Source organism: Lactobacillus hominis DSM 23910 = CRBIP 24.179 (genome assembly GCF_000296835.1).
Classification (GTDB): Bacteria; Bacillota; Bacilli; order Lactobacillales; family Lactobacillaceae; genus Lactobacillus; species Lactobacillus hominis.
In genome coordinates, this window is record NZ_CAKE01000025.1 from 1 (window position 1) to 95,090 (window position 95,090).

90 protein-coding genes are annotated in these 95,090 nt (G+C 34.9%); 18 read left to right on the forward strand and 72 right to left on the reverse strand.

What is annotated here, in order from left to right; all coding sequences use genetic code 11:
* Positions 1-108 precede the first annotated feature (108 nt).
* The gene (locus tag BN55_RS07885) at positions 109-393 is read right to left on the reverse strand and encodes a hypothetical protein (RefSeq protein WP_008471564.1); all 285 of its coding nucleotides are present in this window, start codon (positions 391-393) and stop codon (positions 109-111) included.
* Between the two features lie 146 nt (positions 394-539).
* On the reverse strand, positions 540-2,834 hold the full coding sequence (gene helD, locus BN55_RS07890) for an RNA polymerase recycling motor HelD (RefSeq protein ID WP_008471565.1): 2,295 nt from the start codon (positions 2,832-2,834) through the stop codon (positions 540-542).
* Positions 2,835-3,012: 178 nt separating this feature from the next.
* Here helD and BN55_RS07895 point away from each other — a divergent pair, with 178 nt between their 5' ends.
* Entirely contained in the window at positions 3,013-3,660 is a 648-nt protein-coding gene (locus tag BN55_RS07895; protein WP_008471566.1) for a matrixin family metalloprotease, read from the forward strand.
* Between the two features lie 61 nt (positions 3,661-3,721).
* Here BN55_RS07895 and BN55_RS07900 read toward each other — a convergent pair whose 3' ends face one another.
* The 5 genes from BN55_RS07900 to BN55_RS07920 form a co-directional block, all read right to left on the reverse strand.
* Positions 3,722-5,203: a glycoside hydrolase family 1 protein gene (locus BN55_RS07900; protein WP_008471568.1), complete on the reverse strand. Its 1,482-nt coding sequence runs from the start codon at positions 5,201-5,203 to the stop codon at positions 3,722-3,724.
* 8 nt (positions 5,204-5,211) lie between these two features.
* Entirely contained in the window at positions 5,212-7,086 is a 1,875-nt protein-coding gene (locus BN55_RS07905) for a PTS beta-glucoside transporter subunit IIBCA (RefSeq protein WP_008471569.1), read from the reverse strand.
* Positions 7,083-7,940 (reverse strand): PRD domain-containing protein, encoded by an 858-nt coding sequence (locus tag BN55_RS07910; RefSeq protein WP_008471570.1) that lies wholly within the window; start codon positions 7,938-7,940, stop codon positions 7,083-7,085. Before BN55_RS07910 ends, BN55_RS07905 begins: the two co-directional genes overlap by 4 nt.
* Before the next feature lie 167 nt (positions 7,941-8,107).
* Positions 8,108-8,464, reverse strand: a complete 357-nt coding sequence (locus BN55_RS07915) for a hypothetical protein (RefSeq protein ID WP_008471571.1) — start codon at positions 8,462-8,464, stop codon at positions 8,108-8,110.
* A gap of 90 nt (positions 8,465-8,554) precedes the next feature.
* A complete protein-coding gene (locus BN55_RS07920; RefSeq protein WP_040469526.1) occupies positions 8,555-9,319 on the reverse strand; it encodes an exodeoxyribonuclease III in 765 nt (254 codons plus the stop codon).
* A gap of 162 nt (positions 9,320-9,481) precedes the next feature.
* On the opposite strand from BN55_RS07920, the gene BN55_RS07925 reads away from it, so the two are divergent.
* From BN55_RS07925 to BN55_RS07935, 3 genes are read left to right on the forward strand one after another with little or no spacing between them, the layout of a single operon-like run.
* A complete protein-coding gene (locus tag BN55_RS07925) occupies positions 9,482-10,132 on the forward strand; it encodes a histidine phosphatase family protein (RefSeq protein ID WP_008471574.1) in 651 nt (216 codons plus the stop codon).
* 8 nt (positions 10,133-10,140) lie between these two features.
* Positions 10,141-11,085, forward strand: a complete 945-nt coding sequence (gene hemH, locus BN55_RS07930; RefSeq protein ID WP_008471575.1) for a ferrochelatase — start codon at positions 10,141-10,143, stop codon at positions 11,083-11,085.
* A complete protein-coding gene (locus BN55_RS07935) occupies positions 11,078-12,403 on the forward strand; it encodes an Nramp family divalent metal transporter (RefSeq protein WP_008471576.1) in 1,326 nt (441 codons plus the stop codon). The genes hemH and BN55_RS07935 overlap by 8 nt, the downstream gene beginning before the upstream one ends.
* 45 nt (positions 12,404-12,448) lie before the next feature.
* Here BN55_RS07935 and BN55_RS07940 read toward each other — a convergent pair whose 3' ends face one another.
* Together BN55_RS07940 and BN55_RS07945 are read right to left on the reverse strand one after the other, a co-directional pair.
* Positions 12,449-14,320, reverse strand: coding sequence for an ABC transporter permease (locus BN55_RS07940; RefSeq protein ID WP_008471577.1), 1,872 nt, complete (start codon positions 14,318-14,320; stop codon positions 12,449-12,451).
* Between the two features lie 19 nt (positions 14,321-14,339).
* Positions 14,340-15,086, reverse strand: coding sequence for an ABC transporter ATP-binding protein (locus BN55_RS07945; RefSeq protein WP_008471578.1), 747 nt, complete (start codon positions 15,084-15,086; stop codon positions 14,340-14,342).
* A 284-nt stretch (positions 15,087-15,370) separates the two neighbouring features.
* On the opposite strand from BN55_RS07945, the gene BN55_RS07950 reads away from it, so the two are divergent.
* Positions 15,371-16,822, forward strand: coding sequence for an APC family permease (locus tag BN55_RS07950; protein WP_008471580.1), 1,452 nt, complete (start codon positions 15,371-15,373; stop codon positions 16,820-16,822).
* Between the two features lie 200 nt (positions 16,823-17,022).
* Positions 17,023-18,303 (forward strand): GTPase HflX, encoded by a 1,281-nt coding sequence (gene hflX, locus BN55_RS07955; RefSeq protein WP_008471581.1) that lies wholly within the window; start codon positions 17,023-17,025, stop codon positions 18,301-18,303.
* Positions 18,304-18,330: 27 nt separating this feature from the next.
* Here hflX and BN55_RS07960 read toward each other — a convergent pair whose 3' ends face one another.
* From BN55_RS07960 to BN55_RS07970, 3 genes are all read right to left on the reverse strand, one after another.
* A complete protein-coding gene (locus BN55_RS07960) occupies positions 18,331-19,524 on the reverse strand; it encodes a L,D-transpeptidase family protein (RefSeq protein WP_008471582.1) in 1,194 nt (397 codons plus the stop codon).
* Positions 19,525-19,625: 101 nt separating this feature from the next.
* A complete protein-coding gene (locus tag BN55_RS07965; RefSeq protein ID WP_040469523.1) occupies positions 19,626-20,336 on the reverse strand; it encodes a C40 family peptidase in 711 nt (236 codons plus the stop codon).
* Positions 20,337-20,545: 209 nt separating this feature from the next.
* Positions 20,546-21,103, reverse strand: a complete 558-nt coding sequence (locus BN55_RS07970) for a guanylate kinase (RefSeq protein WP_008471584.1) — start codon at positions 21,101-21,103, stop codon at positions 20,546-20,548.
* 88 nt (positions 21,104-21,191) lie between these two features.
* On the opposite strand from BN55_RS07970, the gene BN55_RS07975 reads away from it, so the two are divergent.
* Positions 21,192-21,497, forward strand: coding sequence for a DUF2187 domain-containing protein (locus tag BN55_RS07975; RefSeq protein ID WP_008471585.1), 306 nt, complete (start codon positions 21,192-21,194; stop codon positions 21,495-21,497).
* Positions 21,498-21,588: 91 nt separating this feature from the next.
* Positions 21,589-23,121, forward strand: coding sequence for an O-antigen ligase family protein (locus BN55_RS07980; RefSeq protein ID WP_008471586.1), 1,533 nt, complete (start codon positions 21,589-21,591; stop codon positions 23,119-23,121).
* 13 nt (positions 23,122-23,134) lie between these two features.
* Here BN55_RS07980 and BN55_RS07985 read toward each other — a convergent pair whose 3' ends face one another.
* Positions 23,135-23,764, reverse strand: a complete 630-nt coding sequence (locus BN55_RS07985) for an LVIS_2131 family protein (RefSeq protein ID WP_008471588.1) — start codon at positions 23,762-23,764, stop codon at positions 23,135-23,137.
* A 161-nt stretch (positions 23,765-23,925) separates the two neighbouring features.
* On the opposite strand from BN55_RS07985, the gene nrdI reads away from it, so the two are divergent.
* Both nrdI and BN55_RS07995 read left to right on the forward strand, forming a co-directional pair.
* Complete coding sequence (gene nrdI / locus BN55_RS07990) at positions 23,926-24,384, forward strand: class Ib ribonucleoside-diphosphate reductase assembly flavoprotein NrdI (RefSeq protein WP_008471589.1); 459 nt, start codon at positions 23,926-23,928, stop codon at positions 24,382-24,384.
* Between the two features lie 2 nt (positions 24,385-24,386).
* Positions 24,387-25,334 (forward strand): ribonucleotide-diphosphate reductase subunit beta, encoded by a 948-nt coding sequence (locus BN55_RS07995; RefSeq protein ID WP_008471590.1) that lies wholly within the window; start codon positions 24,387-24,389, stop codon positions 25,332-25,334.
* 64 nt (positions 25,335-25,398) lie between these two features.
* On the opposite strand, the gene BN55_RS08000 is transcribed toward BN55_RS07995, so the two are convergent.
* The 5 genes from BN55_RS08000 to BN55_RS08020 form a co-directional block, all read right to left on the reverse strand.
* On the reverse strand, positions 25,399-25,887 hold the full coding sequence (locus BN55_RS08000; RefSeq protein ID WP_008471591.1) for a hypothetical protein: 489 nt from the start codon (positions 25,885-25,887) through the stop codon (positions 25,399-25,401).
* 258 nt (positions 25,888-26,145) lie between these two features.
* Positions 26,146-26,616: a threonine/serine exporter family protein gene (locus tag BN55_RS08005; RefSeq protein ID WP_008471592.1), complete on the reverse strand. Its 471-nt coding sequence runs from the start codon at positions 26,614-26,616 to the stop codon at positions 26,146-26,148.
* Complete coding sequence (locus BN55_RS08010) at positions 26,616-27,398, reverse strand: threonine/serine exporter family protein (RefSeq protein WP_008471593.1); 783 nt, start codon at positions 27,396-27,398, stop codon at positions 26,616-26,618. The genes BN55_RS08005 and BN55_RS08010 overlap by 1 nt, the downstream gene beginning before the upstream one ends.
* Before the next feature lie 24 nt (positions 27,399-27,422).
* Positions 27,423-28,964 carry an ABC-F family ATP-binding cassette domain-containing protein gene (locus BN55_RS08015; protein ID WP_008471595.1) on the reverse strand — a complete coding sequence of 514 codons (1,542 nt, stop codon included), beginning with the start codon at positions 28,962-28,964 and terminating at the stop codon, positions 27,423-27,425.
* A complete protein-coding gene (locus BN55_RS08020; protein ID WP_008471597.1) occupies positions 28,961-29,353 on the reverse strand; it encodes a hypothetical protein in 393 nt (130 codons plus the stop codon). The genes BN55_RS08015 and BN55_RS08020 overlap by 4 nt, the downstream gene beginning before the upstream one ends.
* A gap of 229 nt (positions 29,354-29,582) precedes the next feature.
* Here BN55_RS08020 and BN55_RS08025 point away from each other — a divergent pair, with 229 nt between their 5' ends.
* On the forward strand, positions 29,583-30,224 hold the full coding sequence (locus BN55_RS08025) for a hydrolase (RefSeq protein ID WP_008471598.1): 642 nt from the start codon (positions 29,583-29,585) through the stop codon (positions 30,222-30,224).
* A 138-nt stretch (positions 30,225-30,362) separates the two neighbouring features.
* Positions 30,363-31,193 (forward strand): hypothetical protein, encoded by an 831-nt coding sequence (locus tag BN55_RS08030; RefSeq protein ID WP_008471599.1) that lies wholly within the window; start codon positions 30,363-30,365, stop codon positions 31,191-31,193.
* A 104-nt stretch (positions 31,194-31,297) separates the two neighbouring features.
* On the opposite strand, the gene BN55_RS08035 is transcribed toward BN55_RS08030, so the two are convergent.
* A complete protein-coding gene (locus BN55_RS08035) occupies positions 31,298-32,446 on the reverse strand; it encodes an LCP family glycopolymer transferase (RefSeq protein WP_008471600.1) in 1,149 nt (382 codons plus the stop codon).
* 163 nt (positions 32,447-32,609) lie between these two features.
* On the opposite strand from BN55_RS08035, the gene pepF reads away from it, so the two are divergent.
* Positions 32,610-34,409 carry an oligoendopeptidase F gene (gene pepF, locus BN55_RS08040; RefSeq protein WP_008471601.1) on the forward strand — a complete coding sequence of 600 codons (1,800 nt, stop codon included), beginning with the start codon at positions 32,610-32,612 and terminating at the stop codon, positions 34,407-34,409.
* A 51-nt stretch (positions 34,410-34,460) separates the two neighbouring features.
* On the opposite strand, the gene BN55_RS08045 is transcribed toward pepF, so the two are convergent.
* The 23 genes from BN55_RS08045 to rsmG form a co-directional block, all read right to left on the reverse strand.
* On the reverse strand, positions 34,461-35,252 hold the full coding sequence (locus BN55_RS08045) for a metal ABC transporter permease (RefSeq protein WP_008471602.1): 792 nt from the start codon (positions 35,250-35,252) through the stop codon (positions 34,461-34,463).
* Positions 35,252-35,872 carry a metal ABC transporter ATP-binding protein gene (locus BN55_RS08050; protein WP_040469531.1) on the reverse strand — a complete coding sequence of 207 codons (621 nt, stop codon included), beginning with the start codon at positions 35,870-35,872 and terminating at the stop codon, positions 35,252-35,254. The genes BN55_RS08045 and BN55_RS08050 overlap by 1 nt, the downstream gene beginning before the upstream one ends.
* 68 nt (positions 35,873-35,940) lie before the next feature.
* The gene (locus BN55_RS08055; protein WP_236699161.1) at positions 35,941-36,786 is read right to left on the reverse strand and encodes a metal ABC transporter solute-binding protein, Zn/Mn family; all 846 of its coding nucleotides are present in this window, start codon (positions 36,784-36,786) and stop codon (positions 35,941-35,943) included.
* A gap of 105 nt (positions 36,787-36,891) precedes the next feature.
* Positions 36,892-37,689 (reverse strand): HAD-IIB family hydrolase, encoded by a 798-nt coding sequence (locus BN55_RS08060; protein WP_008471605.1) that lies wholly within the window; start codon positions 37,687-37,689, stop codon positions 36,892-36,894.
* Between the two features lie 95 nt (positions 37,690-37,784).
* Entirely contained in the window at positions 37,785-38,699 is a 915-nt protein-coding gene (pfkB, locus tag BN55_RS08065; protein ID WP_008471606.1) for a 1-phosphofructokinase, read from the reverse strand.
* A gap of 134 nt (positions 38,700-38,833) precedes the next feature.
* Entirely contained in the window at positions 38,834-39,346 is a 513-nt protein-coding gene (locus BN55_RS08070; RefSeq protein WP_040469524.1) for a DUF3278 domain-containing protein, read from the reverse strand.
* A complete protein-coding gene (locus BN55_RS08075; protein ID WP_008471608.1) occupies positions 39,333-39,539 on the reverse strand; it encodes a helix-turn-helix transcriptional regulator in 207 nt (68 codons plus the stop codon). Before BN55_RS08075 ends, BN55_RS08070 begins: the two co-directional genes overlap by 14 nt.
* A gap of 32 nt (positions 39,540-39,571) precedes the next feature.
* Positions 39,572-39,775, reverse strand: coding sequence for a hypothetical protein (locus BN55_RS08080; RefSeq protein ID WP_008471609.1), 204 nt, complete (start codon positions 39,773-39,775; stop codon positions 39,572-39,574).
* A gap of 131 nt (positions 39,776-39,906) precedes the next feature.
* Positions 39,907-42,198: a glycoside hydrolase family 31 protein gene (locus tag BN55_RS08085; RefSeq protein WP_008471610.1), complete on the reverse strand. Its 2,292-nt coding sequence runs from the start codon at positions 42,196-42,198 to the stop codon at positions 39,907-39,909.
* A gap of 123 nt (positions 42,199-42,321) precedes the next feature.
* A complete protein-coding gene (locus BN55_RS08090; RefSeq protein ID WP_008471612.1) occupies positions 42,322-45,690 on the reverse strand; it encodes a mucin-binding protein in 3,369 nt (1,122 codons plus the stop codon).
* 241 nt (positions 45,691-45,931) lie between these two features.
* Positions 45,932-46,681 carry an aspartate/glutamate racemase family protein gene (locus tag BN55_RS08095; RefSeq protein ID WP_008471613.1) on the reverse strand — a complete coding sequence of 250 codons (750 nt, stop codon included), beginning with the start codon at positions 46,679-46,681 and terminating at the stop codon, positions 45,932-45,934.
* A 12-nt stretch (positions 46,682-46,693) separates the two neighbouring features.
* Entirely contained in the window at positions 46,694-48,271 is a 1,578-nt protein-coding gene (locus BN55_RS08100) for a UDP-N-acetylmuramoyl-L-alanyl-D-glutamate--2,6-diaminopimelate ligase (protein WP_008471615.1), read from the reverse strand.
* 49 nt (positions 48,272-48,320) lie between these two features.
* Positions 48,321-49,472 (reverse strand): sensor histidine kinase, encoded by a 1,152-nt coding sequence (locus BN55_RS08105; RefSeq protein ID WP_008471617.1) that lies wholly within the window; start codon positions 49,470-49,472, stop codon positions 48,321-48,323.
* Positions 49,473-49,475: 3 nt separating this feature from the next.
* On the reverse strand, positions 49,476-50,162 hold the full coding sequence (gene croR / locus BN55_RS08110) for a response regulator transcription factor CroR (RefSeq protein ID WP_008471618.1): 687 nt from the start codon (positions 50,160-50,162) through the stop codon (positions 49,476-49,478).
* Between the two features lie 140 nt (positions 50,163-50,302).
* Positions 50,303-52,159 (reverse strand): ABC transporter ATP-binding protein, encoded by a 1,857-nt coding sequence (locus BN55_RS08115; RefSeq protein WP_008471619.1) that lies wholly within the window; start codon positions 52,157-52,159, stop codon positions 50,303-50,305.
* 9 nt (positions 52,160-52,168) lie between these two features.
* Positions 52,169-53,893 carry an ABC transporter ATP-binding protein gene (locus tag BN55_RS08120; protein WP_008471620.1) on the reverse strand — a complete coding sequence of 575 codons (1,725 nt, stop codon included), beginning with the start codon at positions 53,891-53,893 and terminating at the stop codon, positions 52,169-52,171.
* A gap of 129 nt (positions 53,894-54,022) precedes the next feature.
* Positions 54,023-54,859 carry a DUF1129 domain-containing protein gene (locus tag BN55_RS08125; protein WP_008471621.1) on the reverse strand — a complete coding sequence of 279 codons (837 nt, stop codon included), beginning with the start codon at positions 54,857-54,859 and terminating at the stop codon, positions 54,023-54,025.
* Between the two features lie 9 nt (positions 54,860-54,868).
* A complete protein-coding gene (gene ychF / locus BN55_RS08130; protein ID WP_008471622.1) occupies positions 54,869-55,969 on the reverse strand; it encodes a redox-regulated ATPase YchF in 1,101 nt (366 codons plus the stop codon).
* Between the two features lie 15 nt (positions 55,970-55,984).
* Positions 55,985-56,236: a DUF951 domain-containing protein gene (locus BN55_RS08135; protein ID WP_008471623.1), complete on the reverse strand. Its 252-nt coding sequence runs from the start codon at positions 56,234-56,236 to the stop codon at positions 55,985-55,987.
* 26 nt (positions 56,237-56,262) lie between these two features.
* Positions 56,263-57,156 (reverse strand): ParB/RepB/Spo0J family partition protein, encoded by an 894-nt coding sequence (locus BN55_RS08140; protein WP_008471625.1) that lies wholly within the window; start codon positions 57,154-57,156, stop codon positions 56,263-56,265.
* Positions 57,140-57,913, reverse strand: a complete 774-nt coding sequence (locus BN55_RS08145; protein WP_008471626.1) for a ParA family protein — start codon at positions 57,911-57,913, stop codon at positions 57,140-57,142. Before BN55_RS08145 ends, BN55_RS08140 begins: the two co-directional genes overlap by 17 nt.
* Before the next feature lie 16 nt (positions 57,914-57,929).
* Positions 57,930-58,784, reverse strand: coding sequence for a nucleoid occlusion protein (gene noc, locus BN55_RS08150; protein ID WP_008471628.1), 855 nt, complete (start codon positions 58,782-58,784; stop codon positions 57,930-57,932).
* Positions 58,785-58,804: 20 nt separating this feature from the next.
* Complete coding sequence (rsmG, locus tag BN55_RS08155) at positions 58,805-59,524, reverse strand: 16S rRNA (guanine(527)-N(7))-methyltransferase RsmG (protein ID WP_008471629.1); 720 nt, start codon at positions 59,522-59,524, stop codon at positions 58,805-58,807.
* A gap of 184 nt (positions 59,525-59,708) precedes the next feature.
* Between rsmG and BN55_RS08160 the strand changes: the two genes are divergently transcribed.
* Positions 59,709-60,245, forward strand: a complete 537-nt coding sequence (locus BN55_RS08160; protein WP_008471630.1) for a CvpA family protein — start codon at positions 59,709-59,711, stop codon at positions 60,243-60,245.
* A gap of 46 nt (positions 60,246-60,291) precedes the next feature.
* On the opposite strand, the gene BN55_RS08165 is transcribed toward BN55_RS08160, so the two are convergent.
* The 6 genes from BN55_RS08165 to BN55_RS08190 form a co-directional block, all read right to left on the reverse strand.
* The gene (locus BN55_RS08165; protein WP_008471631.1) at positions 60,292-61,218 is read right to left on the reverse strand and encodes an FAD:protein FMN transferase; all 927 of its coding nucleotides are present in this window, start codon (positions 61,216-61,218) and stop codon (positions 60,292-60,294) included.
* A gap of 1 nt (position 61,219) precedes the next feature.
* On the reverse strand, positions 61,220-62,020 hold the full coding sequence (locus BN55_RS08170) for a tyrosine-protein phosphatase (RefSeq protein WP_008471632.1): 801 nt from the start codon (positions 62,018-62,020) through the stop codon (positions 61,220-61,222).
* A 126-nt stretch (positions 62,021-62,146) separates the two neighbouring features.
* Entirely contained in the window at positions 62,147-62,701 is a 555-nt protein-coding gene (locus BN55_RS08175; RefSeq protein ID WP_008471633.1) for an NADPH-dependent FMN reductase, read from the reverse strand.
* Between the two features lie 17 nt (positions 62,702-62,718).
* Positions 62,719-63,252, reverse strand: a complete 534-nt coding sequence (locus BN55_RS08180) for an NADPH-dependent FMN reductase (protein ID WP_008471635.1) — start codon at positions 63,250-63,252, stop codon at positions 62,719-62,721.
* A gap of 140 nt (positions 63,253-63,392) precedes the next feature.
* Positions 63,393-64,016: a TetR/AcrR family transcriptional regulator gene (locus BN55_RS08185; protein WP_008471636.1), complete on the reverse strand. Its 624-nt coding sequence runs from the start codon at positions 64,014-64,016 to the stop codon at positions 63,393-63,395.
* A 141-nt stretch (positions 64,017-64,157) separates the two neighbouring features.
* Positions 64,158-64,400, reverse strand: coding sequence for a hypothetical protein (locus BN55_RS08190; RefSeq protein ID WP_008471637.1), 243 nt, complete (start codon positions 64,398-64,400; stop codon positions 64,158-64,160).
* A 107-nt stretch (positions 64,401-64,507) separates the two neighbouring features.
* On the opposite strand from BN55_RS08190, the gene BN55_RS08195 reads away from it, so the two are divergent.
* Positions 64,508-65,914, forward strand: coding sequence for a C69 family dipeptidase (locus BN55_RS08195; RefSeq protein ID WP_008471638.1), 1,407 nt, complete (start codon positions 64,508-64,510; stop codon positions 65,912-65,914).
* A 343-nt stretch (positions 65,915-66,257) separates the two neighbouring features.
* Here BN55_RS08195 and BN55_RS08200 read toward each other — a convergent pair whose 3' ends face one another.
* The 15 genes from BN55_RS08200 to BN55_RS08270 form a co-directional block, all read right to left on the reverse strand.
* Entirely contained in the window at positions 66,258-66,497 is a 240-nt protein-coding gene (locus tag BN55_RS08200) for a hypothetical protein (protein ID WP_008471639.1), read from the reverse strand.
* Positions 66,498-66,956: 459 nt separating this feature from the next.
* Positions 66,957-67,805: a helix-turn-helix domain-containing protein gene (locus BN55_RS08210; protein ID WP_008471641.1), complete on the reverse strand. Its 849-nt coding sequence runs from the start codon at positions 67,803-67,805 to the stop codon at positions 66,957-66,959.
* 178 nt (positions 67,806-67,983) lie between these two features.
* A complete protein-coding gene (locus tag BN55_RS08215; RefSeq protein WP_008471642.1) occupies positions 67,984-68,259 on the reverse strand; it encodes a helix-turn-helix domain-containing protein in 276 nt (91 codons plus the stop codon).
* A 38-nt stretch (positions 68,260-68,297) separates the two neighbouring features.
* Positions 68,298-68,633 (reverse strand): hypothetical protein, encoded by a 336-nt coding sequence (locus tag BN55_RS08220; protein ID WP_008471644.1) that lies wholly within the window; start codon positions 68,631-68,633, stop codon positions 68,298-68,300.
* A 149-nt stretch (positions 68,634-68,782) separates the two neighbouring features.
* Positions 68,783-68,959 carry a hypothetical protein gene (locus BN55_RS10045; RefSeq protein ID WP_008471646.1) on the reverse strand — a complete coding sequence of 59 codons (177 nt, stop codon included), beginning with the start codon at positions 68,957-68,959 and terminating at the stop codon, positions 68,783-68,785.
* Between the two features lie 19 nt (positions 68,960-68,978).
* Positions 68,979-70,082 carry an ABC transporter ATP-binding protein gene (locus BN55_RS08225; RefSeq protein WP_008471648.1) on the reverse strand — a complete coding sequence of 368 codons (1,104 nt, stop codon included), beginning with the start codon at positions 70,080-70,082 and terminating at the stop codon, positions 68,979-68,981.
* 104 nt (positions 70,083-70,186) lie between these two features.
* Positions 70,187-71,011: a helix-turn-helix domain-containing protein gene (locus BN55_RS08230; RefSeq protein ID WP_008471650.1), complete on the reverse strand. Its 825-nt coding sequence runs from the start codon at positions 71,009-71,011 to the stop codon at positions 70,187-70,189.
* Between the two features lie 8 nt (positions 71,012-71,019).
* Positions 71,020-72,426, reverse strand: coding sequence for a response regulator transcription factor (locus BN55_RS08235; protein ID WP_008471651.1), 1,407 nt, complete (start codon positions 72,424-72,426; stop codon positions 71,020-71,022).
* A gap of 9 nt (positions 72,427-72,435) precedes the next feature.
* A complete protein-coding gene (locus BN55_RS09630; RefSeq protein ID WP_050999553.1) occupies positions 72,436-74,103 on the reverse strand; it encodes a sensor histidine kinase in 1,668 nt (555 codons plus the stop codon).
* Positions 74,103-74,714: a YesL family protein gene (locus tag BN55_RS08245; RefSeq protein ID WP_008471653.1), complete on the reverse strand. Its 612-nt coding sequence runs from the start codon at positions 74,712-74,714 to the stop codon at positions 74,103-74,105. Before BN55_RS08245 ends, BN55_RS09630 begins: the two co-directional genes overlap by 1 nt.
* A 118-nt stretch (positions 74,715-74,832) precedes the next feature.
* Positions 74,833-76,293, reverse strand: a complete 1,461-nt coding sequence (locus BN55_RS08250) for an ABC transporter substrate-binding protein (protein WP_008471654.1) — start codon at positions 76,291-76,293, stop codon at positions 74,833-74,835.
* Between the two features lie 21 nt (positions 76,294-76,314).
* Positions 76,315-77,235, reverse strand: a complete 921-nt coding sequence (locus BN55_RS08255; RefSeq protein ID WP_008471656.1) for a carbohydrate ABC transporter permease — start codon at positions 77,233-77,235, stop codon at positions 76,315-76,317.
* A gap of 12 nt (positions 77,236-77,247) precedes the next feature.
* A complete protein-coding gene (locus tag BN55_RS08260; protein ID WP_008471657.1) occupies positions 77,248-78,189 on the reverse strand; it encodes an ABC transporter permease in 942 nt (313 codons plus the stop codon).
* Between the two features lie 297 nt (positions 78,190-78,486).
* Positions 78,487-78,780 (reverse strand): hypothetical protein, encoded by a 294-nt coding sequence (locus BN55_RS08265; RefSeq protein ID WP_008471658.1) that lies wholly within the window; start codon positions 78,778-78,780, stop codon positions 78,487-78,489.
* A gap of 33 nt (positions 78,781-78,813) precedes the next feature.
* Positions 78,814-79,506: a hypothetical protein gene (locus BN55_RS08270; RefSeq protein ID WP_008471659.1), complete on the reverse strand. Its 693-nt coding sequence runs from the start codon at positions 79,504-79,506 to the stop codon at positions 78,814-78,816.
* 385 nt (positions 79,507-79,891) lie between these two features.
* Here BN55_RS08270 and BN55_RS10050 point away from each other — a divergent pair, with 385 nt between their 5' ends.
* Positions 79,892-80,029 carry a hypothetical protein gene (locus BN55_RS10050; protein WP_008471660.1) on the forward strand — a complete coding sequence of 46 codons (138 nt, stop codon included), beginning with the start codon at positions 79,892-79,894 and terminating at the stop codon, positions 80,027-80,029.
* Positions 80,030-80,192: 163 nt separating this feature from the next.
* Here the strand turns inward: BN55_RS10050 and BN55_RS08275 are convergent, their stop codons facing one another.
* From BN55_RS08275 to BN55_RS08285, 3 genes are read right to left on the reverse strand one after another with little or no spacing between them, the layout of a single operon-like run.
* Complete coding sequence (locus BN55_RS08275) at positions 80,193-81,980, reverse strand: family 20 glycosylhydrolase (protein WP_008471662.1); 1,788 nt, start codon at positions 81,978-81,980, stop codon at positions 80,193-80,195.
* 16 nt (positions 81,981-81,996) lie between these two features.
* Positions 81,997-84,669: an alpha-mannosidase gene (locus BN55_RS08280; RefSeq protein ID WP_008471664.1), complete on the reverse strand. Its 2,673-nt coding sequence runs from the start codon at positions 84,667-84,669 to the stop codon at positions 81,997-81,999.
* Positions 84,670-84,691: 22 nt separating this feature from the next.
* Complete coding sequence (locus BN55_RS08285) at positions 84,692-85,972, reverse strand: glycoside hydrolase family 125 protein (protein WP_008471665.1); 1,281 nt, start codon at positions 85,970-85,972, stop codon at positions 84,692-84,694.
* Positions 85,973-86,097: 125 nt separating this feature from the next.
* On the opposite strand from BN55_RS08285, the gene BN55_RS08290 reads away from it, so the two are divergent.
* On the forward strand, positions 86,098-87,141 hold the full coding sequence (locus BN55_RS08290; RefSeq protein ID WP_008471666.1) for a GntR family transcriptional regulator: 1,044 nt from the start codon (positions 86,098-86,100) through the stop codon (positions 87,139-87,141).
* A gap of 2 nt (positions 87,142-87,143) precedes the next feature.
* Positions 87,144-89,210 carry a GH92 family glycosyl hydrolase gene (locus BN55_RS08295; RefSeq protein WP_008471667.1) on the forward strand — a complete coding sequence of 689 codons (2,067 nt, stop codon included), beginning with the start codon at positions 87,144-87,146 and terminating at the stop codon, positions 89,208-89,210.
* Between the two features lie 52 nt (positions 89,211-89,262).
* Here the strand turns inward: BN55_RS08295 and BN55_RS08300 are convergent, their stop codons facing one another.
* The 6 genes from BN55_RS08300 to BN55_RS08325 all read right to left on the reverse strand — a co-directional run bounded on the left by BN55_RS08300 (position 89,263) and on the right by BN55_RS08325 (position 95,003).
* Positions 89,263-90,669: a C69 family dipeptidase gene (locus BN55_RS08300; protein WP_008471668.1), complete on the reverse strand. Its 1,407-nt coding sequence runs from the start codon at positions 90,667-90,669 to the stop codon at positions 89,263-89,265.
* A 157-nt stretch (positions 90,670-90,826) separates the two neighbouring features.
* Positions 90,827-92,125 carry a CPBP family intramembrane glutamic endopeptidase gene (locus BN55_RS08305; protein WP_008471670.1) on the reverse strand — a complete coding sequence of 433 codons (1,299 nt, stop codon included), beginning with the start codon at positions 92,123-92,125 and terminating at the stop codon, positions 90,827-90,829.
* A gap of 145 nt (positions 92,126-92,270) precedes the next feature.
* Complete coding sequence (locus tag BN55_RS08310; protein ID WP_008471671.1) at positions 92,271-92,507, reverse strand: hypothetical protein; 237 nt, start codon at positions 92,505-92,507, stop codon at positions 92,271-92,273.
* Between the two features lie 50 nt (positions 92,508-92,557).
* Positions 92,558-93,874, reverse strand: coding sequence for a CPBP family intramembrane glutamic endopeptidase (locus tag BN55_RS08315; RefSeq protein WP_008471672.1), 1,317 nt, complete (start codon positions 93,872-93,874; stop codon positions 92,558-92,560).
* Between the two features lie 57 nt (positions 93,875-93,931).
* Positions 93,932-94,180 (reverse strand): hypothetical protein, encoded by a 249-nt coding sequence (locus tag BN55_RS08320; protein ID WP_008471673.1) that lies wholly within the window; start codon positions 94,178-94,180, stop codon positions 93,932-93,934.
* A gap of 148 nt (positions 94,181-94,328) precedes the next feature.
* Positions 94,329-95,003, reverse strand: a complete 675-nt coding sequence (locus tag BN55_RS08325; protein ID WP_008471674.1) for an ABC transporter ATP-binding protein — start codon at positions 95,001-95,003, stop codon at positions 94,329-94,331.
* Between the last annotated feature and the right edge of the window lie 87 nt (positions 95,004-95,090).

The window sequence follows — 95,090 nt, forward strand, 5'->3', positions numbered from 1 at the left end:
AAATATCATCAAACAAAAAGAACCAAACAACTATTCTTTAGTTGCTTGATTCTTTTTCAAAACTATTCATCAACAGGATTTGACAAACAGCCACTTGTTTTATCAAAATTAAAGACTAGCTCCCCATAAATTATTTCCCAACTCATTCATGGAGAATAATTTATCCCATAGAGCTTGTACTTTCTCATTAAATTCTATATTATCAGATATTTTAACAATTGGAGCATGATTTAAAAAGTATTGTAGTTGCCCTGTAAAAGCTACTCCGTTACTATTCTTTATCGTTTGTAAGCTCTCAGAAACATATTGTGTGATCGAATTCGACGGATAATATTCACATAATGCTCTATCTAACTCACTCATAACCTGCACAACTTTTTCTTTAGATACCATTTTAATTTTTCTTTGTTTTTAATATAACCGCTTTCATTTGCACTTTTATAATACTATACGATATTATTCGCTTCAATATTTTTAACAAAAGTTTTTGCCCTTTAACATTACTTTGCAGTAAAAAAGACAGCCGCAGCTGCCCTTTTCTATTTATTCACATAAGTATTTTTATCTAAATTATCAAACAAAGGACTTAATTGATTCTTATAAATCAAATCTAGCTTGTACATTGCGCGTGAAGTGATCGTGTAAAGTAATTGCGTTTCATCTAGTTCATGATAATCATCTTTAGAAACATCCCACGCAACTACCGCATCAAACTCTAACCCCTTAGCCAAATAAGATGGCATAATCAAGGTTCCTTCAACTAAACGCTGGTTAGCAGATGCCACTAACGTTGCCTTGATGTTACGCTTTTTAAGTTCTTCGCTTACTTTTTGAGCTTGCTCTAGCGTCTTAGTGATAATTGCGGTCGTGAGTTTTGCTTCGTCGTTTTCTTTCAAGATATCAACTAAAGCATCATATTCGCCATTTTTATCATCACGCTTGTAAAATGCAGGCTTTGGACCTTGACGATCAAAGGCTTCAATCTTTTCGCCTTGACGCAGAATTTGCTTAGTAAAGTCAGTCAATTCTTTAGTTGAACGATATGACTTAGTTAACTGCACGACATCAGTTTTCTTAGGGTCGAATAATTTAGAAATCTGACCTAATAAAGTCTTGCTTTCATCTTTAGTAAAGATTGCCTGGTTTAAATCGCCCAGCATAGTAAATTTAGCACGTGGGAAGTTATACTTCAGATATGCCAATTGAAATGGCGTATAATCTTGAATTTCGTCAATAAAGGCATAGCGCATGCTGTAATCAGTTCTACGTCCTGTTACTAAGTCGTAAAGATAAAGATATGGTGAAATATCGCTCATCTTAATCTTATGATCAATAAAGCTTTGCTTAACTTGTTCAACATGCTCATGCCATTGGTCTTCAGTAATATTCCATTTAGACAAATCAATTAATTTCGGCACAGCTCTTAAAAATGCCAAGTATTGACCACGAATATTCAAAAAGCGGTTTTGATTAATCTTACGTGCCACTTTCTTCAATTGATTAATAACAATCTTACGTGCCAAAAAATGCTCTTCTTTAGCGCTAGATTCAAATTCTTGATCTGGACGATCGTACAACTTATTAAGTTGTTCTTGATCAAGCGATTCAATTGTCCGACTCACCCAGGCCTTGCGCGTTTCAGGTTCAACGCGGTGATTCAAGCTAGAAATCAAAGCTTCCTTAGTTGTTTCAATTCGATTTCTCAGATGATAGTTTTCATTGAAGCTATAGTAGATCTCTTTGATTTTTTCTTTATCGTAAAATGGCTTTTTCGGATCTTTAAAAATAATATTTCTAAAGAGCATACCATTTTTTTCAAGATGGTTAGCATATCGCGTCACTGCATTAAAGAAAGTAAGCGAATCCTTCAAATTGGCAATATGGCTATCTTGCTTTTTATCTTCAAATTGCTCAAATAAGGTTTCAACGTCCATCCCTGGCACACGTCTTGAAACAAACTGCCAGTAAGTCATTTGTACCATGTTTTGTTCGCCCATTTCAGGCAAAACATTTTTAACGTAGTCATTAAACAACTGGTTAGGACTGAACATAATAACGTCGCTAGAAGTTAAATTGCCACGATAGCGATAAAGTAAATATGCCACTCTTTGCATAATGGCACTTGTCTTACCCGATCCAGCTGCGCCTTGCACAAAGAGTAAGTCAGCGCTGGTATTTCTGATAATTTTGTTTTGTTCTCGCTGAATAGTTGTCACAATTGACTTCATTTGCGTTGACGACTTTTCGTTAAGAACGTTTAACAGCATTTGATCGCCAATTGATTCATTAGTGTCAAACATATTAGTGATCTTGCCATCTTCAATTAAGAATTGACGCTTTTTAGTCATATTTACTGTTTGCTCACCATCAGGTGCGTTATAAGTAACTTCGCCTAATTTGCCATCATAGTAAATAGAAGAGATTGGTGCACGCCAGTCATAAATTAAGAAATGGTCATCTTTATCTGCAAATGAGCCTAAGCCAATATAAATTGTTTCAGGGTCTTCGCCCTTTTCTTGAAAATCTACACGAGCAAAATATGGCTTTTTCTCGAGTCTCTTCAAAGTAGAAAGCTGCTTAGCCGAATGTTGCCACGCATTTTGCCGCTCTTGCAGCATTTGTTGCTGCTGATGAATTGATAAAGCAGTATCCATTGAAGTAGAATACCCATCGTAGTCTAACTTTAAATCATCAAAAAAGTGGGCATTTAGGTTTTGAGCTTCAGATTGTGCTCGGTTAATGGACTTATCTAATTGTCCCTGACGAGTTTTAATTAAGCCCAAGACATCATCTAAATGTTTTTGTTCTTTTTGTTGTTCGGTTTCTTTTACCAAATTAATCACCTATTTTGTGCTAATCTAAAAACTTTGCATACTATTTTATCACAAATGTATACGCTTACCAAGCTTTAGAAATTTTCTTAAACTTATGATAAAAAATCAGTTTTTACACTTTTCTTAATTATTAAATACTATAATAATTACAATCAATTTTTAACATCGAGATGAAAAAATGAAAAGATTTATTCGTAATATAGTAATTCTTTTACTATTAGCATTTTCAGGTCTTTATACTTACCAGCATGCTGGCCCATACTTGCAAAGAACTTTTGGCACAACTGATATCTTGCCCTACGTATCTTATCGCGTGCAAGAATTTATCAATCCGCAAAAAACCATTCAAAAAGATGAATCGCCTAATAATTCAGGCGACAACCATACTTTTAATAAACCAGTAGCTAATGTTTATTTAGATTTAAGCGATCCAACTTTAAGAACCGCCAGTATTGATGCTTTGAATGCCTGGAATAATACTGGCGCATTTACTTTTAAAATGATTAACAATAAACAAAACGCACAAATTATTATTAAAGCCATGGATGATGGCGAAACTAACGCGGCCGGTCTTACTAATACACAGTACAATTCTTTAACAGGACACTTAACTAAGGCAACGGTTAACCTTAATAGTTATTATTTGTTAAATCGTGCCTATGGCTATAATATGAATCGAATTATTAATACTGCTGAGCATGAGTTGGGCCATGCAATTGGATTAAATCACCGTCAAGATGTCTCAGTAATGTATCCGCAAGGCTCGTTTTACACGATCCAACCAAGCGATATTCAAAATGTAAAGAAATTATACAAAGAAAACTAATATATGCAAAAAGCAGCCAATTCAACGCACTTATGTGATGTGTTAATTAACTGCTTTTTTATTAATCAAAAAATTTTTTATCAATTACATTGCCATGAGCAAGTAAATCTTTGTACCAATAATAAGAATCTTTTAAATATCGCTTATAACTACCATTGCCCTCATCATCTAAATCGACATAAATCAGACCATATCGTTTTGACATTTGCGTTGTTGAAGCTGAAATCATATCAGTTGTGCCCCAAATGCAATATCCCAGGATCTTTACTCCATCATCTTGCATTGAAATTAACATTTGTTCAATATGCTTTTTTAGATAATCAATTCGATATTGATCGTGAACTTTTCCATCTGATGTGAGTTCGTCTTTAGCGCCAAGACCATTTTCTAAAATAAATAGTGGCTTTTGATAGCGATCATATAGATCCAAAAGTATTATTCTTAACCCTACCGGATCAATCTGCCAGCCCCATTGACTAGTTGGCAAATACTTATTATAGACGCCTTTAGTTCTATTAGCCTTTGTAACTTTTAATCCGGTTGTATCAACTGCTGTACAAATAGAAGAATAATATGAAAAGGCAACAAAGTCAGCAGTATTTTCTTTTAAAAGCTTCTTATCGCTATCTGTGATCTTTAAATCAATGCCCTTTTTCTTTAGTCTTAAAAGTAAACTTTTCGGATAATATCCTCGCACTTGAATATCACTAAAATCATAGCTTTCACGCATTACTTGGCGAGCTTTAAGACTATTTGCAGGATCGCTATTATATGGATAAACCATTGTTGCTGTGATCATGCTACCAATTTTAACATCAGGATAATTTTTATGGATATATTTAATAATTTGAGCTGAAGCAATAAATTGGTTATGCATTGCTTGATAAATTACTGCTTCAAAGTTGTGATTTGGAAAACGATCCTCTACTAAGCCAGCTGACGAATAAGGATGGCGAATAATACTGTCAATTTCATTAATTGGGATCCAATATTTAACAATATCATGATAGCGATCAATTACTGTTTTTGAAAATCGTACAAACATATCGGCAACTTTTTTGTCATACCAAGCATTATAGTTTAGCACTAAATTTAATGGCATCTCATAATGAGATAAGGTAACAATTGGCTGAATGTGATATTTTTTTAACTCGGCAAATAAATCATCATAAAACTTTAAACCAGCTTCATTAGGCTTTTCATCATCGCCATTTGGAAAAATTCGACTCCAAGCAATCGACGTGCGAAAAGTTGTGATTCCTAAGTCCGCTAATTTTTTAATATCTTCGCGAAAATGATGATAAAAATCCACTCCATGACGCTTGCCCCAAGATTTTGAAGTCTTATCATTAAGTGCAACCTTTAACTGCTGAGTAGTCATTTTATTAACTGACTTATAATCGGCTAAATCTTGGTGTGGATCAAATCGTTCACAATCAGCAATAGATATTCCTTTACCATCTTCATTCCAGCTGCCTTCAACTTGGTTAGCCGATGTAGCTACGCCCCATAAAAATCCTTTTGGTACTTGATATTCATCCATAATCTCACCTATGCTAAGACAATTACATTATTTTTGATAGTAACGTCTTTAGTATTGTTCTTATCTTTCAATACTGGCAATACTTCTAAGAAGTCTTTACTATTTAAAACGATCATCATAACAGTTGGATCATAACCGGCTTTCTTAATTTTATCAATATCAAAGTCAACTAATTCTTGACCAGCTTTTACGTGGTCGCCCTTTTTAACTAATTGCTTAAAGCCATCGCCTTTCATTTCTACGGTATCAATTCCGATATGAATTAAAACATCGGCATCATTATTTAAGTGAAGTCCAATTGCATGACCTGTATCAAAAGTTGCAGTAACTATACCATCATCAGGAGCATAAATTTTACCTTGGCTAGGAATAATAGCAACCCCTTTGCCCATAACGCCACTAGCAAATGTCTCATCATTTACTTGAGAAATATCTTCTAATTTCCCATCTACTGGACTGTGTAATTCATGTTTTTCGTGATTCTTGTTAAACTTTTCTTTTTGATCTTGCTTTAATTGTTTTTCATCCACTGGATCATCAAAGCCAATTAACCACGTTGCAATAAAAGTTGCGACACTAGCAACTACAATGACGATAATTGCTTGAACAACATAGTTTTCGGTCTTAGAAACCCACATTGGTAAACTCAAAAATGCTGGGGTTACATAAATAAAGGCTTTAATTTTCATAAAGCTGGCAACAACACCGGCAATGGCACCACCGATCATAGCTCCATACATTGGCTTTTTAAGCTTCAAGTTAACACCAAATAGTGCAGGTTCTGTGATGCCCCCTAAATAAGCAGTAGCACTTGATGAAAGAGCTAAACTCTTTAACTTTTTATTTTTCGACTTAAGACCAACAGCTAATGAAGCTGCAGCTTGTGACATATTTGAACATAAAGCAACAACACGAATAATTGGGTCAAACCCTTGTGTTGCAACCAGTTGAATACTAATCGGACTGAGAGCTTTGTGAATACCAATGGAAACAAACCATGGATAAGCAGCAGCTAAAATAGGAATAGCTATTAAACCTGCGTGGTGGTATAACCACATAGAAATAAATCCAATACCTTCAGAAATAACGTTTGAAATTGGTCCGATAATTAAGAAGATAAGTGGTGCGGTGATTAGCATGGTAAGCATTGGCACCATAAAGATCTTAACCATTTGTGGCGTATATTTCTTCACGTATTTGTAAATGTAAGACATAATCCAAACTGATAAGATTGCCGTAATTAACGTTGAAGAATACTTAATTAATTCAACAGGCATCCCTAAAAAATGGACGGGCTTTTTAGCTTCCACCATTGCTGTCCAAATTGGGTGCTCAGTAACTAAGCCCATGAAAGCACCTAAATATTGGTCAGTATTAAAGACTTTAGCAGCCGAAAATCCAACAAAGGCAGGCATAAAGAAGTAGCCTGTATCAAAGATCAAATTCAGAATTTGATATGTTTGACTCTTGTCAGATAAAAGTCCACTAATTGTTAAAATTAATAGTAAAACCTTACCCATTCCGGCGCCGGCTAGTAAGGGAATAGCTGGTGCAATTGAACCAGTGATAGCGCTGATAATCACGTCAAAAATATTCTTTTTTTGTTTAGGTGTATCATCATTGCTTGGTTCACCATCTAAATCAAGCATTTTAACTAATTCATTATAAACATCTTCTACAGTGCTTCCGATAACCAACTGATATTGACCAGCATTTTTTACAACTTGCAAAACGCCTGGAATATCAGCTGCTTTTTTATCGTCGGCTTTACTTTCATCTTTTAAAACAAATCTCAAACGAGTAGCACAGTGAACCACAGATTGAATGTTGCTTTTGCCACCAACTGCTTCAATGATTTGTTTATTCATTGATTCATAGCTCATTTTTTCTTCCCCTTATAATCACTAATTATCTTATTGATATGGATTGCCAAATACATAATGTCTTCATTGCTTAGCTCGTAATTATATTTTTCATCAATATAATCTCTAATCTTTAATGCACATTTATAAGACTCAATATCGCTATTTTTTATTACCTTTAAAATTTCCTGACTCAAATCGCCAAATTCTTGATGCTTGCGATCATACATCATACCCTTCCAAAAGAACTTCAGATGAACCGCGAAGCGATTATAAGTTAGAGATTGATAATCAATATCAATGTTGAAATAATATTTGACTATCTTGGTAATATTTTTAATAAAATTAACTGACTTTTGAAAATCGCCAATGTCATTGCCTAACTCGCCACTAATAATGTGAACTGCAATAAATCCAGCCTCATCATCTGGAAATTTTAAATCAAATTGACGATCTAATAGCTTCAAAGCCCATAAGCCATAAGAATATTCTTTGGGATAATAGTTTTTTAGTTCCCATAAAAATTTATTACTCAAATACATCCCTTTTTTGGCTCTTTCAACGCTTGTTGCTAAGTGATCAGTTAAAGTTATATACACGCTATCTGCTAGATCGATATTTTCTTCATTTTTTAAGCGATCCACAATTTTTTGCGAAATCTGAAAAAAGATTGGATCAGTTTCATGTATTGTTTCCAGCAATAGCTTTTTCTGCTTACCTGAAAAAGGAGTAAATATCTTATAAATTTTTCTTGGGTCTATTTCATCATTTATCTTCTTGCCATATGCTAGGCCCTTTCCTAATACGATAATTTCCTCATTATTTTCATTTTCAGTGAGGACCGCGCCATTATTTAATATTTTCTTGATCTTCACTTACTTATCCCCCATTTTCTTCAAAAAAAAGACCCACCTAGCCCGTCTAATACGGTCTAAGTGGGTTTTGTGCAAAATCGAATTTGTTACAATTCCACTTTAATTCACTTGTTATTTACATGATATCGTTTTCATTAAATATTTGCAATAGTATTCATAAATATTATTTAATCATCGCTACCAGCCAGCATATGCCAAGCAAAAAAGCCAATACCAATAACTAAACTAATAAACGCATATAAAAATAACCATTTATTGAAAAATCCGCCACCAATACCAGCTAATCCAGCAATCAGCAATAAAACTAAACCAGTTATATCGCCGCCCATATAGGGACTTTTTTCTAAGCAGATATAAACAATTCCAGCGCCCATAAAAAGACCGCCCATGATTATTTCTAAAATACCACTGACAATATTTCGATCTTGCCACAAACCAATTAATCCGCCAAGTAATCCTTCAATCAGCAACCAGCAAGACAATACTATCAGCAAAATCCCGATAACTAATTTTGTGACTCTCATTTTTATCTCTCCTCATGTATCTTAATATAGTCTATCCACTTATATTATTAGAACATGAGTGAATAATTTCAATGAAATTTACTTTTTAAATTAGTTTGCACTAATATCCATCTCTAAACTTACAGGACAGTGATCAGATCCAGGAATTTCAGTTAAAATATTTGCTTTCTTAATTTTAGAATCCAAAGAATTGGAAACCAAAATATAATCTAATCTCCACCCCTCGTTCTTTTCACGACCATGATACCTGTAGCTCCAATAACTATAGATATCTTTTTCATTAGGATGTAAATACCTAAAAGTATCAGTAAATCCTGAGTTTAAAAGCTTGGTAAAGTCGTCTCTTTCTTGCTCGGTAAAACCTGCATGATGGTGATTTTCACTGGGCTGAGCTAAGTCAATTGGTTCATGGGCTACGCTCATATCGCCACCAATGATAACTGGCTTATTAGCTTCTAGCTTTAATAAATATTTTCTAAAAGCTTGATCCCAAGCAATCCTAAAATCTAATCTTTGTAGTTGCTCGCCAGAAAATGGTACGTAGGTTGTGACAAAGTAAAAATTAGGATATTCCAAAGTGATTGTACGTCCTTGCTGGTCAAATTCTGAAACGCCAATTCCATTTGCGACAGCTAGTGGTTTTATCTTCGTAAAAATCGCCGTACCATCAAAGCTTTTTTCTTTAGAATAATTCCAATATTGATAATAGCCTGTTGTGTCAATACTTACTTCATTCGGTGACAGGCGAATATCTTGCATACCAAAAATATCCGCATTTAATTCTTTAAAAGTATCTAAAAAACCGTGTCTCATTGCAGCACGAAAGCCATTTACATTCCAAGAAATAAATTTCATAGTAATTCTTCTTTCTTTATCAAGGCCACGCATTTCTACCCATATCTTTATTGTACAAGCAGGCTTTAAATTAATTAAACAATTCGAATTAGTAATTTATTTTTAGGCAAAAATAAAGAGATATAATGTTAGATATAATAAACAACGCACGAGGTATTATTTATGAAAAAAATTTATATTGTACGCCATGGACAAACTTTTATTAACAAATACGACAAGATGCAAGGTTGGTGCGATACGCCACTCACAGATAAAGGAATTTCTGATGCAAAAAAAGCTGGCGAAGTTTTAGCAAACATACCTTTTGATATTGCTTTATCTAGCGATTTAAAAAGAGCTAGCGAGACTTGCGATTATATCATTGATAAAAATTGCAATCGCGATGAACTGCAACATATTGCTAGTCCATTTTTTAGAGAACAATTTTATGGCTTTTTTGAAGGGATGAATTCCGATGAAGCCTGGCGCATGATCGGCGGACCTCACGGCTATCCTAAACGACAAGATTTATTATTGAATGTAGATATCAATACAATCAAGGACTACATTCATGAAGCCGATCCTTACCATGATGCAGAAAATTCTAAGCAATATTGGAAGCGTCTTGATCAGGGCTTTGACTTAATTCGCCAGCTTGATGGTGCGGAGAATATTTTATTAGTCACTCATGGCTTTACCATTCGTAGTATCGTAGGACGTTTTGGCGAGGGCAAGTTTCCACTAGTACCTGGTCCTGCAAATGGATCAATTACGATTATGAACATGACTGATAATGATCTAAAGATTACAGCCTATAATAAATTAAGTTTATAGGTATTATTATGCAAGGATTACTATTAGTTAATTTAGGTTCGCCTAAAACCCCCACAACCAAAGATGTAAAACAATATTTAAAGCAATTCTTAGGCGACCAAAATGTTGTTACCCTTCCTAAATGGTTCTGGCAGCCAATTCTTAAAGGAATTGTATTACCAATGCGATCATGGCGGTCAGCTACTTTTTACCAGCATATCTGGCTTAAAGAGGGCTCCCCGCTGATTGTTTATACTCAAAAAATTACTGATCAAGTTCAAAAAAAGCTACCAAATTGGCAAGTTAAAATGGCAATGACTTATGGCGAGCCCTCTATTTCACAGCAGTTATTTGCCTTAAAAAAGTCTGGCTGCAATCAAATCACAGTACTTTCACTTTTTCCGGAATATACGCTTTCAACTACTGCTTCGATCATTGAACAAGTTAAAGCAACCCAAATTCCAACCAAGATCATTGATCGCTTTTATCAATATGGTTCTTACCAGGATGCTTTCGCTAATCACATTCAAAAAGCATGGGATCAAAAAAACTACGATCAATTATTTATTTCTTACCATGGCATCCCTTCGAGCGAAATAAAGCATGGCGATCCTTACTTAGACGAATGCCTCTCTCATACTGAAATGCTTAAAAAGCGACTGAACATTCCGGAAGATAAAATCAAAATGGTTTTTCAATCTAAATTTGGTCCAATGCCTTGGCTAAAACCATATTTAAAAAATTCGCTTCTTGAAACGGTCCAAAAAGGTAAGCGTAATATTTTAATTGCTGCACCTTCATTTGTCACAGAATGTCTTGAAACAATCGAAGAAGACTACACTCAAAATTATCAAACATTTCGAGAAAACGGTGGCGAAAATTTGGACCTAGTGCCTGCTTTAAACGACGATCCGCAATTTATTAAATTTATTGCTGACCTAGTTCAAGAGAAAGTTCAAACTGAAAATGAATAAACAAGATAAAACTAGCCTAGAAGGTATAAATAATTCCGTAGCTGTCCCTAGTGTTTATGAAAGTAGTTTTTTCAAAAAATTTCTTGCATATTCAGGACCTGGTGCCTTGGTTGCAGTTGGCTACATGGATCCAGGCAACTGGTTAACATCTTTAGCAGGTGGTAGTCAATACAAATATGAACTACTCTCAGTCCTTGCCATTTCTATTTTTATTGCGATGTTTATGCAATCTTTATCTATCAAGATTGGCGTCGTAAGTCGAGACGACCTGGCACAAGCAATTGCTAAAAAAGTTTCTAGACCAATTCGATATTTACTGTGGATTTTAAATGAAATAGCAATGATGGCTACAGACTTAACTGGTGTTGTTGGAACTGCCTTAGCCTTAAAGATGCTTTTTAATTTGCCACTAGTTTTCGGTGTATTAATCACTATCTTAGATGTTTTTGTTGTCTTATGGTTTATGCGTTTTGGAATTCGTCGCATTGAAGCAATCGTTGTGATCGCAATTCTAACTGTTGGGATTATTTTTGCCATTGAAGTTGGGCACGTTCATCCTAATATTGAAAATATCCTAGCCGGCTTTGTTCCCAATAGTACCATTTTAACGAATCACGAAAAATTGATCCTCAGCTTAGGCATTGTTGGGGCCACAATTATGCCACATAATATCTATCTTCATTCATCGTTAGCTCAAAGTCGTCGCTATGATATCAATGATCCCAAACAAGTTGATGAAACTTTACGTTTTGCTAATTGGGACTCGATTGTGCATTTAGTAGTAGCTCTAATTATTAACTGTTTATTGTTAATTTTAGGTGGGACGATTTTCTTTAATAAAAGTGACCAACTCGCTAGCTTAATGTCGGTGTTTACTGGGTTAAATAATGTGCAAGTTGTTGGATCTCTAGCAAGCCCAATTATGTCCTATTTGTTTGCTTTTGCGCTGCTTGTTACAGGATTAATTTCTTCCATAACTAGTACTTTAGCAGGACAGATTGTAATGGAAGGATATTTAAATATTAAACTTGCCCTTTGGCAGCGCCGATTATTAACACGACTCGTCACTTTAATTCCAATTTTGATTATTGGATTTTTAGTGCATTTTAACGAAAAAATCTTTGAAAGTATAATCGTTTACGCGCAAATTGCATTAAGCATTGCATTGCCTTTTACACTATTTCCATTAATCTTTTTGACGAGCAACAAAAAGATCATGGGAGTCCACGTAAACAAAAAATGGCAAACAGTGCTGGGAGTAATTTTAGCAGCAATCATTACTCTACTTAATGTGCAATTGATTGTTTCAACTCTATAGATATAAAAAATCTTCTCTCTAAATTATAGAAAGAAGATTTTTTTCTTAATTATTCTCTTTTCTCAAAACGATTCCTTGGTAAAGTACTACAGTCAAAATGTAGTAAATCACATAAAGTACTCCGAAGATTGTAAATGGGATCCAAATTTTATCATATGGATTCTTAAGCAGGGACTTGAAGAATTGAAGTCCAAACAATACATCAATTACACCAAGTACAGCAGGTAAGGCAAACAACACGCCAATTTCTTTTGCAATTGAAGATTTAAGCAAACTCTTTCTTGTCCCCATCTTCCAAAGCATGTTATATCTTGGCTTATCGCTGTTAGCTCCAGATAGCACTTTAAACATCAATGTTGAAGCAAGCATTGCTAAGAAGGCAAGACCCAAGAAGAAGCCCATAAATTCAAATCCAGAGGCCATACTTGAAATCAAACGATAAGAGCCGGTTTTTGAATTTGTTAAATATACATTTACGCTATCCCCAGTTGTCTCAGGGTTGCCGATCATTTGATTTACAGCTGCCTTTTGCAATTTTTCAATATTATCAAAATTGCTTCTGAAGTTATTCACAAGCAGCAATTCTACTTTTTGATTCTTCGCTTTTAGTTGATCGTATTTATCTTGAGATACAATCTTTACTCTTGCGCCAGAATATGGAGTAAGTGAAGCTAATTGATATCGCATCTCCGCTCCGGCACTAGAGTTTTCATCTTGCATCTTCTTAGATGAGAAAGTTCTAGTTGAGTAATTTTGTTGACCGTTTTTATCTACATAAAAATGACGGTACTTTAATTTACCCTGGTTAATTTCATTCTCAGAAACATATAAAGTTTCAGGATTTTCTTTATTTTTCTTATCTTCTACAATCCTATAATTCAAAGAAGTAGTTGAACGAACAGAGACATTCCTCAAATCTTTCTTAACTGTCGCATTCTTCTTATATAAAACTACGTCGTAGTAAGTGGCTTCTAAAGTCTGGTCAGTTAGATTGTTAAAATTTAATCCAACAGTAATTGCTCCTAAAGCAAGAGCAAATAACAAGGAAACAATTGAAAGAATACGAGTGTAGTCAGTTAATCTGAATTTTAATTGACCCAAAGTGAAAGAATGAAGTTTCTTATACTTGAACTTGTTGTTCTTTCTTAAAAGATTAACGACACCGGTGAAAAATGAATCAAATACAAAGTATGATCCAATTACGATTGTGAAGAAACCAATCACAATTGAGTTTGTCATCAGTTCCTTATAATCTGCCATTGCCCAGTAACCTACTGCAAGTAAGCCAATGCCTAGAATGGCTTCAATAAACTTCCAAGCGGTATTATGGCGAAGCTTGACAGGTTTTTGGTTTTCACGAAGCAAATTAATCACATTGGACTTAATGAGCTTGTGTCTATTCCAAAGTGCTGCCAAGAAGAATAAAACAGCAAAGAAAAGCAAAGTCCAAAGTAGAGCTGGTAAGTAAAAACCAACAAATTTATGAAGATGTAATCCAAGTTGCGAGATCAATAATTGTGAAACCAGTTGCGTTAAACCAATTCCGATTACCGAGCCTAGAATAGTTGCCAAAAATCCAACTACTAGGGTTTCAAGGAAGATCAAACTCCCAATCTTGCTGGTTCTAGCTCCCAGCATCATGTACATCCCGTAATCTTTTTGCCGCATGCTCAGCAAAAAGCTATTCGCATAGACAATGTAGACCAAGGTAATAATTGCCAAAAGCGCAATTCCAAAGCCGAAAACTACTCTTGTAATACTAAAAGCTACTTGAATAGATCCCTTTAAAGAAGAAGTATTAGTCGCAATCGACATGAACATATAAAAGATTGCACTAGCAAACGTTAAGCCAGAAAAAAGAACTAAATAGTCTTTGAACCGGCTTTTAATTCCGGTTAATGATAATTTCCAAAGCATAATTATTTCCTTTCTAGTATTAACGTCTACCTAATTCAGCAATAATTTCTTGGTAAAATTCCTCACGGCTCTTCATGCCTTTTGTCAATTCATTACCAATTTTTCCGTCTTTAATAAAAAGAATTCTTTGAGCATAAGAAGCTGAATATGGATCGTGAGTTACCATCAAAATTGAAACCTTATCTTTTTCATTCAAAGCTTTCATGGTTTCTAGCAATTCCATTGCGCTTTTTGAATCAAGCGCACCAGTTGGTTCATCCCCATAAAGAATAGCCGGCTCATGAACAAGGGCACGAGCTGAAGCCACACGCTGTTTTTGGCCACCAGAAATTTCTGCTGGATACTTGTCCAAAATTTGTTCAATCCCCAAACGCTGTGCGATTTTTTCAACTTTGGGTTTAATTTGACTTGCTTTTACATTTTGTAAAGATAATGGTAAAGCAATATTTTCACGATTAGTTAAGTTATCGAGTAAGTTGAAATCTTGGAAAATAAAACCAATTTCTTGTCCTCTAAAGTCAGCCACTTGGTTTTTATTTAAGTCAGTAATATCACGATTGTTAATCAAAACCTTGCCACTTGTTGGCTGATCTAAAGTAGATAAAATATTTAAAAGCGTTGTCTTACCAGAACCCGACGCACCCATAATTCCTACGAATTCGCCACGTTCAACATCAAATGAAATACCTTTTAAAGCTTGGTATTGCTTTTGTCCCTTTTTACCATAAGTTTTAGTAATATCTTGGACTTTAACAACTTCAGTCATCTTAATTCCTCGTTTCGTTATAGTGTAATACGTACCTGTTACACTATATATTACCGACTAGTTTTTCATTTGTAAAGCACTTTTTTCTTTAAATTTTCTTAATATATGATCTGACTTTAGGTATAATGATTTTAAATATTACTAATATAGAGAGGCTTTTTAATGAGATCTAAAAATAAATCGCATTACATTTTGGATCTCTTTTCTTTTTATTTCTTTAATCCACCACCTCTTTTTAATTAAAAAAGTGTATCTAGGAAAATAAAAAGAGGAGAAAATTTTAAATGGATTCTTTTGATAGCGCCCATAAGCGCAAACAATTAACTTGGCCCGTCATTGCTTTAATGGACTTTGTCACAGTAATTGGTTTTGATGATATTATTTATAACTTTCAAAACCAGGGCTTAGCTGTTGTCAGCGACTGGATTTTATTGCTAGTTTTATTCGTTATTCCCTATGAATTAATCGTGGGACAATTAGGTTCGACATTTTCTGACGACGGAGGCGGTCTTGCATCTTGGATTAGACACACCTCCGGTGACAAAATGGGCTACATTACAGCATGGTGTTATTGGGTAGTATCTTTGCCATACTTAGTTGACGTCGCAAATTCAACTGTTGTTTCTTTTGCTTGGCTATTTAAGGGTCACGCATTAAGCGATAGCGAAATGAGCAACTGGGCTTTTGCCTTATTTACTGCCTTGATTTTTGTGGTCTTTATATTCTTCCAACACCGTTTTGCAAACTCACTGCAATGGTTATCAATCATTGGCGGTGGCGCCATGTTTATCGCAACTGTCTTGTTTGTAATTATGACAATTGTTTATTTGGGACAAGGTCGTCCAATTGCAACGCAGCCATTTCATTTTAAGAATTTCTTGCCAACCTTTGATATGAAATTCTTAATGTCACTAGGCCTACTAATCTTTGCCATGAATGGTGCTGAATTTGTTGCACCATATGTCACTGAAATGAAAGATGGCCCCAAGAACTTTCCTAAGGCAATGTACATGCTAGCTATCATGACTGGATTTTTGACAATCTTTGGTTCATTTGCTTTAGGTGTATTTTTCAACGCTCATCACTTGCCAAACGACTTAAAAATGAACGGTTCCTACTATGCTTTTCAAGCAATGGGAACTAAATTTGGTCTAGGCAATTTCTTTTTATATTTATTTATCATCACGCAAGCCATCTACATGCTGGCTCAATTAGCAGTGCTGGTTGACGGTGGAGCGAGAATTTTCTTATCTGATACTGCCAAACGCTACCTTCCACGCCAACTTACTAAGACTGATAAAAATGGTCTGCCTGTTAATGGTTATTGGCTTACAACATTTATTTGTTCAGTACTTTTATTTTTGAGTTCAACTCTTCCTTCAGTAAACGATATTTTTAACCAATTATTGAACTTAAACGGAATTGTTTCACCATATGTAACTGGTCTGCTATTTTGGGCATTTATCAAGATCCGGGTACATGAAGATGAATACCCATCTGAATATGTTTATATTAAAAACCGCAAATTTGCGATCTTTGTTGGTTGGTGGTGCCTGATCATCACCTTAGTTGGTGCGACATTTGGCATCGTCCCAATTGATGCCAAGGCTGGGTCTGGCACTTGGTGGCATATGTTAATTTTGAATATTGTTGAGCCATTATTTATGATCGGATTAGGGATCGTCTTACCGTTAATTGCTAAATGGCAAAGAAGACACGATTCTGCAATCAAGTAAATTCAAACTATTAAAAAATCCACGACTTATCACAGGTCGTGGATTTTGTTTTATTGCTTTTTACTATAAAAAAACTTATAATTTTGATACTAACTTATGAGGATGTGATTAAATTGATTTTTCAAAAAAGGTGGATTGTCCTTTAATTGGACCCAAAAATCAAAATAACAATTGAATAGTTTTTAGACAGAGGTGATTTTTTGATAGAAACTAAGTCTAAACAAATCAAAGCTTTCATAGCTGGCGTTAACTTGAAAGATCCTAATTTTGACTACTACATGACTGAACTGCGTGAATTAGCTCGTGCTAATAACATGGAAGTAGTCGGTCAAGCTAGCCAAAATGCAGAAAATATTGTAGCTGGAACTTATTTTGGAGTTGGTAAAATCAATCAAATTAAGGCTATGGCTCAGGGATTAAAGGCTAAAGCTTTAGTGATTAACGATGAGCTAACTCCTACGCAGATCCGAAATTTGGAATCGATGACTAAATTAAAAGTCGTCGACCGTACTGAATTAATTTTAGAAATTTTCTCAAATCGTGCTAAAACTAAGCAAGCCAAGCTTCAAGTACAACTAGCTCGCTTGCAATATGAACTTCCACGCCTGCATCCTTCGGAAAACAGTCTTGATCAGCAACGTGGCTCTGGCGGTGCAAGCGGTGGTTTTGCCAACCGTGGTTCTGGTGAAACAAAACTTGAATTAAACAGGCGAACAATTGGTAAACAAATCAGCGCTATTAAAAAAGAACTTAAAGAAATTTCTAAACAAGAAGACGTCAAATCTGCACGTCGCAACAATTCTCGCCTGCCACAAGTTGCATTAGTCGGCTATACGAATGCTGGTAAATCCACAACGCTCAATGAACTTTTAAAAGTATTTAGTGAAGATAGCGACAAAAAGCAAGTCTTTGAAAAGAATATGCTTTTTGCTACGTTAGACACCAGCGTGCGGCGCATCGATTTACCTGACGATCGCAGTTTTATCTTATCTGATACGGTTGGCTTTATTTCAAAACTGCCACACAATTTAATTGAGTCTTTTAAAGCAACTTTGCAAGAAGCAAAGCAAGCTGACTTATTAGTCAATGTAGTAGACAGTTCTGATCCCAACATGGTTCAAATGACTAAAACTACGCAAAAAGTTTTACAAGAAATCGGCATTACAAACGTGCCAATGATTACAGCTTATAACAAAGCCGACTTAACTGAGCGTCAATTTCCACAAATTGAAGGAAACGATATCTTATATAGCGCTAAAGATAAAGATTCAATCAAAGAATTAGCAAGGTTAATTTCTAAAAAGATCTTTTCTAACTATGAAAAAGTAAATCTGTTAATTCCACTAAGCGCAGGTAAAGAACTATCTTACATGCACGAATATGGCAAAGTCACTAAAGAAGATTACGAAGACGACGGTATTCACATCACAGCTCAACTTTCCCCTAGTGACTTAATTAGATATAAAAAATATCAAGTCTAAAATAAAAACGGCCCAAGGGCCGTTTTTTTATTTGTCATATATAATTACTGGTTCCATCTCTTCAACTACATCCCAGACCTTTTTAATCTCACTAGGCTTAACATTTACGCAGCCATGTGAACCGCCTTTAAGATAAGCTGTCTTAGACCAATCCGTTCTCCAACTAGCATCATGAAAGCCACATCCACTAATAGTAAATGGCATCCAATACTTAACAGGAGAAGCATAGCTAGAACCGTCATCGTTAGATCCACGCAATACGCTTGGAGATTGCTTATATTCAATATACCAAACCCCAGTCGGTGTTGCATCGCTTGTCTGAGTACGTGGATTCTTAGCTGCAGTTCCTGTTACCACATCGTCTAAAACAAGTACTCTTTTACCATTTTTATAGAACCAGGCTTTTTGCTGCTTTAAAGAAACTACGATATAGGTATCGCCAATGCCATGATTTGACATGCCGTAGCCTGTACCATAAGTACTAAAGCCTAAGCCATAGATATAATTCTTACCTTGGACTTCTGATTTTCCATCAATGATTGCTTTTTCAACTGCTGGAATCAAATGCTTAGTGTTAATTGCCCAGCCATAGCTTTCATTTTTAACGGTAATAGTTTTGCCATCAGGTAGTTTAAATGGATAAGACTTGTGAAAAGTAGTAACTTCCTTATTAATTGACTCGATTTTTGCTTTTAAAGGTTCAACATTTTCAAAATGATATTGACCTTCGTAATAAGAAACTTTTGGCAATAATTTATCACGTTTAAAAACATAACTCTTACCGTCAATGTGGTAAGTTACGCTTCTATTTTTGATAGCATTTAGCTTATTTTCAGCTGTAATCAAATCCTTGTTTTCAAAATTATACTTTTTATTTGAGTCATATTTTGTATGTTGCTCATCAAAATATTTTTGGATTTCTTTTTTGGAAATAATCTCTTTATCAGTCTTAGAAAAAGAAATTTTGTCCTTTTCTAAAGTTGCTCTATTTTTAGCGTTCTTATTAACTTTAATATAAGCCTTATTCTTAGTTAACTTGCCAACATTAACATCGTAAATAGTAACATTTTGATTGAAATGCGTTTTATTAAACTTCTCTTGAGCAGCTAATTTAGCATTATTATGATGCTGAAAAATTAAAAAGCCACCCAAAATAATCACAACAATAGCAGCTACAGCTATTAACAAATTAGTATAGCGATTATTAGTCTTTTGATTCATATTCTTATTAACGCTCCATACTTTTTGGATTGCGTAACATTATAACATAAAAAAGACTGCCAATAAACTCAGCAGTCTTTGATTTAATATTCATTTATTAATTAAAATACACGAACACCGTATGATGGGTAGAAGTAGCTACTGATTGAAGCAACAGTTACGTTTTGACCAGGTTGTGGAGCGTGAATGTATTGGTTGTTACCTAAGTAGATACCTACGTGGTAGTTGCCCCAGAATACTAAGTCGCCTGGTTGTAATTGGCTTACAGAAACACGCTTACCTGCGTTTAATTGAGTGTAAGTAGTACGGCCAATATTCTTGCCAGCACCCTTGCTGAATGCGTATGAGGTTAAGCCAGAGCAGTCAAAACTACTTGGACCAGCAGCACCCCAAACGTAAGGCTTACCAATTTGTTGCTTAGCAATGTTAATTACGGCTTGTGCTTGGCTAGTTGCATTAGTAGTTGCAGTTGAAGCTGCTTGTGATACAGCAGTATTAGCTGAAACAGTGTACTTAGCCATGATCCATTGATTTAAACCTAAATCATACCAAGTATTGCCTTGTGAGTCCTTAACAGTTTTGATTACTTTGTAACTTGAACCGTGTTGTAAATATTGACCAGTTGTATGTCCACCTTCGTAGTTGCTCCATACAGCAATACCATAACCTGGTACGTAGTTAACTTTAACTACTTGGCTAGCTGCTTGAACATGAGCAGCAGGTTTTACAGAATTAGTAGCAGCTACACCGGTCAGAGTTAAAGCAGCTGCGGCAGTTAATTTAACAAATTTAGATTTAAAATTCAAAGTCATTCTCTCCTAAAATAATTATCTTTTTTTCTTTTATTAATTTTCAGTAGCGAAAATGTTTTTTATCAGTTGCTACGTTTTGTAATCTCAATTGACAAGGTCTATTGTAAGATGCAATTGTTACAGACGTGTTACAGAATTAAACCGAGCTAGTTACAATTTTTGCAAATATTTAGTATTTTTTGTAACAAATCTTAATAAAAGCTTATATATCAAGCATTTCTTAGGCTAGAAATTATTTTATCAAGAGAACTTTTTGTTTCTTGCCAGTTATTATTTTTTAAAATATGCGCATTTTTTTCTAGTTCTGGACGTAAACTTAAATCGCGTTTAAATTCAGCACTATTTAGCCTTTTTTCAATTTCTGCAGGATCATCGCCACGCTTAACCAGACGCTTTTTTAAAACATCGCGATCATCAACAGCCAGATAAATGAAATATACTTGATCTCCTAAAACATCTAGATAGGACTTTACCCCATCAGTTTCAACTATTAAAGACACAATATCATTTTTATCCCAAGCATGCTTTAATGCTTCTTTACTTGAGCCATATTGATATTGACCATATTTAACATGTTCAAAAAAATGCAATTTCTTAAAGCTGTCATCGTCTTCAAAATAATATGACTTTCCCTGTATTTCTCCTTTTCGCATTGGTCTTGTAGTATGTGTAATTACTCGCGGAATATTGTATTTTTCATTTAAATAATTCGATACAGTTGTTTTTCCGACTCCACTTGGACCAGCAATAATAATAATTCTTTGCAAAATATCTCTCTCCTGCTTGAAATTCGATCCTAACTATAATAGTATTTCACTATTGTAGAACAAATCTTAACAGAAAAGGGCAATTATAATGAAAAAAGCTGATGTTAAATTAGGTCAAATTGTCGGAGCAAAGTCCGAAGAAGAGTTAAAGCATCCCTTTGAAGGCAAAGTGGAAAAAATTTATGAAAATTCAGCTCTTTTAGCGATCACTTCTTACGATCCTGAAGATGAAGCATCTGTGAGCGAATTAAACAATAAAATGGTTATTAACTTTAAAAAGCTAAAAAAGGTTAAAAAACCTGCAAACACTAAAACTGCCTCTACAAATGATGTTAAAATTTCTAAAGTTGAACCAACAAAAAATGCTAAAGATAAAAAAGACAGCGATAAATAGTTTTCATTAAAACGAATCGACAGTCGGTTCGTTTTTTAATGGCTTTTCTAACTTATACTTTAGTAAAGAATTAATTTTAGAGGACACGACATTGCAAAAGAAGATACGCGCGGGCTTATTTTGGTTCGTCTTACTCCAACCTTTTTTAGATTTTTACTGGTTTTATAATCCTCCACTATCTGAGATCTTCCATTTCTCAATCCCAACAATCTTCAGAATAGTAGCGGTTGCCGTACTAGTGGGGCTGTATTTTAGCCAAAAACGTAGCTGGCAAATTCTTAAAAAACAATGGTGGATTATTGCTTATATTGGATTAATGGTTGTTTATACGATTGTCCACTTATGGCATGTTCGTCACTTTAACAGTATTTCGCCAAACAGTTATGGCTACTCAGCTGGTCAAGAAATTTTCTATTTAATTAGAATGTTCTTACCTTTAGTCATTATTTATTTAACTGAAGCTAGCCACTTTAGCGAAAAAACTGTTATCCGCACTATCCAAGCTTTAGTAGGAACTTTTTCAGGAATTATTGTAATTACTAACCTATTTACTTTTTCTCTAGGTTCTTACGGTGGCTGGATTAAAGAAAATATTTTCGGCTGGTTCTTTGGACCGCACTTGAGCTTTTTCTACACTGCTTCTAAGGGATTTTTTAATTTTGCTAACACTACTTCAGCTATCTTGTTTATGCTTGTACCATTAATGGCTTATGTGCTAGTTAAAGAATTTAATTGGATCAACATTACGCTCTTTACGCTCCAAGGCTTATCAATGGTAATGCTAGGAACCAAGACTGCAAGTTTAGGTTTTGGCTTAGCTTGCGTAATTTTTGCAATTGCATACTTAGTTCACTGCTTTTTGGTTAAAGATATCAAGTTTTCTTGGAAACTTGTTGCAACAGTTGCCGTAATTGGTGGTTTATATGCAGCATTGCTACCAAAAAGTCCAATGCTTTCAAGATCTAATTTAGATGCTAAAATCACTGAAACGCGTGAAAAATCTAAAAAGCCCGAAAGCGAAGACAAGTTAAATAAAAAACTTGCTAAAGGATTAAAGAAAAACAAGGGTGCTAAACGCCGTAAATTCTTAGTTACTTTTATTAAAAAGTACTATCCAAACTATTCTTTAAACCAAAAATTCGTTCATAAGAGCTATCCATATCAGCGCGACCCCGAATTTTGGCACAAAGTAATGAAGTGGCCTGTTGCTAGTCGATTAAACAATCGTCAAGTTGAACAAGCAATGCTCGATCAAATCATCCATAAAAATAATAGCTCACTAGATAAATGGCTAGGTATTTCTTATGTAAGAATGTCGAACATCTTCAACTTAGAGCGCGACTTTAAGTCCCAGCGCTACACTTTAGGTATTATTGGAACAATCCTCTTTTTAGGAGTATATGTTGCAATTTTAATCTATGCGATAGTTTATTGGTTCATCAAAAAGAATTGTCGTACATTGCTGATTTCAAGCTTAATCTTGGCAAATGGATTAGCGATTGCTGCAGCTTACTATTCAGGAAACGTTATGGACTTTTTAACTGCAACTATCATTTTAGGATTCTTTAACGGCTATATGCTCAGCCAAGTAAATGAACGTAAAAAAAATAAGAGAATTGCCTAACCTGGCAATTCTCTTATTTTTTTACTTGTCTTACAAATGTTTGATCTGGCACTCTGATCAAATAATATTGCGTTGCAGTTCTTCCCGCATGTAACCCTAAACCGTTATACCAGTTGCGTTTATATGTTGCAGTATAAACAGCGACATAGGCATTTTGATAATGGCTATCAGCTTTTTTGAGTTCTTTTTCAGAATATGGAATGGCACTAGCTGCTACAGATAATGGATTTGTACCGTCAGAAATAGATGCATAGTTACTGTTAACTGTCATCTTAGTACCATTACTGTACCAGCGATAGCTTTGCCGTGGAGCTGTATTATTGCTCGAAGTTGCAGTAACATAATACGAACCTTTTTTATCAGTACTTAAAATTAGGGATTCATACTCTACTTTACTATCAATCAATGACTTATTTTGTAAATCAGGATGGCTAAAGAAAGTTAAAAATGACATAGAAATTACAGCACCTAAAAAGATTATTACCTCAAGCGCATCTAGCAAGGTCGTACTCCATTTAAATCTTTTACGATCCTTAACAATCATCATTATGTGTCTTTTTCGAATGTTTTGAATAATAAAAACTAAATATAAAACGATAACCAACCACGCCAAAATTCCCAAGATATTCCAGCCAATTGTCATAGATAAAAAACCCCCTCTTTTTCAATAGTTTAAGTATACGGTAATTTTATGATTTTGGGGTAATTTTTTTCTCACTAAAGAATAGTTGACAAGTTTTGAAAACAATTTCACAATTAACATGTAATGTTATTAAATATGTTAAAAAATTAGTTAGGCAGATTATGGTTGCAGTAGCTTTTTATACAATAACTGGGCAAACCGCGCACTTTATTGATAAAACCGGTTTAGTTGCCCACCAAATCGAAGATGCAAATCCACATTATGATATGGGGGAAAAATATGTTCTAGTTTTACCTTCATATCAAGATTTTATGATGGACTCAGTCGTAGATTTTTTAACCTACAAGAATAATAAAAAGAATCTTATTGGTTTGATTGGATGCGGAAACCGTAACTTTAACGATTTATTTGCCCAAACTGCTAAGAAGATTTCTGTTACTTTACATGTTCCCATACTTTATTTATTAGAATTAAGCGGTAACAGCGAAGATGTAGTAAATGTGCGCCAAATTATTGAGCAACTTTCGCAAAGCGATAAAACTGCTCAACAAAAGGCCAAAGAAGTTGAAAAGCCTAAAGAATTAGGTAATATTAGTTTTTTGAGTGATTATAGGCAGTAAAGATGACTAAACCATATTTTAAAGCAGCAAACTGGAATGTTATGGAGCAACAAGTAGATAAATCTGCTTGGTCGCGTTTAAATGATATTGTTTATGAACCAGGAAGAATTCCCCTTCATAAAGATAAAAAAGAGTTTTTAACTCTCTCACCTATTGAGCAAAAAACATTATTACACAGTTTTGGCTCTCTTTCTTTAAGTTCAACTTTGCAAATGCAAAAAGGCATTAGTGCTATTAAACAAGATGCTGTAAATGCTAAAGAAGCAGCGGTTTTTAATGCACTGCAATATTTGGAATCAATTAATAATAAATCTTATAGCTACGCTCTAGACCAATTAGGCACGCCCGATCAAAGAGATGAAGCCTATAAATGGGCCGACGAAAACCCATATCTCCAACAAAAAATGTATTTCTTAAATACTGTCTATCAAAGTGGTACTTCCTTGCAAAAAAAGGTAGCGCAGGTCTTTATTTCAACAGCGCTTTATCATTCAGCCTTCTTTGCTTCTTTATATCTATTTGGACAAGGAAAATTGCCAAGAACAGCAGAATTAATTAAATGCGCTTTGAGAGTAACTTCTTTTAACGGGATGTATCCGGGCATTAAATTTAGAATTGCCTTCAACGAACTTTCTAAAGATAAGCAAGAAAAACTTCATGAATGGATTTATGACTTAGCTGATCAGATGTATGAAAATGAAGAAAAGCATATTGCTTATATGTATCAAAATACGGGCTGGGCTGACATGGTAAATCACTACGTCAAATACAGCCTTAACAAGGCCTTAATGAATCTAGGACAAGACGCCAAATACCCTGAAACAGCTGATAATATCGACCCAGTTGTAATGCAAGGATTAGTTGAAAGTGCTGATGGCGAAGACTTCTTCTTTTACACTAACCGCCATGCTTTAACTAAATTTCGTGAAATAAAACATTTCGATGAATAACTGAATTAATCAAACAAACAAAAAGTCATTTAAATCGACAAATTTTCGTTGATCTAAATGACTTTTATTTTTTATCGTCTTTTTTGCTATCGGCATCTTTATCATAGCTTCTAACGACCTTTAATTTCTCGCTGATATCGCTAGCAAGTTGATCTGTGTATTTATCCGTATCGGCCTCAATTTCGCTTACAGAAGCTAAAATATCGATTCTGAAATGAGATACATTTATATAATCAGAAATTGTTTCAAAATAAATATTTACTTCATATTCATCTTCGTCATTGCAGAAATTGCTAATCTTCTTGTAATTAGCAAATGGCAAATTAATAATATTACTTTCTAAAGCAAAGGTAACTGGGCGTTGACCTGCAACTGCCAATTGCGTCTGAATTAAAGAATTGTGTTTGGCAGCTTGAACGACCTCTTGGATCATTTTTTTAGCAAATGCTTTAATCTTAGTTTTGTTTAATTCACTATATTTAATTGTTTCAAGATCTTGAAGATAATCTTGATCTTCTATTTTTTTAGTAATTTCTTCTTGTTTAATTTTCACAATAAAAAACCTTCATAATCTATAGCATCACTAATAAGATAACTAATTATGTATATTCTTGCAAATATTTTTATATTCAACAAAAAAAGCCAGCTAAAAAGCTGGCTTTTGGCGAAGAAGATAAAAAATTATCTCAGGGTCTTCGTTTCACAGCCGAAGGAGCCCAACATCAGTACTTCCCGTACTTTGATATTTAAATCAAGATGTCTTCTGTCAAAGAACGCATCTCGCGTTTTCCTCGACTCGTCGCACCTATTATTATACAAAATTTTGCTTACTTTTTCTATTCTTGCGAATCTTAAAAAACACCTCAGCTACTAATTGTGCTAGCAAAAAGCCCATTGCAATTGCAATCGTAACAATCGCTACCCGCAAGATCAAATCTTCTGCATCAGAAAGCTGACCATCAACTAAAGCGCGGACTGCTTGATATGCTGGAACACCTGGTACTAATGGGACAATTCCTGGAATATTGAAGACTGTAACAGGACACTTTTTTATTCTGGCAAAAACAACGCCTAAGATTCCTATTAAAAGCGCACCTAACAAATTTGATCCCAAACGTCCCAAGCCTAATTGGTAGCCCCACCAATATACCATCCAGCCAGCGGTTCCACTAAAGCCACATAAAATCAAGGCACGATGTGGCACATTGATAATTAAGGCAAAACCTACCGCAGAAATCCATGCAAATGTAAAATTAATTATTATTTCAACCCAATATGGCATCACAAGATCCCCCATAAAAGTTTAATCGCAATACCGATTCCGCCACCTAATGCAATAGCGGTCAATAAAGCTTCAGTAGCCCTAACAATTCCTGATAAAATATCGCCACCAAATAAATCGCGCAAGGCATTTGTAATTGCAACTCCCGGCACTAAGGTCATCAAAGAGCCAATTAAAATATTATCTACTAATAACTTGGGAAAAATTTTACACAAGCCAATAGTCAAAAAGCCCATAAAAATCGCTGTAACAAGTTCAGCCAAAAACCGAATATTGGTGTATTTTTTTATTGCCAAATATACTCCATAGCCAACACCACCAACAACAGCGGCCGCTGGAAAATCAATCCAGTCGTAGTCATTCATAAATAAAACCATTAAAGTACAACTTAAAATAGTTGCACCAAAAATTTGCAGCCAAATAGGAAAATTAGGCGTGGAATTAGATAGGTCCTGCAATTTGGTTTGCAACTGCTTTAAAGTAATTTTTTTAGCCGCAAATTCTCGAGATAAATTATTAACTCGATCAACTAATTCCAGATTAATATTTCTATCCTTAATCTGGGTAACTTGAGTATAAGAATGCGGCCCTAAACTCATAAATATTCCAGTTGGAGTGGTAAAACATCTTGCGCCTTCAATTCCGGCATTAGATGCAATTCGTCGCATTGTATCCTCAACGCGATACATTTCACTGCCACCTTGAATCATTAATCTACCAGCTTTTAAACAAGTATCTAACACTTCAGCCACATATTGCGGCTCCAAATCTTTTTGGTCCATTTTTTACCTCATTGAAGCTTATCCTTAATTCATGGTTTCAATATCTATTGTCTTATCTACCCAATTGCCTCTAAAGAAATCACGCTCATGACTAACAATTATTACGCCACCTTCAAAGTTGATAATTGCTTTTCTAAGCGAATCTTTAGTTGCTACATCTAAGTGATTTGTAGGTTCATCTAAGAATAATAAGTTGCTTGGCTCAAATTGCATCTTAGCTAATTTGACTTTTTCCTGTTCACCACCAGATAGTTCTTTTAGCGGACTCATCGCCTGTTGGGCTGTTAAACCCATTCTAGCTAAAGCTTGTCTTAATTCGCGCGGACGCAAACGTGGGAATTGTTCTTGCAGATATTGCAGTGGCGTCATATTTTTATTAGGCCAAACTAAATCTTGCTGAAAATAAGCAAGCTTAGCAGTTGCCGATAATTCAAAATTGCCATAGATTGGCTTGAGTTTGCCCAATAAAGTTTTCAGCAATGTCGTCTTACCAATACCGTTAAATCCAGTTACAGCAACTTTTTCACCGTTGCCGACGCTAAAATTAAAGGCGGATTTTACTAGAGCTTTATCATAGCCAATAATTAGATCTTGCGTTTGCAATAATAAATTCGAAGCCGTCGCTACATAAGGGAAAACTACATGGGCTACTTTATTATTTTGTGGTGGCGTCAAAATATCCATCTTAGCCAATTGCTTTTCTCTAGACTTCGCACTCTTAGATCTTGATCCAGCTTTATTTTTACGAATATAGTCTTGCGTCTTTTTAATTTTTCTTTGCTGGTTGGCATATGCTTTTAAATAGCTTTCACGATCAGCTTCTTTTTGGCGCAAGGCATGTTTTAAATCGCCAGTATAACGAGTGATTGTACCAAAATCAATGTCAATAATACAGTTCGTAATTCTGCCTAAAAAATCATAATCATGAGAAACCACAATAAAGGCGCCCTCAAAATTATTTAAATAATCTGCTAGCCAATCAATGTGATTGACGTCGAGATAGTTCGTCGGCTCGTCTAATACCAATACGTCTGGATTTTGCAATAAAAGCTTAGCCAAAATCAATTTAGATCTTTGACCACCTGATAATTTGGACACATCGCGATCATACCCTAATTCAAGTAAGCCCAAGCCGCTAGCTACTCGATCAATTTCGGTATCGATATCGTAAAATCCTTTTTCTTCAAGCAAAGTTTGAATTTTACCTGCTTTATCTAATAAAGATTCATCGCTATTTTCACTATATTTAACATAAAGATCGTTTAATTCTTTTTCTTTTTGATAAAGAAAATCAAAAGCAGTTTTCAAAAAATCTTTGATACTTAAGCCTGGCTCCAAATGCGCATACTGATCTAAGTAGCCTACATGCAATTTGTTTTGCCATTTAACAACGCCATCATCTTGAGTGATTTCGCCAGTTAAAATCTTAATCAGCGTCGACTTGCCTACACCATTTTGACCGGTAACGCCCATATGATCTTCTTTATTTAGAACAAAAGATGCATTCTCATATAAAGTTTTATCAATAAAAGTTTGACTTAAGTCTTTTACTGTTAATAGACTCACTGCTGTCGCCTTCCTTCTTTATTTTTTAATTCAGTTTGTTTTTTATCATATTCTTGCAATTGATATAAAACTTTAGCCCAGTGACGCTTAGGAATAATTAATTGCAGTTTATTGTTGTATATAGGGAAATCACTAGCTTGCATCCCTGTAATTTGTGCCAGTTCTTGATCAGTTAAATGATATTTAGCAGCAATACGCTTAATTTCATAAGAAGCATGCCCCCTAAAATAAGACAATACATAAAAGAAAATAGCGAAGATTGCGGCAATTCCAACTGAAACAGTTAAATTCAGTTTAAAAGTACGCAAGCAAATAAATAAAGCCGCAATAAAACCAATTAAAGCCGATATAACGCCATAAATTACTGGAAAAAGAGTTCTCACTTTCATAGTTTCACCTTTTCTAAGCAAAAAAAATATTACACTTTGGTTACAAGATGACATTATCTTAACAATTTATTACAAGCATCTATAAATCTGTAATTTTTGTGTCCTAATAGTGCAATAAATGCTTTTTATAATGTAAGTATCGATTATTTAAAGGATAACAGTTTTATTACTTAATCTGCACTTAATTTTTAGAATTTATAAAAAGTATTTACTTAGGAGGAGTAATATCTTGTTTAAGCGTCAATTCGCAGTCCTTTTAACTGCAATTTCATTTTTAATTTTATTTGGTTTTACTAATACATCTACATCATCAGCTGAAGCTGATGGTAGCTTCGAAGTTTCTAGCGAATTAGTTAAGGAAACTATGAAGCCGCAATTATTGAAAAAGCAACTTCAAGATAAAAAAGACGAAGCTATTCGCAACGCTAAACTTAAGGAAGTTCAAGCTGAACAAGCTCGTTTAGAAAAAATTGAAGCTGAGCAAAAAGCTGCTCAAGAAAAAGCCAAGGCGCAAGAACTTGCTAAGCAAAAACAGGCTTCTTCGCAAGCTCCAAGTGCCAACAACACTGCTCAAAATAACCAATCTCAAAGCGTCTCTGGCGTAAATAAAGGAACTTTCAAGCTTTCTTTCTACGATCCAGCTGCAATGGGTTCAAATATGGGCTACGGCGGTGTTGCCGCTAACTTATCAGTATTTCCTCGTGGAACTAAGTTAAAGATTACCTTGCCTGATGGCACAGTCTGGATTCGTGTAGTTAATGATACTGGTGGTTTTGCTGCTGCTAACCCACGTCAATTAGACGTTGCAATGCCTAACAGTCAAGTTCCTGCTGCCGGAGTTTTGATGGCAACAGTTGAAGTGATTGGCTAAAATAAATGAATAATTACAAAAAGAACTTTCTAGATATTAACCTAGAAAGTTCTTTTACTTTATATTATATTTTGATAGAACAGCCACTGTTATTAATAAAGATATTTCAATACTATATATTCTATTGGAAGACGACAAATGAAATTAAAAGCTTTCCTTACTGGGTTCAGTGCTGTGGCCATCTTACTTGTATCTGGCTGTTCAAATAGCCATTCAGCTTCAAAAGAAAGCAATGTCGAAAAAGAAACTTCAGCATCTGTTTCTAACGATATAGAATTTGGCAAAGACGAAGATGGAAAACCCCTCTTTTTCTCTGACATTTATGGAAGTCGCAAAGATTCAAAGATTGACTATAATGTGGGTTACAATGCATATATGGGGCAAAAAACAACCTATATTGATAGTCTTCATGTAGAAAAAAATGACGACTCTGAAAATGATGATGGAAATTACAGAGCAGCCACTAGCGACTTCAAGTCTGTCGTCAACTATGACTATCTTAAAGATATCCTAATTGATAAAAATGTAACTATTATGCCAGATGCATTAGCAAAACAAGCTAACTTTGAAAAATCAACTAAAACTGTTAAAGGGAAAAGCAAGACTACTTACAATATTGAGATGGATATCGATTCTTCCAAAAAACATAGTACTGAATTAGCTCATGTTTATCTTCCAATTATTAGAAAGACATTGATTCGATCCAAAGAAATCGATAAAGCCTTAACTACTCTTGAAAAGGCTAAATTTGATAGTTTTTCTTATGAAGCAAAAGTTGACGCTAAAACAAAAGAGGTCACCTATTTCAATATAGATATGAATACGACTAGTGATGATGGTGCTTCAATGATGATATCTATCAGTTATGATAACAAGAAAACTTCTCATAGTTTTGAAATCCCATCATATGTTAAAGAAAACTCAGAGAAAATTTCAAAAAATGAATTAGAAATCTTACAAAATATCTAGCTTATTGACTTTAACTAAAAAAGAACTAAGATAATACTGTCAACAGATACATAAGAAAAGAGAACCAATTATTTCGATTGGTTCTCTTTTTGCCTTTCATTAAATTAATTAGTTCCATCCCAGGCAATAGTGTCAGAATGCTGTGAATAAATTACGTAATTTTCAAAAGCAGTTGGATCACTCCACTTCAGCCCTTTTTGTAAGCTATTTTGACGTGTCTCTTCGTTTTTCAGCTTTTGCTTAGGTAATCCTAGGCTGCTTCTAATAAGATCAGACACACGCTGTAATTCTTTAGTTGACGCTACTTGTAAAGAAGCTCCGCCAATCCAGGCATCGTGGCCATGAATATAACCGCTTTGCATGTTAGATGCGCAGCCTCGATAATTCATTGCAATCGTCATCATATCATTGAAAGTTAAATTAGTTTTTACGTATTTAGCTAAAACATTCAAAATCTTGCGATAATTATTTACCGAGTTAAGTGACATCCCCTCATGCACTATTTGCGTGATAATTTGTCGCTGACGCATTTGACGTCCATAATCGCCTTTAGGGTCTTCTTTTCTCATTCGGGAATAATCTAAAGCTTGTTTACCATTTAAATGCATCTTACCTTTTTTAAACTTGGTATTGTAAGTAAAACTAAATGGCACGTTAACATCTACGCCACCTAATGCATCAACCATACTTTCTAAAGCTTGCATATTAACTTCCATATAATAATCAATTGGTGCATTTACTAAATGAGAGACCGTTTTTTGAGCAGCTTTACTACCTCCAACTTGATAAGCAGAGTTAACGCGGAACATATAATATTTTCCTTGATCGCCTAAAACATCAACTAACAGATCTCGCGGAATAGACGTCATCGTAGCCTGCTTTTTTTGGGGATTCATTGTCACTAAAATCATAGTATCAGAATTACCGCGATCATGCCGACCTTCAATTCCCTGATCTACTCCTAAAATCAAAATTGAGACAGGCTTATTTTGCGCAATCGCAGCTGACGTTTTTCCGGAGCCATGGTAAGCTTGACGCGCAGTAGTCATAGCTGCAAAATAAATTCTTCCAAAATAGGCTAAGCCAATTCCCACCATAAACACGGCAACTAAACCGATAATTTTTCCAATTAGGTGCTTTTTGTTGCTTTTATTTTTTTCTGCCGCAAACACACGGTTATGTGACAGTTTTTTTATCGTATCGTCTTGAGTTTGGCGATAATTTTCCCGAGTATTAGGATTTTTTGGATCCATCTTAACTTTCCTTCTTCTTTTCTTCTAACACCTAATTTAAACATATTTTTGCCGACAATTTTTACTTGTTTTTAATTATTAAAAAAGTTTTACTTTTTCGCAAGCGAAATAATGTTCTATAATTAATCCTAATTACTGCTTAACTAAGAAAGAAGGAAGATTTATGGCTTTACCAAAACGAAGTGAAGTAAGCGAAGATTTAAAGTGGGATCTTAGTCGCGTTTTTAAAGATGACGCTGCTTGGGAGAAAGAATACGACAATGTCGCAAATGATATCCAAGATCTTGCTAATTTTAAAGGAAAACTTTCTAAATCAGGAAAAGATCTCTATGAGGCAATTAGTGCCATGCTTGAAGTCGGTCGTAGATTAGACAAGGTGTATACTTATGCCACTATGTCTAGCGACGTAGACACAAGCGATAGCCATTATTTAGGCTACAGCGCTAAAGTTCAAGCTTTAGCTGGTCAATTCGGCGCTGCTATCTCATTTGTTGATCCAGAGATCTTAAGTATTTCCCCAGAAAAGCTAGCTAAGTTTATTGAAGACGAACCTCGTCTTAACGAATATAAACACCGCCTAGAAATGGTTACGCGCAAGCGCCCACACACTTTGTCAGCTGACCAAGAAAAATTAGTTGCTGACGCAAGCGATGCTTTAGGTTCTTCATCTAACACCTTCAACGTTTTAACTAACTCAGACATGGAATATGGCTTTACTCAAGACGAAAACGGCGAAATGGTGCAATTATCTGACGGACTGTATTCTTTATTAATTCAATCTCAAGATAGAGATGTTAGAAAAAACGCCTTCCAGACAATGTATGATGCTTACGGACAATTTGAAAATTCGCTTGCTTCTACCTTATCTGGCGTCACTAAAGCTCATAACTATAATGCTAAAGTTCATAAATATGATTCAGCTCGTCAAGCTGCTTTAGATGAAAATGGTGTCCCTACAACTGTTTATGACACTTTAATTAAAGAAGTTAATGCGCATCTAGATTTGCTTCATCGCTATGTTGCTTTGCGTAAAAAGATCTTAGGTCTTAAAGACCTACAAATGTACGACATGTACGTGCCTTTAACTGGCAAGCCTTCTTTAACTTATACTTTTGAAGAAGCTAAAAAAGAAGGTAAAAAAGCTTTAGCTCCTTTGGGTAAGGACTACCTAAAACATGTTGATTACATCTTTAATAACCGCGTCATCGACGTCGCTGAATCGCAAAATAAGGTTACTGGTGCATATTCTGGTGGCTCTTACGATACCGATCCTTATGAACTGTTAAACTGGGAAGATAATGTTGATTCGCTTTATACTTTAGTTCACGAAACAGGTCACTCAGTGCATTCATGGTACACTAGAAATACACAGCCTTACGTATACGGCGATTATCCAATTTTTGTGGCTGAAATTGCTTCAACAACTAACGAAAATATTTTAACTGAATACTTCTTAGATCATATTCAAGATCCAAAAACTCGTGCTTTTGTCTTAAATTACTATCTTGATTCATTTAAGGGTACTTTATATCGCCAAACTCAATTTGCTGAATTTGAACAATTTATCCACGAAGCTGACGCAAAAGGACAACCTTTAACAGCTGATGTTTTAGACAAGTTTTATGGTGATTTAAACCAGCGTTACTACGGAGATAGTGTTGAACCCGGTGGCGATATTGCTAAAGAATGGTCCAGAATACCTCACTTTTACTATGACTTTTATGTTTATCAATACGCTACTGGCTTTGCCGCTGCTACTGCTTTGGCTAACAATGTGGTTCATGGTACCGACAAACAAAGAGAAGCTTACATTGGCTTTTTGAAGTCTGGATCTAGTGATTATCCGACTGAGATCATGAAAAAAGCTGGCGTAGACATGACTAAGCCAGACTATTTAGAAGAAGCCTTTAAGACATTTGAAAAGCGTCTCAACGAATTTGAAGGCCTTATCGATCAACTTTAAATTAAAACGCAAAAAAAACAGGCTTTCCAATTTAACGGAAATCCTGTTTTTTTAACTTCTAAACATTTGAACAAAATATGTGCCTAAGTAAATAAATACTTCAATAATTGCAATAAAGAACGTTACTGGCCAATTAGTTAAAAATCCTAAATAAAGACCAGCCCATACCCCAATTAAAGCAATTCCAATCGACCATAAAATCATTGATCCGATGCTGCGTCCTAAATAACGCGCGCTTGAAGCCGGCAGTGTCAATAAAATAAAGACTAATAATGAACCAACTATTTGCGAACCAATCGAAACTGACATCGCTAAGGCGATTAAGAATACAACGCCAACGGCACCTGCTTTTACGCCATGAGCCATGGCTCCAATATGGTCAAACGAATCAAAGTTCAGCGGCTTTTGCACGCAAAAGATAAGCAAAAGCACAATCACTGACAAAATAACTAATTGCACTACCCCAGACCGATCTACGCCGATAATACTACCAAATAAAATATTAGTAGCGTAGCGACTATTGGAATTAGAAATAGCTAAAAACAAAACTCCCAACCCAATAAATAAGGCTGAAATAGCGCTGATTGAACTTTCTTTTTGATCGCTGTGCATGGTTAATTCACCAACACCAATTGAACCAAGCAAGGTAAATAAAAGCATCCCCCATAAAGGTGCGATTCCCATAAATACAGCAAAAGCGGCTCCGGCAAAGCCAATTTCAGATAAGGTGTGGGCTAAAAAACTAAAGTTTCGTGCAACAACATAAACTCCGACAACTCCACAAGTGATTGCAATAAAAGTACTTGCTAAGAAGGCATAACGCATAAAATCAAATTGAAACATTATTCGTAATCCTCCTCAAAATCGCTCATTTTTCCTTGCTGAATGCTTTCATGATCTAAATAAAGATAAGTATTCATATACTTTTTAGCTAAAGCAACGTCATGAGTCACAAACAAGACAGTCATTTCATGCTTTTTATTCAAATGATCAATCAAGTTCATTAACTCTTCTTTAGCTACCGGATCCAAGCTGGCAGTTGCTTCATCCAAAATAATCATATTCGGATGATCTAACAACGCTTGAGCTAAATAAGCACGTTGTTTTTGACCACCTGAAGCTTTACCCATTCGCGTATCTTGAATTGCTGTTAGATGCGTTTCCTGTAATTCATGTTCGATTTGTTTTTTGACTTCTTTAGTTTTAAAAAGTGGGGCATTTAAGCCAATAAATGCCTTAATAGACAAAGGATAATCCTTATCTATATTTCTAAATTGCGGTACATAGCCTAACTTAACATTATCTGAAAATTCATAATTTCCAGCAGTCGGATCAAGCAAATTCATCAAAATATTGATTAAAGTGGTTTTTCCAGCACCATTAGGCCCTAAAAGAGCTGTCATTGATCCTTTTTTGAGACTAAAATTAATGTCTTTAAACACTACTTTAGAGTCAAATTTCATTGTTAAATTTTCGACCTTTAAAATATCATTCAAACACTTTCGCCCCTCTTTCTAATATTTACATAGTACTATTTTTTAGAAATTTCAGCTAATTTAGTGTAGTTTTCCTTCACCCAAGCTAAATAAGTCATATCAGTTGGAATAGTTTCTCTGACATTTAGAACAGGAATATCGTTTGCCTTGCACTTTTTAACTAAAGTATTAACAGTACTGCTGCTTGCCTGAGTATTATTTACAAAAAAGGCAATCTTACGATGATTAATTGCATTATTCATTTCGTTAATCATTTTTGGACTTGGATCAGTACCATTTTCAACAGCTTCTTCAAATCCCTTATCGCCAATCTTATATCCGGCTTCTTGCAAAGCATAATCAAAAACTGGTTCACTTACATAAACTGGCTTACTATTCTTGCCGTCGATTGAAGTTGCTAATTTCTTGATCTTATTAACTTTTGCTAAATACTTTTCCCCATTTTCTTGGAAGTACTTAGCATGCTTTTTATCTAATTTAGACAACTTCTTAACTAGGTAATCGACATACTTTTGTGGCATATCTAAGTCGTACCAAATATGAGGATTATCGCCTTTTTTAAGTCCCATTAAGTCATTGCCAACCATAACAACTTTTTTACCAGAAGACTTAGCTAAATTATTCATCCAGCTATCATAGCCTAAACCGTTGGCCACAACGATATTAGCTGAGCTGACAACTTTTGCATCAGCTGTAGTTGGTTCAAAATCATGTGGATCAACTGAGCTTTTCTTAATAATGGCATCAGCTTGACCATATTTACCTACAACATTTTTAGCAATATCGGCATATACATTAGTTGTAGTAACAATCTTAATTTTGCCATTACTATTATTATTTGACTTTGAGCAGGCGCTTAAAGTAAGAGCCGCCCCTAACATTAATGCTATAAAAGCAATAAATTTTCTTAATTTCATAATTGTTAATTCCTTACTAAATATAAATTATTGATTTCTGAATTTTGAAATCTTACCAGAATAAACTAATTATTTACTTATGTCAAGTAAGTGAATTATTTCTTTTTGCACGCTACTATCTTCACTTGAGCCGATTATTTGCTTAGCAGCTTTTTTGGCAACTGGTAAAGCGGTCGCAGTTACAAAACTTTGACCAGTAAATTTAAGCATTGCAACATCGTTTTCGCTATCGCCAAAACTAACCATGTCTTTGCTATTAATGCCTAATTTTTGGCTTAAATATTTTAAGCCGACTGCCTTATTCATTCCAGGAGTAGACATATCGATAGAATCAAATCCTCCTGCTACGAATCCGACTTGTGGATATTTTTGTTTTAAATAAGCTAAAAATTCTGGCATTTCATCTGGCGGAACAATTAGGCTAACTTTAAAGACGCGATCATTAACTTCACCGTAGCTGTCAACTTGCTTAAGCTTTTTAAAGAAGCGTTGGTTGCTTTCAAAATGTTCTTTACCGTCTTTTTTTAGAACATAAGCGCTCGTCAAAGCAGCTACAATACTTGGATAACCTGATTCTGCAGCTATTTTTAACAACAATTCATATAAATCCTGACTCAAATTATCTATCTTAAGCACTTGCCGACCTTGAGCAACTAAAGCTCCATTTTCAGCCACAAAATACATTTGTTCACTATATTCTTGTGGAAAACGTGCAAAAATATTTTCGTACTGATTACCACTCGCAATCACAAGCTTCACGTTATTTTGTTTCATTAAATCAAAATCTTTTTTAAATAAGTCCATATCATATGTCTTGTCAGCTTTCAGCCAAGTGCCATCCATATCCGTTGCAATTAGTTTAATCATTTGTTTCTCCATTTATTTACTAGTTATATTTTAACTATACTAAAAAGCGCTACCAGAAAGTAGCGTTTTTTAAATAATATGAATCTAAATAATTCTTATTGGATCTTTTGAACCTTAATTTGTGGCAGCAGCGTATCAATTTGACTCTTAACTGCAATACCTTCACTAAATGCTGTAGCGCCACCACAAGCAGCACCAACTTGCAAAGCCTTAACTGGATCTTGAGTTTGGTAATAAGTGCCAACAAAACCAGCAATCATTGAATCGCCAGCTCCCACAGAATTGACAGTAATTCCTCGAGCAGGATTTGCATAATAAACATGGTCATGAGTTAGCAAGTATGCTCCTTGATCAGCAAGTGAAATCAAGACATTTTGCGCACCCATTTCTTGAAGCTTTTTAGCAGCTTTCAAAATATCTTCTTTATTAACTAAATCAACATCAAATAATTCAGCTAATTCATGTTGGTTAGGCTTAATTACTAAAGGATGATACTTTAAGCTATCTAGTAAAGCTTGACCAGTAGTATCAATGGCAAATTCAGCGCCAGCTTCTTTAATTGTTGGCAATAATTGTTCATAAAAATCGCTTGGTAAACTTGGTGTTAAACTACCGCTCAAAACAACAATGTCGCCTTTATTCAAATCATCTAAGCGTGCTTTAAAAGCAGTTATTTCTTGTTGATCAATTTCAGGACCAGCTGCATTAATTTCAGTTTCTTTTTGAGCATGCACTTTAACATTAACGCGTGTATCGTCAGAAATTGTGACAAAGTCATTGACGATTTGCTTTACGTTTAATTGGCGCACTAATTCTTTTCCCGTAAAGCCACCGACAAAGCCCCAGGCAGTATTATCAACATCTAATTGGTTTAAAATTTGCGAGACATTAATTCCCTTGCCGCCAGCTAAAAATTGACAATCATTCGAGCGATTTACTTTTCCAGCTTTTACTTTTTTTAATTGAATTACGTAATCAAGTGCTGGATTTACAGTAACAGTGTAAATCATCACAAAGCCTCCTTAACTTGAATTAAGTTTAATTCATCTTTTAATTTCTTTCTTCCATCTAGATACTATCATAATTGTTTTTAAGTCAAAATAAAATACTACTTTCAATGCATCGAAAGTAGTATTTCTTAGGGTTATTTATTATCTTTAACCACTTTAATGCGGTTAGCAAACATGAATCCTGCAAAAAAACCAAAGACAACAGTTCCGAGAACAAAAATAATCAATGAATCCCAAGAAATTAATGGAAGGTCATTTGTTAGGGCTAAAAAGATGGTTTCAAAAATTCCAAATAATAAGCCACTGATCCACCCTCTAAGATGCGCGTGCTTTTTAGCTTGAGCATAGTCGTTTTCTTCGACTTCGTTTGAATCTAATTGATATTTTTTAATTTGGTGCATTGCATAAAAACTAAAAGTCATAAAGGTAATAAACCAACCAATCGTTACTGTCCAAAATGCAACTTCGGCATTAACCAGCGAATTAAGAATTAAACCTAGTAAAACTAAAAAGTCCATCGGAATCCATGTTAAGAAGAACAAGTTATTACCAATACGCTCCATTTGCTGGCGCTTATATTCATCAAGCGGCCCTTCAATTCCATACCAAAACTTCATGTATCTGACCATTAAACTATTCTTTTCCATGATCCTCACCATCCCAAAACAAAGAATTTAAATCAGTATCTAACATATGCGCTAAATGCAAACATAAATCCAAAGAAGGATTATATTTGTCATTTTCAATCAAATTTATTGTTTGACGTGCAACTCCAATCTCTTTGGCTAGAGCCATCTGTGACAAGCCTTTTTGTTTGCGATACTCTTTTACGTGATTCAAAGTAATTCACCTAGTTCACATTTTTTTACATGTTAATCAATAATTTTTTCTTCTTGCGAATCTTTCTTATCTTCCTTAATGCGCCCGCAAGTAATCACTAAAAGAATCAGGGCTAATAAATATAAACCAGTTTTATAATCTAGCAAGCTATTCATCGCTAATTGAACAGACAAGCCACTTGCAGTCAAAATTATTAGCACGTAAATAAGCAGTTTTTTTATTATTGAAATTTTCATCATTTCCTCCATATGTCCAATATATGTGACATTCTTTATGTAATATATAATAGACTTTTCTGCATAAATGTCAACTATATATGACAAAAAAAGTATAAAAAAATAAAGCGTCCTATTTGGACGCTTTATTTTTACGCTAGAACGTATTTGTCATGCGCTAACTTAAATTCAACTGTTTTATCAGGCAGTTCTACCTTAATTCTTTGATATAGTGGATAATCATGATGAAGTAAATTAATATCGATACTCTCTGAACCAACATTTAAGTCATACAGATTATATTTACCATTTTCATAAGAAAAATCAGTCCCATTATCTTGATAATGCTGATAGCTTGTATGATCGCCATAAAGCTTAAATGTAATTTCTTTTTGAGGTTCGGTGCTAATATGATCAACTTCTTTGCTCCAAGGCAAAATCGTATTTTTCTTAATAAAGATTGGCAATTTATCAATTGGCGCATCAACTAAAATCGTCGTCTGTCCTTCATATTCTGTTTTATCCCAAAAATCAATCCACTTGCCAGCCGGCAAATAAACCATGCGCTTAGTCTTACCTTGCTGAATAACTGGAGCAACTAATATGCTATCTCCAACTAAATACTCATCATTTAAGTTATACACCTGTGGATCGTTTTCGTAATTCAAAACAAGTGGTCGCATAATTGGCAGGCCAGTCTTATTTTCTTGGTAAAACTGATCATACAAATAATCAATAAAGCGATATCTCAACTTCAAATACTTGCGATAAATCGATAAAGTTGGCTCGCCAAATGACCATGGCTCTTGACTGCGCGTACCTAAAGCTGAATGGTTTCTAAATAGTGGGCTAAAAAGTGCACCTTCAATCCAGCGCGTTAACAATTCTGGCGTTGTATCACTGCCAAAACCACCAATATCAGTTCCGGCAAAACTAAAGCCACTTAAACCTAAATTGCATAGTTGCGCAATCATCATTTGTAAATGTACCCACAGGCTGTGATTATCTCCGGTCCAAATTGTGGAATACTTTTGCGTGCCAGCATAAGCCGCTCTGGTAATTACAAAAGGACGTTTATGAGAATATCTCTTTAGTCCTTCATAAGTTGCCTTAGCCATATTGTGGCCATAAACATTGTGCATCTTGGCATGCGTAGACTTATTTTCTTCATCACTAAAAACAATATCTTCCGGAATATCACCATTAAATGAAGCAGGCTCATTCATATCATCCCAAATACCACTAACTCCAATATCCACAAGATAGCGGCAATTATCTGCCCACCACTTGCGAACTTGTTTGCGACCAAAATCGGGATAAACTGCATCGCCTGGCCAAACACGATTTACATAAATTGTGCCATCAGGATTTTGCACAAAATAGCCTTTTGCTAACCCTTCTTGATAAATGCCATATTGATCATCTTTTTTAACGCCAGGATCAATAATCGTGACCACTTTAAATCCCATATTTTTGAGTTTTGAGACAAATTCTCGTGGGTCCTCATAAGTATCCGTTCTCCAAGTGAAAACGCGATATCCGTCCATATAATCAATATCTAGATGAATTACATCGCAAGGCAAGTCATACTCGCGCAATTTTTCAGCAATTTGCAGCACTTTTTCTTGGCTAACGCTATAACCCCAGCGTGATTGTTGATAACCTAATGTCCATTTTTGCGGTAGCGGCGTTTTCCCAGTTAGATAAGTATAATTTTCCACAACCTTTTTCAGACTAGCTCCACCGATAATATAGTAGTCCAAATTTCCATTAGCTGCAGAATAAAAGTAATAGTTATTGCTTTCTTTGCCTAGATCAATGTGGCTTTTATAAGTATTGTCAAAAAATATTCCGTAGGGATGCTGATTCTTTAATCCTAATAAAAATGGCACCGATTTATAAAGACGAGTGAAGTTTTCAACTTGTGGAGCAGGATTATCGGTATTCCAGTTATCGTAAGCATAATGACGTTTATTCAAAAAACCAGTTTTATCGCCTAGACCATAAAATACTTCATTATCAGCCAATTTTTTTACCACTTCAAAATAAGTTGGGCTGTTGAGTAAATTACCGCTGACATCGTGACCTTCCTGTTCAGCTAAGCGCTTTTGATCTTCACTCATTTGCCGGTCTAGTGGCTGGCGCGCATGACGATAATCAAGAATTAAAGGATTTTTATCCCTGTCATAAACATCAATTTTGCCATCAGCAAAGATATTCACAATTAAAGCACTGGTCTTTAATTCCATATGATCACGATTTTCAGTAATTTCAAAGTCTGTTTCTTGAACTTTGTTTCCTTCAATAGCATATGAATTTTGCGTGCAGCCATGATTTTGAAATACGTGAATTATTTCTGGCGTCAGCACAGTTAATTCAAATGAACTAGTAGCGCAATCTATAAATATTCTTTGTCCATCAACTTTATAACTTAAATTTTGCATAATCTGACCTCGATTATTTGCAGCTTCCAATACGCCTTTATCATAACAAAAAAGAGCTAAAAAAAGAGGACCTGATTCACATTATGTGTGTCAGATCTTCTTTTTCTATTTATTCAAAATAGTTTATTTATTTTTCTTACGATTAATTTCTTCAAAACCAACTACTAAAGTAGTTAAGCCTAATGACAGCATACCAGCAACTTCAGCTGCAATATTATGCTTAGCATTAGTTTGTGGCAAAGTACGACTATTCTTCTTAACCGCTTTTCTGGTAGCAGTCTTTTGAACGCGCGCCATACGTGAAGTAGCATAGTTTGGCTTTGAAATAGTACGCTTAGCAAGTTTATGAACAACAGGTTTCGACTTATCTTCAACTTGTGGTGTTGTTTCTATTTCAGAAGGTGTCTTGTTAGTATCATCTGGAGTTTTATCTTCAGGAGTTTTACCATCTGGAGTCGTTGGATCTGTTGATGGGTTACCAGTGTCTGGATTCTTAGAGTAAGTAATTACAATCTTAGGATCTACATAATCAACTTTAACTGGATCAACGCTTTCAACTTTTGCCTGACTCGGAGTGTAGCCTGCTACTTCTGGTGCATCATATTCGGCAAATGATCCTGTAGTCCAATCACTATAGGTTACTTCACCAGTTACTTCATCAACAGTTGCTGTTCTTGTTAAGTTAACTGTTTGACTTGCATCAATCTTTGTGCCGTCTGGCTTAATAACAGTAATTGTTCTCTTTACTGTCTTGTTCAAATCATCCTTGGCAACTCCAGTTGGATAATGCTTGTCTGGATTATCTGGAAGCTTGTCTTTCGGAGTCTTTGGATCTGTTGGTGGAACAACAACTTTAGCGTGTTCTACTTTAACATTTACTGTTGGGATACCAGAGGTTGTAACCTTTTCAGTCTTTGGGAGGTTTTGACCAGGCACAATCTTCCAGCCTTTTGGAGCTACTGGCTTAATAGCAACAGTTTCACCTGTTTTACCAGTTAATGTAGTTTTACCAACTTCGTTCTTATCTTTATCAATGTAAGAAATCTTTCCTGTTTGGGTATTTGGCACGTAGTTCACAGTTACGATAGAATCCTTAGTCTTATCTGGATCTACGACTACCTCAGCAACTGAATAAACCTTATTTCCATCAATTGTAATATTGGGAGTATAACCATGAATTGTTGGAGCTGAGTATGCTGGCCACTTATTAGTACCTTCGGCCTTCCAGTCATTCCACTGATAAGTCTTAGTCCCATCGGCATTAGTAATAATGTAACCAACATTGCCCTTTGCATCTTTACGATTAAATTTAACCTCTTGAGGAGCTGGTTGATCCCCACTTATACCTTCTGGATAATTAACTTTAATCGTACGAGTTATGGTCTTTTGGGCTGGATTTTTATCATCAGGTTTAATTGGCGTCTTAGTTTCAACATATTTAACAGTTATTTTGCTGTTCTGGGTAGTAGCAGTGACATTCTTTACTGCTGGTACTTCACTGACAAACTTGTCGGTAATTGTTGCAGTATATTCAGAACCATCATTTTCCTTAATTACAGGTGTTGCTACACTTTCAAAACTACCACTACCTGCAGTGCTATTAACAACATGCCAATTATTATAAGTAATGCCATCACCTGATGCATTTTGGTGACCGATATAGCCATCTTCATCGGCTCTAGTAAATTCAACTGTTTGTAATTTATCTTGATATTGGTCTGCCTTATCTGCTGGTACACCCGTAAACGTTATAGTACGAGTTACTGTCTTTTGGGCTGGATTATCAGCATCCGGCTTAATTAATGGTGCTATTCTTACTAAAACTCGGTTGACCGTACTGCCTGTGAGACCATCCATGCTATCAGCAAGTGATTCTCCGTTATCATCACCATTTTCATCAGTTGCATAAAATGCACTACCATAATTTGTCGAATCTGCATCTTTTCTTGTAACTGTATAGTAAGCATATTGATATCCTGGCATTTGCATATCTGGAGCGATTACCCAGGTAAAGTTATAATTTTTGAGCAAATTCTTTAGTTCAGATGAATTTTCAACTAAAACATCAGTATTTGGATCTCCCGACCTAGTTTCAATTCCAGCAAAAGCATCTACTGCATTAGGTAATTCAGCCCCTTGAACAGCATCCAATCTTCCTACTGAAATAGCACCATCTTGTGAGTTACTATATGCTCTTTTTACTAGCTTATTTAATATATCTCCTTTAAAAGTTTTAACAACTTTGCCCTTTATATCGTCAATTTCAATAGCTATATCTTTTGGATTCTTTAAAGCAGGGAGACCATCTTCAGTATCATAATTTCCTTCTGAATCTCGTTCAGAAAGTACGGGTTTAGTTGTCCACTTAACAACTGCTCCTTCAGGAAGCTTACCCAAGCCATAAATAAAGTTAGCTGGATCCATATTGTTTTCATTTAATGGGCCTCCATAAGGGTCATCAGACGGACTTATAACTTCGCTTTCTTGTTGGCTCTCATCGTCGCTATCATAGATAACGCCGTATTTATCATTCTTAATTGCGTCAGTTGGTTCCACTAACACATTAACAGTTTTGTCTTTTTTACCAAAGTAGCCAAGAGGATATAATTTTTGATTAATATTTGCGCTACTCCCAAAGTTTTCATCACTATGTACTTTATAACCGAGAAGCTTAATAGAATTCTCTAATAATTGACCTGCACTATCAAAACCCGGAACAGGAGAGCTATATTCATCATCACTTGCTTTGCCAATCCAACTATGACTTAAAACAACTTGATTAGAATCATTATCAACAAAGTTAACAGTATTTCTAACTTGACCTGCCTTTTTTGCCTCACCATTTCTGACTTCTAAAGGAACATCGATATCAAGAGTCTTAGTTACCTCGTTGCCATCGTCATCGTCATCGTAAGTTTTATATGAAATTTCTGCTTTACCAGTTACAGTACCAACTTTAGACACATCTGGATTTTCAATCCATTTAGCAGAGATTGAACCCTCTTCAATTGAAGATTGACTAATTTGATGAGCATAAATATAGGCACCATTCATTAATGCCTTAGGATCAAGTTCTGGTACTTCCCCTTTAATCGCAATTTGTGGAAGAATTTTTGCCTCTTTTTTTGCTAGATCCATTGGATCTTCGGGTTCTTCAGGACCATCAGGCTCTTCATTTGAAGCCTCAACAGATTTGTTTGCTGGATCATTAGTACTATCTACTGCTTTAGCTGAATCAGCTTTAATAACAGCAGAAGTTACTTCTCTGTTATCCCCTTGCTTTTGATCAGCATTCTTTACATCCGCTGTCTCACTATTTACTTCATTATTCTTCTCCACTTGCTCGGCTGCATCTCCATCAACACTAGCAGCGTGAACAGTTTGAGCATTCACTCCTCCTAAATAAATTGTTGCACCAATTAAAACAGAAGCACCACCTATAGATAATTTTCTAATACTATAATGATTCTTACGATCACCAAATTTGCCCATTTGAATATCTCTTACTTTGATAATTAAATAACATTAACATTTAACACAATAAAACTATAACACTTTTCTAGGGTTATAAAGCAATTACTTCATTCTTACATATATGCGAATACGTATGATGATTCTGTACTTCAATGCAAAAATGACTTTTTTAAATAATTTGTATAGTATTATTTAATTTTTCATGACTATATTAAAAAAACTCTGCAATAGCGTTTACTTACTACAGCAGAGTTTTTGTTTACTTATACATGTATTTTTTAGTGGCCTCTTTAGGATCCATTCCATTGCGGATCTTTAAAGCAAGTTCAATTGAAACATCCGCAATTATAGATTGTGGATCAATCACATTATAAGGATGATCAGGTGCTTTTTCTTGTGCTAAGGACAATTCAGTACATCCCAGTAAAATAACATTGCAACCATATTTATCATGCATTGTTTGCAAAATCTTATGATAAAGATCGTGATCCACAATTCCTTTTTCTTTAATATCAGTGTAAATTAATTCATTTACCATTGGCTGAATTTCGCTTCCGCCAAGCTCAGCCTTTTTGCCAACACGCTTTAATTCATCCACATATAAGTGATCATAAATTGAACCCTCGGTCGCAATTAAACCAATTTTTTCTTCTTTTGGAAAATCTTCCACAAACTTATGCACCGCAATTCGCATCATGTGTAAAAATGGCACATCAGTCAATGCAGCTAGATCATCGTAAAAATAATGGGCTGTGTTACATGGCATCACAAAAAAATCAGGATTTAATTTGGCTTGACCTAAAACGTCTTCTTTTAAATCATAAAAGAAATTAGGCTTACTATGGTCCTTAATATAAGCAGTTCGATCAGGAATCTGAGCATCATTTACCAAAATATAATTCAAATAATCTTGGTCTTTGTTGATTTTAACGCGATGGTTAATTAAGCGAACATAACTTTCAGTCGCAATTGTACCCATCCCGCCGATAATTGAGAAAAAATGCTTCATCTTATGTCCTAACTAGTTTTCTTTATCTGCATCTTTTTCTAATTCGTTGATAACTCTTTCAGCAACCTTGATATCAGTTGGATATGGAGTATCTACGCCGCGGATCTTTTGGAAAGGATCTGCACCTTTACCACAGATTAAAACAATATCGTCTTTATTAGCCATAGCAATAGCATCATGAATAGCCTTTTCACGATCTAATTCTATCGTTACATCAACTTTAGTATGGTCAATGCCAGCATCGATTTCTTCAGCGATATCTTGTGGATCTTCAAATCCCGGATCATCTGTAGTTAAAAATGCCTTATCTGCATAAGCAGTTAAACTTTCGCTAAAGCCAGGTCTACGTGATACGCCTTTATCTCCAGGAGCTCCAACAACTACGATAATCTTAGGGTTGTTGAATTCTTTCTTCATAAAGCTCATTAACGCCATCATTGAGGCCTTGTTATGGGCGTAATCCACAATGACTGTGCCGTGACCATCTGAAGGCAAAGCTTCCATACGTCCTGGAATAGTAACGTGACGAATTCCCTTAGCGCATTGGTCATGATTTTCGCCGGCAAGTCCAGCCCCAATAATTGCGGCAGTACCGTTCATTTCATTAAAGTCACCAATCATTTGCAAAGTATATGCGCCAGCAATTGGTAATTTTTTAGCTTTTTCAGAAGCACAAAATAGCTTAAATTTAGTTTCAACCATGTCAGTTTCAACTGATTGGAAGCGGAAATCAATTGGTTGTTTTAAATTAGGATTTTCAAAGTCGTTGCTTGAAAATAGATAAATACTATCTGGATTAGTAGTTGTGGTTGCTGCTGCATAGATCTCATCAAAATGATCAGACATTGCATTAATAATACACTTACGCGAGTTAACCATTAATTGCAATTTGCAATGCAAGTAATCCGCAAAGTTAGGGTGTTCATTTGGTCCAATATGGTCTGGCGTGATATTTAAGAAAAAGCCTAAGTCATAAGTTAAACCAAATACACGATTCTTCTTATATGCCTGACTAGAAACTTCCATTACCAAGTGAGTCATACCATTATCAACAGCAGTTCTCATATCGCGGAACAAGTCCAAACTTTCAGGCGTAGTTAGGCTTGACTTGAAGCGATCTTCAGGCTTAGGACCTACTACATCATCCACTGATGAAATCAAAGCAGTGCGTCCGCCATTAATTTCATCAAGCATCCCTTTCAAAAAGTATGCTGAAGTGGTTTTTCCCTTGGTACCAGTGAAGGCAACAACATATAAGTCATCTTGCGGAAATCTAAAGAAGGCTGCTGACAATAATGCCATTGCCTTTGATACGTCACGTACAATTAAGGCATGCATTCCCTTACCTTCTGGATAAGGCTGCTCTGCAACGTAACAAATTGCGCCGTTTTCTTTTGCCATTGACAAATAAGTTGGTCTAAAACCGGCTCCCTTACAGAAAAATAAGGTGTTAGTTTTAATATCACGTGAGTCATAAGAAATGTAGTCCATCTTAGTTGGAACTGCATCTTGAACAGCACTTGACTTAAGCAAATGATGCTCTTTCAAGATTAAAATACACGTATTTAATGTAATGCTAGATTCGCTCATTATTTCTCTCCAAATTTAAATCAATTCAGCATAAATTATAGCACAACCACTACTGCGCTTGGGGGCCATTTAAAGGTAAACGAATAATAAAACTTGTCAACTTGGCATCAGACTTACAAGTGATTTCACCGCCATGCAAGGCAACAATACTTTGAGTAATTGCAAGGCCCAATCCAGTACCGCCAGTTTTTAGATTTCGCGAAGTTTCCACACGGTAAAAACGTTCAAAAATTTTCTTCAAAGATTTGGCTGGAATTTGTTCACCATTATTTTCAACGCGTAATTCTACTTGGTCGTTATTAACCTTATTGGCAATTAAACTAATCTTTGTCGCGCCATGGCCATACTTAAGAGCATTAGAAATAAGGTTATTTAACACACGCACAATCATTTTAGCGTCTGCTTGAATAGTTAAATCATGCGGGCGACAAATAACTTCAAAACCAATATTTTTCTTTTCAGCTTCTAATTCAAATCCAGCTTCCACTTGTTCGAGCATCGAATTTACATGCAGTGGTGCTAAAACTAATTTTGTCTTAGTTGAAGAACGTAAAGTTGTGTATTCAAATAAATCATCTGCTAAAGATTTCATTTGCAAAGCCTTATCATAAGCAATTGCTACGTATTTTTTGCCATCATCATCGTTAATATTAGGTTGAGTTTTTAAAAGCCCTAAATAGCCAATAATCGATGTCAGTGGCGTGCGAATATCGTGCGAAACGTTCGTAATCAAATCATCTTTAGACTGCTCAATCTGTCTTTCTTCTTCCATAGAAGCCACAGTACTATCAACTAAAGCATTGATCGAATCGATAACTTTTTGTAAATCAGTCTTTACGATAAAAGGAATTCGATGATCTAAGTGACCGTCCGCAATATAGTGCAGCTCGCTAATTACATGCCGCAGCTGCATTTGGTGATAGCGTCTAATTAAACGCCAATACACTACAATCGCATCAAAAATCAGCATGATAATAATAAAGCCACGCTGCCAAGACCACAAATGTGCGCCATTCCACAAGGTAATCGTCTTTTTTAGAAAATAGATACTATTTTCTAAACGCGGATCATTTAAAACAGCTAAATTAATTAAGATAACTATGGATAAATTGAGTAGCAGTAAAAGAATAACCGTAATTACTCCTTCACCAAATAATTCACTTTTTTCCCTGGTAGTTAATTTAACTTTTTGTCTTTTCATTGGCTAAGCTTCTACTTTGTATCCTACGCCCCATACAGTCTGAATAACTTCTTCGCCATTAGTTGCTTTTTGAATCTTATCACGTAAGTGCGATACGTGAACCATAACAGTCTTAGCTGAAACAACTGATTCTTGCTGCCATACGCGTTCAAAAATTTCATCAGCGCTAAATACGCGGTTAGGGTGACTAGCAAGCATATATAAGATTCCAAACTCTAATGCAGTTAACTGAATCGTTGTGCCATCGATAGTTTTAACTTCATGAGAGTCTTTATTAATAATTAAAGGTCCAACTTCCAAAATATCTGGCTTATCAGTCTTAACTTCTTTTTGGCTTCTACGCAAAAGCGATCTAACTCTAGCCATAACTTCTAGTGGATTAAATGGTTTTACCACATAGTCATCAGCCCCGGTAATAAGGCCTTGAATTTTATCCATATCGCCAGTTTTAGCAGAAACTACCAAAATTGGAATTTCAGAATCTTTTCTAACTTCTTTGATTACTTCAATACCTGACATTTGTGGCATCATGATATCCAAAATCATACATGCAATATCGGGATTAGTAGATAATTTTGTTAATGCTTCTTTCCCGCTGTAAGCAGCTAAAGGCTCATAGCCTTCATTTTTTAGATAGATACTTAAAAGTTCTACAATTTCCTTATCATCATCAACGACTAAGATTTTCATAGAGATAAATCCTCCCTACTATGAATTATATTTCGTTAAAACTTATTAATAATATTTTACATATTTTTTGTAGCTAAACTAAAAATAGCGTCTTCCTTAATAAAATTATAAAAAAAGATGTGCACTTTGAGCACATCTTTTTATTGGATTTCACGTTTTCCTGTATATAGTTCGTAATAGTAACCTTTTTGTGCCAGCAATTCTTGCTGATTACCACGTTCAATAATTCGACCATGATCAAGTACCAAAATTAAATCTGAATTTACAATAGTTGAAAGTCTGTGGGCTATTACGAAACTTGTTCTTCCAGCAAGCAAGTTGTCCATCCCTGCTTGAACCATTTTCTCAGTTCGAGTATCAATACTTGAAGTGGCCTCATCTAGAATCATTACCGGTTCATCAGCAATCATCGCACGGGCAATACTCAAAAGTTGCTTTTGACCTTGAGATAAGTCACTACCATCCCCATCAATGACAGTTTCATAACCATGATCAAGCTCATGAATAAATTCATCAGCATGAGCCAAACGAGCTGCCTGATAAACTTCATCATCACTGGCATCCGGTTTACCAAAACGGATATTATCCATAATCGTTCCTGTAAACAAGTGCGTTTCTTGTAAAACAATCGATAATGAATGACGCAAATCGTCTTTTCTAATTTGAGAAATTGGAATACCGTCATAAGTGATCGTACCTGAGTCAATTTCATAAAAACGATTAAGCATGTTAGAAATAGTGGTCTTACCGGCACCCGTCTCACCTACTAAGGCAACTTTCATACCAGGCTTGGCATTAATATTAATATCATGTAAAATCGGATGTCCTGGAACATAGGAGAAGTTTACGTGGTCAAAAATAATATGGCCCTTGATTGGAACTTTCTTAATTTGACCGTCTTTTTCAGGAACATTCCAGTACCATTGACCTTTGACTTTTTCATCCTTAGAAATAATGACATCGCCATTATCAACTTCAGAAGGTTGGTCTAGTAATTCAAAGATTCGATTAGATCCGGCTAATGCCAAAACAATTGAGTTCAACTGCTGTGAAATTTGAGAAATTGGCATTGCGAATGATCTTGATAATTGCAAGAATGATGCAATTGCACCCAATGTTAACGGAGCCCAGCCATTAATTGCAGCCGCGCCTCCTAAAAAGGCAATCAAAACGTAGAGTAAATTCCCCATATTACCCATAATTGGGAACAAAATTGTGGCATAAGTGTTGGCTTTTCCGGAAGCTTGTCTTAATTCATCATTGAATCCATCAAAACCTGCTTTAGATTGTGGCTCGTGTGAAAAGACCTTGATGACTTTCAAACCATTAAGCATTTCTTCATCGTAGCCATTGATTTGTCCTAATTTTTTTTGCTGAACTTTAAAGTAATAACTAGATTTTGTAGTTAAGAATTTTACAATACCAATTGAAAGGGCAAAGATTAAAAATGAAAACAGAGTTAATTGCCAGCTCAAAGAAAACATTGCAATCACTACAAAAATTAAACTCAAAGATGAATTAATAAATTGTGGAATAGACTGCGAAATCATTTGCATCAAAGTATCAATATCATTAGTATATCTACTCATGATGTCGCCGTAGTTATTTTGGTCAAAATAAGAAATTGGCAGTGACTCCATGTGAGCAAACATTTTATTTCTAATGTTAAATTGAACCTTTTGAGCTAATATGGCCATCAAAACATTAAATAAATAGCCTGCCAGTACCCCAATTAAGAATACGCAACCCATAAACAATACTGCATCAAGTAAAGGCGTATAGTTTGGATTGCTTTGGCGAGTAAGTGGAACAATATATTGGTCAATTAAACGCTCAATAAATAGCGATCCATAAACCGCTGCACCAGCACTAAGCACAATACTGATCATTGAAATAATCAGCATCGCTGGAGAAGTGCGATAAACAACTTTTAATAAACGGCCTAAGACTTGTTTATGATTGCCTTTAGCTTTATTTTGAGTTTGTGTTTGATCCATTTATCTCACCTACTTTCCTTGATCGTCTTGGTAAGTTGCAATTGAACGATAAAGTTCATTCTTCTTCATCAATTCATCATGCGTACCAATATCTTCAATCTTACCGTGGTTCATGACAATAATTCTGTCAGAATCCTTAATTGAAACAATTCTTTGCGAAATAATAATCTTCGTTGTTTCTGGCATATCATCGCGCAAGGCTAAACGAATCTCTCTTTCAGTGTTGGTATCAACAGCCGAAGTAGAATCATCCAAAATCAAAATCTTTGGATTCTTTAACAATGCTCGAGCAATAGTAATACGCTGTTTTTGTCCACCAGAAACGTTGTTTCCGCCTTGTTCAACCATTGTGTCATAGCCATCTGGCATTTCGCGGATAAAGCCATCTGCGTGAGCAACCTTAGCTGCAGCTACCACTTGTTCATCAGTCGCATCTTCATTACCCCATTTGAGGTTTTCTTTAACAGTGCCTGAGAACAAAACATTGTTTTGTAAAACCATGGCCACATTATCACGCAAAGTCTTTAAATCATAAGACTTAACGTTATGTCCTCCAACTCTTACAGCACCAGAAGTTGCATCATAAAGTCGCGGAATCATCGATACTAAAGTAGATTTAGAAGAACCAGTTTCACCGATAATTCCGATAGTTTCACCAGGTCTAATTCTTAAATTAATATCATCTAAAGCCAAGTGCTTTTCACCAGGTTCGTACTTAAAGTTAACGTGGTCAAAAACAATCTCACCATTAGTAACGTCTCTTAATGGCTTTCTTGGGTTTTCAATTGCAGGTTCTTCAGTTAAAACGTCCGCAATACGCTTACCACTAGCGTTTGAAATAACCAATTGCGTTGCAATCATGGCCAAAATATTCAAACTAAATAAAACTGAGTTTGAATATGAAAACATTGACACTAATTGTCCAGTCTGCAGGCTGCCACCCACAATTTCTTTAGCACCAAACCAAGAAATAAGCAGCATCGACAAGTCCAAAATAAATGTCAATAGTGGTACGTTAAGCGACATGATCTTTTGTGCGGCTGAAAAAAGCTTATAAATAAATCCAGTAGATTCTTCAGCTTTTTCAATTTGAGATTCTTCTTGAACATAAGTCTTAACTTCACGAATCCCACGTACGTTTTCACGAACAACTTGGTTTAAAGAGTCATATCCCTTAAAAATTCTTGGGAAATATGGATAAGCACTTTTAATGATTAAAAATAATCCAATAACTAGAATTGGTCCTAAAACTACGAAGACTAATGCTAAACGTGGGCTTACAATAAATGACATGATAATTGAGAAAATCAACATCAATGGAGCACGTACGGCAATTCTAATTAGCATTTGATAAGCATTCTGCACGTTAGTTACGTCAGTAGTTAATCTTGTAACCAAACTTGCACTTGAAAACTTATCGATATTTTCAAAAGAAAAATCTTGAATATGATAAAACATATCCTTACGTAAATTGGCGGCAAATCCTGCGGCTGCATGTGCAGCCACATAACTTGCAGCTGCCCCAGTAGCTAGAGAAAGCAAGGTAATTACAAAGAGAATGAATCCCCACTTATTAATGTAGCCCATATTTCCTTTCATAATTCCGTTATCAATTAAAATACCTACCAAATATGGAATCAGCATTTCAATTAACGCTTCAATGGCTACCAAAACTGGCGATGTCAATGACAACTTCTTGTATTGTCGAATTGACTTTCGCAACGTATTAACCATAAACGCCCTCCTTCTTAAAAACAGTCCTTAAAAACAAAATAAATAGACGACTCTGCGCCTATTTATTAGTTTTTGAGCTAACAATAAAACTTACAAAGTAGTTGTTAACTTTCTATATTAGCTCTTTTTTTATTTTTCGTCACGCTGTCTTGCTTGATCAATACGTGCTTGACGTGCTGGATCAACAATGTGATAGCGTTTTTTTAAATAATATCTAACTGCAATTGCAATTCCTGCAAGCACAATTAAAACCCACGGATTAAGCGGCGGATTGATTGTTTGCACAGGTTTTAAACTAGTTGCTGTTACCCAAACAAACATTAAAATAATCGAACCAATTCCTCCTAAAACAATTTTCCAGGTAGGTTGACGGTCTGATTTAGGCTTAACCAGCCAATTACTGTAATAAGTCATCAGTAATCCTAAGCCAAAGACAAGAGCAATTAAGGTAATAACACCAAGTTGTCCTTGCTTTTGAGCTTTAGGACCAGAGAATAATTCTACTAGGCCGTAAAGACCACCAAATAGTGCCAAATAAAGCAAGCTGCTGTCAGCTACTTGAAGCCAAAAGTTTTGCTTCACGGGTTTAGCTTTAGGGTGAGCTAATTCGTGAGCTTTTTGACTGGGTGCCATTTGATAAAGCGTACTTGCTGGAATTCCCTTATGTTGCGCAATAATGATCTCTGGCAAAATATTATCAATTACTGGCTCTACTTGATTCATTGAGAAGTTTTCATTATCAAGCAAAAACTTTTCTAAGCGGAAAACGTAGTCTGAATTTTTGTTGCTGAGCTTACTGCGTAATTCTTTAGGATCAGTATTTTTAATACTTTCTTCTTGATCCGCTTGTTGCGCCCTCTTTTTTAACTTTTCTTGTTGCTCTACATTAGTAGCTTTATTTTTTTTGCTTTCTTGACTAGCAGCACTTTGGAGATTTTCTTTTTCTTGATCTTTTTTTGAATCCATCAAATTCTCCTAAACATTAAATCTAAATTCAATAATATCACCGTCTTGAACAACATAATCTTTACCTTCAAGACGAAGTTTTCCGGCTTCCTTGACTTTTTGCATAGTTTCAAGTTGGTCCAAATCATCAAATGAAACAACTTCTGCACGAATAAATCCACGTTCAAAATCTGAGTGAATGACACCGGCAACCTGAGGGGCCTTCATTCCTTCATGGAAAGTCCATGCACGAGTTTCAGGACCACCAGCAGTAAAGAATGTACGAAGGCCTAAAATGTGGTAGGCAGCCTTAATCAAGCGATCAAGACCAGATTCTTCAACGCCCTCCATTTCCAGAAATTCTTTTCTTTCATCGTCATCCATTGCAGCAATTTCTTCTTCAGTAGCAGCACTAATACCCAAAGCTTCAGCGTTTTCGCTTTCTGCATGCTTTTTAACGATTTGGTAGTACTTGTCGCTTTCTGGATCAGCCATTGAGCTTTCAGCAATATTAGCAACATAAATTACTGGCTTAGAAGTAAGCAAGAACAAGCCCTTAACAATCTTTTGTTCATCTTCGTTAAAGTCGATTGAACGAGCTGCTTTTCCTTCTTCAAGAACTGGCTTTAATTTATTCAAAACGGCCATTTCAGCCTTAGCTTCTTTATCGCCTTGTTGAGCAACCTTTTGAACCTTACCAATACGACGGTTAACTGCATCTAAGTCAGCAATCGCTAATTCTAAGTTAATAGTATTAATGTCTTCTTCCGGATCAACTTTCCCAGTTACAGAAGTAATGTTGTCATCGTCAAATGCACGAACAACATGGACAATTGCATCAGTTTGACGAATATTTTCAAGGAATTTATTACCTAAACCTTCGCCTTTTGATGCACCCTTAACTAATCCAGCAATATCAGTAAATTCAAAGGTAGTATGAACGATTTTTTTAGCTGGAATTAATTCTTGAATACGAGCTAAACGTGAATCTGGAACTTCAACCATCCCGACGTTTGGTTCAATAGTCGCAAATGGATAGTTTGCCATTTCAGCTCCCGCTTTAGTGATTGCGTTAAACAAAGTTGACTTTCCTACGTTAGGCAAGCCAACAATACCTGCAGTTAATGCCATTTCTTTCTCCTTTATCTAATCTCCGAAATGTGGTACAGCAATTTCGTTAGTTGGGACATAATATTCTAAACTTTTAGCTTTAGGATCATCCGCCATCGTAACAACTTTTTTCAAACGCTTATTAAAATCTGACCGCGACATCATCACAATATGGCCACATCCCATACACTTAAGTCGAATATCTGCACCCATTCTTAAGATTTCCCACTTGTTTTCGCCACAAGCATGTGGTTTTTTCATCTGAACTAAGTCACCCAAATGATACATGAAAAACCTCCAAAAATTATATATTTTTATTCCTTATCTAAGTTAACACCTAAAAGATCTAAAATTCTATTCAATTCCTCAGTCGAAGCAAATTCAATTGCTAAATGACCGTTTCCTTTTTTGCTTTCAGTAATATTAACATTAGTGCCGAACTTACCAGCCAATTGACTTTCACTAGCTTTAATGAAAGTAGATTTTTTAATCCGCTTTGGCTTAGGTTGCTTGTTTTTCTCATTCATCTTATTGACTAATGATTCAAGCTGGCGAACAGTGATGCCTTCTTTAACAACCTTTTTGGCTAAGGCATCGATACCTTCTTTATTTTTTAAACCTAATAAAGTTCTAGCTTGCCCCATAGAAAGTTCGCCATGTTGCAATAAACGCTTAGTTTTTTGTGGCAGTGTCAACAAACGCAAGTAATTAGCAATATATGGACGAGACTTTCCTAAACGCTTAGATACTTCTTCTTGGGTTAAGCCAAGATTTTTTTGAAGCATTTCGTAAGCTTGGGCTTCTTCAAGCGGAGTTAAATCTTCACGCTGCAAGTTTTCTAAAACTGCGACTTCCATCATTTGAGCTTCATCAAATTGACGCTCAATAGCTGGGATAGTCTTCTTTTTAGCAAGCTTAGAAGCACGATAGCGTCGTTCGCCGGCAATTATTTCATAACCACTAACTGCGGACTTACGAACAATAATTGGCTGAAAAACGCCATTTTCTTTAATTGATTCAGCCAATTCTTTTAAGCTCTTATCATCAAAAGTTTTACGTGGCTGATAAGGATTAGGACGAATTTCATTTAAAGCAATTTCATTAACTTCTTCAGTTTCTTGAACTTGAGGACTTTCTTCAAATAAGGCTTCTAAGCCTTTACCTAAGCCTCTTTTTTTAGATTCTTTATCTTTAATATTTCTTGCCATGAGCTTTTAGCACCTCTTTTGCTAGAGAGTCATAAACTTGTGCACCACGAGATTTAGGTGCATATTCTGTAATTGGCTTACCATAGCTTGGAGCTTCAGCCAATTTTGTGATTCTTGGAATAATTGTCTTATAAACTTTCTTACTAAAGTAAGATTGAACTTCTTTAACAACATCTGCACCTAAATTAGTACGTGCATCAAGCATTGTTAACAAAACGCCTTCTACGCCTAAGTTTTTGTTAAAGTGCTTTTGAACTAAGCGAATGGTGTTTAATAATTGACTTAAACCTTCCATAGCATAGTATTCACTTTGAACTGGGATCAAAATCGAATCAGATGCAGTAAAAGCGTTAATCGAAAGCTGACCTAAAGATGGTGGACAATCAATAAAAATAAAATCATATTGGTCGCCGACTTCATCAATTCCTTGCTTCAATCTAGTTTCTCTAGCCATTAAAGACGTTAATTCCATTTCAGCTCCAGCTAATTGAATCGTAGCAGGAACTGCATCAAGATTTTTAGCCGAAGTATGATGAATTGTTTCAGAAATTGGAATTTCGTCAATTAAGACATTGTAGACATCCTTATCTACTGATGATTTTTCAATTCCCAAGCCGGAAGTGGCATTTCCTTGTGGATCAATATCTACAATTAATACTTTATAACCATGAGCAGCAATGCTTGCTCCTAAGTTAATGGTTGTAGTTGTTTTTCCTACGCCACCTTTTTGGTTTGCAACAGATATAATTTGAACCATTTTGTCTCCTTAATCCCTACTTTCTCAGCAGTTCAATCGTAATTTTGTAAGAATCTTTTTCTTTATCTTCTTTATATTTAACTTCTAAACCAGATTCACGAGCCATTTTAATTGCTTGCTTAATTGTATTAACTTGCACTTTAAAGTCGCTGCCGGTCTTAATAACTGTCTTTTTCTTTGGCTGTTTAGGTTTGTCTTGCTTTGTCTCTTGTTTTTCAAGGTCTGCAAAATAACCATCAACATCGCTTGCCATTAATTCAGTTTCTTTAACAGTTAAACCTTTTTTAACAATTTCGCTAACTGCACGGTCTTGATCTTCGCTACTTAAAGAAAGCAATGCTCGTCCATGACGCTGACTAATCTTTTTAGAAACTAAAAAGCTCTGCACTTTCGGAGTTAAACGCAATAATCTAATCTTATTAGCAACATATGATTGCGTCTTTCCAACTTGCTTGGCTAATTCAGTCTGAGTCAAATCATTGACCTTCATTAGCTCAAGATAGGCTTGGGCTTCATCAATTGGGTTAAGATCTTCACGCTGCAAGTTTTCAATTAAAGCAAGCGAAGCAACCTTTTCATCGTCCATTTCTTCGACAATTGCCGGAATCTTAGCCCATTTTAAAGATTGTGCTGCGCGATAGCGTCGTTCACCAGCAATTATTTCGTATTTTTCGGGCTCGCTACTATCTTTACGAACAATAATTGGCTGCAGTAGCCCTTGCTCTTTTAAAGTTTGCGCAAGCTCAGCAATTGACTCTTCATTAAAAGTTCTTCTTGGCTGATAACGATTAGGAACAATTTGATCTAATTCAATTTCTTGAACTTGTTTATTTTCTGGGACTTTATTTTTATGTCCAAAAAATAGTGCCATGTCCTCTTCCTCCAATAACTTTATAGTGGCTTACGATTTGGCGTACCAGCTTGGCGCGGATACTTCTTCGGAGTTTTAGCTACTTTTTCAATTAATACTAAATTTCTTTCATCGTCAGTATTTGGCAATGCTAATTCAACGATTTTTTTGGTTTTCCCACCTAAAATCTTAATTGCATCTTTAGCATCAGTTAATTCTTCGTTAGCTTTAGGTCCCTTTAAGGCTACTAAATCTCCGCCAATCTTAGCTAATGGTAAACAGTATTCGCTTAAAACGCTCATTTTCGCCACTGCTCTTGCAGTCACAATATCAAATTTTGCCCGCAAAGCTGGATTTTGACCGGCATCTTCAGCTCTACTATGAACTAAAGTAATATTTTCAAGATTTAATTTTTGAATTAAACTGTCTAAAAACTTCAGACGCTTACCTAAAGAATCAATAATTGTGACCTTTAAATCTGGTCGCAAAATTTTTATTGGTAAAGATGGAAAACCAGCTCCTGCACCAACATCGCACAAACTAGCATCTGTTTTAAAAACTTCAGGAAAAGTAAATAATGGCGTTACACTATCATAAAAGTGCTTTAAATAAACTTCATCTTCATCAGTAATGCGCGTTAAATTAACTTTTTCATTTACCTGAATCAAATCTTGATAGTATATTGCAAACTGCTGTTTCTGCTGCAAGGAAAGATTAATCCCATTTTCAGCAAGAGCTTTTTCAAAAATATCTGGATTCATTTTTCACCCGTGAAACCTTGTTTCACATTCTATAATTTACCTCAAAAATGCATAAATAACAATTAGATTTTTATGCTTAACGTATTAATTATGGAGTATTTTTTATAAATCGTCAAAGAAACTAATAGGATTCACTCAAACTAATTTTTATCGGTTATAATATTAGCCAAAGGAGAGGATTGCTTTGATTGTTACCTTATTGGTTTTATTGTATTTAGGCTACCAAACTTATAAAGGATACAAGTTAGGTTTTTCAAGAAGAATTATTAATTTGATTTTTGCAGCAATTATCTTTGCGGCTGCTATTTTGGGACAAAACGATTTAGGAAATTGGTTCTACACGCAATTTTCGGGTAGTGTCGTTCCAACTACTGGAAATATACCATTAGAATTAATGGGATATCGCTTTTTAGCCTTCTTTATCATTTTCTTTATTGGTAAAATGATCGTCAAAATTATTAAAGGCTGGCTGCCAACTAAAGATCCAGAGAAAAAGAGCTTTAGTACTTTATTAGATGATGTATTAGGCGCAATCATTTCATTTGTCGCAGCCTACTTTGTTGTATACGTTGTGCTCTCAATGTGCAATGTCTTTCAAAACCAGTGGTTTATTCAGCAAACGATTGATTCGCCAATTTTAAGAGTTATCATCTATAACACTCCTGGTTTATCTAACGGAGCTTTCAAGGCAGTCTTTGGTATCAGTCGAACTTTAGGATAAAACAAAAAGAGCTTCACTTTAAAAATAGTGAAGCTCTTTTTTACTCTTATACGCCTACGCGCTCCATGCGGTCATCATTATAGATGAAAATAGCACCAAATCTGCCTTCTGCATCATTTTTCCAATCTTTAATTGGATGACCGGCAAAAAATAATCGCTTGCATTCTAGTTCTGCTTGAACTGAATCGCGTGTAAACAAAGTAACGCCTGCTACGTTAGTTTGCACTGGATAACCAGTTTTAGGATCAATAATGTGATGGTACTTTTTACCATTGATTTCTAAAAATCTTTCATAAGTACCAGAAGTAACAGCTGAACATTCTCCAACTGTAGCAGTGGTTAAGTTATCGCCACGCTTTTTCTTAGGATCTTGGACGCCCAAAACCCATTTACCATTTTCACGACGCGGACTTGAACCAACAAATAAGACATTGCCGCCCAAGTTAATGATGCCGGCGCGAATATCGTAAGCATGCCATAAATCTCTAATTCGATCTGCAATATAGCCCTTAGCAATTCCACCAAGATCCAATTCCATGCCCTTTTTAGTTAAAAAGACTGTCTGGTTATTATCATCTAAGACAACGTCGTCTGGATCAGTCAAAACCATTTTTTCTTTAATTTGGACATCAGTTGGAACATGTGCGCCTTTAAAGCCAATATGCCACAGTTTTACCACTGGACCAATCAAAGCATTAAAGCCAAAGTTTTCGCGACTTTTTTCAACGGCTAATTTAATCAAGCGATAAGTACTGGTTGAAACTTGCACGGGGTGAAGTCCTGCTGCGTGATTAACATCCATAACTTCTGACTTGTCGCGGTTGACAGTCAAACGATCTTCATAGCCTGCAATTAATCTAAATGATTGATCCAAAATAAATTCGTCTTGTGAACCAAATATTTGCAGGGTTATAACTGTCCCTAAACCGCGTCCCACTTTAGAAATTTGTTTTTGTGAATAATCTTCGATCATCTTATGCCTTCTTTGGTTCTAAATAAAGATTACGTAATTGTTCTACCATATCTGGTGTTACGCCAATTTGATTTTTAAGATACTCGTCTAACCCGCCGTATTCTTTATCAATTAATAATAAAGCAGTATCTAAATATTCGTTAGCAACGCTACCTAAAGAACGCATGCAAGCTCTTAAAATATCATTGCCGCCTTCTTTAATTATTTTTTTATCTAAACGTGCCCGATAATCAGTTAGAGCATAGTTAGAATAAAGATAATCTTCACGAATAACTGTCAAATCAACGCCTAAAATATGCATGATGTATAAACTAGCAAAACCAGTACGGTCTTTGCCTTCAGAGCAGTGATAAATAGTGGCGCCAGTTTCATTATTAGCTAAAAGTTCTAATAAATCATGATAAGCTTTTTGAGAATGAGCTGAATTTACCGTAATTTCGTATTGGTGACACATCCCTTTAAAGCCCGCATATTGATCCTTATCGTACATTTTACGTAAAGCTGCTCTTTTTTCATCAGGAACGCCCACTTTTTCATCTTCATGTACTGACATATCAAAATGCTCTACATTTACCGGAACTTTATCGGGAGCCGTGCGAATTTCGCTTGGCGTACGCAAGTCTACGATTTTATTTAAACCATAATTTACCAAATATTCTTCATCTTCAGGCGTCATATTCACCAATTTACCAGTTCTTAATAAACGATGACTCTTTATTTTTCTGCCATCAATACCTTCATATGCACCTAAATCACGTGCATTGTTAACTTTCGTTAATGGCAAGTTAAGTGGCTTTATCATCCACTCACCATCCTTTATAATTATTTTTTATATTAAATTCTCTTCATGGCTAATTTTAGACTATTTTTAGCATAAATAAAAAGAAAACCAGATAAAAACCTAGTTTTCTTTTAAAAAAAGCATTTTTTATTTTTTACTTTGCTCTACAAAAGCTACGAAGTTCTTAAATGCAGCATCTACGCTCTTAATTTCGGCTTCATCAAGCAAGTCGCCGGTGTTTTTGTCGAACTTATCAGCAGCATGACCAATTAAAACTTCATTTCCTGGTAAAACGTTGGCGCTTTGATCTGGTGAAAGCAAAATTTCACGCATTTCTTCTTGGGCTCTTGAAGCGCCTTGAATACCGTATGAAGTACCCAAAACCATTACTGGCTTCATCTTCATCACGTTGCCATCGCCTTGAGCATGGCTTCCAGTCCATTCCATAGCTGACTTAAGTGCAGCAGGGATGCCGTGGTCGTATTCAGGAGTTGCGATGATAATACCATCTGCTTTTCTGATTTTATCCCTAAATTCGTCAATCTTACTATCAGGTTGAGCTTCTTTTTTGAATTGAGGAAGATCAGCAATTTCAAACACTTCAATATCAGCTTGATCTTGGTAGCGTTTAGCCATAAATTGCTCTAAAAAACGATTGTATGAAAAATCTGCGTTTGTTCCAACGATTGCAAGTAATTTCATTAGCTTATCTTCCTTTCTTACTTAACTTCATTGTAAAATTCATCAAATTCGTCAAAGAAGTGATCCAAGAACTTAACTGTTCCTTCTGGTAAATCACCATTTTCGTCGAATTGCTTTGGAGCAGTACCCATCATAAATTCATCACCGTTAAATACTTTGGCACTGAATCCTGGAGAAGATAAAACAAGCTTCAAATGACTTTGACCACGAGATGAACCTTGTGGCAAAACTGAAGTACCAACGATTACAACTGGCTTGTTCTCAAATGGGTGTTCAGCTGAAGAAAGCCATTCAAGTGCACTCTTTAATGCGGAAGGAACTGAGTGCTGTTGTTCTGGCGTAGCAATCAATACTGCATCAGCGTCAGCAACTTTTTGAGCCAAGTTTTTTACGCTTTCAGGCTCTTGCATCCCCTCCTTAAACATTGGCAAATCTCTTACTTCTGCCAATTCAATGTCATATCTATTTTCAAAATGTTTTTGGATAAAATGTAACAAATCACGATTATATGAGTGATCTGCATTACTTCCCACGATAGCAAGCAATTTCATAAATTTCACCTTTCTTTTTCTTCTTTAAAAAAATCTGTTCACAATCAATTATACAACTTGATTTCAACTTGCAAAATCACTTCTTAAATTAGACAAAAAAAGACGCTACCTAAGTAGCGTCTTAATTGCTAATTAAAAAACTAGCCCAACTTTTCTGCTAATGAAGCATCTTCGTCTGCTGCAAACAATGGACTTTCTTCAGTATTAGTAAGACGATCATTAAGCATAGCGTCGTGAATTTGTGCTTCAAGGACGTTAACCATTTGATCTTGACTAAAGTCAACCATTTGATTAATTTGCAAAGCAGCAATACCAGTTGCTGAAACCCAATTGGTGATTACGATATGACGGATACGTTCATTTGAAAATTCAGATGCGTCAAATTGTTGTTTGAACTTATCGATTCCCAAATCCATTAAAGTATCTGAAATCATTTGACTACCAAATTTACCATCTACAAACATTGCGCGGAACAAACCCACATGTTCCTTAGCAAAGTAAATGTAAGATAAATCAAGGTCGATCAATGGATCACCAGTAAAGTTTTGTTGCAAAGTATTGTTTCTGAGTTCATCAGTAATTCTCTTCAATACTTGTGTACGTAAATCAGTCATGTTCGCAAATTCCAAGTAAATTGGTTGCGTTGAACAATGTACTGCCTTAGCAATATTTCTTGCAGTTAAGCTTTCAATTCCATCACGAACTGCCAACTTGTAAGCTGCATCCAAAATCTTTTGCTTGTCAATTTCTTTTTTCCTAGCCACTTTTATAACCTCACTGTATGAAATAGAAGATCATCCAGAAATAACGCCTAAAAATTACCCAACAGGTGTTATTTCTTTCATAGCTAATATTATACCAAAAAATAACAAAAGTATAGAGGTAAGTTTTATTTTTAGCTTTTTTTATAAACGTTTAAACAAGCTGGCGCCATCATCACCAGTAAATTGGTCATAATGTGAATTTACCATTTCAATAACTTCTTGCTTGTCTAAGCCTTGACTTGCAGCAAATGCAAAGAATGCTGCAGATAAAATATAGCCTTTTTCACGATCGTCGACTAAATTATCAGAAAACTCCATATTAATAGTATGATCTTCATAATCAGTACTTAATTTTATTTCTTTATTTTCGGGCATATCAGCCATAAGCACACCTCATTATTTTTATTAATTATACAAATAACAGTTAACACTTTACATTTAACACATTGTACAATATTAATTATATTACATCATTAGAAAGAGTGAAATCTATGCAAACAAAAATCGGCCGTTCATCTTGTACCTCTATCTTAGTGGGCAAAAACGCCACTATTGATCAAAGTGTAATTATTGGACGAAATGAAGACGCTAAAACCGCTTGGCCAAAGCACCTTGCCTTTAATAAGCACCAAATTATCGAAAATAACCACTTCAAATCAAAAGATAATAAGTTTGAAATAGATCTTCCAAGCGAAGTCTTTTCTTACTCTAGTACGCCAGAATGGACTGATAAATACGGCGTTTTTGAAGAAGACGGCATTAATGAATATCATGTCGCAATGAGCGCTACAGAAAGCGCCTATGCTAACGATCGCGTTCAAAGTTTTGATCCTTTCGATACTGAAAAAGGCATCTTAGAAGAAGCCATGGTTAGTGTTGTCTTGCCTTATATCAAATCAGCTAAAGAAGGCGTTAGACGTTTAGGTGCAATTGTTGAAAAATATGGCGCAGCTGAAGCCGATGGTATTTTATTTGCAGATCAAAACGAAGCCTGGTATTTGGAAATCGGTTCAGGCCACCACTGGGTGAGTCAAAGAATTCCAGATGACTCTTATGCTGTAGTTGCTAATCAGCTTGCTATTCAAGAAATCGATTTTTCTGACCCAGATAACTTTTTATATTCAAAAGGTATTCAAGAATTCGTCTACTCGCACCACCTTTGGCCAGAAAATAAAGCTTTTAATTTCCGTGAAATCTTTGGTACGCATGATGATTCCGACTTAGCTTACAACACGCCACGCGTTTGGATCGGACAAAAGCTTCTTACTGCCTCAGTAGTGCAAGATCCTGAAAGCTTTAACTTGCCATTTATCAGAAAGCCGGATCATCCAATTTCTATTCAAGATGCCCAACGCGTTTTAAGCGATCACTACAACAATACACCTTATGATCTCACTAATCCTAAAAACAAAAATCAGGCAACTTATCGTCCAATCACTGTTGCAACCACTCAAGAATCGCATTTATTGCAGCTAAATGGTGAAAATATGGTTCACTGGTTAGCTATGGGTGTTGCTGCTCAAAGCGTTTATATTCCATTTTATCCGCAAGGTACGAAGGTCCCAACAATGTTTAAATATGGCAAGGAAACCTACTCTGCAAACTCTGCTTACTGGGTATTTAAACTTACCAGCGTCTTAGTTGACCGCTCTTGGAGCAAATATGCAACTTATTTAAGTAGCACCCAAAAGCAAACTAACTTAGCTTTAAATAAGATTAGAACTAAATATGACACTTTAATTGCACAAGATGCTGATAAAGAAATTGAACTGGTTAACAAAGCAAACAAAGAATTAGCTGACACTGCTATTAAAAACTTCCAAAAATTAAACGCTCAATTAATTACGATGCAAACTGCTGATTCGCCATTGCGCTTTAAGATGGATCCAAATTTATAAAAATACAATATACAGAAAAAGAGAATCAATTCATGGATTCTCTTTTTGCATATTTACTATTATTTTTTGTATCGCTTAACAGCCCATATTTATCTATAGACTATTCTTGATCTCTTTTCTGATTTTCCAGTAACGATAATAATAACTACATCATTTCTTATTTAGTAAATTTATAAATTATAAAAGTAGTAAATCCACCACACATAGCACTTAATACAATATTTAAAAGTATGTTTGTAACATGTGTCGCAATCATGAAATTGTATAATTCTATTACTAATGTTAAACAGATGAAATATAGAACTAATTGCATTATTTTCATAGGCTGTCCACCAAATATAATTTATTTTTTGAAATGTCTAACTACTGCCGTAATTATCGCCAGCGAGTTAACACCAATAAGAAATATAGTGCCCATTAAAAATTCAGTATTCCAAAAGTCTTTAACTGCAGCTGCAGTATGAACACCAAATATCATAGTTCCAAAACTATAATAGGCAGAATAGATTGTTATCAATATTAATCCAACTGCATTGATAGCTATTAAGCTTAATATCCATTTAATGAAATTCATTCCAACCACACTGCACTCCTTACTATCTTTAGAAGAAAAACATATTTTAATTAAAAAGTGTCACTACGATCCAGACTATATTTGTAACCAGTAATATCAAAGCTACTAGCCCCTTTAAATAAGTTTTTCTCTTTGTAACAGAATATCTATTAACTAAATACTCCATACTCGCACCAACAACTACATTCATTAACACCGTTACCATACGATACGGTAAGCTTCCCCGCCATGATATTAAATTTAGTACTGCTAATAGCGTAAAAGTTAGTGTTACATCATAAGAATAACTGATCAATTTTATATTTTCCATAGGTTGTTTTTCTTTTTTGATTTTCCAGTAACGATAATAATAACTACATCTAATAAACTCATATAATCGTTCCTTTCAGTTAATTATTTTGTTGATATTAAGTGTAAATTATAAAAGAGTGAAAAAAATTAAAATGGGCGTATTTACCCAATATTACATTATTTATATTTATCCTTAAACTTTTGTAGCTCTTCCCCATACTCAGGCATACCCACAAGACAGAAATTTTTTATTATAGCATCGCAATATTGCAACGCAGACGTATCTTGATTCTTTTTATATTGAATGAAATAAGTAAAAAAGACCATAACACTTTTATAAAAGAAAAGATCAGGAGTAGTTGGAACATTATCAGCAAAATTAATATAAAAATCAATGTTTTCAAACTTATTTTCTTCAATAGAAAAAACCAGAATATTTATAACTAAAGAAAGCAGAGATTTTTTAACAACTATAGATTCACAGATTTGATACCTTTCAATTATCTTTCGAACAATTGCTTCGTTATCAGCCAAACTATAGAAACGCATCGAATTGCAATACAGCATAAACTTAGTACTGTTGAATTTAGGCATTTCAAAAATTTTCTGTTTAATCTCATTTCTAATTTTCTGATTGGGTTTATCCGAATTAAGCAACTCTAAAAAGCCATCTGCAATCAAATTTTGAATTTCTTTATCTTTTTCAGATAAATTACTCTCTGCAACCATTAGTTTAATTTTTTTCAGTCTGTCTTTATCTACTTTATAATATGCTTCTTCCATTATCTTTCTTTGAATTTGAATCTGACTTTGATAATTTTCATAATTTGGTTCTAAAGCTTTAATAAATTCTGCAGCATCAATTTGATTGTATTTAAGCAAATTAATTAAGTTTTCTGCTGAAATTTGGTGAATATTCCTTTCTACTTTTCCATAGTAAGATCGATCAATTATATTAGCTGCAAATTCTTGCAAGGTTTTATTTTGGTTAACTCTATATTCTCTGAGTAAATCTCCTATTGTCACAGAAATCACCTCTACTATTTTAAAAATAATTTAATAATTATTTTAATGAGAGTATTTAAGTGATACAAGAGCAAAAATAAAAAAGGTGGTTTAATAACCACCTACACGACGTCTTTTCAGCAAGTAATCAGCTGCCTCGTTGCACGCCTACTTTTTTGCATATTTGCAAATTTTGCAATTAAACTAGTACCAATTTCACTTGACGATGAGCGGCATTAGCAATTTCATTTAATAAGCCAATTGAAACATTCATTAATCCTGCTTCAATTCTCCCAATTGTAGATTGCGGCTTGCCAACATATCTAGCGAATTCTTTTTGAGTCATACCTAAATCTTCACGCATCTGTCTAACTGATACTGCAACATCTAAATTCAGGTCTACTTGCTCGTATTCTTTCTTTAATTCTGGATGTCTTTTAATATCTTTTTTGATAAATTTTTGAATTTTACTCATATCAACATAACAGCTTATCTGCCATTAACAAATCACTCTTATAATGCCTTATTTACAAGCAGCTTTACTTCTTCTTCACCTAAAGTATCACTATAATCTTCAAGCAAAATATTTAAAATTTGAGACTTTGATAATCCTAAATCAATGTATCTTTTCAATGAATTCTTCAAATCAAACTCAGTCGCAACTCGTTCTCCAAATTGCTCTCTTTCTAATAGCTTAGTTTCATAGTCCATAATTTGCACCCGCCTTTGTGGATCTTGATTAATTTTCAAAATCTTTTCTTGAGCATAATCAAAATATTTATCACCAGTAACTTGCTCGCCCCTCATTAGTTTGACTAAGTTTTTCAAACCTTTAGAGCTATTTTGCATTAATAATAATCTTTGCCGAACCAGTTGGCAATATTATTGTTTTATCGCTATCTTCATATAAATAAAGACAACAAAAATTCAAACTTTTTTAACTAAAAAATCCCAATGATCTTTCTAAATCATTGGGATAATTTTTAATATTCAATTGTTTACATATAGTGCAAGTTGCCCCAGTCGTTTTTTGGCTCTAAGTGAACGATGGTTTGACAATTAGGACAAGTGTTTTTACCGAACTTAGCGTCATAAACTGCCTTACACTTTGGACATTTAAACTTGAATTTTAATTCTGACAATAATTTCTTGATATGGAGTTCTGAGTCAGCCATTTTTTAACTTCTTTCATTACTAACGGATTGCATTTGTAGTTTCCTTATCAAAGAAGTGTGCCTTGTTAACATCAAAGCCCATTTCAACTTTGTCTCCAGGTTTATGATAATCTCTTGCGTTTACAATTGCTACAAATTCGGTTCCATCAACTTTTTGGTAAAGTTGAATAGTTGAACCTAAAAGTTCCGAAACAACAACTTCAGATTTAATAGTAGCGTTTGGCCAAGTTTCAAGGAAAGCTTCTTCGGCATGAATATCTTCTGGACGAATACCAAAGACAACGTCCTTATCTGCATAACCCTTATCTTCTAAGACCTTTGCCTTACCTTCAGGAATTTCAATATCTAACCCTTTACCGTCGCTAATACGTCCATCTTTATAGTGAACGTTAAAGAAGTTCATTTGTGGTGAACCGATGAATCCTGCAACGAACATATTCTTTGGCTTGTTGTAAACCTCAAGTGGCGTACCAATTTGTTCAACTTTACCAACTGACATTACAACTACTCGGTCAGCTAAAGTCATGGCTTCAGTTTGGTCGTGAGTAACATAAATTGTAGTAGTACCTAAGTTTTGGTGTAACTTGGCAATTTCAGCACGCATAACAACACGCAATTTAGCATCTAGGTTTGATAAAGGTTCGTCCATTAAGAAGATTGGTGCATCACGTACAATCGCACGTCCTAAAGCAACACGCTGACGTTGACCACCAGATAATTCTGAAGGCTTTTTATCTAGATAATCTTGCAAGCCTAAAATATCAGCAGCCTTTTTTACACGCTTATCAATATCTTCTTTACTGTAGTGACGCAATTTTAAACCAAAGGCCATGTTATCGTAAATTGTCATATGTGGATACAAAGCATAGTTCTGGAAAACCATGGCAATATCACGGTCTTTAGGTGCAACGTCATTCATCACCTTATGATCGATTTCCAAAGTTCCTTCGCTAATATCTTCTAGTCCGGCAATCATTCTTAAAGTAGTTGACTTACCACAACCAGATGGTCCAACGAAAACAATAAATTCCTTGTCTTTGATGTGTAAGTCAAAATCATTTACAGAATACTTGTCATTGCCGTCATATTTTTTATAAATGTGATTTAAATCTACTTCAACCATTTTCTTACCTCTAGTGTTTTAAAATCTTTACATGTTAATCATAGCTTTTAATTGAAAGCGCTTTTACTAAAAAGTGACGAAAACTGAAGCTAAATTTTGTCACTTTATACAAAAATCAAGTAACAAAATACTAAGTCATCCATTTGATGCAGATTTAAATAATAATTTTGAGCAATTTTATCAATGCGATACTCCAAAGTATTGCGATGGATAAACATATTCTTAGCGGCTTGAGTTACATTGCCTCCGACTTGATACAGATTAGTAACCAGTTCTTTAATGTCATCTTTATCTTTAAAATACTCTTGATAAGCTTTGATGATCACGCTGCGATTACGATTAAACTGCGTATAAAAATTTAGTGCAGCTTGCATAATAGTCATCACTTTATTTTGCCAAGAAATAGAATCATTAATCTTCTCTTCTTCTTTAAATAAAGCTACCAAATCCGCATTTTCAGGCCAAACTAGCCCCATTAGCAAATGAGTTTTTGTGGAAAAGTCAGTGTCCATGGTCGTCAAAATCCCAGCAAAATCTTTTTGCGTTAAACTGCAATCTTGATCAACGATCACTAGATTTTCGTCATTTTGCCAAAAGCAAGCAACCTGATTATTAAAAAATGACAGTATTTGGTCTTGCCACTGCTTGCGATTTTCTTTTTTTAGATCTTTAACTTCTAAATATAAAAAGCGCACATGCTTTTCAAGCTTAGGCTGAGGACCTTGATCATATAAATATCGTTGCCAATTAGATAAGTTAACCTTAATTACTTGATTATTAGTTAAAAGAGATAGCAACACTTTCTCTCTATCAGTAAGATCACCCTCATCTAAATAAGCATCACCATCTTCAAGCTTTACTTGATAGCTATTAGGAAAAATATTTTTTTGCGCGTCTGGGAAAAATTCTTTTAACTTTTGAAATTTCATCCTATCACCTAATGTTTCTTAATCATCCGCTTATACTCACTCGGTGCCATCTTCGTCTGCTTTTTAAAGACTCTAAAGAAATAGTTAGCGTTTTGATAGCCACAATCTAAAGCGATATCGTTAATATCTTTATCTGTTGTACGCATTAATTCAATTGATTTTGAAATGCGATGTGCATTTAAATACTGCGCAAAACTGACCTGGGTGTTTTTCTTAAATAAAGCACCTAAATAAACTGGACTTAAGTGCAGCTCGCCTGCCACCTGGATCAAGGTTAATGACTCTTGATAGCGGTGTTTAATGATCTTGACCACTGAGTTAATTGGCTCAGGGTAAATTTGTTCATTCTTGCGATAATTTGTATAAAAATCAGTCAATAAATCCGCAACTTTACTACATGATGGCGTATGTTCAATCTTAGCCACTGCATCAGTAATATTAGCATCTACTAACTGATTTGTACCATAAATCGCCATCAAAACTAAACGTGCATAATATTTAGCATCTTCAATAGCATTGCAGTGTCTGCGCAAGCATTCCAGATCTTTAGTAATTTTTTGACGAAATGTCGCTACTGGCATATCTTCAAAATCAAGATCATTGCTCATTTTGGCTACGTCGAGAGGCTTTTTAGTATAAGAAAAATCATGCAAACTCGTCACTTGCTTACTTGGCCCGTAAAAATGAAACCAAGTTAAATATTTTTCAAGAAGAGCTGCCACGCTAGCAATTTCATCTTCTGATACGGTTTCACTAATTAAAGCAGTAATCTCTTTTTTGCGCATTTTGTTAGCAAATAATCGCAATTCGGTTTCGTCACTAGCAAAAATTATGTAAACATCATGATTGCTAGTGTAAGTCCCAATAATATGTTCTTGACTAGGCAAGATATCTGCTAAGTCTTGATCAGCATTTAAAGCAGCAATGACATAATATTGATGATTATCAACGTCTAATTCACCAATTGAATTGCGTCCATTCAGTACATCTTTAATGCGCATGCTTTTGGCCATTTGTGAATTTTCTTTACGTCTTTTAGCTCGATCAATAATGCCTTTAGTTTTTTCAATTACTTCTTCTAATTCGTCAGGATCTACCGGCTTATTTAAATAATCAATAACTCCTTGCTCAAGACTGATTTTGGCATATTCAAAATCGTTATATCCAGATAGAACAATAATTTGAATATCAGGCTGCAGCTTTTTCACCATTGGCAAAAACTTAGTTCCTTCAAGTTCATCCATATTCATATCTGAAATTAAGATATCAACCGGATGTTCTTTTAAATAAGCTAAAGCTTCAAGTGGACTTCTTTCTTCTTTTACAATCTTGACATCTAGCGCTTCCCAGTCAACGATCTTGCTCATCCCTCTGAGAATCATATATTCATCATCGACAATCATTAAAGAATACATATTTATCCCCTAAATTTCGTAATCAAACGACAACTTTACAGTTATTCCACCGTAAATATTGTTACTAATCTCCATTGCAAAATTCTTTGTGTAATTCTTCATTCTTGCATATACATTTTGCAGACCGATTGACATATCGCTCACAATCGGCTGCTTGATTTTCTTATTGATCTTTTCTAATTCTTGACTGTTTAAATGCTTACCATTATCAATCACTTCGATAACTACGCGCTTATCTTTTAAATAAGCCTTAACTTCCAAAGCATTATTATTTTGAGCGAAGTTAACGCCATGAATAAAGTAATTTTCTACTAGTGGCTGCAGTGAAAATTTAGGTAATTTTACCTGCTCTAATTCTTTAGGTATCACAATTTGGTAAGCAAGTTTATCAGGAAAGCGGACCTGATATAAGTAAACATAGTTTCCGACAAGCTTAGCTTCTTTTTTTAAAGTTGTTTGAACCTGCGAACTAACATTACTTCTAAGCAGGGCTGCAAAATTATAAACAACCTTAGCTAAGTCGCTAGCACCAATATCAAGAGCTGACATACGAATATATTCCAAGGTATTAGCCATAAAGTGCGGACTAATTTGGGCTTGCAAAGACTTCATATGCGCTTCTTGCTGAGCAATTCTTAATTTATAAATAGTATTAATATTATTGTTAATTTCATCCAGCATGTGGTTAATGCTGTTTGATAAAATTGTTAAATCTTCAAAGCGAGAATCGGTCGTATCAATTCTTGCTTCTGAATCATTTTCACTGACAGCATGTGTTGTTGAAATAATCAAGTTTAATTGTTTGCGATAATGATCAAAAATTGCCATAAAGCTAACAAATAAAGCAAATAATATGATCGCTGCGATGGCGATAACACCAGCAATTCTATTTATTAAGATTAGATTTAGTGCTTGTTTATCATATAAAACTAAGATACGGTACTCATTATCAACTGTACGGACATTTTCAACAAAGCCAGGGATATTTTTAGTTTGTTTCCTATCAATCGCCTTTTTAACAAGATCTTTTTCTTTTTGTGTCACATTTTTATCGAAATATTGAAATACTGGCCGATCATCTTCAGTTAAAGCCCAGACTTGCATATGACGGGTATTTTCTAATTGAGATAAAGTTTCTTTGATAGTGTCATCATTAAATTGCGCTCCAACCACACCCACAACCGTTTCTTGCTGAGGATTAATAATTGAGCTATATAACATATTATGAATATTTTTTCTTTTTGTGTTAACAATACGTCCACTAGTATTTTGCGTTGTAGCTTGAAATTCTTTATTACTATCCATTAGTCTTATTTCAATTTTCTGTAGTGTAGGATTCTTAATAAAGAAATCCTTACTAGTATCTGGCCAATTAAAATAAGGCTCATGATTTAAACAATATTCGGCATACTCACTTGGATTATTCTTTAAATAGCTTTCAATATTATCTATTCTCTGAGTATTTTCAGACACATAATCACTAACATTATTAGTAATTAATATATTTTTTTGAAGTTCAATTGAGACTCTATTTGCAGCTGTAGTTTGGATTTGTGCATTTTCACTCGTGAAATTATTTATAACAGTCGCAATATAAAAAGAAGCTGCCAATAAAATTACGCCAGCAGAGACAGCGATAAATATTTTCATCAACTTGTAAAGGGATAAATTTTTCATTAGTCTGCCTCAAGTTGATCAATAATTGCTCCAATCCATTTTTTAGATGAAAAAGCACCCCAAACAATGATTGTTGAAACTGTTAAAAACAATAAAAATCCTGGCCAAAATTTGGTTAAAGCACCTATAACAACTAAACCAGCTATAAATTTCAATAAGTCTTTAAAATCAGAAAAGAAAGCGACAAATGCAAGTTTTACAGCATTTTTAAATTCAACATCAAATGTACTTTCAATAATCAGAGTATAAATGCCTACAACTGTGAGAGTAATCATCACAAAAACAAGCAAAAAGATTACCGGAAGCATCCACATATTTTTAATCTGAGAAGTTAGATATAGATCATAGAATAAGAAAAGTTCAATGCCAAAGAAAGAATAGAAATGGCCGTTTGCAATCCAAAAGTATTTTTTATAAATTTGCCACATCTCTTTAAAATGATAGTTGTGATATTCAAATTTATGATTTAAAAAAACTTCGGTAATTGTGCGTAGCGCAGGTCCAATTCCTAATATAAATAATCCAATTAATGAAAATAGCCAGAAGGCTAGATTTAAAATCATTAACACATAAATTGCAACGAAAGCTCTTTGCGTCATTCTTCCCAGCATTTTGCTTTCTCCTTTTCTATATATCTATCCTATACACTTCATATTATCACAAAAAACCGCTCGATCTCTTACAGGTCAGGCGATTTTTAAAGGGGATAAATTTATGATCGTGTCTTTACTACTTGTTCTTTGCTAAGAAAGCATCATATTGTTTTTGAAGAGCAGATTGAACTTTGTCATAACCAGCATTCTTCAATTCTTTATCCATCTTCTTAATAGTTGGTTCTGGATCGGCCGTACCAGTATTCAAGATGTCTAGATACTTACTCATAACGTTAGAACAGTTAGTAATTTCAGTCTTGTACTTAGTTACATCTGGAGTAAAGCCAAGTCCCTTAGACTCCTTAGCATCTTTGATGCTTTGCTTACGTTCATCAATTTGCTTTTGAGTAATAGTGTTTTGAGTGTAAAGCAAGTCATTGTTACCCATCATCCAGCCAGCAACGAATGTACCAGGCTTATATTTATCAGTAGTCTTGATCTTACCTTGTGCCTTATTAGTAAAGTTCCATTGAGTTCCTTGGACACCCCAAACAATGTTATTCAACAAAGTCTTGTCGGTGTTAAGCATGTTAAGAACTTGCATAGCTTCTTTCTTATGCTTAGAAGTCTTAGAAATAGTCCAAATAGCAACTTGTGCTTGAGCTTCACTCTTAAATGGCTTAGTAATTGGGTAAGTTACCATCTTCTTGCCACCAGCAGCATTTTCAAGGGCAGTATCACCATAGTCGAAAGGTCCTTGAGTTTCTTGACGAGTAAACCAAGTGTTTTCATTCAAGTTATATTGAGTACTTGAAGTTGCAGCATCCTTAGGAATGTAGCCTTCTTTGTAGTAATGGTGCAAAGTATTCAAAATTGACTTCATTTCATCAGTGTCATATGCGTTAAATACTTTTGTACTCTTACCTGTTGAATCAATAGCAAATGGAAGACCATTACCCAGTGGGAATTCCATCGCAGCTGGACTTGCTTTAAATCCTTGACCAATAGCAAATGCAGCTACACCTTTATTCTTAGCATGAAATGCCTTTAAAGCTGGTTCCATATCAGCATATGTCTTCACATCGCCTGGTTTAATATTGTATTTATCTAAGAATGCTTGATTAAAGGTAATACCATTGGTAGCGTAAACATTACCATTTACAGGGAAGCCGTAAATCTTACCATTTACAGTTACGCCTTTCCAATATGCAGGATCTACCTTGTTATAAGCAGTTTTAGCATATTTCTTAATTAATGGGGTCATATCTTCATATGCACCTTTTTGTGCATTAGAAGCATAATTTTGAGCAAAGGCTAAATCATAGTCATCGCCGGAAGTTACCATAACGTTGTACTTCTTTTCGTAGTCTCCCCAACCAATAAACTTCATTGAAAGTTCAATATTTGGATGCTTCTTTTGGATTTCCTTATTAGCCTTATTAATTAATTGCGTATAGTTCTTAGGTTTATCGCCTGGCATATACATTGAAACAACTGTCTTACCATCGCTTGCACCTTTATTGCCACATCCAGTTAATAGAGTGGTTATCCCAACTAATGCAGCAGCACCAGTTAAAAGTTTTGCCCATTTTTTCATTACATAAACCTCCTCGTTTATTTATCCTTTAACTCCTCCGATTGTCATACCCTTAACAAAGTACTTTTGGAAGAATGGGTATGTTAATGCAATTGGCAGCGTAGCTACAACTACGATAGCGAATCTCATTCCTTCGCTAGGAAGAGTTTGGCCAGCTGCCAATGCTGAACCACCAGCAGAAATTGTTTGACTCATATATTGAATATTATTAGAAATTTGAACTAACAAATATTGCAATGGAATCATCTTAGTGTTGGTCATGTAAAGCATTGCATTGAACCAATCATTCCAATAGCTCAAACAGGTAAACAAACTAATCGTTGCAATACCTGGAATTGCCATTGGTACAACAATATCAGCAAAAATCTTAATTTCACCAGCTCCGTCTACTCTTGCAGACTCAAGAATAGCTTCAGGAATTGATGTCTTAAAGAATGTTCTCATAATCAAAACATTATAAACACCAAAACATGCTGGCAAAATCAAAGCCCAAACATTGTCTTTTAAGCCCAACATCTGAGTAACAACCAAATATGTTGGAACCATTCCTGGTGTGAAAAGCATTGAAACTAAAGCAAAAATAGTAAAAAATCTTGCAAATGCAAAGTCGCGTCTAGAAATAGCATAGGCATAAGTTGAACTAAATAAACTGTTCATTAAAGTACCTATAACAGTAACAAAGATTGAAACTCCGAAACTTTCTAGAACCTGACCTCCCATTTTTCCTAAATATTCATAACTAGCAAATGTCCAATGCTTTGGCCAGAATTGATAGCCATAAGTAGTAATATCGCTTTCCTTAGTTAAAGAAAGAACAATGATGAAGAAGAACGGTAACACACAGCTTAAAGCTAAGATTGCAAGCAGAATATTGAAAAATATATTTGGTCCTTTACTGAAGCTTCTAATGTCAACAGCACTAATATGCTTCTTTTTTCTCATTCAACTCGCCTCCTAGAACAAAGCCGCGTCTGGTTGTTTCTTACGAACAATCATGTTGGTGATAATGATTAATAACATTCCGACAACGGACTGGAGTAAACCTGCGGCAGTTGACATTCCGATATCATTAGTCGTAGTCAATGCACGATAAATGTAGGTATCGAAAGTCTGAGAAACATTAATTAATGTTCCTGAATTTCGTGGAATTAAGTAGAACAGACCGAAGTCACTTCTGAAAATCCCACCAATATTTAAAATCAACATCAAAGTAGCAACAGGTAAAATAGCTGGTAAAGTTACATTTTTAATCTGTTCCCATTTGTTTGCTCCGTCGATCATTGCAGCATCGTAGTACTCGGGGTTAATTCCCATCGCAGTCGCAAAGTACAAAATACTGTTATAACCGATTCCTTTCCAAACTCCTAGGAAAATCAATAAACCTGGCCATATTGATGGCGTGTTGTAAAAGTCTATTGGCTTTCCTCCCATGGATTGAATAATGTGGTTAACGATTCCTTTATCTGGACTCAAGAATGCATAAATGAAGAATGCTAACACTGCCCAAGATAGGAAGTAAGGAAACAGCATTGAGGTTTGATATACTTTTAAAAGCTTTCTATTTCTCAATTGACTCATTACAATACCGAAGAATATTGCAAAGAAGAAGTTTAAGAATAAGAACGCCAAGTTATAGCCTAATGTGTTTCTCAATACAATCCAGAAGTCTGCCGACTTAAAGAAGAACTCAAAGTTTTTAAAGCCAACCCATGGACTATGAAGCAAACTATAGATAAAGCCTTGATCAGAATATTGGAAGTTCTGAAACGCAACTACGTTTGCCAAAACTGGAATGTAGAAGAATATAATCAGAAATAATGTACCAGGTGCCACTAATAATAGATATACCCGGTTATCTTTCAACTTCTGCCAAAAGCTCTTTTTCTTTTTAACCATATCACCAACCTCCTTTCTTTACAGTATTTATTATGATTGCGCTTTCATTAGAAAGAAATTACTAAATTTGATTAAAACATATACAAATTAAAGATTTCTTGTTTTATATAGAAAAAAGAGTAATTCATTTTGAATTACTCTTCTAAAAGATTATTTTCCTTGATTACTACTCATACTAAGGGATTAGCTTCTATTCTAAATTACTTTTTATATTTAAAAATTCAAATATCAATCTTTAATCTGTATATCTTAATGATCAAATTAAAGATCTACACAAATTAAACATCGAAAAGAATTTTAGTTATTTTGAAAGTTATTTGTTTTTTCACTCAATTCATCAAGGAAATCTTCATCAATTGGTTCTTGCTTCATAGAGCGATCGCTGACAGGCGGATAATTAATCATAATATCAGGCGCTAGTGGCTCACTATCAAATTTATCCTTACCATTAATCTTTATAGGTGTTCTTACCCAAGCAATCGGTATAATTGCGCTGCTCCTCTTGTTTTTACCAAAAAACAAACCACCATTAACGCTAATATCACCTGCAGTTGAGTGGCCTACAGTAACTACTTGCCTATTTTTCTTCAAAGCCAGCAGTGTAAACTCTGCAGCACTAGCTGTTTATTCGTTAATAATCACATAAATTTTTCTTTGCTTAAAACTATGACGTAAAATTGGAACTTTCTTCACTTTTTTACTTGTTTTTATGGCAATCGATTTAGAAGTCAGACTAACAGTAGTTGTTGATCCACGCTTTGGAATTTCGCTCCAAAGCAAGCCATTTGGGATATAATCAGCTACTGCGCCAATCATTTCATAAGGATCGCCGCCAACATTATTTGCCAAGTTAAGAATTAAAGGCTGATTGGCTGGAACTTGCTTAATTAAAGATTTTGCCTTAGTCATATAGTTAGTACTCGAAGTTTTATATCTTTTGCTTTTTGGATTTGAAGACGGATAAGTAGACGGCAGATTTATTATCTTTAAATTATGCTTTTTATCCGTAAACATCGTTGGCATATTCTCCCACGTTTTTAAGCCAGTTTTATCTATTGAGGCATGATGATTGGCAACTCGGACTGCTCGATTTAGTTCTTCGTAGCTCGTAATATCTTTGCCGTTATCTGTATCTTTTAATACCTTATTCCAAGCTTTTTTATCTTCAATCAAGCCATATTTATTTACATAATCGATTACTTTACTTGCTTGCAAGGGATCGCGGACCTCAGAACTCTTTTCTTCATTCTTGCATCCTTGCAAAGTGATGATGGTTAAAATAATTAATAATATTGAGATGCATTTTTTATTTTTCATATTGCATCCTCCGTATCTTTACAAGTAGCCTATATTTGCATTGTAATCGTTTACATTTGATGAAATCAATTTATTTTAAGTTAATAAATATTTCTGTTGTGGATCTCTACGATATTTTATTGACAGTATTTATTACATAGAAAAAGAGGTTATAGTCTATTTTTACAATGTCATTAAGTTAGGACATTGATATATTGATAGTTTTCTCTTTTTTCACAAGTAGATTAATTAAATAGTCATGATAAATTTTTGATTATATACGGTTTTAAAATTGATTTTCAGGTAAAATATTTACAGGCTGTAATTCGTGAGGACGCTCACGTTAGCTTAGTAACTTTGTATGACCACACCCCTCAAGTATTTTAGAGTTATGGAGGCGATCGTCATGCACAATTATTGGATAGATGGGAGACTTGGTCGGCTTAATGCTACCATGGATAGTTGCGATAAGCATCTTGCTACGTCAACTTGGCATTTTTGCCATTCGTTTGGCTCACGCTTACGCGATAATAAAAAAAGCTAACCGCAAAGGTTAGCATCTCTTCATCATATCGAGTTACGATTGGGACTAGTGACTGACACTCGCTAGCCCCTTTTCTTTTACAATTATATATTCTCAAAGTAGTTTTTGCAATGTATAAAAACTACAACCTACTTTAATAAATCTACAAATTAAAGATTCAACTCTACCAAGAAATATCACTAGGACTGACAATTTCAAAATATCTCGCATTGCCAAAGTCATCATCAATATGCTTATCCATTTCAACTTCAGGAATCTCCATTTGATAAGTTCCTTGACTAAGCAAATATTCTACCGTCTTAATGCGTTCGATCATCCCGCCAAAGCGAATATCCATGATTTCTGACCCACTTGCCTTGTTTTCTCTAAACCAAAGCATCCGGCGAATTTTAGCTAATTTTTGCAAACTATCCTTATAATCTTCAAGTTCTTCTTGCTTTGCACGTTTTCGCGACAAGTCATTCAACAGCTGAACTTTCTCACTCAATACTGCAGCTAGCTGAATATAATAATCAAACATCAAGGCCGAGTTTTCTGAAGGAATTGCATCAGACAAACTCTCTGCTAATTCATGATAATAATCAGTCAGCTGAACTTTCTTGAAGTTTTGATAAAATCTTGGCTGAATTAAGTCTTCATAAAGTAGCAACTTGCTTGGAATCATGTCTTTCTCATTTACTACAGCTCTAAAGTTATCAAAATTATCTAACAGCAAATAGCTCTGATAGTCTTCGTTTTGAAGCAATCTAAAGTCCTGCTCAAAATCAGCTTCGGTTGGCTCATCTAAATATTGATATTCAGAAAATACCTGCCAGCCCAAATAAGATGCAGCAAATGGCGTCTCAGCGCTATCGTCGCGCCAAGCAGTCGCAGCGACTTTTTTAATTCCAACTGCCTTAGCTGCTTCAAGTCCTGCTTTAATCGATGCTTTCATTTTGCTTTGATTTGGAGCCAAACGTCCCCAAGTCCATATTCCGCCAGCAAAGTAAACATTGTCTGTTAATTCAAAATGCTTCTTCATTACTGGCAAATAGTGGCTCTTGTCAGTAGAGTAATAGTCCCAGTAAACTTGCCCTATTTCAGGATCAACCTTAAATTGATCTAATTTAGCTTTTGGATCATACATCATATTTGTTGGACTGCCGATTTCAAACCACATATCACTCCACATCATTGGTTTTAACTCTAGCTTTTTACATAAATCAAAAACCATCTGGGCATGCTCTTTAATCAATTCTTCTTGGTTAATTACTTGATCTTTATGGTCAAAATAATACTTGCCTAGCCCAATTGAATAAGCCTCATCCATTCCAATATGAATCTTATTAGTTAAAAATGGCGCAGTCGCTGCTTTTAATTCTTTTTCGACAAAATCTCTAACTTCTTTTTTGCCAGGGTATAAATTATTGTCAGTATCAGCAATTGTATTGTTATAATGTTGCCACTTAAAGACGTTCTTCAAATGGCCTAGCGTTTGAATTGCTGGCACTAAATCAACGCCTAGCTTATCGCTGTAAAGCGCCAATTCATGAAGCTGGTCTTGACTATAGCGTCCGCGACTTAAGCCAAAATAAGGTTCATCTGGAATTTCGAACTCATCTTCTAGATAAAGCCAAATCTCCGTATAACCTAAGCCAGCCAAACGACAAATTTCACTCTTTAATGTTTTTACAGATAAGACGGCATTGCGCGCTAGATCAATCATCGCAATTACTTGATCAAAGTTAGCTGTGACGTTGACTTCTTGATCTTTTTGTTCATTGACCAGCCCTAGCGCATAATTGTACGCTCTAAGCAAATCAGCATTTGTATTAGCAGCAATCTTAATATCGTTTTCTTTTTTTGAAATACTATATCCTGAATCTTTTTTAGCAAAACTAAAGTGATAATCACTTATATCGCCAGTTTTTCTAAACTTATTTAGCTCCTGCAGAGCAAATTTTTTATCCATTTTAAAACCTAGACTTTCATTCAAACTCGTAAGTTCTAATTTCAGCGCCAGCTAATGGCTTATCTACATCAATGCCTAAATCATTTTCATGTAAATCGACTATCTTACTTGGCTTCTTATCAAATAAAGTGATGTGCACATCTTGCCTTTCATTGGTTAAGTTGTAGCCACGCACAAACATCTTTCCTTCAGGCGTAACTTTAGTAGCTGTAACGCTAAAGGCTGGATTATCAATCTTTAAATATTGCTTATTTAAATCGTATTCACCTAGTTGGTGTTTTACTTGCTTAGTAATTAACTTAACTTGATCAGCTTGCGCTTTTTTATAAGCTGCTATTTGGACAGGCTTACTACCATCAGTTGGAGCAACTGATAAGTTAGCAGTAAAGTCGCCTTGGCATTGAGAATCTTTGGTTGGGAAATACCCCCAATCGCCCATTTCTCCAACGCAGCGAAGCAGAGTGACAGCAATATCTTTTCCGTCTGGACTTACTTCATATTCATTCAGACCGAAGTTGCCGACTACAATGCCGCTACCATCTTTATGAACCGAAACAAAGCATTGCTGGTGCTGCGGATTTTCAGGATTCTTCCAATTCTTGCCAACTTTATTATTTCTAACTGCAACTTCAAAAATAGAATCAGCGCTGTGAGTTTCGCATTCAATATCCGTCTTAAAGATAGCTTGCAGGCGGTGATCTTTAATTTGGTTATTGCCGCTAATCTTAATTGCTAAATTCTTTGATTCATTCATTAAAGTTAATTCCACATGAACCTTAAATTCGCGCAATTCTTTACTGCGTCCAGCATGACGATGAGTGACATCAATAACCTCTTCTTGCTCTTTTTTAAGCAACTCATCAGCACTTACTGGCAGTGGGATAGCTTGATCAAAACTTAATTTTTCACCATCAATTAAGCTTTCACGCTTTAAATTAGTAATTGGTGTATCAAAGATGATCTTTTTACCATCGCCGGATTGCTTATAGATATACTCATTGCCAATGTCGCCAGTGTCAACGATTTGCATACGGCTATTTAATTTATGGTTTTGATCAAAAATCTTAATTTCGCCATTTGTTGCAACTTCAGCGCTCAAATAATCATTAGCTAACAAATTCTTACTGTCTTTCTTTACAACCACGCCATGATCTTGCTCGATATTATCTAAGTAAAATGTCTGCCACGAATTAGCCTTCATTTTAGGGCTAAAGGCCACTTCTACATAAGAAGCCATATATGGAATTCTGAAAGTTCTTTCAGGTAATTCATAGCCGAAACGAACAAACTTTTTAACTATGCGATAAGAAACGGGCTTGCCGTAAGCATCGAATAACTGATAGTTAGGATTTTCTTGTAAATATTTCTCACATTTCCTATAGGCGCCATCTGGGGTATTGCCAGCAAATAATTCTCTATGAACTTCTATTTGGACTTTGACTTCATCTTTTTTATCATCATCAGCTGGATTAATTACTAAAAAAGCGCGGGCAGTTTTTGGTAAAGTGCTTGTATTTATTTTCTTTGCCAAACTATCTAAACCCGCATTTGCTAAGTAGCGTCCGACCTGCTTAACTTTTTCATAGCGATTCATCATCCCGCGGTGGACTTCATCAACGCCGCTGCCGCTAATGCTATCATGAGGATGGTTTCTCAATAATTCATGCCAGGCATAATCTAAGCGATCTTGATCTGTTTTTTCAATTTTACGATTTAATAAATAAATCGGTTCAACCTTATCTTCTAACAAGCGCTCCATTGCCGTGTTTTTTTGCTTCATATAAATGCGACTCGAAGCCGTATTAGCTAACGTATACCAGCCATCAGTATCTTGCGAAGTTAATTCGCCAGAAATAGTTGATAAATCTTTAGGCAAATCTTTCTTTAATGCTTTGATATAGTCTTCAAAATTAGAGTGAATAAATTCATAATCTGGATAAAGTTTATTAGCTACGGCAATGGCATTAGTTAAATCCATTTGCACTGGCTGGTGGTCGACGCCATTCATCATTAACAAATCATCAGTTGAAGCAAATTTTTCCGCATCAGCTAGTTTTTGATCCCAGAACTTTTTGGCTTTTCTTTCATCAACTGGGATTTCATTGGCATTAGAATACCAATTGGCAAATAAAATTCCTAAGACCTTGTCTTTATTTGCTCCTTGCCACCACATTTCTGAATAAGTGGAGTCGAATTTACCAAAACCCACTTTATTATTTAAACCTGTTGGCGTCACTCCACGTCCAAAAGCCACCGTATCAAGGCCAGCTAATTTCATAATTTGCGGAGCTTGCCCCATATTGCCAAAAGTATCAGGAAAATACCCTACAGGAACCGGTGCATGACCATATTGGCGCGCTTTTTGCATCCCATATTGCGTATTTCTGACATTTGATTCAGGACTAATTAAAAAGTCATCTTGCAAAATATAAAATGGTCCCACTCTTAGTTTTCCTGCTTGCACCCAGTGGCGAATCTCATCGCGTTTTTCAGGGCGAACGGCCAGATAGTCATCTAAGATAATATCTTGACCATCCAAGTGAAAACTATTGAATTTAGGATCATGTTTGAACAAATAAAGCAAGTCATCAATTAGCTTAACTAAACGCATATGATGTTCTTCAAAGCTCATATACCATTCACGGTCCCAGTGACTATGCGAAATAATAAATACTCGTTTTTTCTTCATGATTTTTTCCTTTAACTAAAAACTATTGCTTAATTTTCAAGCCAAAATAATCTAAAACTAACTCACAAAACATCATATTTGCCCAAGAAAACCATGGTCGCGTAAACTTGCTTGGATCATTCGGATCAAAACCTTCATGCATCATTTGCGTGTTATTAGTTGTATTAACCAAGGTATTTAACAGCTGCTCTTTTTCATCTTGCGAGTCAGTCGTCATCCCTTCAATTGCCAAAGCAATTGGCCAAATATAACCTTCTGGCGTATGAGGAGAGCCAATGCCTGAAGCATATTTTCCTGTGTAATAGTATTTGTTTTGCTTACTTAAAGATGCGCGACGAGTATTTTGATAAATTGGATCGTCTTTATCTACTAATCCTAAATAAGGTAAGCTAATCAAGTTCGGTACATTGGCATCATCCATAAATAAGTGGTGTCCTAAGCCATCAACTTCAAAAGCATAAATATCATTGCCATCTTGGTCTTTGATCACGCCGTATTGCTTAATGCCAACCAAAATTTCATCAGCCAAATTCTGACATTCAACTGCAAAATCTTTATCATGCAAGACATCTTGATATATTTCAGCTAGTTGCAGCAATACCTTATGCGCAAACATGTTTTCCGGAATTGAATAATTATAAACGCAGGCGTCATCGCTTGGTCTAAAGCCGCACCATGTCATGCCAGTAAAGGCTACCTCGCTACCGCGTCCATTATTTATCAGCGTATCTTCTGGACGGTCGATAAATCTTTCAAAAGTATAATCAGATTGATTATGGTGCTGCTCAGTCTGCCAAGTTTCAACTGCTTTATGCGTTGCATTGATAAAACTTTCATCAAAAATTGAAGTATCGTCAGTGTTTTTCCAATATAAGTAAGCTAAATTAATTGGATAAGCTAAAGAATCAATTTCATACTTTCTCTCCCAAATCCACGGGCTCATCTTAGTCTTGTCGCTTTGGTGCCCCTTATTATTTGCAATTTGGTTAAAGGCATTTGCATAAGTATCAATATTCATATTAAAGAATTGCCGCTTTAGAACTTCTTTGATTAAGTCAGCAGTCTTTTTATCTTTTTGAGCTGCAATTAAATATGGTCTAACTTGAGCGGTAGAATCTCTTTGCCACATAGCTGGAATATCTCCAGTTAAAACAAATATTCCATTTTCATCTTCAACTAAAGCATTCGTAATCGTATCGGAAAAAGTTTTTTCAAATACTTGGGCCCATTGTTTATGCTCAGAGCCACACATTTTTTTAACTTCCTCAGTTAAATTTTCAACGCATGCGGGAATCTCTTTCATGCTTACTTCCTCCTTGATATATTTCTCTACTTGAAATATATCATTTATTTTGCTTAAATTAGCATTGAAAGCGGAAACAATGCCTAAAAGTAGGTATTTATCGATATACCAAGTGAGGCGATTGGGTGAAGTATTTAGAGATATATGAGGACTTAAAAAAGCAAATTTTGCGCCGCGTGATTGCACCAAACGATGCTGTCCCAAGTGAAAAAGCTCTGACTATTAAATATAATGTTAGCCGCATTACTGCTAAAAGAGCTCTAAATGAATTAGCAAAAGAAGGTTTAATTTATCGGATTCAAGGTCGTGGCAGTTTTGTGAAAGAACATGGCAATCTAACTAATCGACAATTATTATTAGTTTTACCTTTTTCTGGCAATCAAGATCTAGGCAATTATATAGCAGGTATTCAAGATATTTTAAAAGATACTACTTGGAAATTGCTATCAATCACTAACGACGAATTTTTTAAATTAAATATTGACCAACTAAAAGAAAATTATGCTGGGGCCATCTATTATCCACAAAATTTGCATAATGATATCCCGCGACTGCTTAAGATTTACCTAGCTAAGTTTCCTTTAGTTTTACTGGATCAAACAATTGCCCATTCGATTATTCCAAGCGTGATCAGCGACAACGTGGGCGGAGGATTTTTAGCTACCAAACACTTACTTCAAAATAAACGCAAAAAAATTGCTTTCTATGGCGCTACGGACTTTATGAGTGATTTTAATGGCTCAACTGCAGATAGGTTTGCCGGATATATAAAGGCATTAAGAAAATATCAAGTTAAACACTTTGACCCCATTGATTTGTATTTGAAATTAAAAAATATCAAAGAAGAAAATCTTACCGCTTTTATTCAAAAAGAAAAAATAGATGCCATTTTGGCAGAAAACGATGTCACTGCCTTTCGTTTATTAAATTCATTGCAAAGTCAAAATATCAAAGTGCCGCAGCAAGTAGCTCTAATGGGCTTTGATAATCTATCAATTACGCAACTGTCGTTGCCAAAATTAAGCAGCATTGGCCAAGACTTCAACAAATTAGGTGCTAATGCAATTAATTTACTTTTGCGCCAGATCAACGACCCAAACCTACTTTTTGATAAACAAATAATGGTTGATGTAAGGCTAATTAAACGCGAATCTACTGAAAGGAAATAAAAATGGATGTAGCTAGTATTGATACACGTGTCGGAACTGAAAGTAAATACGAATTTTCTCATGGCAATACCCTGCCATTAACTGGGCAAAGCTTTAGTATGAATTACTTGAGCGTCCAAACTTCTACGCATGAAGACAGTTGGTGGTTTAATCCACAAGACCACACTTTTGCAGGACTGCGCCTGACGCACCAACCCAGCCCATGGATTGGCGATTTTCAGCATTTTTTATTTAGATTTAAAACTGATGTAAATTTTGATTTAAAACAAATTGATGACTATAACCCAAATAAAGCAATTTTTAGGCCGGACTTAATCGCTTTAGACAGCCTTAATCAGCAAATAAAAGTCATGGCTACCGCAAGTAAAATCGGTGGCGTTTTAAGAGCATTTAATTATTCACAAGATCAGTTAAAATTAATCATTCAAGGTGAAAAATTAAGTTTTGTCAGGTTTAAAGACGATACTTTAATATTTAAAACTAATAACTTTTCGGCATGCGCAGACCCTAATTTCACAATGTGGGTCGCTGTTTCTTGCAAGCATATGAAATTTGAAGCCGAGCAAACAGTTGATAAGCAAAATGCCCTCATTTTATCTATACCAAATAAAAATCAGATCCGGTTTGCAACGAGTTTTATCAGTGAGTTTCAAGTCAAGACCAATTTAAGCAGAATCGGCAATTTCGATACTGTTCAACAAGCCACTATCAAAGATTGGAATAATTTACTTTCTAAAATTAATATTCAAGATTCACAAAAAGAAAAAGTCCTCACTTTTTATGAGAACTTTTATCGCAGCTTTTTATTCCCGATGCAATTTTATGAACTAGATGAAAATAACTCACCAGTTCACTACTCTACTGCTTTGAAAAAAGCGATTAAGGGAAAAATGTTTACCAATGTTGGATTCTGGGATGTTTACCGTAGCAGTTTTCCACTTTATTCATTACTGTGTCCTGACAAATACAGCGAATTTTTAGAAGGATTTTTCAACAGTTATCAAGAAACAGGATTTTTACCAAGGTGGCTATCTCCTGATGAACGCGGAATGATGCCCGGAACAATGCTGGACGTAATCATTGCCGACGCTGCAGTTAAGGGAATTAAAGTTGCCAACTTAGAAAAATACTACGACGCCATGGTTAAAGGAGCCGAAACTTCAAGCAAAGACGCCAAATATGGACGTGAAGGATTAGAAGAATACAAGAAACTAGGTTATGTATCAAGCAACTATCCCGAAAGCGTCAATAAGACTCTAGATTATGCTTATTCTGACTGGGCAATTAGTATTTTGGCTAAAATTTTGGGTAAAGACGAGCAAGCAAAATATTACTCAAAACGTGCTTTAAATTACCAAAATCTATTTAATAAAAAAGTTGGCTTAATGACGCCTAAAGATGCACATGGCAATTTCGTTAAAAACTTCAAAGATACTGACTGGGGCAACGGCTTTACTGAAGGATCTGCTTGGCAAAACAGCTTTAATGTCTACCAAGATTTGCCCGGATTAATTAAGCTATATGGAAATAACAAAAACTTTATCCAAACTTTACTTAAATTAGTTAACCAACCACCTAAATACGGCATCGGCAGCTATGGCCAAACAATCCATGAAATGCGGGAAATGGTTGCTCAACCATTTGGACAACTAGCCATTTCTAACCAGCCAAGTTTTCACTTATGTTACTTATTTGCCTTAGCTGGTAAGCCGCATTATACCGAATTATTAGTGCGTCAGCTTCTTTCATCATTTAATTCCAGCTTTAAAGGCTACCCAGGTGATGAAGATAATGGCTCAATGGGTGCTTGGTATGTCTGGTCAGCTTTAGGTCTATATCCACAAGCCCCAGGTAGTGGAAAATATGTCTTCGGCATCCCACTATTTGACTTTGCTTCGATCAAGTTGCCAAATGGTAAGAAGCTTGAAATGTTAAACGAAAATAATGATCAAACTCACCAATTCGTTGCAGGCAGAAACTTTAATGATCAAAAATGCAGTCAAGAAATTTCTCATCAAGAATTACTTGAAGGCGGCTTGTTAACAACAAAATTAACACTTTTAGCATAAAAAAATAGCTCAAGCAAAAGCTTGGGCTATTTTATTTCACATTTCTTCTAAATTAAAGGGATGGATCTCTGTGGAAGTACAAAGGAGATTTCTTGACTTGCTTAGTAATTAACTTAGAAATCAAGTCTTGATAATTCTTAATTGCAGTATGAGCTAATTCCTTGTTTGCTTCATTGATCAACTTCAACTTCTTATCTGGATCGCTCTCTGCAGCAATCTTGACATCATATTCTTGACGCATTTGAGTTAACTTTTGTTCAGTTGAGTTTTGGGTCATGTACAAAGTTAAACCATAGTCTTTCCAAGAAGCATTTGCCAAAACCGATGCATGTCTGTAAACCCAGTAAGCAGAGTTAGAAGTATACTTGTCTTTACCATTCTTATACATAGTTGGAACAACGGTGCCTTGTGGATAGAATGGTACATAAATACTTTGACAGTTGGCACCTAAAGCTAACCAGTGAGTCCAATTCTTGCCCTTTAATTGTAGCAAGTGAGACTCTTCAGTAAAGTTAACGCTAATTGGACGATATACTGCCGTATCTTTATTTACAGGATCGGCCACATCGTACTTAGTTCCTTCATAGTGGTCTCTTAGAACTCTTTCAGCATCGCTAATAGAAATTGGATGATCGGCTTTTTGAATAAATGGAATTTCAAAGCTACTTGGTTCTTGCTTAATTGAAGGACTCAAAATTCTTTGACCAGTCCAAACACGAGCAGTGTTGTAGGTTAAGTCCAAAAGATTGTGCGTACCAAAAATACGACGCCAATTAAATGGCTTATTTTCCGGCCATAAATCATGCTTTTGAACAAATTCACGCAAGCCTGGTGAAGTAATAAAGTTGTCGGGATCGTTAAAATCAATTTCTTGAATAGCCAATTCATTAGCAGCAACTGCATAGCAGTCATCTGGAATACGCTGCGCTACCCAAGTGTGAGCAGTACCAATTTCAAAGTACCAAGCTTCATCAGGATCAGCAAACAATATACCATCTGATTCGCCAGCACCATACTTTTTAATAATTTCACCAAAACGAGCAATCGCATCGCGAGCAGTCTTTACATAAGGTAAAATACAAGTTACCATGGCTTCTTCAATGATGCCAGTCTTCTTAAATGGATCATAAGCTTGAACTTGAGCATTGGCATAAGTGGTTTCAGTAGCACTCATTGCCACACCGAATTGGTTAATCCCAGATTCTTCATAAACACCTTTTTTATCAGTCCAGTTAGGAGTTGATGAATAGCCGTAGCGGTGAGTTGGCAAATCCATTTCGAATTTATTTAAAGTAGATTTGAAGTGATTATTTGGAATATCCTTTTCTTCATGAAAAGCTAAGTGCTTTGCACAAGTTGGCTTATCGTCTTCGTTACGTCCAATAATAATACTGCCATCTGTTGTGGCATTTTTGCCTACTAAAATTGAAGTACATGCACTGTGATTTATCTGTGTCATTTAAATTCACTCTTTCTTTTCAGTAACATAATATATCCACTTCTCATTGTATTACCTACTCAGAAAAAGTATTAGTAAAACGCTCACAAAGACTGTAGTGTCAGTGCGGATCTTCTCTTCATCAAAAAGAACCCTAGCCAAAACTAAGGTTCTTTCATCATTTATCAAATTCTCTTTTTTCATTAATTGACGGTACATTTACCAGATTAGCTAAATTATGAGCATTTATTTTCAAGCTAGCTCTAAACGCTGGAACGAGCAACAAAATCAAAGTAAATCCTAGAAAAACTGCCAATTCAATCGCAGTTATGATTATTCTCGGATCACCATATAGTCCCCACATACCTTGTACTTCGCCTGCTTCTTCTCCTGCAAACACATAAACTAGGATATCCAGTAAAGAATGAGCAAAAATAGGCAGGTATAATTTTCCAGAGATTAAATAAATTACTGCACATAGAACTCCAAGACCACTTGCCCATATAACAAGGTAAGTACTGTCACTGAATGATCTATCTAATAAATGCGTATAATGAGATAAGCCAAATATCAAAGAGCTGATTATAATTGCAATTGGAATATTTAACTTGACCTTTCTTAATCCGGATAATAACAGGACCAGTAAAAAATACCGATTTAACTCTTCACCAATTCCAGGAATCAGTCCATAAACTAGTGCTACTAGATTAAAATTATAAATATGTGCATCAAAATTAGCTAAAATTTGATCCCAATTACCTAAAAGCTGATTAAATACTTGTGCAGTAGGCATAAAAACATTGAAAATACTATACCCAATACTAAATAATATTACAAAAATATAAAAAGCCCATCGTAGCCACTTTTTACAATAAAATGGAAAATTCAATTTTAAACGGATATTCCAAATACGAGCTAATATAATTAGCCATTCTATGCCCAAAACGAAAACTATAATACCCATGTTAGTAATAAAATTTATTATCTTATTACTAGTTAAAATTGGAATATAAAGATAGGGGCCAGGAAATAAACAAATATATGATAGTAGTCTTAAAATATTATTCTTAATAGCAGGATATTCCACAAATAAAAGTGGCAAATATAAAATAAGATATCCTACAAAGTATACAATGCCTATTAAGCCTGTAAATTTTGGCAAATGAATCCACAATATATTATTTAATGTAGTCCACAAGTAACTATAAAAATACGACAAGGTTAGAATTAAAATTCCATTCAATATTGGTGGAATTTTTTTCTTCAAGATAACTATTGTAAGAGCAATAATTGCTAAAGCTATAAAACTTGCATTAAAAAGATAAAATTGTGGATTATTATATGGAATTAGCTTGGGGTAAACTGGAATTGCAACAAACTCACTGATTATAGTTAAAGCAATTGAAATTAAGACATTCAAGACAAGTTGAATTTTATAGATAAACAGCCAATTTATATTGTTTAGTTTTAATTCCATGTTTCTCTCCGGTATGTTCAAATTTCAATAAATTACAAATCTAATCAAAAATTAATTTTTACAAAAAAGGCTGATATCTACCCATTGTTTTAAGGAATAGTATCAGCATTTTCTTACTTTAATTATTTTTCAAATTATCATTTATTTACCGATGACCAGCACCTCTAAAATAAGGATTATAAGGTGGATATGGAGTTCTAACTTGCCAATATGGTGCAGGTATGTTTGATCCACCCATTCTCTTAGTCTGATTTAGCCACCATGATCCTTGTGTTTTAACTGTGACAGCTTGCACGGTAGAATGATCATTTTCTAAAGAAAACACTGCTAATGAACATCCAACTAAAGTGGCAGTTGCTGCTAATAATAATTTATTTTTCATTTTAATTTTCTCCTTTTTATCCATTTTTAATAATGTTATTATCATTTTAATTAAATGTCAACATTTTTTGGTAATTTATGAACTATACCATTTTCATTAATTGACGGTACATTTACCAAATTAGCTAAATTTTGAGCATTTATTTTCAAGCTAGCTCTAAACGCTGGAACTAGCAACAAAATCAAAGTAAATCCTAAAAAGATTGCTAATTCAATCGCAGTTATAATTACCATGGGACGACTATATAGTTCCCACATACCTAATGAAATAGTGCCATTAATACTAAATGCAGAAACTAAACTATCCAATAAAGTATGTGCAAAGATTGTTAACCATAGCTTACCAGAGATTAGATAAACTACTGCATACAACAATCCTCCACCAGTCGCAGCTATAATAAGAGAAATAGTTGTATCAACTGGTTCAGTTAAAAAATGAGTACAATGAGACAATCCAAAAATTAAAGAACTAACTATAATTGCAATCGGAATATGTAGTTTAATATTTTTTAATCCGGATAATAACAGGACCAGTAAAAAATACCGCTCTAACTCTTCGCTAATTCCAGGAACCAGTCCATCAACTAATACTGTTAGATTAAAATTATAAATATGTGCATCAAAATTAGCTAAGATTTGGTCCCAATTACTCCAAAGTTGATCCCATCCTTGTACACTAGGAATAGAAATATGAAGAATGCCAGCCCCAAGAAAGAAAACTATTACTACGATATAAAAAGTCAAGCATAGCCATTTTTTACAATAAAATGGAAAATCTATTTTTAAATGAATATTCCAAATACGAGTCAAGATAATTAGCCATTCTATGCTCAAAATCAAAAACATAATTCCCATATAAGTAATAAAATCTATTATCTTATTACTAGTTAAAACCGGACTATAAAGAAGCGCTCCAGGAAATAAGCAAATATAAGAAAGTAGTCTTAAAATATTATTCTTAATAGCAGGATATTCCACAAATAAAAGTGGCAAATATAAAATAAGATATCCTAGAAAATATACAATGCCTATTAAGCCTGTAAACCTCGGCAAATAAATCCACAATACATTATTTAATGTAGTCCACAAGTAACTATAAAAATACGGCAAAGTTGGAATTAAAATTCCATTCAATATTGGTGGAATTTTTTTCTTCAAGATAATTATTGTAAGAGCAATAATTGCTAAAGCTATAAAACTTGCATTAAAAAGATAAAATTGTGGATTATTATATGGAATTAGCTTGGGGTAAACTGGAATTGCAACAAACTCACTGATTATAATTAAAGCAACTGAAATCAAGATATTTAAAACAAGTTGAATTTTATAGATAAACAGCCAATTTATATTAACAAATTTTGTCTTCATTTTTCCCTCATATAAATAAAAGAGGTATTATCAATACCTCTTTATTAGCATATCGATTTACGGATGACCTACTCCCCTAAAAGTATAAGGTGCACCTTTCCCAAACACTCGACCTTTGTTAATACTACCCCAATTTGGTCCTGGTATGTTTGATCCTCCCATTTGTTTGGTCCAGTTAAGCCACCATCCACCTTGAGTTTTAGTGGTTACTGCCTGCACAGTAGAGTGATCATTTTTCAAAGAAAATACTGCTAATGAACATCCAACTAATGTAGCAGTTGCTACTAATAATAACTTTCTTTTCATTTTTATCTCTCCTTTTTTATTTATTTTTAATGATGATATTATTGTTTTTATTAAATGTCAACTCTTTTTAATAATTTATGAACTATATCCTCTCCAACAAAAAAAGAACCGTAGCCAAAACTAAGGTTCTTTCATCATTTATCAAACTTTATTTTTTCTCAGTTAAACTACCGTCTACCATCTCATATACTTTATTTGTATATTTTGCTAATCGCATATCGTGAGTAACTATCAAAATAGCTTTATCTTGCTGTTGAGCTAAATCCTTAAATAATTTTCCAACTTCTTCAACTTTTTGACTATCAAGTGAAGCCGTTGGTTCATCAGCTAAGATAATTTGCGGATTAGCATAAAGGGCACGAGCAATTGCTACACGCTGCTTTTGTCCGCCAGATAATTCTTTAGGATACTTTTTAACTAATTTTTCAATTCCAAGCTGCTTAAATAATTTTTCTAAGTCTTCATGACTCATATTGTTTTCTTTTTTAACTTTATCAACAAGTTCAAACTGCTGCGATACTGTCAGATAAGGCACCAAGTTATAAGCTTGTAAAACAAAGCCAATCTTATTCAAGCGCAATTTATCAGCTTGACGTGGACTAATGTTAGTCACGTCTTGATCTTCAATTTCAACTTTACCAGTTGTAGGTCTTTGAAGGGCTCCTGCAATAGTTAGAAAAGTGCTTTTTCCTGCACCTGATGGGCCAACAATTAGGACCACGCTGCCTTTATCTGCGGTAAAGTTCACATCGTGTAGCGCCGTAACTTGTGCACTTCCTTCACCGTAAATTTTGCTAACGTCTTTTAATGTAATTACTGCCATTTTATGTACCCCCCTAACCAATTGCCTTTGCTGGGTCAACTTTAAGAATTGAACGAATTGGAATTAATCCACCGATTACTCCCATAA

Coding starts and splice junctions, on each gene's coding strand:
- BN55_RS07885 (WP_008471564.1), bottom strand. CDS start 393: ATGGTATCTAAAGAAAAAGTTGTGCAGGTTATGAGTGAGTTAGATAGA.
- BN55_RS07895 (WP_008471566.1), top strand. CDS start 3,013: ATGAAAAGATTTATTCGTAATATAGTAATTCTTTTACTATTAGCATTT.
- BN55_RS07900 (WP_008471568.1), bottom strand. CDS start 5,203: ATGGATGAATATCAAGTACCAAAAGGATTTTTATGGGGCGTAGCTACA.
- BN55_RS07905 (WP_008471569.1), bottom strand. CDS start 7,086: ATGAGCTATGAATCAATGAATAAACAAATCATTGAAGCAGTTGGTGGC.
- BN55_RS07915 (WP_008471571.1), bottom strand. CDS start 8,464: ATGAGAGTCACAAAATTAGTTATCGGGATTTTGCTGATAGTATTGTCT.
- BN55_RS07920 (WP_040469526.1), bottom strand. CDS start 9,319: ATGAAATTTATTTCTTGGAATGTAAATGGCTTTCGTGCTGCAATGAGA.
- BN55_RS07925 (WP_008471574.1), top strand. CDS start 9,482: ATGAAAAAAATTTATATTGTACGCCATGGACAAACTTTTATTAACAAA.
- hemH (WP_008471575.1), top strand. CDS start 10,141: ATGCAAGGATTACTATTAGTTAATTTAGGTTCGCCTAAAACCCCCACA.
- BN55_RS07935 (WP_008471576.1), top strand. CDS start 11,078: ATGAATAAACAAGATAAAACTAGCCTAGAAGGTATAAATAATTCCGTA.
- BN55_RS07940 (WP_008471577.1), bottom strand. CDS start 14,320: ATGCTTTGGAAATTATCATTAACCGGAATTAAAAGCCGGTTCAAAGAC.
- BN55_RS07945 (WP_008471578.1), bottom strand. CDS start 15,086: ATGACTGAAGTTGTTAAAGTCCAAGATATTACTAAAACTTATGGTAAA.
- BN55_RS07950 (WP_008471580.1), top strand. CDS start 15,371: ATGGATTCTTTTGATAGCGCCCATAAGCGCAAACAATTAACTTGGCCC.
- BN55_RS07960 (WP_008471582.1), bottom strand. CDS start 19,524: ATGAATCAAAAGACTAATAATCGCTATACTAATTTGTTAATAGCTGTA.
- BN55_RS07965 (WP_040469523.1), bottom strand. CDS start 20,336: ATGACTTTGAATTTTAAATCTAAATTTGTTAAATTAACTGCCGCAGCT.
- BN55_RS07975 (WP_008471585.1), top strand. CDS start 21,192: ATGAAAAAAGCTGATGTTAAATTAGGTCAAATTGTCGGAGCAAAGTCC.
- BN55_RS07985 (WP_008471588.1), bottom strand. CDS start 23,764: ATGACAATTGGCTGGAATATCTTGGGAATTTTGGCGTGGTTGGTTATC.
- nrdI (WP_008471589.1), top strand. CDS start 23,926: ATGGTTGCAGTAGCTTTTTATACAATAACTGGGCAAACCGCGCACTTT.
- BN55_RS07995 (WP_008471590.1), top strand. CDS start 24,387: ATGACTAAACCATATTTTAAAGCAGCAAACTGGAATGTTATGGAGCAA.
- BN55_RS08005 (WP_008471592.1), bottom strand. CDS start 26,616: ATGCCATATTGGGTTGAAATAATAATTAATTTTACATTTGCATGGATT.
- BN55_RS08010 (WP_008471593.1), bottom strand. CDS start 27,398: ATGGACCAAAAAGATTTGGAGCCGCAATATGTGGCTGAAGTGTTAGAT.
- BN55_RS08020 (WP_008471597.1), bottom strand. CDS start 29,353: ATGAAAGTGAGAACTCTTTTTCCAGTAATTTATGGCGTTATATCGGCT.
- BN55_RS08030 (WP_008471599.1), top strand. CDS start 30,363: ATGAAATTAAAAGCTTTCCTTACTGGGTTCAGTGCTGTGGCCATCTTA.
- BN55_RS08035 (WP_008471600.1), bottom strand. CDS start 32,446: ATGGATCCAAAAAATCCTAATACTCGGGAAAATTATCGCCAAACTCAA.
- pepF (WP_008471601.1), top strand. CDS start 32,610: ATGGCTTTACCAAAACGAAGTGAAGTAAGCGAAGATTTAAAGTGGGAT.
- BN55_RS08045 (WP_008471602.1), bottom strand. CDS start 35,252: ATGTTTCAATTTGATTTTATGCGTTATGCCTTCTTAGCAAGTACTTTT.
- BN55_RS08050 (WP_040469531.1), bottom strand. CDS start 35,872: ATGAAATTTGACTCTAAAGTAGTGTTTAAAGACATTAATTTTAGTCTC.
- BN55_RS08055 (WP_236699161.1), bottom strand. CDS start 36,786: ATGTTAGGGGCGGCTCTTACTTTAAGCGCCTGCTCAAAGTCAAATAAT.
- BN55_RS08060 (WP_008471605.1), bottom strand. CDS start 37,689: ATGATTAAACTAATTGCAACGGATATGGATGGCACTTGGCTGAAAGCT.
- pfkB (WP_008471606.1), bottom strand. CDS start 38,699: ATGATTTACACTGTTACTGTAAATCCAGCACTTGATTACGTAATTCAA.
- BN55_RS08070 (WP_040469524.1), bottom strand. CDS start 39,346: ATGGAAAAGAATAGTTTAATGGTCAGATACATGAAGTTTTGGTATGGA.
- BN55_RS08080 (WP_008471609.1), bottom strand. CDS start 39,775: ATGAAAATTTCAATAATAAAAAAACTGCTTATTTACGTGCTAATAATT.
- BN55_RS08085 (WP_008471610.1), bottom strand. CDS start 42,198: ATGCAAAATTTAAGTTATAAAGTTGATGGACAAAGAATATTTATAGAT.
- BN55_RS08090 (WP_008471612.1), bottom strand. CDS start 45,690: ATGGGCAAATTTGGTGATCGTAAGAATCATTATAGTATTAGAAAATTA.
- BN55_RS08095 (WP_008471613.1), bottom strand. CDS start 46,681: ATGAAGCATTTTTTCTCAATTATCGGCGGGATGGGTACAATTGCGACT.
- BN55_RS08100 (WP_008471615.1), bottom strand. CDS start 48,271: ATGAGCGAATCTAGCATTACATTAAATACGTGTATTTTAATCTTGAAA.
- BN55_RS08105 (WP_008471617.1), bottom strand. CDS start 49,472: ATGAAAAGACAAAAAGTTAAATTAACTACCAGGGAAAAAAGTGAATTA.
- croR (WP_008471618.1), bottom strand. CDS start 50,162: ATGAAAATCTTAGTCGTTGATGATGATAAGGAAATTGTAGAACTTTTA.
- BN55_RS08115 (WP_008471619.1), bottom strand. CDS start 52,159: ATGGATCAAACACAAACTCAAAATAAAGCTAAAGGCAATCATAAACAA.
- BN55_RS08120 (WP_008471620.1), bottom strand. CDS start 53,893: ATGGTTAATACGTTGCGAAAGTCAATTCGACAATACAAGAAGTTGTCA.
- BN55_RS08125 (WP_008471621.1), bottom strand. CDS start 54,859: ATGGATTCAAAAAAAGATCAAGAAAAAGAAAATCTCCAAAGTGCTGCT.
- ychF (WP_008471622.1), bottom strand. CDS start 55,969: ATGGCATTAACTGCAGGTATTGTTGGCTTGCCTAACGTAGGAAAGTCA.
- BN55_RS08135 (WP_008471623.1), bottom strand. CDS start 56,236: ATGTATCATTTGGGTGACTTAGTTCAGATGAAAAAACCACATGCTTGT.
- BN55_RS08140 (WP_008471625.1), bottom strand. CDS start 57,156: ATGGCAAGAAATATTAAAGATAAAGAATCTAAAAAAAGAGGCTTAGGT.
- BN55_RS08145 (WP_008471626.1), bottom strand. CDS start 57,913: ATGGTTCAAATTATATCTGTTGCAAACCAAAAAGGTGGCGTAGGAAAA.
- noc (WP_008471628.1), bottom strand. CDS start 58,784: ATGGCACTATTTTTTGGACATAAAAATAAAGTCCCAGAAAATAAACAA.
- rsmG (WP_008471629.1), bottom strand. CDS start 59,524: ATGAATCCAGATATTTTTGAAAAAGCTCTTGCTGAAAATGGGATTAAT.
- BN55_RS08165 (WP_008471631.1), bottom strand. CDS start 61,218: ATGATCGAAGATTATTCACAAAAACAAATTTCTAAAGTGGGACGCGGT.
- BN55_RS08170 (WP_008471632.1), bottom strand. CDS start 62,020: ATGATAAAGCCACTTAACTTGCCATTAACGAAAGTTAACAATGCACGT.
- BN55_RS08175 (WP_008471633.1), bottom strand. CDS start 62,701: ATGAAATTACTTGCAATCGTTGGAACAAACGCAGATTTTTCATACAAT.
- BN55_RS08180 (WP_008471635.1), bottom strand. CDS start 63,252: ATGAAATTGCTTGCTATCGTGGGAAGTAATGCAGATCACTCATATAAT.
- BN55_RS08190 (WP_008471637.1), bottom strand. CDS start 64,400: ATGGCTGATATGCCCGAAAATAAAGAAATAAAATTAAGTACTGATTAT.
- BN55_RS08195 (WP_008471638.1), top strand. CDS start 64,508: ATGCAAACAAAAATCGGCCGTTCATCTTGTACCTCTATCTTAGTGGGC.
- BN55_RS08215 (WP_008471642.1), bottom strand. CDS start 68,259: ATGAGTAAAATTCAAAAATTTATCAAAAAAGATATTAAAAGACATCCA.
- BN55_RS08220 (WP_008471644.1), bottom strand. CDS start 68,633: ATGCAAAATAGCTCTAAAGGTTTGAAAAACTTAGTCAAACTAATGAGG.
- BN55_RS10045 (WP_008471646.1), bottom strand. CDS start 68,959: ATGGCTGACTCAGAACTCCATATCAAGAAATTATTGTCAGAATTAAAA.
- BN55_RS08225 (WP_008471648.1), bottom strand. CDS start 70,082: ATGGTTGAAGTAGATTTAAATCACATTTATAAAAAATATGACGGCAAT.
- BN55_RS08230 (WP_008471650.1), bottom strand. CDS start 71,011: ATGAAATTTCAAAAGTTAAAAGAATTTTTCCCAGACGCGCAAAAAAAT.
- BN55_RS08235 (WP_008471651.1), bottom strand. CDS start 72,426: ATGTATTCTTTAATGATTGTCGATGATGAATATATGATTCTCAGAGGG.
- BN55_RS09630 (WP_050999553.1), bottom strand. CDS start 74,103: ATGAAAAATTTATCCCTTTACAAGTTGATGAAAATATTTATCGCTGTC.
- BN55_RS08245 (WP_008471653.1), bottom strand. CDS start 74,714: ATGCTGGGAAGAATGACGCAAAGAGCTTTCGTTGCAATTTATGTGTTA.
- BN55_RS08250 (WP_008471654.1), bottom strand. CDS start 76,293: ATGAAAAAATGGGCAAAACTTTTAACTGGTGCTGCTGCATTAGTTGGG.
- BN55_RS08255 (WP_008471656.1), bottom strand. CDS start 77,235: ATGAGAAAAAAGAAGCATATTAGTGCTGTTGACATTAGAAGCTTCAGT.
- BN55_RS08260 (WP_008471657.1), bottom strand. CDS start 78,189: ATGGTTAAAAAGAAAAAGAGCTTTTGGCAGAAGTTGAAAGATAACCGG.
- BN55_RS08270 (WP_008471659.1), bottom strand. CDS start 79,506: ATGAAAAATAAAAAATGCATCTCAATATTATTAATTATTTTAACCATC.
- BN55_RS10050 (WP_008471660.1), top strand. CDS start 79,892: ATGCACAATTATTGGATAGATGGGAGACTTGGTCGGCTTAATGCTACC.
- BN55_RS08275 (WP_008471662.1), bottom strand. CDS start 81,980: ATGGATAAAAAATTTGCTCTGCAGGAGCTAAATAAGTTTAGAAAAACT.
- BN55_RS08280 (WP_008471664.1), bottom strand. CDS start 84,669: ATGAAGAAAAAACGAGTATTTATTATTTCGCATAGTCACTGGGACCGT.
- BN55_RS08285 (WP_008471665.1), bottom strand. CDS start 85,972: ATGAAAGAGATTCCCGCATGCGTTGAAAATTTAACTGAGGAAGTTAAA.
- BN55_RS08295 (WP_008471667.1), top strand. CDS start 87,144: ATGGATGTAGCTAGTATTGATACACGTGTCGGAACTGAAAGTAAATAC.
- BN55_RS08300 (WP_008471668.1), bottom strand. CDS start 90,669: ATGACACAGATAAATCACAGTGCATGTACTTCAATTTTAGTAGGCAAA.
- BN55_RS08305 (WP_008471670.1), bottom strand. CDS start 92,125: ATGGAATTAAAACTAAACAATATAAATTGGCTGTTTATCTATAAAATT.
- BN55_RS08310 (WP_008471671.1), bottom strand. CDS start 92,507: ATGAAAAATAAATTATTATTAGCAGCAACTGCCACTTTAGTTGGATGT.
- BN55_RS08315 (WP_008471672.1), bottom strand. CDS start 93,874: ATGAAGACAAAATTTGTTAATATAAATTGGCTGTTTATCTATAAAATT.
- BN55_RS08320 (WP_008471673.1), bottom strand. CDS start 94,180: ATGAAAAGAAAGTTATTATTAGTAGCAACTGCTACATTAGTTGGATGT.
- BN55_RS08325 (WP_008471674.1), bottom strand. CDS start 95,003: ATGGCAGTAATTACATTAAAAGACGTTAGCAAAATTTACGGTGAAGGA.